This is a genomic window from Chryseobacterium sp. CBo1 (assembly GCF_001693475.1).
GTDB lineage: Bacteria > Bacteroidota > Bacteroidia > Flavobacteriales > Weeksellaceae > Chryseobacterium > Chryseobacterium formosense.
The window spans coordinates 57,672-173,014 of sequence record NZ_MAUH01000067.1 but is presented as its reverse complement, the minus strand read 5'-3'; the positions used below and the strand labels follow the sequence as shown (position 1 = coordinate 173,014).

Annotated in this window: 113 protein-coding genes and 1 pseudogene (2 of these 114 cut by a window edge); 49 read left to right on the top strand and 65 right to left on the bottom strand. The window is 34.3% G+C overall.

All coding sequences use genetic code 11. The features are described 5' to 3' along the window. The 5 genes from BA768_RS19560 to BA768_RS19540 form a co-directional block, all read left to right on the top strand. On the top strand, window positions 1-694 hold the final stretch of the coding sequence (locus tag BA768_RS19560) for an aminoacyl-histidine dipeptidase (RefSeq protein ID WP_065722083.1). It extends 752 nt beyond the left edge of the window; only the last 694 of its 1,446 coding nucleotides appear in the window; its start codon lies beyond the left edge, outside the window; the stop codon is at window positions 692-694. 135 nt (window positions 695-829) lie between these two features. Then, window positions 830-1,063 carry a hypothetical protein gene (locus tag BA768_RS19555; RefSeq protein WP_065722082.1) on the top strand — a complete coding sequence of 78 codons (234 nt, stop codon included), beginning with the start codon at window positions 830-832 and terminating at the stop codon, window positions 1,061-1,063. After that, window positions 1,047-1,346 (top strand): type II toxin-antitoxin system RelE/ParE family toxin, encoded by a 300-nt coding sequence (locus tag BA768_RS19550; RefSeq protein WP_065722081.1) that lies wholly within the window; start codon window positions 1,047-1,049, stop codon window positions 1,344-1,346. Before BA768_RS19555 ends, BA768_RS19550 begins: the two co-directional genes overlap by 17 nt. A 16-nt stretch (window positions 1,347-1,362) precedes the next feature. Then, window positions 1,363-1,944 carry a TIGR00730 family Rossman fold protein gene (locus BA768_RS19545; protein ID WP_034673305.1) on the top strand — a complete coding sequence of 194 codons (582 nt, stop codon included), beginning with the start codon at window positions 1,363-1,365 and terminating at the stop codon, window positions 1,942-1,944. Window positions 1,945-2,036: 92 nt separating this feature from the next. Next, window positions 2,037-3,026 carry a GTP pyrophosphokinase family protein gene (locus tag BA768_RS19540; RefSeq protein ID WP_034673303.1) on the top strand — a complete coding sequence of 330 codons (990 nt, stop codon included), beginning with the start codon at window positions 2,037-2,039 and terminating at the stop codon, window positions 3,024-3,026. 141 nt (window positions 3,027-3,167) lie between these two features. On the opposite strand, the gene BA768_RS19535 is transcribed toward BA768_RS19540, so the two are convergent. Together BA768_RS19535 and BA768_RS19530 are read right to left on the bottom strand one after the other, a co-directional pair. Continuing rightward, window positions 3,168-3,497 carry a 2Fe-2S iron-sulfur cluster-binding protein gene (locus BA768_RS19535; protein WP_034673302.1) on the bottom strand — a complete coding sequence of 110 codons (330 nt, stop codon included), beginning with the start codon at window positions 3,495-3,497 and terminating at the stop codon, window positions 3,168-3,170. Between the two features lie 71 nt (window positions 3,498-3,568). Then, on the bottom strand, window positions 3,569-4,624 hold the full coding sequence (locus BA768_RS19530) for an NAD(P)/FAD-dependent oxidoreductase (RefSeq protein ID WP_034673300.1): 1,056 nt from the start codon (window positions 4,622-4,624) through the stop codon (window positions 3,569-3,571). A 155-nt stretch (window positions 4,625-4,779) separates the two neighbouring features. Here BA768_RS19530 and BA768_RS19525 point away from each other — a divergent pair, with 155 nt between their 5' ends. Continuing rightward, the gene (locus tag BA768_RS19525; protein ID WP_034673297.1) at window positions 4,780-5,550 is read left to right on the top strand and encodes a DUF3108 domain-containing protein; all 771 of its coding nucleotides are present in this window, start codon (window positions 4,780-4,782) and stop codon (window positions 5,548-5,550) included. A 574-nt stretch (window positions 5,551-6,124) separates the two neighbouring features. On the opposite strand, the gene BA768_RS19520 is transcribed toward BA768_RS19525, so the two are convergent. The 5 genes from BA768_RS19520 to BA768_RS19500 form a co-directional block, all read right to left on the bottom strand. Further along, complete coding sequence (locus BA768_RS19520) at window positions 6,125-6,769, bottom strand: response regulator transcription factor (RefSeq protein ID WP_065722080.1); 645 nt, start codon at window positions 6,767-6,769, stop codon at window positions 6,125-6,127. Then, the gene (locus BA768_RS19515; RefSeq protein WP_065722079.1) at window positions 6,766-8,511 is read right to left on the bottom strand and encodes a sensor histidine kinase; all 1,746 of its coding nucleotides are present in this window, start codon (window positions 8,509-8,511) and stop codon (window positions 6,766-6,768) included. Before BA768_RS19515 ends, BA768_RS19520 begins: the two co-directional genes overlap by 4 nt. A 280-nt stretch (window positions 8,512-8,791) precedes the next feature. Continuing rightward, window positions 8,792-9,802, bottom strand: a complete 1,011-nt coding sequence (gene pheS / locus BA768_RS19510) for a phenylalanine--tRNA ligase subunit alpha (protein WP_034673291.1) — start codon at window positions 9,800-9,802, stop codon at window positions 8,792-8,794. Window positions 9,803-9,928: 126 nt separating this feature from the next. Then, entirely contained in the window at window positions 9,929-10,195 is a 267-nt protein-coding gene (locus BA768_RS19505; protein ID WP_123947145.1) for a hypothetical protein, read from the bottom strand. Between the two features lie 14 nt (window positions 10,196-10,209). After that, the gene (locus BA768_RS19500) at window positions 10,210-10,869 is read right to left on the bottom strand and encodes a YceI family protein (RefSeq protein WP_065722078.1); all 660 of its coding nucleotides are present in this window, start codon (window positions 10,867-10,869) and stop codon (window positions 10,210-10,212) included. Between the two features lie 73 nt (window positions 10,870-10,942). Between BA768_RS19500 and BA768_RS19495 the strand changes: the two genes are divergently transcribed. Next, complete coding sequence (locus BA768_RS19495; RefSeq protein WP_034673283.1) at window positions 10,943-11,878, top strand: sulfate/molybdate ABC transporter ATP-binding protein; 936 nt, start codon at window positions 10,943-10,945, stop codon at window positions 11,876-11,878. Window positions 11,879-12,104: 226 nt separating this feature from the next. Here BA768_RS19495 and BA768_RS19490 read toward each other — a convergent pair whose 3' ends face one another. Beyond that, the gene (locus BA768_RS19490) at window positions 12,105-12,437 is read right to left on the bottom strand and encodes a zinc ribbon domain-containing protein YjdM (RefSeq protein WP_034673281.1); all 333 of its coding nucleotides are present in this window, start codon (window positions 12,435-12,437) and stop codon (window positions 12,105-12,107) included. Window positions 12,438-12,719: 282 nt separating this feature from the next. Here BA768_RS19490 and BA768_RS19485 point away from each other — a divergent pair, with 282 nt between their 5' ends. Next, window positions 12,720-13,925, top strand: coding sequence for an RsmB/NOP family class I SAM-dependent RNA methyltransferase (locus BA768_RS19485; protein ID WP_065722077.1), 1,206 nt, complete (start codon window positions 12,720-12,722; stop codon window positions 13,923-13,925). Between the two features lie 27 nt (window positions 13,926-13,952). Here BA768_RS19485 and BA768_RS19480 read toward each other — a convergent pair whose 3' ends face one another. After that, window positions 13,953-14,909: a hypothetical protein gene (locus BA768_RS19480; protein ID WP_065722076.1), complete on the bottom strand. Its 957-nt coding sequence runs from the start codon at window positions 14,907-14,909 to the stop codon at window positions 13,953-13,955. A gap of 118 nt (window positions 14,910-15,027) precedes the next feature. Here BA768_RS19480 and BA768_RS19475 point away from each other — a divergent pair, with 118 nt between their 5' ends. The 4 genes from BA768_RS19475 to BA768_RS19460 all read left to right on the top strand — a co-directional run bounded on the left by BA768_RS19475 (window position 15,028) and on the right by BA768_RS19460 (window position 20,584). Continuing rightward, window positions 15,028-16,692 carry a GLPGLI family protein gene (locus BA768_RS19475; RefSeq protein ID WP_065722075.1) on the top strand — a complete coding sequence of 555 codons (1,665 nt, stop codon included), beginning with the start codon at window positions 15,028-15,030 and terminating at the stop codon, window positions 16,690-16,692. 314 nt (window positions 16,693-17,006) lie between these two features. Further along, entirely contained in the window at window positions 17,007-18,674 is a 1,668-nt protein-coding gene (gene asnB, locus BA768_RS19470; protein WP_034673274.1) for an asparagine synthase B, read from the top strand. Window positions 18,675-18,817: 143 nt separating this feature from the next. Then, complete coding sequence (locus BA768_RS19465) at window positions 18,818-19,636, top strand: hypothetical protein (RefSeq protein ID WP_034673271.1); 819 nt, start codon at window positions 18,818-18,820, stop codon at window positions 19,634-19,636. Between the two features lie 84 nt (window positions 19,637-19,720). Continuing rightward, the gene (locus BA768_RS19460) at window positions 19,721-20,584 is read left to right on the top strand and encodes a GLPGLI family protein (protein WP_065722074.1); all 864 of its coding nucleotides are present in this window, start codon (window positions 19,721-19,723) and stop codon (window positions 20,582-20,584) included. A gap of 216 nt (window positions 20,585-20,800) precedes the next feature. Here the strand turns inward: BA768_RS19460 and BA768_RS19455 are convergent, their stop codons facing one another. The 9 genes from BA768_RS19455 to panD all read right to left on the bottom strand — a co-directional run bounded on the left by BA768_RS19455 (window position 20,801) and on the right by panD (window position 29,024). Continuing rightward, window positions 20,801-22,312 carry a helix-hairpin-helix domain-containing protein gene (locus tag BA768_RS19455; RefSeq protein ID WP_065722073.1) on the bottom strand — a complete coding sequence of 504 codons (1,512 nt, stop codon included), beginning with the start codon at window positions 22,310-22,312 and terminating at the stop codon, window positions 20,801-20,803. A gap of 23 nt (window positions 22,313-22,335) precedes the next feature. Beyond that, window positions 22,336-22,830, bottom strand: coding sequence for a hypothetical protein (locus tag BA768_RS19450; RefSeq protein WP_034673263.1), 495 nt, complete (start codon window positions 22,828-22,830; stop codon window positions 22,336-22,338). An 18-nt stretch (window positions 22,831-22,848) separates the two neighbouring features. Continuing rightward, complete coding sequence (locus BA768_RS19445) at window positions 22,849-24,207, bottom strand: PP2C family serine/threonine-protein phosphatase (RefSeq protein WP_065722072.1); 1,359 nt, start codon at window positions 24,205-24,207, stop codon at window positions 22,849-22,851. Further along, window positions 24,208-25,251 carry a TerY-C metal binding domain-containing protein gene (locus BA768_RS19440; protein ID WP_065722071.1) on the bottom strand — a complete coding sequence of 348 codons (1,044 nt, stop codon included), beginning with the start codon at window positions 25,249-25,251 and terminating at the stop codon, window positions 24,208-24,210. Between the two features lie 119 nt (window positions 25,252-25,370). Next, the gene (locus BA768_RS19435) at window positions 25,371-26,009 is read right to left on the bottom strand and encodes a vWA domain-containing protein (RefSeq protein ID WP_065722070.1); all 639 of its coding nucleotides are present in this window, start codon (window positions 26,007-26,009) and stop codon (window positions 25,371-25,373) included. Between the two features lie 78 nt (window positions 26,010-26,087). After that, window positions 26,088-26,753: a TerD family protein gene (locus BA768_RS19430; protein WP_034676942.1), complete on the bottom strand. Its 666-nt coding sequence runs from the start codon at window positions 26,751-26,753 to the stop codon at window positions 26,088-26,090. Between the two features lie 153 nt (window positions 26,754-26,906). Continuing rightward, complete coding sequence (locus BA768_RS19425; RefSeq protein ID WP_047482038.1) at window positions 26,907-27,482, bottom strand: TerD family protein; 576 nt, start codon at window positions 27,480-27,482, stop codon at window positions 26,907-26,909. Window positions 27,483-27,656: 174 nt separating this feature from the next. Further along, complete coding sequence (locus BA768_RS19420) at window positions 27,657-28,670, bottom strand: lysylphosphatidylglycerol synthase transmembrane domain-containing protein (protein ID WP_065722069.1); 1,014 nt, start codon at window positions 28,668-28,670, stop codon at window positions 27,657-27,659. Window positions 28,671-28,673: 3 nt separating this feature from the next. Then, entirely contained in the window at window positions 28,674-29,024 is a 351-nt protein-coding gene (panD, locus tag BA768_RS19415) for an aspartate 1-decarboxylase (protein WP_029294648.1), read from the bottom strand. A gap of 399 nt (window positions 29,025-29,423) precedes the next feature. Here panD and BA768_RS19410 point away from each other — a divergent pair, with 399 nt between their 5' ends. Beyond that, a complete protein-coding gene (locus tag BA768_RS19410) occupies window positions 29,424-29,726 on the top strand; it encodes an HU family DNA-binding protein (RefSeq protein ID WP_034673251.1) in 303 nt (100 codons plus the stop codon). 53 nt (window positions 29,727-29,779) lie between these two features. Here the strand turns inward: BA768_RS19410 and pdxH are convergent, their stop codons facing one another. Continuing rightward, window positions 29,780-30,421: a pyridoxamine 5'-phosphate oxidase gene (pdxH, locus tag BA768_RS19405; RefSeq protein ID WP_065722068.1), complete on the bottom strand. Its 642-nt coding sequence runs from the start codon at window positions 30,419-30,421 to the stop codon at window positions 29,780-29,782. A gap of 24 nt (window positions 30,422-30,445) precedes the next feature. Here pdxH and BA768_RS19400 point away from each other — a divergent pair, with 24 nt between their 5' ends. Next, window positions 30,446-30,994 (top strand): YqgE/AlgH family protein, encoded by a 549-nt coding sequence (locus BA768_RS19400; RefSeq protein WP_065722095.1) that lies wholly within the window; start codon window positions 30,446-30,448, stop codon window positions 30,992-30,994. A 105-nt stretch (window positions 30,995-31,099) separates the two neighbouring features. After that, the gene (locus tag BA768_RS19395) at window positions 31,100-31,681 is read left to right on the top strand and encodes an N-acetylmuramoyl-L-alanine amidase (protein ID WP_065722067.1); all 582 of its coding nucleotides are present in this window, start codon (window positions 31,100-31,102) and stop codon (window positions 31,679-31,681) included. Window positions 31,682-31,762: 81 nt separating this feature from the next. On the opposite strand, the gene BA768_RS19390 is transcribed toward BA768_RS19395, so the two are convergent. The 11 genes from BA768_RS19390 to BA768_RS19340 all read right to left on the bottom strand — a co-directional run bounded on the left by BA768_RS19390 (window position 31,763) and on the right by BA768_RS19340 (window position 43,688). Beyond that, entirely contained in the window at window positions 31,763-32,572 is an 810-nt protein-coding gene (locus BA768_RS19390; RefSeq protein ID WP_065722066.1) for an aminotransferase class IV, read from the bottom strand. A gap of 78 nt (window positions 32,573-32,650) precedes the next feature. Further along, window positions 32,651-33,037 (bottom strand): START-like domain-containing protein, encoded by a 387-nt coding sequence (locus BA768_RS19385; RefSeq protein ID WP_034673241.1) that lies wholly within the window; start codon window positions 33,035-33,037, stop codon window positions 32,651-32,653. 189 nt (window positions 33,038-33,226) lie between these two features. Further along, a complete protein-coding gene (locus BA768_RS19380; RefSeq protein ID WP_065722094.1) occupies window positions 33,227-34,402 on the bottom strand; it encodes an aspartate aminotransferase family protein in 1,176 nt (391 codons plus the stop codon). Between the two features lie 98 nt (window positions 34,403-34,500). Beyond that, window positions 34,501-36,246, bottom strand: coding sequence for an OstA-like protein (locus BA768_RS19375; RefSeq protein WP_065722065.1), 1,746 nt, complete (start codon window positions 36,244-36,246; stop codon window positions 34,501-34,503). A 3-nt stretch (window positions 36,247-36,249) separates the two neighbouring features. After that, window positions 36,250-36,723: a Fur family transcriptional regulator gene (locus tag BA768_RS19370; protein ID WP_034673237.1), complete on the bottom strand. Its 474-nt coding sequence runs from the start codon at window positions 36,721-36,723 to the stop codon at window positions 36,250-36,252. 75 nt (window positions 36,724-36,798) lie between these two features. Further along, the gene (locus tag BA768_RS19365) at window positions 36,799-38,790 is read right to left on the bottom strand and encodes a KUP/HAK/KT family potassium transporter (protein WP_034673235.1); all 1,992 of its coding nucleotides are present in this window, start codon (window positions 38,788-38,790) and stop codon (window positions 36,799-36,801) included. Between the two features lie 126 nt (window positions 38,791-38,916). Next, on the bottom strand, window positions 38,917-39,897 hold the full coding sequence (locus tag BA768_RS19360) for a pyruvate dehydrogenase complex E1 component subunit beta (RefSeq protein ID WP_034673234.1): 981 nt from the start codon (window positions 39,895-39,897) through the stop codon (window positions 38,917-38,919). A 102-nt stretch (window positions 39,898-39,999) separates the two neighbouring features. Further along, the gene (locus BA768_RS19355) at window positions 40,000-40,593 is read right to left on the bottom strand and encodes a hypothetical protein (RefSeq protein ID WP_065722064.1); all 594 of its coding nucleotides are present in this window, start codon (window positions 40,591-40,593) and stop codon (window positions 40,000-40,002) included. A gap of 1 nt (window position 40,594) precedes the next feature. Beyond that, window positions 40,595-41,092, bottom strand: a complete 498-nt coding sequence (locus BA768_RS19350) for an RNA polymerase sigma factor (protein WP_065722063.1) — start codon at window positions 41,090-41,092, stop codon at window positions 40,595-40,597. Window positions 41,093-41,193: 101 nt separating this feature from the next. Next, entirely contained in the window at window positions 41,194-41,613 is a 420-nt protein-coding gene (locus BA768_RS19345; protein ID WP_034673226.1) for a DUF2147 domain-containing protein, read from the bottom strand. 146 nt (window positions 41,614-41,759) lie between these two features. Further along, window positions 41,760-43,688, bottom strand: a complete 1,929-nt coding sequence (locus BA768_RS19340) for an LTA synthase family protein (RefSeq protein ID WP_065722062.1) — start codon at window positions 43,686-43,688, stop codon at window positions 41,760-41,762. Window positions 43,689-43,944: 256 nt separating this feature from the next. Between BA768_RS19340 and BA768_RS19335 the strand changes: the two genes are divergently transcribed. From BA768_RS19335 to BA768_RS19315, 5 genes are all read left to right on the top strand, one after another. Beyond that, a complete protein-coding gene (locus BA768_RS19335) occupies window positions 43,945-44,685 on the top strand; it encodes a CDP-alcohol phosphatidyltransferase family protein (RefSeq protein ID WP_065722061.1) in 741 nt (246 codons plus the stop codon). A gap of 73 nt (window positions 44,686-44,758) precedes the next feature. Next, window positions 44,759-45,523, top strand: coding sequence for a 3'-5' exonuclease (locus BA768_RS19330; protein ID WP_065722060.1), 765 nt, complete (start codon window positions 44,759-44,761; stop codon window positions 45,521-45,523). A 147-nt stretch (window positions 45,524-45,670) separates the two neighbouring features. Next, entirely contained in the window at window positions 45,671-46,072 is a 402-nt protein-coding gene (locus tag BA768_RS19325; protein ID WP_034673218.1) for a putative signal transducing protein, read from the top strand. Between the two features lie 324 nt (window positions 46,073-46,396). Then, window positions 46,397-47,002, top strand: a complete 606-nt coding sequence (locus tag BA768_RS19320) for a fumarylacetoacetate hydrolase family protein (protein WP_034673216.1) — start codon at window positions 46,397-46,399, stop codon at window positions 47,000-47,002. 60 nt (window positions 47,003-47,062) lie between these two features. Continuing rightward, on the top strand, window positions 47,063-47,500 hold the full coding sequence (locus tag BA768_RS19315) for a universal stress protein (RefSeq protein ID WP_034673214.1): 438 nt from the start codon (window positions 47,063-47,065) through the stop codon (window positions 47,498-47,500). A gap of 71 nt (window positions 47,501-47,571) precedes the next feature. On the opposite strand, the gene BA768_RS19310 is transcribed toward BA768_RS19315, so the two are convergent. Beyond that, window positions 47,572-47,805, bottom strand: a complete 234-nt coding sequence (locus BA768_RS19310; RefSeq protein ID WP_065722059.1) for a hypothetical protein — start codon at window positions 47,803-47,805, stop codon at window positions 47,572-47,574. Window positions 47,806-47,846: 41 nt separating this feature from the next. Between BA768_RS19310 and BA768_RS19305 the strand changes: the two genes are divergently transcribed. Together BA768_RS19305 and BA768_RS19300 are read left to right on the top strand one after the other, a co-directional pair. Then, window positions 47,847-48,752 (top strand): DUF6427 family protein, encoded by a 906-nt coding sequence (locus BA768_RS19305; RefSeq protein ID WP_034673209.1) that lies wholly within the window; start codon window positions 47,847-47,849, stop codon window positions 48,750-48,752. 11 nt (window positions 48,753-48,763) lie between these two features. After that, the gene (locus tag BA768_RS19300; protein WP_065722058.1) at window positions 48,764-49,348 is read left to right on the top strand and encodes a DUF3109 family protein; all 585 of its coding nucleotides are present in this window, start codon (window positions 48,764-48,766) and stop codon (window positions 49,346-49,348) included. A 304-nt stretch (window positions 49,349-49,652) separates the two neighbouring features. Here the strand turns inward: BA768_RS19300 and BA768_RS19295 are convergent, their stop codons facing one another. From BA768_RS19295 to BA768_RS19220, 16 genes are all read right to left on the bottom strand, one after another. Further along, window positions 49,653-52,505 carry a M16 family metallopeptidase gene (locus BA768_RS19295; RefSeq protein ID WP_065722057.1) on the bottom strand — a complete coding sequence of 951 codons (2,853 nt, stop codon included), beginning with the start codon at window positions 52,503-52,505 and terminating at the stop codon, window positions 49,653-49,655. Between the two features lie 155 nt (window positions 52,506-52,660). Then, on the bottom strand, window positions 52,661-53,341 hold the full coding sequence (locus BA768_RS19290) for a hypothetical protein (protein WP_065722056.1): 681 nt from the start codon (window positions 53,339-53,341) through the stop codon (window positions 52,661-52,663). Between the two features lie 182 nt (window positions 53,342-53,523). Continuing rightward, complete coding sequence (locus tag BA768_RS19285) at window positions 53,524-54,498, bottom strand: T9SS type A sorting domain-containing protein (protein ID WP_165601807.1); 975 nt, start codon at window positions 54,496-54,498, stop codon at window positions 53,524-53,526. Between the two features lie 185 nt (window positions 54,499-54,683). Further along, window positions 54,684-55,643: a T9SS type A sorting domain-containing protein gene (locus BA768_RS19280; protein WP_065722054.1), complete on the bottom strand. Its 960-nt coding sequence runs from the start codon at window positions 55,641-55,643 to the stop codon at window positions 54,684-54,686. Window positions 55,644-55,777: 134 nt separating this feature from the next. Beyond that, entirely contained in the window at window positions 55,778-57,112 is a 1,335-nt protein-coding gene (locus BA768_RS19275) for a trigger factor (protein ID WP_065722053.1), read from the bottom strand. A 144-nt stretch (window positions 57,113-57,256) separates the two neighbouring features. Beyond that, window positions 57,257-58,513 (bottom strand): hypothetical protein, encoded by a 1,257-nt coding sequence (locus tag BA768_RS19270; RefSeq protein ID WP_065722052.1) that lies wholly within the window; start codon window positions 58,511-58,513, stop codon window positions 57,257-57,259. A 138-nt stretch (window positions 58,514-58,651) separates the two neighbouring features. Next, window positions 58,652-59,590, bottom strand: a complete 939-nt coding sequence (locus BA768_RS19265; RefSeq protein ID WP_123947144.1) for a helix-turn-helix transcriptional regulator — start codon at window positions 59,588-59,590, stop codon at window positions 58,652-58,654. 143 nt (window positions 59,591-59,733) lie between these two features. Continuing rightward, a complete protein-coding gene (locus tag BA768_RS19260) occupies window positions 59,734-60,294 on the bottom strand; it encodes a hypothetical protein (RefSeq protein WP_034673193.1) in 561 nt (186 codons plus the stop codon). Between the two features lie 29 nt (window positions 60,295-60,323). Beyond that, on the bottom strand, window positions 60,324-62,708 hold the full coding sequence (locus tag BA768_RS19255) for a TonB-dependent receptor (RefSeq protein WP_065722050.1): 2,385 nt from the start codon (window positions 62,706-62,708) through the stop codon (window positions 60,324-60,326). 391 nt (window positions 62,709-63,099) lie between these two features. Then, a complete protein-coding gene (locus BA768_RS19250) occupies window positions 63,100-63,453 on the bottom strand; it encodes a hypothetical protein (protein WP_065722049.1) in 354 nt (117 codons plus the stop codon). A 359-nt stretch (window positions 63,454-63,812) separates the two neighbouring features. Then, on the bottom strand, window positions 63,813-65,747 hold the full coding sequence (locus tag BA768_RS19245; protein ID WP_065722048.1) for an ABC-F family ATP-binding cassette domain-containing protein: 1,935 nt from the start codon (window positions 65,745-65,747) through the stop codon (window positions 63,813-63,815). Between the two features lie 294 nt (window positions 65,748-66,041). Further along, complete coding sequence (locus tag BA768_RS19240; protein WP_034673184.1) at window positions 66,042-66,713, bottom strand: response regulator transcription factor; 672 nt, start codon at window positions 66,711-66,713, stop codon at window positions 66,042-66,044. Continuing rightward, the gene (locus BA768_RS19235; RefSeq protein ID WP_228388513.1) at window positions 66,706-67,392 is read right to left on the bottom strand and encodes a sensor histidine kinase; all 687 of its coding nucleotides are present in this window, start codon (window positions 67,390-67,392) and stop codon (window positions 66,706-66,708) included. Before BA768_RS19235 ends, BA768_RS19240 begins: the two co-directional genes overlap by 8 nt. Window positions 67,393-67,454: 62 nt before the next feature. Then, on the bottom strand, window positions 67,455-68,078 hold the full coding sequence (locus BA768_RS19230) for a hypothetical protein (RefSeq protein WP_065722047.1): 624 nt from the start codon (window positions 68,076-68,078) through the stop codon (window positions 67,455-67,457). Between the two features lie 9 nt (window positions 68,079-68,087). Then, a complete protein-coding gene (locus tag BA768_RS19225; RefSeq protein ID WP_065722046.1) occupies window positions 68,088-68,825 on the bottom strand; it encodes a hypothetical protein in 738 nt (245 codons plus the stop codon). A gap of 228 nt (window positions 68,826-69,053) precedes the next feature. Next, window positions 69,054-69,671 (bottom strand): DUF5715 family protein, encoded by a 618-nt coding sequence (locus BA768_RS19220; RefSeq protein WP_065722045.1) that lies wholly within the window; start codon window positions 69,669-69,671, stop codon window positions 69,054-69,056. Between the two features lie 218 nt (window positions 69,672-69,889). Between BA768_RS19220 and aqpZ the strand changes: the two are divergent. Continuing rightward, window positions 69,890-70,621, top strand: a pseudogene (gene aqpZ, locus BA768_RS19215) (aquaporin Z). Window positions 70,622-70,663: 42 nt separating this feature from the next. Here the strand turns inward: aqpZ and BA768_RS19210 are convergent. The 6 genes from BA768_RS19210 to BA768_RS19185 form a co-directional block, all read right to left on the bottom strand. Continuing rightward, the gene (locus BA768_RS19210; protein WP_065722044.1) at window positions 70,664-71,209 is read right to left on the bottom strand and encodes a hypothetical protein; all 546 of its coding nucleotides are present in this window, start codon (window positions 71,207-71,209) and stop codon (window positions 70,664-70,666) included. A 153-nt stretch (window positions 71,210-71,362) separates the two neighbouring features. After that, window positions 71,363-72,343: an acyl transferase gene (locus BA768_RS19205; protein WP_065722043.1), complete on the bottom strand. Its 981-nt coding sequence runs from the start codon at window positions 72,341-72,343 to the stop codon at window positions 71,363-71,365. 207 nt (window positions 72,344-72,550) lie between these two features. Continuing rightward, window positions 72,551-73,321: a UDP-2,3-diacylglucosamine diphosphatase gene (locus BA768_RS19200; protein WP_083206750.1), complete on the bottom strand. Its 771-nt coding sequence runs from the start codon at window positions 73,319-73,321 to the stop codon at window positions 72,551-72,553. Between the two features lie 23 nt (window positions 73,322-73,344). Further along, a complete protein-coding gene (locus BA768_RS19195) occupies window positions 73,345-73,791 on the bottom strand; it encodes a 6-pyruvoyl trahydropterin synthase family protein (protein ID WP_034673165.1) in 447 nt (148 codons plus the stop codon). Window positions 73,792-73,868: 77 nt separating this feature from the next. Next, window positions 73,869-74,534 carry a Yip1 family protein gene (locus BA768_RS19190; RefSeq protein WP_065722042.1) on the bottom strand — a complete coding sequence of 222 codons (666 nt, stop codon included), beginning with the start codon at window positions 74,532-74,534 and terminating at the stop codon, window positions 73,869-73,871. Between the two features lie 45 nt (window positions 74,535-74,579). Continuing rightward, window positions 74,580-74,963, bottom strand: coding sequence for an acyl-CoA thioesterase (locus BA768_RS19185; RefSeq protein WP_065722041.1), 384 nt, complete (start codon window positions 74,961-74,963; stop codon window positions 74,580-74,582). 152 nt (window positions 74,964-75,115) lie between these two features. Between BA768_RS19185 and BA768_RS19180 the strand changes: the two genes are divergently transcribed. Beyond that, the gene (locus BA768_RS19180; RefSeq protein ID WP_065722040.1) at window positions 75,116-75,769 is read left to right on the top strand and encodes a ComF family protein; all 654 of its coding nucleotides are present in this window, start codon (window positions 75,116-75,118) and stop codon (window positions 75,767-75,769) included. A 94-nt stretch (window positions 75,770-75,863) separates the two neighbouring features. Further along, window positions 75,864-76,550 carry an alpha/beta fold hydrolase gene (locus BA768_RS19175; RefSeq protein ID WP_065722039.1) on the top strand — a complete coding sequence of 229 codons (687 nt, stop codon included), beginning with the start codon at window positions 75,864-75,866 and terminating at the stop codon, window positions 76,548-76,550. 44 nt (window positions 76,551-76,594) lie between these two features. Here the strand turns inward: BA768_RS19175 and upp are convergent, their stop codons facing one another. Further along, the gene (gene upp, locus BA768_RS19170; protein ID WP_065722038.1) at window positions 76,595-77,245 is read right to left on the bottom strand and encodes a uracil phosphoribosyltransferase; all 651 of its coding nucleotides are present in this window, start codon (window positions 77,243-77,245) and stop codon (window positions 76,595-76,597) included. Between the two features lie 169 nt (window positions 77,246-77,414). Beyond that, a complete protein-coding gene (gene der / locus BA768_RS19165; RefSeq protein WP_034673153.1) occupies window positions 77,415-78,725 on the bottom strand; it encodes a ribosome biogenesis GTPase Der in 1,311 nt (436 codons plus the stop codon). 205 nt (window positions 78,726-78,930) lie between these two features. Between der and BA768_RS19160 the strand changes: the two genes are divergently transcribed. The 4 genes from BA768_RS19160 to murA all read left to right on the top strand — a co-directional run bounded on the left by BA768_RS19160 (window position 78,931) and on the right by murA (window position 81,893). Further along, window positions 78,931-79,389, top strand: coding sequence for a heme-binding domain-containing protein (locus BA768_RS19160; protein ID WP_065722037.1), 459 nt, complete (start codon window positions 78,931-78,933; stop codon window positions 79,387-79,389). A 13-nt stretch (window positions 79,390-79,402) separates the two neighbouring features. Then, window positions 79,403-79,816: a thiol-disulfide oxidoreductase DCC family protein gene (locus BA768_RS19155; protein WP_065722036.1), complete on the top strand. Its 414-nt coding sequence runs from the start codon at window positions 79,403-79,405 to the stop codon at window positions 79,814-79,816. Window positions 79,817-79,932: 116 nt separating this feature from the next. Next, the gene (locus BA768_RS19150) at window positions 79,933-80,586 is read left to right on the top strand and encodes a DUF4290 domain-containing protein (RefSeq protein WP_065722035.1); all 654 of its coding nucleotides are present in this window, start codon (window positions 79,933-79,935) and stop codon (window positions 80,584-80,586) included. Next, the gene (gene murA, locus BA768_RS19145) at window positions 80,586-81,893 is read left to right on the top strand and encodes a UDP-N-acetylglucosamine 1-carboxyvinyltransferase (RefSeq protein WP_034673145.1); all 1,308 of its coding nucleotides are present in this window, start codon (window positions 80,586-80,588) and stop codon (window positions 81,891-81,893) included. The genes BA768_RS19150 and murA overlap by 1 nt, the downstream gene beginning before the upstream one ends. A 246-nt stretch (window positions 81,894-82,139) precedes the next feature. Here the strand turns inward: murA and BA768_RS19140 are convergent, their stop codons facing one another. From BA768_RS19140 to BA768_RS19110, 7 genes are all read right to left on the bottom strand, one after another. Further along, window positions 82,140-84,140: a DUF2207 domain-containing protein gene (locus BA768_RS19140; RefSeq protein WP_065722034.1), complete on the bottom strand. Its 2,001-nt coding sequence runs from the start codon at window positions 84,138-84,140 to the stop codon at window positions 82,140-82,142. A gap of 11 nt (window positions 84,141-84,151) precedes the next feature. Beyond that, on the bottom strand, window positions 84,152-86,104 hold the full coding sequence (locus BA768_RS19135) for a DUF2207 domain-containing protein (protein ID WP_065722033.1): 1,953 nt from the start codon (window positions 86,102-86,104) through the stop codon (window positions 84,152-84,154). A gap of 2 nt (window positions 86,105-86,106) precedes the next feature. Continuing rightward, on the bottom strand, window positions 86,107-86,658 hold the full coding sequence (locus BA768_RS19130) for a LemA family protein (protein ID WP_034673138.1): 552 nt from the start codon (window positions 86,656-86,658) through the stop codon (window positions 86,107-86,109). A gap of 106 nt (window positions 86,659-86,764) precedes the next feature. Further along, window positions 86,765-87,070, bottom strand: coding sequence for an NIL domain-containing protein (locus tag BA768_RS19125; protein WP_047482325.1), 306 nt, complete (start codon window positions 87,068-87,070; stop codon window positions 86,765-86,767). Window positions 87,071-87,320: 250 nt separating this feature from the next. Then, window positions 87,321-87,974, bottom strand: a complete 654-nt coding sequence (locus tag BA768_RS19120) for a YiiX/YebB-like N1pC/P60 family cysteine hydrolase (RefSeq protein ID WP_065722092.1) — start codon at window positions 87,972-87,974, stop codon at window positions 87,321-87,323. Continuing rightward, window positions 87,949-88,407: a DUF1801 domain-containing protein gene (locus tag BA768_RS19115; protein ID WP_065722032.1), complete on the bottom strand. Its 459-nt coding sequence runs from the start codon at window positions 88,405-88,407 to the stop codon at window positions 87,949-87,951. Before BA768_RS19115 ends, BA768_RS19120 begins: the two co-directional genes overlap by 26 nt. Before the next feature lie 84 nt (window positions 88,408-88,491). Then, complete coding sequence (locus tag BA768_RS19110; RefSeq protein ID WP_065722031.1) at window positions 88,492-90,993, bottom strand: fibronectin type III domain-containing protein; 2,502 nt, start codon at window positions 90,991-90,993, stop codon at window positions 88,492-88,494. 264 nt (window positions 90,994-91,257) lie between these two features. On the opposite strand from BA768_RS19110, the gene BA768_RS19105 reads away from it, so the two are divergent. The 9 genes from BA768_RS19105 (at window position 91,258) to proC (ending at window position 102,446) form a co-directional block, all read left to right on the top strand. Next, window positions 91,258-92,463 (top strand): pyridoxal phosphate-dependent aminotransferase, encoded by a 1,206-nt coding sequence (locus BA768_RS19105; RefSeq protein ID WP_034673130.1) that lies wholly within the window; start codon window positions 91,258-91,260, stop codon window positions 92,461-92,463. Window positions 92,464-92,472: 9 nt separating this feature from the next. Beyond that, the gene (locus BA768_RS19100) at window positions 92,473-92,952 is read left to right on the top strand and encodes a hypothetical protein (protein ID WP_065722030.1); all 480 of its coding nucleotides are present in this window, start codon (window positions 92,473-92,475) and stop codon (window positions 92,950-92,952) included. Between the two features lie 40 nt (window positions 92,953-92,992). Continuing rightward, complete coding sequence (murB, locus tag BA768_RS19095; RefSeq protein WP_065722029.1) at window positions 92,993-94,006, top strand: UDP-N-acetylmuramate dehydrogenase; 1,014 nt, start codon at window positions 92,993-92,995, stop codon at window positions 94,004-94,006. Window positions 94,007-94,134: 128 nt separating this feature from the next. After that, window positions 94,135-96,891, top strand: a complete 2,757-nt coding sequence (locus tag BA768_RS19090; protein WP_083206752.1) for a TonB-dependent receptor plug domain-containing protein — start codon at window positions 94,135-94,137, stop codon at window positions 96,889-96,891. Between the two features lie 26 nt (window positions 96,892-96,917). Beyond that, complete coding sequence (locus tag BA768_RS19085; RefSeq protein ID WP_065722027.1) at window positions 96,918-98,147, top strand: DUF4876 domain-containing protein; 1,230 nt, start codon at window positions 96,918-96,920, stop codon at window positions 98,145-98,147. Window positions 98,148-98,177: 30 nt separating this feature from the next. After that, window positions 98,178-99,695 carry a DUF6850 family outer membrane beta-barrel protein gene (locus BA768_RS19080; RefSeq protein WP_065722026.1) on the top strand — a complete coding sequence of 506 codons (1,518 nt, stop codon included), beginning with the start codon at window positions 98,178-98,180 and terminating at the stop codon, window positions 99,693-99,695. 140 nt (window positions 99,696-99,835) lie between these two features. Further along, window positions 99,836-100,984 carry a cytochrome-c peroxidase gene (locus BA768_RS19075; RefSeq protein ID WP_065722025.1) on the top strand — a complete coding sequence of 383 codons (1,149 nt, stop codon included), beginning with the start codon at window positions 99,836-99,838 and terminating at the stop codon, window positions 100,982-100,984. A gap of 77 nt (window positions 100,985-101,061) precedes the next feature. Then, on the top strand, window positions 101,062-101,625 hold the full coding sequence (locus BA768_RS19070) for a hypothetical protein (protein ID WP_065722024.1): 564 nt from the start codon (window positions 101,062-101,064) through the stop codon (window positions 101,623-101,625). A 17-nt stretch (window positions 101,626-101,642) separates the two neighbouring features. Beyond that, window positions 101,643-102,446: a pyrroline-5-carboxylate reductase gene (proC, locus tag BA768_RS19065; RefSeq protein ID WP_065722023.1), complete on the top strand. Its 804-nt coding sequence runs from the start codon at window positions 101,643-101,645 to the stop codon at window positions 102,444-102,446. Window positions 102,447-102,597: 151 nt separating this feature from the next. On the opposite strand, the gene BA768_RS19060 is transcribed toward proC, so the two are convergent. Continuing rightward, a complete protein-coding gene (locus BA768_RS19060; RefSeq protein WP_065722022.1) occupies window positions 102,598-103,023 on the bottom strand; it encodes a VanZ family protein in 426 nt (141 codons plus the stop codon). A gap of 55 nt (window positions 103,024-103,078) precedes the next feature. Here BA768_RS19060 and lnt point away from each other — a divergent pair, with 55 nt between their 5' ends. The 6 genes from lnt to BA768_RS19030 all read left to right on the top strand — a co-directional run bounded on the left by lnt (window position 103,079) and on the right by BA768_RS19030 (window position 106,888). Then, on the top strand, window positions 103,079-104,719 hold the full coding sequence (gene lnt, locus BA768_RS19055; protein ID WP_065722021.1) for an apolipoprotein N-acyltransferase: 1,641 nt from the start codon (window positions 103,079-103,081) through the stop codon (window positions 104,717-104,719). Window positions 104,720-104,840: 121 nt separating this feature from the next. Beyond that, window positions 104,841-105,083, top strand: a complete 243-nt coding sequence (gene rpmB, locus BA768_RS19050) for a 50S ribosomal protein L28 (RefSeq protein ID WP_002976757.1) — start codon at window positions 104,841-104,843, stop codon at window positions 105,081-105,083. Window positions 105,084-105,086: 3 nt separating this feature from the next. Beyond that, window positions 105,087-105,269 carry a 50S ribosomal protein L33 gene (gene rpmG, locus BA768_RS19045; protein WP_027373683.1) on the top strand — a complete coding sequence of 61 codons (183 nt, stop codon included), beginning with the start codon at window positions 105,087-105,089 and terminating at the stop codon, window positions 105,267-105,269. Window positions 105,270-105,288: 19 nt separating this feature from the next. Continuing rightward, window positions 105,289-105,438, top strand: a complete 150-nt coding sequence (locus BA768_RS19040; protein ID WP_065722020.1) for a DUF4295 family protein — start codon at window positions 105,289-105,291, stop codon at window positions 105,436-105,438. 184 nt (window positions 105,439-105,622) lie between these two features. After that, the gene (ftsY, locus tag BA768_RS19035; protein WP_034673112.1) at window positions 105,623-106,576 is read left to right on the top strand and encodes a signal recognition particle-docking protein FtsY; all 954 of its coding nucleotides are present in this window, start codon (window positions 105,623-105,625) and stop codon (window positions 106,574-106,576) included. Between the two features lie 54 nt (window positions 106,577-106,630). Further along, window positions 106,631-106,888: a GlsB/YeaQ/YmgE family stress response membrane protein gene (locus BA768_RS19030; protein WP_065722019.1), complete on the top strand. Its 258-nt coding sequence runs from the start codon at window positions 106,631-106,633 to the stop codon at window positions 106,886-106,888. Window positions 106,889-106,956: 68 nt separating this feature from the next. Here the strand turns inward: BA768_RS19030 and sppA are convergent, their stop codons facing one another. Then, window positions 106,957-108,711 (bottom strand): signal peptide peptidase SppA, encoded by a 1,755-nt coding sequence (sppA, locus tag BA768_RS19025; RefSeq protein WP_034673108.1) that lies wholly within the window; start codon window positions 108,709-108,711, stop codon window positions 106,957-106,959. 18 nt (window positions 108,712-108,729) lie between these two features. On the opposite strand from sppA, the gene folK reads away from it, so the two are divergent. From folK to fmt, 5 genes are all read left to right on the top strand, one after another. Next, complete coding sequence (gene folK, locus BA768_RS19020; RefSeq protein ID WP_065722018.1) at window positions 108,730-109,143, top strand: 2-amino-4-hydroxy-6-hydroxymethyldihydropteridine diphosphokinase; 414 nt, start codon at window positions 108,730-108,732, stop codon at window positions 109,141-109,143. 23 nt (window positions 109,144-109,166) lie between these two features. Beyond that, window positions 109,167-110,276, top strand: a complete 1,110-nt coding sequence (locus tag BA768_RS19015) for a flagellar motor protein MotB (RefSeq protein WP_065722017.1) — start codon at window positions 109,167-109,169, stop codon at window positions 110,274-110,276. A gap of 48 nt (window positions 110,277-110,324) precedes the next feature. Continuing rightward, window positions 110,325-111,782: an OmpA family protein gene (locus BA768_RS19010; protein WP_065722016.1), complete on the top strand. Its 1,458-nt coding sequence runs from the start codon at window positions 110,325-110,327 to the stop codon at window positions 111,780-111,782. A 78-nt stretch (window positions 111,783-111,860) separates the two neighbouring features. Further along, window positions 111,861-113,762 (top strand): ATP-dependent DNA helicase RecQ, encoded by a 1,902-nt coding sequence (locus BA768_RS19005; protein ID WP_065722015.1) that lies wholly within the window; start codon window positions 111,861-111,863, stop codon window positions 113,760-113,762. A gap of 75 nt (window positions 113,763-113,837) precedes the next feature. Next, window positions 113,838-114,785, top strand: coding sequence for a methionyl-tRNA formyltransferase (gene fmt / locus BA768_RS19000; RefSeq protein WP_065722014.1), 948 nt, complete (start codon window positions 113,838-113,840; stop codon window positions 114,783-114,785). Window positions 114,786-114,898: 113 nt separating this feature from the next. Here the strand turns inward: fmt and ribB are convergent, their stop codons facing one another. Further along, on the bottom strand, window positions 114,899-115,343 hold the end of the coding sequence (gene ribB / locus BA768_RS18995) for a 3,4-dihydroxy-2-butanone-4-phosphate synthase (protein WP_034673097.1). 677 nt of this gene lie beyond the right edge of the window; 445 of the gene's 1,122 nt are visible here — the last part of the coding sequence; the start codon falls outside the window, past its right edge — the gene reads right to left on this strand; its stop codon occupies window positions 114,899-114,901.

Below are 115,343 nucleotides of genomic sequence, written 5' to 3'. Positions count from 1 at the left end.
GAGGAATGCAATCCCGAGAGAAGCATTTGCCATTATTTCGGTAAGAAATGTTCAGGAATATATTGAGAATGTAACCAACGGACTGAAAAAACAGATTTTAGAAGAATTTGCTTCTATTGAACCGGCTCTTCAAATCAATATCGAAAATGCTACAAGTTCTGAAAAAGCGCTTTCAGAATCAGATTCAAAGAAAGTTATTTTGGTTTTAAAATCTCTTCACAATGGCGTTTACAGAATGAGCCCGGATGTACAGGATTTGGTGGAATCATCAAACAACGTTGCGAGAGTTGAATTAAAAGAAGGTGGTTTAAAAATATTAAATCTTTCAAGGTCATCGGTAGAATCATCAAAAGATTCTGTTGCTGAACAATTGAAATCTGTAGCCGAATTAGCAGGGATGAACACTGTTTTCAGTGGTTCTTATCCGGGCTGGAAACCAAAACCGGGTTCTGAAATCGTTCAGCTGATGGAGAAAATCTATGTTGAAAAATTCAACGAAAAACCTCACGTTGTTGCTTGTCACGCCGGTTTGGAATGCGGAATTATCGGAGCAAATTATCCAGAAATGGAAATGGTAAGTTTCGGACCAACCATCAGAGGGGCACATTCTCCGGATGAAAAGGCGAATATTTCCTCGACACAGAAATTCTGGGCGTTTACAAAAGATATTTTAGCGAACATTCCTTTGAAATAATATTTTAACATTATTGAAAATATCCAAAGTCTTTTGATTTTGGATATTATTTTGTCTAATTTAATCATGAAAAAATAATTTAAGAATAGTAACGATTGATTTAAAAATCTTAAATTTGAATAAGAAATAAGGATTATGAACTCACAGATTCTAAATGAAAAAATTGAATTAATTCAATGGTTATCAACATTGGAAGATACTTCTATCATTAAAAAACTAATTCAGTTCAGAAAGGAAGAAACAAAAGACTGGTGGGATTCAATCTCTGATGAAGAAAAAAATTCAATTGAAAAAGGAATTTCTGAAGCCGATAAAAATGATATAAAACCACATTCCGAAGCAAGAAAACTTTATGAAAAGTGGTTATAATATTTTATGGTCTCCAAATGCACTACGTGAATTGGAAGAAACCATTGAGTATCTTCAAAAAAACTTTTCAGATAAAGAATTAGCAAAACTTGCCCGTAAAATCGAAAGTTTTTCAGAAATCATTTCTAAAAATCCCTACATATTTCCAAAATCGGAGCATACAAATATTCACAAAGCTGTTATTCTAACTTTCAACACTGCCTATTATCGTGTTAAAAATAATGATGTAGAAATCTTATCATTTTTCTCCAATAGACAATCTCCTACTAAAAGTAGAATTTAAATTTCAATAATAAATAATGAAAAGTATCACCGTATTCTGTGGCTCGAGTTTCGGCACAGAAGAAATTTATAAAGAACAGGCATATTTAGTCGGAAAAACATTCGCTAAAGAAAATATTCGCTTAATTTATGGAGGAGCAAATGTAGGTTTGATGGGCGCTGTCGCAGATGGAGTCATTGAAAACGAAGGTAAGGCAATCGGAGTTCTTCCTCATTTTTTACAATCTAAAGAAATTGCGCATACCAATCTTACTGAACTTATTTTGGTGGAAACGATGCACGAAAGAAAAACAAAAATGAATGAACTTTCTGATGGAGTAATCGTTCTGCCTGGAGGTTATGGAACTTTGGAAGAATTTTTCGAAATGATTACGTGGGCACAACTCGGGCTTCACAAAAAACCAATTGCCATTCTGAATATCAATGGTTTTTATGATGATTTAATAAAATTGGTTCAGACTATGGTTGATAAAGGATTTTTAAAACAAATCAATCAGGAAATGCTTTTGGTGAGTGATGCTATTGATGAGCTTTTAGAAAAAATGAGAAATTACAAAGCTCCGACGGTAGGAAAATGGATTTCTAAGGAGGAAGTTTAATTATTGTGAAATTTAAGAGTTTTTTTAAGACCAATTAATAATTAGGTCACGATTATTAAAAAGTTTGTAAATTTAAATAATGACTAATTATTATGACAAAGGACGATTTAAATAAAATATTAACTCAATATGAGGAAAAATCTCCTTTATATACTTCTTTTAGTTTTAAGGTTGAAAAAATATTAAGGAAATTATGTAAAAATTTTTCAATACATCAGATCGTAAGCAGGATAAAAACCAAAGAAAGTCTTGCTCAGAAAGTCATCAAGAAGAATAAATATGAAAAGCTTGATGATATTACAGATATTTTAGCATTAAGAATCATTACTTATTTCGAAGACGATATTTCAAAAATAGAAGAACTCCTTAATAAAGAATTTAAAATTGACAGGGAAAACTCTACCGATAAAAGAAATATTGAAATTGATAAATTCGGGTACAGAAGCGTTCATTATATCCTTCAGCTCAATGATTATAAAAAAGAATTATCTGAATATGCAGAATATAAAGACATTAAGTTTGAAATTCAGATCAGGAGCATCCTTCAGCATTCATGGGCAGAAATAGAGCATGATTTGGGCTATAAATCTTTTACCGAAATTCCTCAAAAAGCAAAACGTACATTTTACAGAGTTGCAGCTTTGCTTGAGCAGGCAGATATTGAATTTACAAAACTGAAAAAGGAAATTCAAGATTTTGAAAACTCCATCAGCAAGAATTTAAAAAGTAAAGAGAAATTTATAGAAATCAACGAATCAACAATTATTGCATTTGTGAAAAGAAATCAGCTTCTAAGGGAGATTGAAAATGACATTAAAAAAGCATTAAAACTTACTGAAAATCCCAAGTTTGATTCTGCCTACTTGTCTGCGAATAATTTTTCATCACAATTAAAAAATTTAAAAATATTTGATTTAACACAGCTTGAAGAAAACCTTATCAATTACAAACAGGAAATTACAACCAGACAAATAGATTATTTACAATCTTTAAATGAAAATTTCAATAACAGTAAAATAAAAATTTCCCTAATACAAGGCGCTCCAATACTCTGGTTAATTAATTATCTGGAAAGTAAATGATAATGCGTTCAGAATATGTACTATTTATTTAATCTGAAAACTTTAAACAACTCAAAATTTGGCATTAAAAGACATATTTGCATATTAAAACACCCCTCAAATTAGATTTGAGGGGTGTTTTAAGTCATTCATTTAAATTCTCTAAGGATATGGAGCAATTGCTACAGCAAGACCTTCCATTGCAGGAACCATGTGCAACTGACAACCCAATCTGCTATTGCTTTCCACATGATAAGCTTCCGCCAACATCGCATCTTCCTCATCACCCATTGGTTCAAGTCCCGGATCATTGATCACATAAACCTGACAAGAAGCACACATTGCCATTCCGCCACAAACTCCGATGGTTCCTTCTTCCGCCAATTCATAAGAACGGATAATCTCCATTAAGTTCATCGACATATCTGTCGGTGCAACTACATCATGAGTAACTCCTTCTCTATCGGTTATTTTTATATTTATATCGCTCATCTTTCGTTGATGGTTAATGGTTGATGGTTGATGGCATTTGTTTCACTAATAACCAACAACCAACAACAAGATTAATCTATTTTCTTTACAACTGCTTTTTCAGCTTCCTTACGGCTTCCGTCGAAACCATCTACTCCACTTACGGTTGTATATTTTAAAACGAATTTCTTACCGGGATTCAGTCTGTTGTAAACGCTCTGACACATTAAGGTCGCTTCGTGGAAACCACAAAGAATCAACTTTAATTTTCCAGGATACGTATTGATATCACCGATTGCATAAATACCGTCGATGTTGGTTTGATAATCCAATGCATTGTTTACTACGATTGCATTTTTTTCAATATTCAGTCCCCAGTTTCCGATTTCTCCCAATTTTGGAGTCAAACCGAATAATGGAATAAAATAATCTGTTTCAATATCATAAGGATCTTGTCCGTCAACGGCTACTGTGATCGCTTCTACTTTTCCGTCACCTTTAATGGCAGTAACTTCTGCAGGAGTAATCAATTTAATTTTACCCTGATTTTTTAAATCCTGAACTTTTTCTACAGAATCCAAAGCTCCACGGAACTCGTTTCTTCTGTGAATCAAAGTTACTTCGCTCGCAACATTTGATAAGAAAACACTCCAATCTAAAGCAGAATCTCCTCCACCTGCGATAACCACTTTTTTATTTCTGAAATGTTCAGGTTCTTTCACAAAATATTCAAGACCTTTTTCTTCATAATCAGCGATATTATCCATGGTAGGTTTTCTAGGCTCAAAAGTACCTAAACCACCTGCAATAGCAATTGCTTTACATCTGTGAACCGTTCCTTTATTGGTAATCACTTCAAACCATTCGTCATCAACTTTCGTATATGATATTGCAGTCTCTCCCAAAGTAAATCCTGGTTGGAATTGTTTGATTTGTTCCATTAAATTATCTACCAATTCACCCGCATTTACAGAAGGATACCCCGGAATATCAAAAATCGGTTTTTTAGGATACAACTCCGCCAACTGACCTCCTGGTTGTGGAAGTGCATCGATGATATGGCATTTCATTTTTAGCAAACCTGCTTCAAATACGGCAAAAAGCCCTGTTGGTCCCGCTCCGATAATTAATATATCTGTAGTAATCATAATATGACGATAATTTAATAATTTGTAGCTGCAAATTTACTAATTTTAATGCGAAGCATATTTAATTATGCCCAAATAAAAAACTGAGATTTATCAAAGACACGCAAAAAACTGACAATGAAAAAGTTGGCAACGTTTTTGTAAAAATGTACTGTATGAAGAAGATAATTAATATCATTGCAATATTTGCTTTCTTTCTTGGATATTCGCAATTGACCAATGTTGCAGATGGCGAATCGCTTACTTTAAGAATCCACTATGGATTCTTGAATGCAGGAACTGCCAATCTTACCACAAAAAAGGTAAATTATAAAGGTGAGCCCCATTTATACGTAAAAGGAACCGGACAGACAACCGGAGCTGTACGTGCATTTTTCAAAGTGGAAGACTTGTACGAGAGCTATATCAATATGCAAACTGAGTTACCCAGCTTCTATGTGAGAAATGTAAAAGAAGGGAGTTACAGACAGCATTTGCAAACCGTTTTCAACCACGATAATCATACTTTGGTTTTAACAGATAAAAAGACTCCTGCAAATGGCTCCAAAACAATCAAGTCCGTAAAAGGAGTTCAGGATATGCTTTCCTGCTTTTATTTTTTAAGAAGTAAAAGCCCTGCCGAACTAAAAACAGGAACAATTATCAATATGAATGTCTGGATTGATGATGAGATGTTTCCTTTTCAGCTAAAAGTGGTTGGAACTGAAAATTTAAAGACCAAGTTCGGAACAATCAATGCCTTGAAAATCATTCCTTCTGTGAAAAGCGGAAGAGTTTTTAAAGAAAAAGAAGGTGTTACGATGTGGGTTTCTAATGATGCGAATCATATTCCTCTACTGTTAAAAGCTGAATTAGCCGTTGGATCTTTAAAGGCCAGTATCGATGATTATAAAAATGTAAAATATCCTTTAAAATTCAGCAAATAAAAAATAAAACCTCCGAGAAAAATCTCGGAGGCTTCCTGTAAACCTAAATTAACATAAATTCTGGAATCATTCCCAGGATAATTATGAATCTTTTTTTCCTGTATCTGTTACAGAGCCGTCAAGCTCTGTAAGTATACTAAGGATTTCAATCATTTGTGTTTAAATCAAAAATTTCTTTTTAAGCATCTATTACAGAGCTTTTTACAGCTCTGTAATGATGACACTTAGGTTAATCAATTGTGTTTTTATTATGCTTTTTCTAAACGGTCTTAAATTTTGTATCTTATACAGAGCCTAAAAAGGCTCTGCTTCAGATACGTTTATATTTCCGTCATTTGTGTTTTCATCCTCCTTCAAAATCCCATTGGTCTAGTTCACACACCACCACTGAACGTAGAGCAAATTTTACTAAATTTCTTTAGTTGAAAGAAGCAATTTTTTCGCTTAACTTTCATGATGTAAAATTACTAAGTCCCGAGTTATCATAATAATTTTTTCTGTAGATATATTTCGACCTGTTTGTAGATATTTATCTACAAAAATGAATACTCCCGAAAAAGGTTTTGCTTAATAATTAATGACCGGTTTTCATTAACTCAATGAGTTCCACAAGGTTTTCGATATCAAGCTTATCAAAAATTCTTTTCTTAATCGTGCTTACCGTGTTTTGTTTAATATCGAGATAGGCCGCAATTTCAAGATTTCCCAAACCTTTCGCATACATCCCGGCAATCTGAATTTCTCTTTCGGTAAGACTTTGAAGTGGATTTATCAGGCTTTTATTGGTAACAGAATTGAGTAATGCGTTCTGTGTGATTTCTGAAATATATTTTCCCTGATGATGAATTTTCAGAATGGCATTCTTAATTTCGTCTTCTTCGCTAAGTTTACTCAGAAAACCATTGGCACCCGCCTGAATGTATTTTACAGATTGAGTATTTTCGTCTACTCCTGAGAAAACAAGAATTTTAATTTCAGGTTTCAGCTGTTTTATTTGCGATAAAATAGTAAGACTGTTTCCATCCGGAAAAATAGCATCGATGACTAGAATATCAATAGACTGAGCTTCGGTAATCTCCAAAACTTTATTTAAAGTTGATGCATGAAAAATTTCACCATCAAACTCCAATTCTTCAATCAGAAATTCTACTCCCTGTCTTATAAGGCTGTGATCGTCTGCAAGCAGAAAATTGATGCTTTTAGAATCTAAACTATTCATTGATTAAGATTAAGATTAATGGTAAAACTTACTATTGTCCCAACATTCTTTTCACTGTCTACACTGATATTTCCCGAGTAAAGTTCCACGATTTCTTTGCAAAGACTTAAACCAAGACCTGCACCAAGATTTTCGACATCTTCAGATAAAACACCCTGATAATAAGGTTCAAATATTTTCTCAAGATCAGATTTAGAAATTCCAGTACCAGTATCACTGATTTTTGTTGACAATGAAACTGTATTATCATCTATTTTATCTGCTTTTGTTATCACCGAAATCTGACCGTTCTCTGTAAATTTATTAGCATTACCAAGAATATTCATAAAAACCTGATTAATCTTGGTGTTATCGGAATACACTTCAATGGAAGGATCGATATTTTCGTTAACTACAAATTTATTGTTTCTTGTTTCTATATAAGGTTCAATGGAATTAAATATTGAAGTGAGCTCATTTTTAAGATTAAAAACTACTGGGACAAGCTTATTTTCCACATGCTGGTTTTTGGTATATTCCAGAATTTGATTGGCCTGCATTAAGAGTGTATTGTTTGTAAAGCTGATTGATTTCAAATATTCTTTAATACTTTCATCAGATGTTTTTTTATTGATTTTTCTGATAAAAATACCGATGATTTTCAATGGAGATCTCAGTTCATGACTCAGCATTCCAAGAATTCTGTTTTTAAAATTCAGGTTTTCCTTTATCTGTTTGTTGGCATCATTCAGTCTCCATTCATAGATAAATGCCATTCTTGTAAAATACATAATAAGTACAGAAACAATGAACATCAAAATCATTGCTCCAAAAACAAGATACGTTCTGATCTTATTGCTGTCTGAATTGAGTTTGGCATATTCTTTTTCAAGATCTTTTTTAGAATCTTTGATGGCAAATTCGTAAATATTCATCACTCCGTTACTGTAAGCGAGAAGATTATTAAATATGGTATAAAATTTTCCACTGTTGTTTTCCCTTTCGACTACATTTACCTGTATTTTTTTTACCTGTCCGGAATAATGATTCTGCACGAGATTCATAATACTGTCCATATCCGCTTTTATTGCCGATGCTTCAGGAACTTTGCCTTGTTTCACAGTAATAACCGTACTTTCTTTACGCACAGTTTCTTTGCCAGAAATCGCATCTCCTAAACGACCAAATAAACCTTTTTTCTTCACGGTATCTGAATACGTTTTGGTTTCTATATTAAAATCGTATTTGTCCAAATTGTAATCTACATCGAGTTTTTTAATCTGAGGAAAAGCAGTCGGAGCTTTAAAACCGGAATTTGTCGAATAATTGTATGTTGAATCGATAAGCAGCTTCAGATTTTTACTGTCTAAAGAATCTTTTTTTTGTGATGATAAAATATTTTTAAGCTTAGGATATTTAGATTCATATTGATTAATACTTTCTAAATTTTCGCCAAGCTTATCCAAAGACTGAAAATAAGATTGCAGATTTTTTTCATCAGAGCCGGTAAGATATTTCTGGAGGAAATTTTGTGCATTTAAAAGCTCTTTTCTGGAATTATCAGTAAGATTTTCCAGAGAATGAATTTCTTTCAGCTGGTTTTCTATAAAAGCTATATTTTTTCTATTGATAAACTCATTATAAAAAAAACCGGCTAAAATAAGCTGTATCAATAAAATGCAAAAGATAAGTGAATAATGAACAATTTTTCTTGACTTAAAATTCAATGATTTTATGCGATCATCCTTTGGTTTCGTATTCATGTATTAAAAGCTTTTCTTTATAATCTGCCGAGATCAAAAACTCCCAAAAACAGGCTACAAAATTAAACATTCTTCTAAAAACATCACTACCTTTAGATAAACAAACAGGTTTTAGCATGAAAAGAGACCGTATATCTCAATCTCTACGTAAGCATATTATTTACTCAAACATTTTGAGGCAAAACCCGCTCTAAAACTTTCAGGGTGTGTGTGATTTTATAAAGTTAATAAAAAAATCCTGTGAAATACTCACAGGATCTGAATTTATTTTAAACTTAATCTATAAAGTTTTAAACTGCTCTAAAGTTCTGATATCATTCTCGAAAAACATCCTGATGTCGCTCATTTGGTAAAGAAGCATGACGATTCTTTCTATCCCCATTCCGAATGCATAACCTGAATATTTTTCAGAATCAATATTTACATTTTTCAGAACTGCAGGATCTACCATTCCGCAACCCATAATTTCCAGCCAGCCGGTTCCTTTTGTAATTCTGTAATCTGTTTCAGAATTCAGTCCCCAATACACATCAATTTCTGCGCTTGGTTCTGTAAAAGGGAAATAAGAAGGTCTCAATCTGATTTTCGACTTTCCGAAAAGCTCTGTGGTAAAAAACTGAATGGTCTGCTTCAGATCTGCAAAACTTACGTTTTCATCAATATATAAACCTTCAATCTGATGGAAAATACAGTGCGAACGAGAAGAAACAGCTTCATTTCTGAAAACTCTTCCCGGAGACAAAATTCTGATCGGCGGCTCATTTTCTTCCATATAACGAATCTGCACTGAAGAAGTATGCGTTCTCAGTAAAATATCAGGATTCTGCTCAATAAAGAAAGTATCCTGCATATCTCTTGCCGGATGATATTCAGGAAGATTTAATGCTGTAAAATTATGCCAGTCATCTTCAATTTCAGGCCCGTCTGCAACAGCAAAACCAATTGATTTGAAAATCTCAATAATTCTGTTTTTCACTAAATTGATCGGATGTCTCGAACCCAAATCCAATGGAAATGCAGGTCTTGTAAGATCTTCTTTTTCTAAGATAATAGAAGAAGCGGAAGCATTTTTTAAATCCTCCAGCTTTGTATTTACTGCCTGTTTAAGAGTATTGATCTTTTGCCCAAAATCTTTCTTCTGGTCATTCGGAACTTCTTTAAACTTTTCAAAAAAATCGTTCAGAATTCCTTTTTTACCATTATACCTGATTCGGAAGTTTTCTATTTCCTCTTTACTTGATGTACTGAAGTTATTAACCTCAACAAGCAATTCTTCTATCTTTTCTATCATTGTTTTACCCTTTCAAAAAAATGTATTTGCAAAAATACGGTTTTCAGATTAAAAATCTGTTCCAAATTATCATAAAAAAATCTGCTTCGGCTGAAACAGATTCTGTATTTAATATTTAAAATTGTTTTAATTATAATCTAAAATTGTTGCCACAACACAGATGGTAACGGTAAAAGTGTTTATACCAAGAATCAGAAGATATTCATTCTTTCTTCTGACCACATTAATCAGACTGTAAAAAAATGCAAAAATGACAAAAAGCATTGATGGAATAGTAAGCAATTCTCCCAAAATCTGAATCGCCTGATTGCTATAAGAAAAATAGTAAACAACCTGAAGACTTAGCAAAAATATCATGCAGGCAAGACTGATAATTAATAGAGCTTTACTCATCAGATTTTTTGAAACTATTTCTTCTCTAAAGCTTTCACTCTAATCTGAAGCGTCACTTCATTTTTTATAACTCCATTAGCAGCTGGAGACTGAAATTTCACCCCGAATTCTTCTCTCATAATGTCTTTTGGCTCTGTAGAAATGCTTACCACCCCTTCATTTATTGCAACATTTGCTTTAAACTGGGTTGGTTTTGTAATCCCTTTTACCGTCAGATTTCCGTCTAAAACAGTATTATAATCACCTTCAGCAGCCGGACTTACCTTTGTAATTTCATAAGAAGCCGTTGGAAATTTTTCCACTTCAAAAAAATCGGCACTTTTAAGATGACCATTCAATTTTTCAAGATCTTCTTTTTTATCTTTTAAATCTTCAGAAGTCAGAGAAGCCATATCTGCTACAAATTTTCCGCTTTCAAGCTTTCCGTCTTTCACCGTAACATCACCGCTTTCAAACTTTATCGTTCCGAAATGACTTGTATTTTCAGATTTGAAAATTTTATATCCTTTCCATTCTACATTACTGTTTAAAGTATCCAGTACAAACTTAGCACCGTCTTTTGTAGTCGTTACTTCATTACCTTCACTGATTACAGGTTTTTCTTTAGAACACGAAACAATTACCAATGAAGTAAAAAAAGCAGGTATTGCGAGAGAGAATAATATTCTTTTCATTTTTATTCGAATTTTACAAGGCTAAATTACTAAAAATATGCCAGTCTTCTTTTAAAACCCTTATTTTTGCACTATGCTATTAGAGATAAACAACTTATACTTTTCTCATTCTCAGGAAAAACCACTTTTTCAAAACCTCAATCTGAAACTGGATGAAGGTAAAATCATTGCTTTGGCTGGTGAAAGTGGATGTGGGAAATCAACGTTATTGAGTCTCATCTACGGATTGCTCGATTGGGATCAAGGTGAAATTATTTTCGACAGCAGAAAACTGATGGGGCCAAAAGGGAATCTCGTTCCCGGCGAACCCGACATGAAATTTGTTGCCCAGAATTTCGATCTGATGCCTTATGCCACTGTTGCAGACAACGTAGGGAAATTTATTTCTAATATCAATTTAGCCAAGAAAAAAGAAAAGGTTTTAGAACTTCTGGATGTAGTAGGTTTGGTTGAATTTGCCAATGTCTTACCAAAATATCTAAGCGGCGGACAACAGCAGAGAGTGGCCATAGCAAGAGCACTTTCTGTTCTTCCGAAATTACTTTTACTGGATGAACCTTTCAGCAATCTTGATTTTGCAAGAAAAATTGAACTTCGTGAGAAACTTTTCCGATATGTAAAAGAAAATAACATCTCCTTGGTGATTTCGACTCACGAATTACAGGACATCATTCCGTGGACTGACCAGATTATTGTTCTTCAAAGCGGAAGACTCATTCAGAATGACACGGCCGAAGAGACATACAAGAACCCTTACAATCCTTACGTGGCAAAACTTTTCGGAGAAGTAAATATTTTTACGGAATTGGAAATTTCAGAATTGGAAATTTCAAGGTTTTATTATTATCCGCATCAGATCAGAGTTTCTGAAAATGGTTTTGAGGCTGAAGTTTTAGAAAGCAGGTTTGCAGGAAATCATTACTGGAACAAGATCAGATTTAAAAATAAAGAAATTGTGATGTTTTCCAGTTATCAGCTTCAGAATTCTATTCAAATAAATTTCGAATAAGACTTTTACAATTTAAAGTCCAATTAAATAAATAACCCACACACTTAATGTTAGTATGTGGATTATTTTCAATGAATTAGCAAAATCTAATCAGAATATTTTTCTATTTTTGTAAGACAACAGCATAAGGAAATTTTTGGTTAATTCTCTTTCTGCCTTCCGGACCGACATTAGCAATCAGCAATCAGGTCTTCGAAAGATTACTCTGTCCAACTCTTTCCTTTTTTTATGCCTTCTTCACAAATTCAGACTTTAGAGCCATGGATCCAAAACCATCAATTTTACAATCAATATTATGATCGCTGTCTGGTCTTAAACGGATATTTTTAACTTTTGTTCCTGCCTTTACCGGTTTTGGAGCTCCTTTTACAGGAAGATCTTTGATAACCACTACAGAATCACCATCTTTTAGTTCATTCCCATTTGAATCCAAAATCTTTTCAGAGTCATCACTTTCTGCAGGATTCCACTCATTGAAACACTGAGAACAAACCATCAAACCGTCTTGCTCATACGTAAATTCGGAACTACATTTCGGACAAATTACTACGTCGCTCATTTTTTATTAATTTTTGCAAAGGTAGTATTTTGGGCGGGAAGATGGAAGTTTCGCTCCTCCGGAGCTCTGCTTTTCCATTTGCTGCAATTCTCTACAAAGGTTTCGCTCCTACGGAGCTGCACTTCGCAATCATTTACTTTACCAATCTTTACTCCTTCGAAACAGGGATTTCAAATTTTGAATTTTAAATTTTGAATTTTGAATTTCAAAACCTCAAACTTAAAACTTTGAACCTTAAACTAATTTCGTATTTTTGCAGATTCAAACAGCTTACAGCAATTTATGGAATTAATTCACAGAAACCTGGCAATCGGTATTCACGATGCTCTTCAGGAAACATTTTTCGAAAAAAATAAATACGCAGACAAAGTAATCGAAAGACTTTTGAAAGCCAACAGAAAATGGGGAAGCCAGGACAGAGCCGTAGTTTCTGAGATTTTCTATAACATTATCCGTTGGAAAAAACGTCTTGAATACTATATGGGTGAAGGCGTAAAACCCAATAATATCTACAAACTGATTCTTGCCTATTTACTTTGGAGCAAAACCAATTATAAAAAATTTGAAGAATTTGACGGAATTAAAATCGCCGATATTCTTACAAAACTTAAAAAAGGAACCGTTCCCACAAAAGCAATCGAGCATTCTATCCCTGAATGGCTTGCCGAAACTTTAGAAAAAGAATTGGGGGCAAAATGGGAAAAAGAGATGATTTCGTTGAACGAGCAAGCTCCAACTGTACTGAGAGCCAACTCCCTAAGAACTACAACAAAAGAATTGATTTCTGATCTTGCAGATGAAAATGTGGTTTCTTACCCCATCAGAAATTACCCTGATGCGGTACAGCTTGAGGAAAAGAAAAATGTATTTCTTACAACTGCTTTCAAAGAAGGTTTGTTTGAAGTTCAGGATGCGTCATCCCAAAAAATCGGTTATTTCCTTGATGTAAAAGAAGGGCAAAGAGTTGTTGATGCTTGCGCAGGAGCGGGTGGAAAAACACTTCATTTAGCTGCTTTAATGCAAAATAAAGGTCAGATTATCGCTTTGGATATTTTTGAATGGAAATTGGCAGAACTAAAACGCCGCGCAAAAAGAGCCGGAGCTCATAATATTGAAACAAGAGTAATTTCTGATACGAAAGTAATCAAGCGTCTTCACGATAAGGTAGACAGACTTCTGATTGATGCGCCATGTTCAGGTTTAGGAGTTTTAAAGAGAAATCCGGACAGCAAGTGGAAAATCGATCAGGATTTCATCGACCGAATTAAAAAAGAGCAGCAGCAAATCATTCAGGATTATTCTAAAATGCTTAAAGTTGGTGGTAAAATGGTCTATGCAACGTGTTCTATTCTGCCTTCTGAAAATAATAAGCAGGTTGAAGAATTCATTACAAACAATCCTAATTATAAAATGATCAAAGACGAAAAAGTAATGCCGAGTGAAGGCTATGACGGTTTCTACATGGCTTTGATTGAAAGATTATCTTAAAATAATTTTTAGAATATTACACATAAACTACTCTATTTTTTGGAGTAGTTTTTTGTTGATTTTATAAATGTAAATCACATCACTTCGGAATGGAATTATTACAATTTTATTTGATATTTTATCTTTATTCAGTCTAAAAGGATAAAAATCACTAATGTTTTCATCCAGTTTCTGTGAAGAAGTATTTTCTTCTCTTCCATCAAAATAGGTAAAACAATCAGAATCATGAAAAACAATAAAGAAATCATTCCAAGTATTTTCAATGTAATATTTAAAATCTTTTGTCGTAAATTTTTCAGTTTCAAGCTTAAAATAGTTTCCATTATTTGGCGGAACATCATTAAATCCAAACACAAACTCTCCGTCCTTCCATGAGATTTTTGTTTTTGAAAAACCATTATTCAATAATTCTACTTCAGTCTTAATTATTTCATTAACTAAATCTGATTGCTTTCGAGTAATTTTCCTGATAAAATCATCAGAATTAGCAAGAACAGTAATTTGATTATCATCATTATAAAAGTAATTTACAGGAATTAATGACTTATTTAGCTTTTTCTTATTTTTAATAGCATATTCAACCATTTTCAGAACATCTTCGATTGCTACTTTTAAACTTTGTAATCTTATTGCTACTCCACTTCCCCCTTTCGTTTTTTCATAACCTTCGCCAAGTTTCAAAAGTTTGTAATTAGCATCATTCTGTTCAATAATGAATAAATTACTTTTATTTGGATACATAATGGTTTTTCTCTCAAGCATGATAGTATCTTTAAAACCAAGTTTATCCGCTATTTGCTTTGATAACTTTCCTAAAACTTCCATTTTCAACTCTTCTGCAGATACAGTTTTATCGCCAAAATTAAATTCAGAAATATAGAGTGTTTTTACATTTCCATAGTTTTGAATTTTTACTTTGGTTTTATGAGCAGTACAATAATTCGAAAAAAATAAAAATATAATGAAAGAGAAAAAAGGTTTCATGTTTTTAGTTTAAACAGTAAACGTAATTCTAAAAGTAATATTTTAAATCTAAACTGTTGTAAAGAGATTTGACAAATTATCAACTATCAATTACCTTTGTAAAAACCATCAATTCATTATGTTTAAATCTATTTTAGTTAGTTTTTTTATTTGTTTATCTATTTTCGGTTTTTCTCAGACTTATGAGATTCAGTATGAAAGTTCATACAACGGAAAAGTTCAGCCCAACCAAAATCCTGTGATTGTTTGGGTAAATGAGAATGAAAACTTTATTTTAAACACAAAAATCAAAGAACAGAAAAGCGATTATCCTTTTGAAATCAGCAAAATAGAAAAACCTTCGAACACCATTGTTTCTTATGCATTTCTAAAACAAAATGAAGCTATTTCCACTTCAGATAAAGAATCAATTGCGAAACAGGAATTTGAGTTAACTACTGAGACCAAAAAGATTTTAGGCTACAATTGTAAAAAAGCGGTCACAAAAATCAATTCAAATACGATTGAAGTCTGGTACACCAATGATTTAAAACTAAAAGGCGGACCATCAAGTTTAGGGCAAAACTTAGGTTTGGTTTTACAGATTGAAAGAAACGGAAATTCGGCAACAACAGCGATTTCTGTTAAAAAAATTAAGAAAACTGGAATCGATAAAATCATCAATCAAACCATTCCTGCAACGGATTTACTAAGCTACAGAGATTTACTTTGGAAAAGCAAATTTACAACATTAAAAGTTTTCGAAAATGAAATCATCAATTTTTCAGACCAGTCTAAATCTGATGAAAACATAAAAAGATTTGCCAACGGAACGATTATTCTAAAAAAGATCAAATTTCCCAAGATTTCCCAAGGTGAAAATATCTTCGTGGAATTAAAACAACAATCAAACGGCGATGCTTACGACAGAACGGGAACTGTATTTTTTATTCCTGAAGAAAAATCACAGACGTTTTTTGATGGTCTTGAAAAAGGAGCAAAAACACTTCCTCTTTACGAAAACGGAAACGGAAAACAGTATTACGGCGTTGTTTCTACCCAAAATTATCAGCCGACTGTCGAACTGATGAGATTTTTTACCGCTTTCGGAATCAATAAGTTTAATCATATCGAACTGAAAGACAAAACGTGGCAAACTGTAAGTCCGTTTCGTCAGGATATTACAGAGTTAAAACCCTCGCTTTCAGAAAAAGAAATCTGGATTGGAACTTTCATTGGAAATTATGATAAAGGCGGCCACAAAGTAAGTTTAGACATTACCATTCACAACAGCGAGCAAATCGTTAATAAAAACAATAAAGTCATTCCGCTTTTCAACACCACCAATATCATGGAAATGGCGGGACAGGATTATGCGACAATGTTTAATAATGACAAAGGACTTTTTGTGGAATTTAATTTAGATAAAGATCTAAGAAATGCTCAGTTGAGATACATCACAACCGGACACGGTGGTTGGGAAAACGGAGATGAATTTATCCCGAAAGCGAATTCAATTTTTGTAGACGGAAAATTATCATTCTCATTTACCCCTTGGAGAACCGAATGTGGTTCTTACCGATTATTTAATCCTGCTTCAGGAAATTTTGCAGACGGACTTTCTTCTTCAGATCTGAGCCGTTCAAACTGGTGTCCGGGAACGGTTACAAACCCTAACTTAATTTCACTGGGTGATTTAAAAGCCGGAAAACATACCGTTCAGGTTAAAATTCCGCAAGGAGAACCGGAAGGAACAAGCTTTAGCGCATGGAATATTTCAGGAACTTTATTGGGTATAGAATAAACAAAACCTCCTTACAATATTATTGCAAGGAGGTAAAAACACAAATGATGAAAAAAAATTATTTCGAGCCACAAAGTAAGGGAAAATATTTGAAAAATTTATTAACATAGAATAAGATTTATTTAATTTTTTTTTCATAAAGAAGCATTAAATTTTCAAAAAAAGGAAAAATTTTCCGAATCTGAGATAGAAAGATGAATTAATATCCACAATTTTAATTTAAACAAATTATTTAACGAAAAATATAAACAATTTGCAAATTTTAATTGTAAAAAATAAACATGATCTTTAGTTTTGCTATCAAATAATATAACATGTGCGGAATCGTATGCTTATTTGACGCAAAGCAGTCAACCGAAATACTAAGACCTCAGGTTTTAGAAATGTCTAAAAAAATCCGTCATCGCGGACCAGACTGGAGCGGAGTTTTTCAGAATGAAAAAGTACTTTTTTCTCACGAAAGATTAGCCATTGTAGATCCTACTTCGGGAAAACAACCTTTATTTTCTAAAGACGGGAAAATTGTTCTTGCCGTGAACGGAGAAATTTACAATCACAGAGAACTCAAAACAGAATTTCCGGATTACGAGTTTCAGACAAAATCTGATTGTGAAGTCATTCTTGCTCTTTACGAAAAATACGGAAAGAATTTTATTGAAAAACTAAACGGAATCTTCGCTTTTGCACTATATGATATTGAAAAAAATATTTATCTTATTGCCAGAGATCACATGGGAATCTGTCCTCTTTATCAGGGTTGGGACAGAGAAGGAAATTATTATGTAGCTTCTGAACTGAAAGCTTTGGAGGGGATTTGTAAGAAAATCGAAACTTTTCTACCCGGACATTATTTATATAACATAGAAGGACACGAACTCCAGCAATGGTATAAAAGAGATTGGGAAGATTTTGACGCAGTAAAAGATAATATTACTGATATTCAAAAGATCAGGAAAAGTCTGGAAGATGCTGTTCACAGACAATTGATGAGTGATGTTCCTTACGGAGTTTTGCTTTCGGGAGGTCTGGATTCTTCGATTATTTCTGCAGTTACCGCAAAATTTGCAAGACAAAGAATTGAAAGCGGTGATACTCAAGAAGCTTGGTATCCGAGGTTGCACAGTTTCGCTGTCGGATTGGTAGGTTCACCAGATTTGGTTGCGGCTAAGAAAGCTGCAGAGCACATCGGCTCAGTTCATCACGAGGTAAACTTTACCGTTCAGGAAGGTTTAGATGCGATCCGTGATGTGATTTATCATCTGGAAACTTATGATGTAACCACGATTCGTGCTTCTACACCGATGTATCTTTTGGCAAGAGTCATAAAATCGATGGGAATTAAAATGGTACTTTCCGGAGAAGGCTCAGATGAATTGTTTGGTGGATATTTGTACTTCCACAAAGCTCCTAATGCCAAAGAGTTTCATGATGAAACGGTAAGAAAACTTGGGAAACTTCATTTATATGATTGTTTAAGAGCCAATAAAGCTTTAATGAGCTGGGGAATTGAAGGAAGAGTTCCGTTTTTGGATAAAGAATTTATGGATGTGGCGATGAATGTAAATCCTGAAGATAAAATGATCCGCAAAGAAGAAGGAAAAATTGAAAAATGGGTTTTAAGAAAAGCTTTTGAAGATCTTTTACCGGAATCAATCGCATGGAGACAAAAAGAGCAGTTTTCTGACGGAGTTGGTTATTCATGGATTGATACACTGAAAGATATTGCCGAAAAATATGTCAGTGATGAGATGATGGCGAATGCGAAATTCAGATTTCCAGTAAACACTCCGCAAAATAAAGAAGAATACCGTTACAGAACGATTTTCGAAGAGCATTTTCCAAGCGAAACAGCTGCTGCAACCGTTCCCTCGGTTCCGTCAGTTGCCTGTTCTACTCCGATTGCGTTAGAATGGGATGAAGCATTCAAAAAGATGAACGATCCGAGCGGAAGAGCGGTGAAAGTACACGAAACATCATATTAAGTCAACAAATTTTATCAATCCTGTATCTCTACAGGATTTTTTGTTGAATAAAATCAATAAATTTTAGATATTTTAACTTACAATTAAACTTATTATCTAATAAATAATTATATTTGGAAAATAAAAAAAATCTCTGCTGTAAAATGAAAAGAACTGTCTCTATTTTTTTTGCTTTACTATGTACGACAAGCTTAGCTTTTGCACAAGGTAAATACGGAAAATATCTTAATTCAAAAAAACTTGCTTTAGCTTATAAAACTGTAAAACCTGCTGAAAAAGACGATTACTATCAACAATATTATTGGTTGGTAAAAGCAGAACAGCTAAAAACTTATCCTCACCTTGCTGATATTAAACCTGTTGTTTTATACAATTTCGTAAAAAAAGTAAATCCTCAGAATCCTACTAAAAAACTGGATGACAGAGGTAAAGAGCTTAGAAAAACAGCAGAATTATCCTTAGACCAATATTTCAAGAATAAAAACTTCCAGAATAATCAGGTTTTGTTATTAAATCTTGAAACGTATGTAGATCCTTCTCAGGGAGAGTATTTCACAAAAGTTGATGCTGAAAAAATCAAGCAGTTGGTTCCTAAAGAATTCTACGGCTTTACTTCTTTAAATAAAAAGACGCACGAAGAAATCAACTATTATCTTTGGGTTGATAAAAAGAATGATAAATTCAAAATCGTTGACGTGATCCCGAATGAAAAAGAGAATGCTAAATTCTATGCATCTGTGAAGCAATATCTTCCAAAGTATAAGTTTGAGAAAAAATTTATGCCGACTGTAAAAAAAGGAACGAAGGCTGATAAAACAGATAAAGATTTCTTCTACATCATGCCATTCGAACAGAACAAAGATAACATCGAATACAAAACAGATGATTTTGAAACATTCACATTGAGCCAGGTAAAAAGAGAAGGTGAAGCATGGATTGGAGTAGAAAAACCAAGAAAATAAGTTAAAATCTTATAAAATAGAAGCCCTGAAAGTTGATTTCAGGGCTTTTTATTTATTTTAGCATTAAACAAAATTCACTGCACTATGAAATTAAGCTTTAGTTTATTATCTCTTTTTGTCATTTCGGCAATTTCCGCACAATCTTACAAAGCAGTTTATGATTTCGGGTGGAAACCTCAGAAAAATTCTGCCGAATTTCTGCACGAAGATTTTGCTTTGATACTGAATGAAAATAAAACGTCTGAATTTTTGTCTTATATTAAATTTAAAAATGATTCCACAAAAACTGCAACCGTAAAAGACTTTAAAAAAATAGGGCAAGGCAGCATTTCTTTTAATTATAAATATGGCGAATCTAAATTCAACGAAATCATTACAAAAAACTATGGCAGTAATGAAATCTTATTTGAAAAACAGCTTCATGATAAGATTTTCATCATCAATAATTCATGCAAAATAAATTGGAAAATCAGTTCGGAGAAAGATAAATTCTTAAGTTATCCTATACAAAAAGCAACGACAGAGTTTGGCGGAAGAAAATGGATTGCATGGTTCACAACAGAAATTCCTGTACAAGATGGTCCGTACAAATTTTATGGTTTGCCCGGTTTAATTTTAAAAATAAATGATTCCGAAAATGAATTTATTTATGAATTGAAATCAATAAAAAAAGAAATCAATGATATTTCTGAAAGAAATTTTATGAGTCAGAACATCATTAAAACGACTCCTGAAAAATATCAAAAAATCTGGGATGACTACAAAAATGAGCCTTCATCTATTTTCAACTATCAAGCTCCGGCAAGCAATGACGGCTGGAATGCAGCATACACGATCGGAGGAGGAGATCCAAACGACAAGAAATACAGGGAAAGTTATGATAAAAAGGTTAAAGAATTTTTAAAGAGCTTTGAAAATCCGATTGAGCTGAAAAATACATGCCTGTAATTTTTAATTCGGATACAAGTAGGCAACAAATCTTGTTTAGGCTACATATTTTTACCTTTTAATCTTAACATTTGACCATTAAGAAATTTAAATGATTAAGATGAATTAAGCACATATCAAAGATATTTTTAAGCATTGCGCTTACTATTTGACAAGGTCAAATTCTTAACAATTCTTTTCTATGAAACTTTATATTTCTTAATGGTTAAAAAATCTTTACTGATTCGCCATCGTCACATAAATAATTCTTCCGCCTTCTTCATTGGAAAGCAGTATTTTTTTGCCTTCAGTCAGCTCCACCATTGAATTGGGCGGAACTTCTTTTTGCTCGGTTAAATCTTTCATGCTTGTCAAAGTCTGATTCACCAGAACCCATTTATCCTGATAAAAAGTAAAATATCCGACCGGTTTTTTATCTTCTGCGGTCAGACTTTCATTCCGAATTACTTTTCTTGAAACATGCCATTTAAACAAATACTGATTGTGATAAACCATCAATCGGTGGTTTTCCGGCTTCCAAACTTCATCATCATATTTAAAATACAAATCGAGAACGGGTAAAGTTCCTTTGTGGGAAGTTCCACAGAACGGACATCTCGGCGTTTGAGTATTGTCGAAAACATACCATTTTTCGTTGCACTCAGGATTTTGGCAAGGCTGAATTAAATCGACTGTTTTCAACAAAGCAGTTTCCCATTCGGTCGCCAAAGGTCTTTTAATCGGATCATGAAGTCCGTCAATAAAAGCTTTTTTAAACAATTCGGATAAATAAGGACCTGTAACGGTGTAAGGAATTTTATTGGGATCACCCCAGAAAGAATCCCATTTTTTAAGATATTCCGTTCTTACTTTATTGCTGGAATCTGTCGGATGTTCTACAAACAGAGCTTTTTCGCCCATTGAAATGATTTCGTCTTTTTCAGAATCCAAATCCCAGATTTTACCGCCTCTCAAAGGATGGCGCCGTAGAAGATACATATAAATAAGAATCGCCAAAGCATGAAGATCGGTTTTCTGATTCGGAAGCTGTCTTCCCGGATCATGCAGATGCAAATGTTTTGTTTTTAAAACTTCCGGAGCAATGAAATCTGCAGTTCCAATCACTTCAGGCGGAAATAATTTCGGAACAACCAATCCGTCAATATCAATAATACAAGCCGATTTTGTCACCGGATCTACCAGAATATTATTATATGAAAGATCTGAATGCGCCAAACCCATCTGATGCAGTTTTTTGATTCCTCGTGTAATGTTAATAGCAATCTGAAAATAACTTAACCAATCACCTAATTCTGATTTGTCTAAACGAAGCGGGTAATGTTGATTTCTGAACATCGGAGCCGTAAACCACTTCCCTACTTTATCTCCACCCGCAATATTATCTGAACCAAAATATCCTTTGGCAAAAAAGAATTTCTGATGATAAACAGGAACCACGATCCCTGTCAGATTATTTTTCTGAACAATATCATAAGGCCATCTGAAAACCTCATCCAGATAATATTCTGAAGCATTTCCGTTTTGAATATTCACCAAATAAGTAGAAACAATTCTTTGAATTCTTTCCTTTTGTTCATTTTCCAATGGTGTTCTATAAAAAGCCACCACGTATTTTCTGTCCGGCGAAAAATAAACATCTTTTACGCCACCTTTTACAGGGTTTTCATCTACATATTCATACGATTTTGAAGTATCTAAAATCGAGGAAACGGTGGTTGTTTTTTTCATTTGAGAATTAATACTTATAAAAACTATTGAACAGCATGTGGTTGATATTTTAGATTTTTCAGTTTTTCAAGACCGATTAAATCACAATCAAATCTATGATCTATTAAATCAATAAAATTAAACCATACATCAAACTGATAACTATATTCTGACCTTAAAAATTTACTACCTTGAAAAGTACCAAAAATATTTATTTTATATATTCTTGATTCATTAGGTTTTAAAACTATTGTTTTATCTTGTTTAAAGAAATCAATATCTGCAGTCCCAACATCTTTAGGTAATAAATTACCATTAGAATCAACATAAAATATATTTTCTAACTGAGCTTTATAATCATGAAAACTTTTTAAAACTTTTACCTTTTTAGTACTTAAATTAGTAACAGAAAAAGAAATTTCACCTTTCTCTTGAACATCTGAAAGGTCATAATTTATTTTAAGTTTACATTTATCATTCTGAGCCGAAACAAAAAATGAAAAGATAAAAAAGTAAAAAAATATGAGTTTAAATCTCATGTGGAATTAACTTTAAAGTTAATAAATCACTGCCAAAGTTCTGTCATCATGATTTCCTTTGCTCCAGAAATCCATCCAGGAAAGAAGTTGTCCGTCGATTTGTTCGTCATCTTGAAAATCAACTTTCAACTCATCTTCATTATGACCATTTAAATCATCAAAAAAAGTTTTCCAGCTTTCGATATCTTCTAATTTGTTTTCGGTAATAAATTTCGGATCGTAAATTCCGTCGGTCATTAAAACCAGTTTAGAAAAATCTTTAGCATGAGTTATTCTGAAACGTGAAGAAATATTTTCGTCAAAAATTTCACTCATCGTAATGAAACGGGTTCCCCCGCCGAATTCACCAACATCCATTGTATTCAGCAACTGTACATCAGAGAAATCTTCATTGATCAGATTAATCGGACAATCACCAACACCAAAACTTAAAATTACATATCCAAAGTCAAACTTTTTAAGCAAAGCAAAAATTAAAGTGGAATGAAAATCTTTTAAGGTGACAAAATGATCATCTGCCTGTTCTTTTAAAAATTTAAAAGTGTTAGAAACACCTTCATATAAAAGTTTAATGATATTTTGTTTTGCCTCCGAATCTTCTTTTTCAGAATTGAAAATCTCGTTAATATGAACATCCAATTCGGCTAAAACTTCTACCTTTTTAAAATAATTATTGATTGATTGTGTTGCCAATTCGGAGCCGTACCTTGCCAATTGCGCCGAACCCGCGCCATCTGAAACCGAAATAATATTCCATGAATTCGGTAATTCTTTTACGGCAAAATCATCATCTCTGAATTTTCCTTCATGTGCATGAGAGCGACCTCGTTTTGAAGCCACCACAATCTTTTTATCTGAAAAATTTCCTTTGAATTTCACTTCATCCGCTTTATGAAAAGGCGCTTCTTCATCAGACGGAATATTCTTCCATAAATCTTTTGGATCGGCATTGACGAAAAGCTGTGCTTTTTTAAACTCAACATTTTCCTGATCATGAACATGAAAAAATTCAATCTTCAGATCGTAGGTATCACTTTCGGAAGGAATTCCTTTAATCGCATTTTCTTCAAAACTTAAACCTGCCAAATCCAACCCTGAAACATCTTTAATTCTGATGTTCGGAAACTGTTCCATCGGAAAAACAAACTCATATTTTTTCTTGGAATTTGCATTAATAATCGGAAAAAATGCATCGGCAAATTCTTCTCTTTCTTTATAAATAATTGCTTCGTGCATAATTTTTTTCTGAGCTTCTATAATCTGCTGTAGACTGTTCTGAATTTCCGTCTGCGTCAACAGTTTTGAAACCACTTTATCCGTGATTTTACCATCATAGATATTATGATTTTTCAAAATCTGCCTGATTGTGTTTTCCATTTAGCCTAAAGTTCGGTTGATGTCAAAACCTTCATTGCTGAATCCGTAATAATCTGAAGTTCCGCACCAAGGGCATTCGTTGTAACCTTCACCTTTCAAGCAATGAATTCCACCGCATGAACAGGTTGCTAAAGCAATCGGATTGGCACAATGCGGACAAGACGGATTTCCGTGCAACTCTTCCACCGAAATTTTCTGAAAACTTTTCTGAGCCGAAGAAAGTCGGTAATAGGAAGAATCATCAATTCTGTAAGTTCCTTCAAGTCGGTAATATCGGGTTTGCATTCCAGCAATTCCGGAGTCGGCGAAAGCTTTTTTATATTTAATTAAATACGATTTTTTTGATTCTGAACATTTTCCGTTCAACACCACAAAATTATTGTCAGGAAACCATTGCTGAGCTTCAGGATCAATTTTTTCTAAAATACTATGATCAATTTTAGATAAATTAATACCATCCTTATTGGCTTCCGTCACGCTCTGACTCGTCGTTTTAATGGAATCGGTCACCCATTTGAAAAACTCTTTGTAAGAATTTTCCGAATGGTTATTAAACAACAAAACATTATCTGAAAGTGAACCCAACAGTTTATAATTTGTATTATCACCAATCGATATTGCAATTGTGTTTGATTTTCCGTGGTATTGGGTCGTCCATTTTTCAATAGCTTTGTGGGCATCATCAGTCGGAACGCCGTCTGTAAAAAGAAAAACAAGAGGTTTCCAGTCGCCTTTTCTGTCGTAAGTTGTTTTTACAATATCTTTATCAATGCATTCCATTACTTTGAAAAGACCTTTTGCCAGAGAAGTTCCGCTTCCGACAGGAATTTTTGGAGGATAGAACGAAATAATATCCTGCAACGGCGTAATCACTTCTGCTTCTCCCGCAAAACCAATTACCGAAATCCACACTGTTTCTAAGGAGTACGGATCTTTTTTTAACTCACGAACGATGGTAGAAATACCTTCCTGAACCTGGTCAATCGGTTCACCGATCATCGATTCGGAAATATCTACCAGAAAATAAATGGGAAGTCTTCTCATAATTTAGACTTAAATTATTTCATTTGAATTTTTAACACAAAGAGCGCAAAGTTTTTAACTACTAACTGCTTTTAAGTTCGCAAAGGCGTTTCACTCAGCTAAGAAATACTATTTTTTTCTTAAATAATAATATTCAGTTCTGAAGGTGGCGGCGGAAGACTGATGCTTTCGCCTGTCCCTTGTGATTTTCCACCCATTGTAATGGATGAACTTACCCATTTGAAGAATGAAGAGAGTGTTGCTGCATCTGTAGTGTCTAATTTCACTACATTATCCGTAAGTTCTTTGAGGAAACTTTCATCAGCTTTCGGACCTGCTGCGCAACCTACGATCGCTCCAAAATCCATATTTTTAATTACGGGAATCATCTGTCTGTACTTCTGAATATCGGAAGGTTTTCCGTCTGTAAAAATAAATAGAAGAGGTTTCCAGTCGCCTTTCACTTCGGTTGAACCTTTAATTAAATCAACCTGAACCAATGCTGAAACCAGTTCGAGAGCAGCTCCTGTATGAGTTGGTCCACTATCCGGACAGGTAATTTCCATCGGATGAAAACTCGCCAGATCAACCATCGGAATAATATTTTTCACCTCACGATCGAAAGTCGTGACACTTAAATGCAGCGTATCCATCGCTTGCGGATCTGATCTCAACATACTAATTAGCCCGTTGAAAGCATTATTGAGTGCATGGATAGGTTCTCCATTCATCGAGCCGGAAGTATCCAGCAGAAAGTAGGCTAATAATCTTCTGTTCATCGTAGGACAGTATTAAATTGCTATTGGCAGTTGGCTTTTGACCAATTGCTTTTTATCATGATTAAAATTCTGATAGAATTAGTAAGAATACCTCTGAAGAATATCTACAAAACTATCTGAATGATTTGGTTCTCCCAAGGCACGGAATTTCCAGTCACCGTTGTGTCTGTAAGCTTCTGCAAAAACCATAGAACACATTCCGTTCATGCTTGCGTCTCCGGAAAGACTATATTTTGTGATTTCTTTTCCTCTTGCATCCACCGCACGGATAAATGCATTATCGATCATCCCAAAATGTTGATTATTTTTTCTTCCCATATAGATCGTTACTATGAAAATAATTTTCTGATAACGTTCATCCAACTGGTCTAATTTAACGATAATCTGTTCATCATCTCCGTCTCCTGCTCCGGTTCTGTTATCTCCGGTTAACCAGATATGTCCGCTTGGATGCTGCATTGAATTGAAATAGATCACATCTCCCTGATAAAGCCCCATTTGTCTGCCGTCATTGGTTTGAACAGTTCTTCCCAAGTTGGCAACTTTTCCGTTTCCATCTAAAAGAAATGCAACTGCATCCAGATCGTATTCTGCTTCTTTATTGAAAATTTTCCCGAAAAAACCACCTTGCTTACGAACATCCCAACCTAAACCGATGGTTACCTGAGATAAATCATAAACACTTTCTCCACGGTCGTTTTTCCTTAAATCTATTGTTTGACCTTTCTGTAAATTAATTGCCATTTTTAATATCGTTTTTGTGTTATTAATTTTATTTTAACTTTTTTTAAACGCAAAGATTTTTTTTAATCTAATTGAGAATATTTTTCGTTCGCAAAGGCGTTTCACTCAGCAAAGTTAGAAGATGCTGCCATTGCAGTATGGTAGTAAATATCCTTATTTGATGATTTGACCTTTATAGTATTTCTCTAAAAAGAAAGCAAGATCTGCTCTGTAACCAATTCCTGAAGCTTCAAATTTCCAGCTTCCGTTTCTTTTGTACAGACGCCCGAATTCTACACCGGTTTCTATCGAAAAATCTTCATCGAGTTCGTATTTTGCAATTTCCTGATGGCTGTTATTATCCACAACTCTGATGTAAGAGTTTCTTACCATCCCGAAATTTTGTTTTCTTCTTTCGAAATCTTCAATCGTTACAACAAAAAGAATTTCCTCTACTCTGGAATCTACTTTTTCAAGATCGATAACAATTGCTTCATCATCATCTCCATCGCTGCTTTTTCCGTCCGGATCGTCTCCGGTATGCGTTAATGCTCCATCAGGAGAATTCAGATTATTATAAAAAACAAAATATTCGTCACCGATCAATTTTCTGTCTGAATCAATCATGATTGCTGAAGCATCCAAATCGAACGCATGACCAGTTCCTTCATTCGGATCCCATCCTAAACCAATTGTCATTTTTGTAAGTCCTAATTCGATTTTCTGCCCTTTCTGTAAATTAATTGCCATAATTTATAAATATAATTTTTCCCTTAAGATAGATTTGATTTTTGAATTAACCAAATTAATGATAAAAAGTCATACGGTTTTAAACTTTTTTTAATATTCCTAAAAAAAATTAAACAAAAAATCCTGCTTCAAACGAAACAGGATTTATACATAAATTTAAAAATAAATTAAACTTTATTCTTCGATCATATTATTTCTGGCTTTTGCCAACATTGGAATAGAAATAAGTCCCATTACCAACATGACAACAATCTGTAAAGGAAGCGAAATAAAAGAATAGGTCAAGCCCATCTCACCACCCAATTCTGCACTTTTACCCATAGCTAAGAACAGTGCCATAAAACCGAACTTCATTGCCAAATTAAATGCTCCAATCCCGCCACTTGCAGGAATAATCATTCCCAAAGTCCCTACAACGATGATAAAAAACCCATCAGCAAAAGTAAAATCTGAAGTTTCAGGCAATGCAAAACATACAAGATATGCCGCAAAATAATAAGATACCCAAATTCCTATTGTATATATAGTGAACTTCCCTTTTTCCTTTAGTTTAAAAATAGATGTCAAGCCAAGAAGAATTCCGTCAATGATTCCAATGATTTTTCCTAAAACAGGAACATTGACAAACTTATTTTTAAAAACAAAAAATAAAACCCCTGCAACCGCCAAAATACCAAGAACGATTAAAATCTTATTCGGGTTTATATTGACACCTGAATTTTCATAAAATGACAGAATTGCTTCATATTTAAAGATCAAAGTAAGACCTAAAAACCCAAGCATACAAATCAAATCAACCACTCTTTCCAGAATAATTGTTCCAAAAGATTTATCTACCGGAACTTTTTCAACACCATACAACGCAGTTGCTCTTGCCAATTCACCACTTCTCGGGATGGTAAGATTCATCAGATAACCGAAAGACAAAGACCAAAGTGCATTTGAGCTTGAGATTTTATGTCCCATTGGCTCCAACAGCAAATTCCAGCGAATTGCCCTAAACCAATATGCCAAAAGCGCAAAAACAGCCGCAAAAGCTACCCAAAGATAATTCGCCTTCGCCAAAGACTTCTGAATCACCTTAAAGTCTAATCCTTTCAGCGCCAACCACAAAAAAAAGCCTGCAAAAGCAAGCGAAATTACTACAGTTAATACAGATTTTAAAGTTTTATTTGATTTCTTCTCCATATTTTACGTAAGAAGATTTGTTTTTTCGTCCGGGAAAACAATTTTTGGCTGGAAATCTTTGGCTTCTTCCGGCGTCATCTGAGCATAAGCAATGATGATAATAATGTCATCACGCTGAACTTTTCTTGCGGCAGGACCATTTAAGCAAACTTCTCCCGATTTTCTTTTCCCTTTGATCACATACGTATCAAAACGTTCCCCGTTGTTTACATTCACGATATAAACTCTTTCTCCTACTACCAAACCTGCAGCCTCGATAAGATCTTCGTCAATGGTAATACTTCCTATATAATTAAGGTCTGAAGCCGTAACTCTTACCCTGTGAATTTTAGATTTGAATACTTCTATTAACATGATGCAAATTTATTAATAATATTTAAGAATATCATTCTAAAATGAAATTTACAACTATCATATTTTGAGGCAATTAATTTAACTCAATCTAAAATAACCTGAATTATTTTACAAACTTAACAAGCATATCAATAAAAAAATCAATAGTTCACATCAAATTAAGAATTTAATAAATTTAAAAACAAATAACTATAAATCAGGAAAGTCAATGTACATAAGTAGTTGGCACGATTTTAGTATCTCAGAACCTAGATTTTTCGCAAAAACATTAATTATGAAATTTTAACCGATTTCAAGAAATTTTAAAAAAAATCAATAAGTTTTCGCAAAAAATTTGCACAATTTGAAAATTGTTTTAAATTTGCTTTTATAACTAACTAACTTTTAATATTAAAAATTATGAACAAGTCTGAATTAATCGACGCAATCGCAAAAGACGCAGGAATCACTAAAGTAGCAGCAAAAGCAGCTTTAGAATCTTTCATCTCTAATGTAACAACAACACTAAAGTCTAAAGACGGAAAAGTATCTTTAGTAGGATTCGGTACATTCTCTGTATCTGAAAGAGCTGCAAGACAGGGTATCAACCCAGCTACAAAGAAACCAATTAAAATTGCTGCTAAGAAGGTGGCTAAATTCAAAGCTGGTGCAGATCTTTCAACTGCTGTTGCAGGAGCTCCCGCTGCAGGAAAAAAGAAATAATCTTTCGATTATAAAAAACAAAACCTCATCATTGGATGGGGTTTTTTATTTTACTAAGGAGCCAACCGTGAAATTTTCCAGTCCAGATCATCGAGCTTGTAAAGAATTCTGTCGTGCAGTCTGTTTGGTCTTCCCTGCCAAAATTCTATTTCATAAGGCTTTGCAATATATCCGCCCCAGTTTTCCGGTCTGGGAACTTCTGTATTTTCGTATTCTTTTTCTAAATTTTTCAATCTTTCTTCCAAAAACTCACGATCAGGAATTTCCTGACTTTGCGGAGAAACTGCCGCTCCCAATTGGCTTCCTTTAGGTCTCGAGTGAAAATAACCATCACTAAGGTTTTCAGCAATTTTTTCCATATTTGCTTTAATGATGATTTGCCTTTCTAAGCCAGGCCAAAAGAAATGCAGACAGGCTTTATGAGTTTTTTCGATTGAATTTCCTTTTCTGCTGTTGTAGTTGGTATAAAAAATAAATCCTTCGTAAGTATATTCCTTTAGCAAGACCATTCTCGTACGCGGACAACCGTCTTCTTCAAGCGTAGAAATGGCCATTGCATTTGCCTCAGAAATCGATGGATTTTCGGAAGCATCCAAAAACCAATCCCTGAATTGCTCGATAGGATTCTCTTTAATCTCACTTTCAATAAGTTGTGATTTTTCGTAGACTTTTCTCTTATTATGAAGGTTTTCCATGAATATTTTTTATTAAATTTGAGTATGAATTACTCATACAAAGGTAAAATATTAATTTCCACGCCTGATATTTCCGGAGATATTTTTTCCAGATCGGTAGTGTTGGTTATTGATCATAATGAAAGTGGAGCATTTGGTTTAATTCTGAATAAGAAAAACAGCAAGATGAGTAATCGTTTCAAAAATTTCTTTGATTTTCAGATTGAAGTATATGACGGCGGTCCTGTAGAAAACGATAAAGTTTTCTTCATTATCAAAGGGAAAAAAGTGACCGAGCAATACACCGATATTACCGATGAATTCTATTTAACGGAAGATATTGAAAGAATTATCAATGCTGTTCTTCAGAACGAAATCAGCATACAGGATGTAAAAATATTTTCAGGATATTCCGGCTGGTCTTCTTTACAATTAGACCATGAAATTCAAAAAAAAGTTTGGACGGTTGTCGATGTTTACAATCTGGATTACACCCTTCCAAATGATCAGACCTTATGGAAATCGATTATGCAAAATCTTGGCGGAGAATATCTTTTGTGGGCAAATGCACCGGAAGACATTTCATTAAACTGACCATTACTTCACATTGAAGCGATATACATTTAACAAATTTTAAGTTTTTGTTAAACAATTATTAAGATACTTTTTACGTTCTTTGATAACCTAAAACAACGAACTATGAAAGCAATAAAATTAATGGCTTTATCATTAGCTTCTACCGCAATTCTTTCATTCACACCCGTTAGTAAAAAAATCATTGTAATCGACGCCGGACATGGCGGAAATGATTTAGGAGCTAATAAAAATGGCATCTTAGAAAAAGATCTTGTTTTAAAAATCGCTCAAGAGATCAAAAAAGCAAACAACAAAGACGGGAAATACGAAATTGTTTTAACCAGAGATAACGATACTTATGCAACTCTTTCGGAAAGAACAGCACAAATCAATAAGCTCAATCCGGAAATGGTTATTTCTCTTCACGTCAATTCAACACCTGAAGCAGACACTCCCAAAAACGGTCACGAAATTTTTATTCAAAATACCATTGAATCTAAATCTTTAGCCGAAAAATTATCAAAGAAACTAGGAGAATGTAATATCAGAGAACAAAATCTTCATATTCTTAAAAACTCAAAATCACCTGCACTTCTGGTGGAATTGGGCTACATCAACAATACAAAAGAAAGAGAATACCTGAACAGCAATGACGGACAAAGAGAAATTGCCCAAAAGTTTGCTGACTTCATCAACGAAAATTAATTTTAAAAATACAATTTCTGATCTTATTCAGAATAAAACCCGGTAAAGGACTTCACTGTTGTTTACCGGGTTTGTCAATTTTTAGAAACTTTGTTTCCAACTTTCAATCAGTTCTGTGAAGCGGATATTTTCAAAAGTTTTGTTTCTTATTTTTTTTACGGATGAAATTCCTTTTTCATCGGAAACCAATAATATTTCTTCTGCTTTCTGAGATTCAAAAGCAATAATCTCATGTTCCTGAATATCGGCAAGATTATTTTTGTGCAAGAACGTTACAAAATTTTCCAGCAAAGGCGAAATATAAGCTCCTTCAGACTGCTTCGGAACTTTGATTACATTACCTTCCAGAAATAAAAGATTTCCAGTGGTTGCTCTTGCAATTCGTTTATTAGGATTTAACAAAATTACGTCATCCAAATCATTTTCCTGGGCGTAAATTCCGCCATAAATATTTTCCGGACAGTGAACACGAATATTGCTCAAAAGGTTATTATTAACGTTAATTTCCTTTATTAAATCCAATTCCAATGGTCTTTGCTGAATAGACAGAACATCTTCCATCTGTTCTACTTCAAAATAATAGGAAACCGAAGATTTAGATAAAGTAATTCCGTCTGAATTTCTGAACACCAGAAAATTGATGATTCCGTTCTGAACACCGTTTCCTTCAATCACATTTTCAGTAAAAAGATTCTGAAAAAACTCTAGTGTATAAGTAAGAGGAATGTTCAGTCTCATTTTTCTCATCGATGCCATTAAAAAGAAATAGCATTCTTCATCCATAATCAGCTTTGAATTTCTGATAAAAAATGAAGCTTTCACTGCATCTCCTGATAGAAATGCACGGTTTCTCAACTGTAATTCTTCTGAAGTAAAATATGTATTTTCCAAAGTATGAGTATTTATAAAAAAATAATGAACGATAAATCGTTCATCAGTTTTGTCGTTTAAAAACAGTACAGCTTACCATTAAGCAGCACCTAATTTTATTCTAAGGTTTTCGATAAGGTTTTCCCAGTACATTGCGTTTTCCTCTTCATCTCCTTCCTCACAGAAATCTGTAATATTTAAAGCTAAATCTTCTGTAATATCATCAATTGTAATCGTCATTTCAAAGAAGTTTTTCGTTCCTTCATCCTCTTCCCATCTATAACGAACGAAACTTTCCGGCTTATATCTGATTAAAGTTGCCTTTTCAGCAGGACCTCCTCCCCAACTGAAAAAGAAATCATCGCCTTTCTCTACTACCTCATCTGCAAACCATTCAGATAATCCCTCTGCAGTTGCAAGATATTCGTACAAAATCTCTGAAAGACAGTGCATTGGGAATTCGTAATGGACTTTATGTTTCGCCATATAAACTTATTTTTAACGTGACGCAATATATAAATTAATTTTTTTATTACACAAAATTATATTTAAATTTTCATGATTTTTATCAGAAACATTTTTATTGTTTCAAAATGAATCTTAATAAAGATTTGCAAAATTATTTTTCAGCAAAAAAGCCTCTTAAAAAGAGACTTTAGACTGAGTTATTTGTGATTAATCTTCATTTAAAACTTCTAGAATAATCTTGCAACCTTCCGTAATTTCTTCTTTTGAAATCGTCAGCGGCGGAGAAATTCTCAAATATTCATTTCGGTAAAGTTGCCAGAAAACAATCAGGCCTTTTTCCATACATTTTTTTGCTACATTTAATGTAAATTCAGGAGTTCCGAGATTCACAGCAAGCATCAAACCTTTACCGTTGATATTTTTAATTTTAGGATGAACCAAAAGTTCACGGTATAACTTTTCTTTTTCGTCTACTTCATTCATCAAGCCACTTTCTAAAACTTCTTTCAGCGTTGCATGGGATGCTGCAGCAATTAAGGGATTCCCGCCAAAAGTTGTAATATGGCCTAATTTCGGAGAATGCGAAAGAGTTTCCATAATTTTTTTGGAACTCATAAATGCTCCCACGGGAACACCACCACCCATTCCTTTTCCCATCACGAGAATATCCGGAACGATTCCGAAATGTTCAAAAGAAAATAATTTTCCCGTTCTTCCAAATCCAGGCTGGATTTCATCAAGAATTAATAACGCTCCTACTTCCTCACATCTCTTTTTTAATTTAATTAAATAATCATCATTCGGAACTAAAAAACCTGCTGCTCCCTGAATGGTTTCAAGAATGACGCACGCTGTTTTTTCTGTGATTTTATCGAAATCTTTTTCATTATTAAACTCTATAAAAGAAACCATCGGCAACAAAGGACGGAATTCTCTTTTGTGGAATTCATTTCCTGAAACACTTAGTGCACCATGCGTATTTCCGTGATAGGAGTTCTTGAAAGAAACGATTTCTTCTCTTCCGGTATATCTTTTTGCCAGTTTTAAGCTTCCGTCGATCGCTTCTGCTCCACTGTTTACCAAATACGTAATTTCTAAAGGATCAGGTGTAGCTTCTGCTAATAATCTGCACAATTCGACAGGTTTTTCCTGAGCATATTCGCCATAAACCATTACATGAAGATATTTATCAGCCTGCTCTTTGATCGCGCTCACTACTTTCGGATGCGAATGCCCTAAAGTATTGGCGGAAACTCCCGCTACAAAATCAAGATATTTTCTGCCGTCTTTCCCAAAAACATAGCTTCCTTCTGCTTTTTCCACTTCAAAACCGGCCGCAAATTGGGTAGTCTGAGCCTGATATTTGAAAAAATCGTTTTGCATTTCCATTGTCTGAAAAATTTTAGGCAAAGCTAAAGAAGATTTGATGAATAGGGAAATTATAGTATTAAAAAAGACCAGTTTAAAAACTGATCTTTCTTTTATTTCCTCACCCTTTTTGGTTTTTTGGCTTCTTCTTTTGCCTTTTCCTTATCTTCCGCTTCTTTTACTTTGTTGTAAAGAGCATCATTGGGCTCGTATTTAATTTCTTCATTATTTGGAGAATCGACGAGAATATCCTGCCATTTCCGTATTCTGTCTTTGGTATTCCAGTTAAAGTCGGGGAATTTTTTCTTTTCAGGAGCAATCATACTCATCGGATAGGTTTCATCAGTTGCGCCAATGCTGCAGGAAATGATCTGAACTTTATTCTCTTCGAAAAGAGCACCAATGATTCCGCAGCTTGAAAGCGTAATTCCTATTCTTTCGTTCACTTTTGTCTTTTCGTTATAATCATCTGCATATGTAATAGACTGCGCATTTCCTATAACCTTAATCTGTTTAATGTCTTTACCTTCATAGTAAACAGTCATCAAATTTCCTTTCACCTGATGAAATTCATCAATAAGATTAAGAGAATCTACTTTAGCAATAGCCAAACCGTTTCCTATAACTTTTAAAGAGTCTATATTTTCTGTTTCCGTATTAAAGTAAGCTTCAATTTTATCTCCTGTAACCTGCTTTTCACCACTCCATAAAATAGGATCGGTGTACATGTGCAAAATTCCGTCTGTTTCATTGAATGCTATTGAATCTGCTCTTCCCTGTGCATCAGATTTATAGATCCTTGCTTTTTTGAAAGCTCTCAGATAACTTTTCTTTTTGGTAATATCTGCCGTATCAGGTTTCTGGTAAGACAGGATGTTCTCCGAAGCAAAATAAATAGAATCTTTCTCAAGAATCTTTACCGCATAAGGTGATTTTGTCATCATTGAAGAATCTTTCTTTTCGAAGATTTCACCATAACCGCCTTTAATATATCTTTTTTCTAAAGGATCATCAAGCGTCACGTTTCCTGTGGCTTTTCCAAAACCGGTCAGCTGGTTATAATACATCTCATCACCGGTAAGAATCTTATCATTATAGTAAATCCTCGAATTTTTCGTCAGAAAAGATTCTTTGGTATTCATATTATGCGTTCCCTTTTCGGTAATAATTCTGTTTTTGGGATTTTTATTGTTGGTAATCGTAGTATAACCGTTGATGGTAACAATGTTTGTATTTTGATTCTGTACTACGTTATCTCCTTCCAAAGTATAATCTTTATCTACAATTTTTACTCTTCCCGTAAGATCAATGGTACGGGTTGTAAGGAAATACGTTGCGGTCTTTGCATACGTTGTACTTTTTCCATCAAAAATGGTTCCTCCCGTATTGTAATAAGCCTGATTGGAAACCCTGTCGTAATACATGGTTTCGGTTTTAATGATAGTACCTTTAGGATCGGTAAGAACTACATTTTTTTTGGCAACCCCTTTTTGAGTATTTCCGTCGTACTCCATTTCTGAAGAGGTGATGACAGAACCATCAGAATTCTGAAGCTTTACATTACCAATTGCTCTGATGAAGTTTTCTTCTTCGTATCTGATGACTTCATCTGCTGAAAGTATAGAACCCTGATGTTCGATCTGAACATTTCCTTTCAAATATTGATTTCCATCATATTGTGCAGGATCTTTAATAATTTCATCGGCATGGATGATTCTTACTTTTTGTGCAGGTTTACTTTTCTGCGGCTGATTTTTTACAGGATTTTGTAAATAAGCATCACGCTGCGCAGGTTTAGGATTAACCTGAGCCAAAGCGAAAGAGGAAATAAAGAGAAAGAAAAAAAGAGTCAGTCTCATTAATTAATCATTCTTAGTGCCATAAAAATACAGCGAATGCGAATCAATTTTTACGCCAAAAGCTCCTTCTATTGCTTCTTTAATTCCCTGAATTCTAGGATCACAGAACTCGATAATCTCTTCAATTTCCTTATCAGAATCTTTCTTGTAAATCACCAAATGATCGTGCTGCTTATCGAAATAAGACTTTTCATATGAAGATGAAGTCAGCGTTTTTTCTCCAAACTGGTGTTTACGGATCAATCCCGCATCAAGGAAAATCTCTATCGTGTTGTAGATTGTTGCTTTCGAGACATGATATTTTTTCTGCATCATCAAAAGATACAGATCGTCTACATTGAAGTGATGATCCATATTATAGATCTCCTCCAAAATAGTGTATCGTTCAGGCGTATTACGAAAGCCTTTTTCAAGCAGGTAATTTCGTAAAACGTCTTTAATTAAAGTTATATTTTTTTCTTTTTGTAAAGTATCCATCAAAAAATTTATCTTACAAATTTATTGATTTTTATTTAAATCAATATGATCCATTTCAGTCTCCCAAAATTTACCTTAAGAATTATGCCTTAAAAATTCCGACTGCTGTATTTTGCTGCTTGAGATCGTTTCTTCCGTTAGTGGAGCCGATTCTACGATAACATTATGCGATGTAACACCCCAAGATTTGAAATCATCGCTACCAATATATTTAACAAAATTGTAAATATTTAACGTAATTTTTTGTTTTACCGTCAAAAGAATATCGTTGATATAGGTGTTATCTATGATCACATATTTCAGATCCGGCGGGATATTGTGTGCTCTTAAAGACGGATGACTGCTTCGTGAAGGAATTGTTCCGTCTGCCATAAGATCTTTCAGAACCATATTGAAATAATCGTTGATCCTACGATCTACTTTAAAACCTAAAAGGAAATTTATTTTATAGATCGTTCCCGGCAAAATTTCATCTACACTGTATTTGAACGTATAAGGATCTTCCTGGTTTACAATACTCAAAATAAAATAATGATCGGCTCTTTTTGGCTGTTTTTTTATAATCGAATAAATAATTTTAGATTCGATTTCGTTATTACGTTTAGCACGGCTAAGGTAAGCAAGATTGGTACAGTATTTCGGAATTGTTTCATCCAGCTTCATGTCTTTGATGATGTTGACGTATTTATCAATTTTCACATAGCTTGTAAAATTAGCTTTCAGTAATCTACCATTATACCAAGCGTACATACAAACCGCAATAAAACCACCCAGAACCATCGTTAACCATCCTCCATCAAAGAATTTGATCACATTGGCATAGAAAAATCCTGATTCTAAAAACAAATAAACCGCAACAAAACCAAAAATGAAAACTTTATTCATTCTAGTACGGCTCAGCCAGAATGTAAGCAAAATGGTGGTCATCAACATCGTAATGGTAATCGTTAAACCATAAGCCGCTTCCATATGTTCGGATTTCTGGAAGAAAATAACCACAATAAAACAGAAAAACATCAATCCCCAGTTGATTCTCGGGATATACATTTGTCCCTTTACTCCCGAAGGATATTCAATATGCTGATTAGGCCAGAAAGATATAGACATGGCTTCAGAAAACATGGTAAAAGAACCCGTAATTACAGCCTGACTTGCAATAATCGCAGCCGCAGTTGCCAAAATTACTCCCGGTAAAACTGCCCATTCAGGCATGATTCCGAAGAAAGGATTTACTCCAGTGAAAACTTTCTGGTAATTATCAAGCAACCAGGCACCCTGTCCCAAATAGTTCAGGATCAGCATAACTTTAACAAAAACCCAGCTTACACGAATATTTTTAGCACCACAATGCCCTAAATCTGAATACAATGCTTCAGCTCCTGTTGTACACAGGAAAACCGCTCCCATGATAACGATTGCGCTTGGCGAGTGCGTAATCAGATTATACGCATACATCGGGTTGAATGCTTTTAAAATTTCAATATGATCTACAATATGAATCGAACCAAAAATTCCTAGTACTAAAAACCAGGTTACCATGATAGGACCGAAAAACTTCCCAATAGAAGCTGTTCCGAATTGTTGTACTACAAAAACAATAAAGAGGATAAAGAGCGTTATAATGACAACCGGTGTCTCTGGATTGTAGATTTTAAGCCCTTCAATTGCCGACATTACAGTAAGAGATGGTGTGATAACACTGTCTGCAACCAAGGTTGATGCTCCGATAATTGCGACGACATAGAGCCATTTCTTTTTTAGCTTTTTGACTAAAGAATACAATGCTAAAATACCACCTTCACCACGGTTATCTGCTCTTAGGGCAATAATAACATACTTTAAGGTGGTCTGGAGAGTCAGCGTCCAGATGATACAAGAAAGCGCTCCTTCTATATAAGTCTCGAAAGGCATTGTAGCACCCTGATTTCTTGCATTGACAATCGCTTTCATTACGTAAAGCGGTGAGGTTCCTATATCCCCGAAAACGATTCCGAGAGAAACAATGACTCCCACAAATGAAAGTTTCTTAAGGTCGAAGTGATGACCTCCTTCTGTAACTTCTGCCATGTCAGCGAATTATTTTTTTTAAAAGCGCAAATTTATACTAAATTTATGATGCAGCGTCATATTAGTCATGCATTATATAAATGAAAAAACTTCCTTTCGGAAGTTTTTCTCTATAATCGCTTACAATTATTTAACGTACATTGCTTTCTTGATTTCCTCTTTCACTTTTTCAAGTTTCGGGAACCACTCTGCAAATAAAGCTGATGAATATGGAGCAGGTGCATCAGGAGTTGTAATTCTCTTGATCGGTGCATCCAGATAATCAAACGCTTTTTGCTGTACCATATAGGTAATCTCTGAAGATACTGAACCAAACGGCCAAGCTTCTTCTAAAATTACCAATCTGTTTGTTTTCTTCACCGAAGCTAAAACAGTATCGAAATCCAAAGGACGAACCGTTCTTAAATCGATAACTTCTACAGAAATACCTTCTTTAGCCATATCTTCAGCTGCCTGAATAGCCAATTTCATGATTTTACCAAAAGAAACCAAAGTAACATCAGTACCTTCTCTTTTAATATCTGCTTTACCGATTGGCAAATAATATTCTTCTTCAGGAATTTCCATTTTATCGCCATACATCTGCTCAGATTCCATGAAGATTACAGGATCATTATCCTGAATAGCTGTTTTTAATAATCCTTTCGCATCATAAGGGTTTGAAGGAACCACTACTTTAAGACCAGGAATGTTTGCATACCAGTTTTCAAAAGCTTGAGAGTGCGTTGCTCCCAACTGACCTGCAGAAGCCGTAGGACCACGGAAAACGATAGGACAGTTCCACTGACCACCACTCATCTGACGGATTTTTGCAGCATTGTTGATAATCTGATCGATCCCTACAAGCGCAAAGTTAAACGTCATATACTCTACAATCGGTCTGTTACCATTCATTGCTGCACCAACAGCGATACCTGAAAAACCAAGCTCTGCAATAGGTGTATCGATTACACGTTTAGCACCAAACTCATCCAACATTCCTTTAGAAGCTTTGTATGCACCATTGTATTCTGCTACTTCTTCTCCCATTAGAAAAATGGATTCGTCTTTACGCATTTCCTCGCTCATTGCCTGTGCAATTACCTCACGAAAAGTATATTCTGCCATATTTATTTGAAAAATTTAGAGTACAAAAATAGTAATTATTTATTATTTACATCACAAAAAAGACAACTCATTGAAGAAATCCTTTCATTAATCTTCGTGATATTAAGATTTGTTTAATTCTTGATAATTGTTTTTGAGATTAATCAAAATTTTACCATAGGTATTTTTATAAATCCAATACAAGAAAAACACAACCATAATCAATACAATTGCAAAAGCAGCATAATTAATTAATTCAGGAGTTAAAGAATCGGGATTAGTTACATTAAAAGTTCCGTTTCTTTTTCCATCTAGATAACCTGCCATAAAATCCTGTGTATTATGTTTAAAATTAACAATATTACCTACAACAATCACTAAAAATGAAATTAACGCATATCCCAAGACCATTTTTCTTAAATTTAAAATATTCCTCATCAACGAAATAGAATTTTGACTAACCTTTATTTTTTTGAATGAATAAATAATTAAAATAAAAAACACAGTAAATAATCCAATCCTAAAATAAGGAAACTCACTGTCAATATAACCAATCATAAACCATAAAATCACTTCTATCAAGCCAATTATAAGTAAATTTTTGGTAACAGAAATAGATTTTTCTTTAATCATTGAATATATTTCTGTTGCAGAGTAATTTTTAAATTCATTTTTGTTTTTACTCCAATCTTCTTTTAAAAGTTCTAATTCATCCATCTTACTTTGCATTTATTTTTGATTTCAAATTATTCTTAGCTCTATTCATCTTTACTCTTGCATTTCCTTCTGTAATTCCCAAAATATCACCTATTTCTTTAAAAGGTTTATTATCAAGATACATCATGATTAATGCTTTTTCAATATCAGATAAGCTATAAATGTGCTGATACATTTCTTTGAGTTTATATCCATCATCTTCATAAGATTCTTCTTTTATTTTTAAAGACGAAACATTAATATCAACTTGTTGGAACTGATGTTTTTTAGTTTTTTTAGATAATGTCATTGCTGTATTTAAAGCCACCTGATACATCCAGGTAGAAAATTTAGATTCGCCTCTGAAACCTGCGTAAGATTTCCATAGTTGTATCGTGATTTCCTGAAAAAGATCTTCATGATCTTCAGAATTATTCGTATAAATTCTACATATTTTATGTACAATTCTTTGATTTTCTTTAAAAACATCAATAAATTTTTTCTCCAAATCTGAACTCATATTTTATATGTATACAATTTTATTTTTCGTTACAGATAATTACATAAAAAAAAGACAACTCATTGCTGAGTTGCCCTATATTTAATGTTATTTTAAACTGATTAGTTCACTTTCTGCCAAACTTGCGTTCTTCCTAAAATAGAAACTCCCATATAACCTCTTACGTTCAGCTTATCTCCACTTTTTGTAATAGTACATTTATAAGTTTTACCCGTTTTAGGATCTGTAATCGTTCCTCCGGTAAACTCGTCACCGTCTTTTGCCAAACCTCGGATAATTTCCATTCCCAAAATTGGCTTACCTTTTCTGTCATCTTTACAGCTTGTACAGTTAGGATCTGCGGGTTTTATCAATAACTGAGATACTTTTCCGTAATATTTACCGTCAGATTTTTTGTAGATTTCTACGATAGATTTTGCCTGTTTTGTTTCGTCATCTATGGTTTTCCATTTTCCTTCGATCTGTGCAAAAGACATTACACTGAATAAAGAAAGTACAAATGTTGCTAATAATTTTTTCATATTATAGAGTTTAATTTTAATTATAAGATTCTTAAATTCTTAATTAGTTAAAAATAGACATAAATTTTAAACACACCAACATTTTTGTTATCCTTTGCATACATCACAGAAGATTTGATTGATTTTAAAATTAAACAGTCTTACCATTAATTCAGTTTTCTGTTGATCACACGATTCATATAATCCTGATACCAGGCTTTTGCCATCTGTTTTCCTTTTTCGGTTTCAGGAGATTTTATTTTATCATTAAGATTATTTTCAAAACCTAAATCATTTTTCTCATAAATTCCTGTAATATTTTTACCATCAAACCTGTAAATATAATTTCCGATAATGAACTGTTCTGAAGTTCCGTCTGAATTAACGATGAGATACGGATATTTTTTTTCGCTCAATAAGCTTCTACCCCAGCTTCTTATTTTTTTATTATAACCGATTAAATCTGCCAGAGTCGGATAAATATCAATCTGCTGTGCAAATTCAGGATTTACTCCTTTCAGGTTGTATTCAGGATTTGGAGAATAAAAAATCAGCGGAACAGCAAAACGGTTCATTGCCTTCTCGTATTCAGAATAATAAATCTGGTTTGGATGATCGCCCGTAAATACGAAAATCGTATTCTTAAACCACGGTTGTTTTTTTGCCGTTTCAAAATATTTTCTGATCGAATAATCGGTATATTCCATCGGCTCGTGCATTTCTACTTTACCTTTTTTGAATTTTCCGTTGTATTTTTCAGGTATTTTAAACGGATGATGTGATGAAGCCGTAAAAACAGTTGCCATAAAAGGCTGTGTTTTGCCTACGTTTTTTGCAAAATATTGTAAGAAAGGTTCGTCCCAGATTGCCCACATTCCATCAAAATCTTTGTCATTATTATACTCGTTTTTACCATAATAATGTTTATAACCTAAAATATTTCCGAAACCTAAAAATCCCATAGAACCATTGGGTGCACCGTGATAAAATGAAGTATCATACCCCATATCATTACAAACCGAAACAATCGACTGAATTTTCTGATTCGAATAAGGCGAACTTGTAAAAGCATCAGTTAAACTCGGAATTCCTGCTAAAATGCTGCTCATTCCATGGATAGACTGTCTTCCGTTGGCAAAAGTATTCGGAAAAATGAGACTTTCATTCGCTAAACTATCAATAAATGGAGTATAAGAAACATAATCTTTAATGTTTTTATCTTTATTAAAAGCTCCTGAATATTCTCTTCCGAAAGACTCTACAATGAAAATTACCACATTCGGTTTACCGTCAACCTGTCTTTCATACGTTTTATATGGATTGATATTTTCATCGATAAATTTCTGATCAACAAATTGAACTTCCCTGAAATTATTCGTTCCTAGCGTTCTGAAGAAAGAAAAAGTAGAATTCAGCACAATATTTCCCTGAAGCGGAGTTTTTACAAATTTATTGGCATCTACTAAATTAATAGGTCTTGTACTGTGTTTAAAATCCCCTCTGATTCCGCCAACAATTAAAACTGCGGAAACACATAAAGTAAGAATCGACAATATAAAGTAAGGAACAAGCTTTACAGGTTTTTTATATTCAATTTTAAATCTTTTATAAAGAAAAATCCATAGGATCATTAATACAACAAACCACAAGATCACAAAAGGATGCTCTTTGGTAGAAGCTGTAAAAACCTTCATAATATTGGTCTCATGTTTTGCCACCTGAAAAGCTGCCGAAGTGAGTCTCGTCTGAGAAAATTTATAATAAATAAAATCCCCGAAATTCATGGCATAAGCAATTCCGTTGGTGATAAAATACAGCCAGAATAGAAATTTCTGATACCCTTTTTTGGTATTGATGACAATCGGAATTAAACTTAAAAAAATAAACAGAACGTTAACGTAAAGAATTGCCGTAAGATCAAATGCAACACCGTGAAAAGCCAGACTCAGATAATCCGAAATACTGTCTACTTTTATTAAATCTTTATTGAAAAACCAAAACAAAAGTCTTGCGATCTGATAAAATACAAAAGTCAAGAAAATTCTGTAGCATAAAACCAGAACTTCTTCTTTTCTGAATTCTTTAAAAAATTTCATTTGTCTGTATAATTGCTTTTAAAGATGTAACGTTATCAGGCGTCGCTTTACTTTAAAATTTTGACTGATAACAAATTTGCTGCGCAAATTTAAGCTAAATTCATATGTAGATATTTATTTTTTTTAATAGCCATATGCAATCGCCAATTTATATTGCCTTCATATTTCACTGTTAATTACAGCGATTTCACAGGATTATAATTTTTAGTTCATATTAATTAAGGTTAAAATTTTTAAAAAATGTAATTTTGCTGCTATGAATTTCATAAAGAACAATCTGGCAAATGCCATTACTTTGGGAAACCTTTTTTCGGGTTGCGTTGGTGCTGTACATTTGATTTTAGGCGATTATCAGACAACTGCAATCTGCATTATTTTATCTCTGGTCTTAGATTTTTTCGACGGATTTGTAGCGAGAGCCTTAAAAGCCAATTCCAATTTGGGAACTCAGCTCGATTCTTTAGCAGATATGGTAAGTTTCGGATTGATTCCCGGATTAACAATTTTTGTTTCTCTTCTCGAAGTTGAGAATAGCAATTCTTTAAATTTTATAGATTACGGATATTTACTTCTCAAAGAACAGCGTTGGATTTCTTATTTTGGGTTTATTATTACACTTTTTTCTTGTTTAAGACTGGCAATTTTTAATCTGGATGAGGATCAGAAATATTATTTTAAGGGTTTGAACACCCCTTCAAATACCATCTTGATTTTTGGCTTATATTTAGCACATAAAGAATCTTCTGCTTTCAGTTTTTTATTTGAAAATGAAAGTTACTTATTGATTTTAACCGCAATTTCATCTTGGCTTTTAATCAGTCCCATCAAAATGATTGCCATGAAATTTAAATCAATGAAGTTGCAGGATAATTATCCAAAAGTAGCCTTACTAATTGGTGCAATTCTTATTTTGATTATATTTAAAACTGTCGGAATTCCATTAGTAATTATTTATTATATCTTAATTTCAATTATCTTTCAGAAACAATTAAAGTAAGAAGATGGAAACCTGAAGTTTTCATTCTCAAATTCACACATTCATATATTCTCAAATTTTCAAATTATAAAAAATGAACTTAAAACTCTATAAACCTCTTTGCATATTCGATCTTGAAACAACCGGAACCAATGTCGGAAAAGACAGAATTGTTGAGATCTGTATTTTAAAAGTAAATCCAGATTCTTCGAGAGAAAGCAAAACCTGGAAAGTGAATCCGGGAATTCCAATCCCGAAAGAATGCAGCGAGATTCACGGAATTTATGATGAAGATGTAAAAGACGCGCCGACGTTTAAGGAAATTGCGCCGAAAATTGTAGAAATGATTTCCGGAGCGGATTTGGGTGGATTCAATTCTAACCGGTTTGATGTTCCTTTGTTGGCTGAAGAATTGCTGCGCGCAGATTTTGATTTTGATTTAAATAAATTCAAATTGGTCGATGCACAAACAATTTTCCACAAAAAAGAGCCAAGAAACCTGAGTGCGGCTTATCAATTTTATTGCGGAAAAACTTTAGAAAATGCTCATTCTGCTGAAGCCGATGTTTTGGCGACTTTTGAGGTTCTGGATGCACAAGTTGGAAAATACGATGACATTTCTAATGAAGTTGCTGAATTGAGCGAATTTTCAACCCAAAATAAATTTGCCGATTTAGCGGGAATGATTCATTACAACGCAAAAAACCAGGAAATTTTTGCTTTCGGAAAATACAAAGGTCAGGTTGTAAAAGAAGTTTTCCAGAAAGATCTGGGATATTTCGGGTGGCTGCAAAATGCAGATTTCCCTTTATATACGAAGAAAGTCTTCACAAAAATTCAGCTTTCGAGTAAGTTTTAATCTTTTTAACCGCAAAAGAGGCAAAAGATTTTTATCCGCTAAAAAGTATTTCAAAGAACACAAAACAATAAGTACATTTTTTTGTCAACTTTTGTAATTTTATTTTCAGCACATTCTTTGTTTCTTTTGCGGTAAAATAATTTCAGTATGAACAATTTAGTTAAATTCAAATTCTACGAAACAGCTCTTGAAGCCAATCGTGACAAGCAGATTCTTGCCGAAAATGGTATCAACAGTTTTATCGCCAACGAACAACTGATTCAGTCAGATTGGCTGCTTTCACAAGCTGTGGGAGGAATTCAGCTTCAGGTTTTTGAAAATGATTTTGAAAACGCTGAGAAAGTTTTAACTGAATATCAGGAAAATGAAAAATTCGCTCTTGAAGTGGAGCACACAATCGAAAATCCTGGTTTTGATTTTGTCTGTCCGAAATGCGGTTCCAACCATTTGTATAAAGATGACAGCTCGACAAGCTTCTTTGGAATTTCGATTTTATCGAACGAAAACTACGTTTGCTATTATTGCGGGAATAAATTTAAGCATGGATAGGTTGGAAGCGGAATGATGGATTGAAGATTACATGATTGAGAATATTTTAAGATTGCTTCGATGCACTCCTCGCAATAAGATTCTTTAAATAGTGCGCAGAATTCTCTCCAAAGGAGGGGTGGCGAAAATTTCAAAGAAATTTTTGACGGGTGGTCTCAGAAGAATTACAATAAGTTTTCTCATTCGTCGAAATGACAAACTTTTGGAGAGAACACTCTATATTAGCCCTGATTGCACGAAAGATACAGTGGAAAGCGGGAAATAGCTTCTAAAAACATTAATAATGAGTAATAAGTAATGAATAATTATTCAACAAAATAAATTATGAAAATAATCTGCATAGGAAGAAATTATAGCGAACACGCGAAGGAATTGGGAAATGCAATTCCGGACAAACCCGTAATTTTCATGAAACCCGACACGGCTGTTTTGAAAGGAAACGATTTTTACATTCCTGAATTCTCAAATGATATACATTACGAACTGGAAGTGGTGGTAAAAATCTCAAAAGGCGGAAAATACATTCAGAAAGAAACAGCTCATAAACATTATGAGGAAATCGGTTTGGGAATCGATTTCACAGCAAGAGATTTGCAGAGTGACTTAAAATCTAAAGGTCTTCCGTGGGAACTGGCAAAAGGTTTTGACGGTTCTGCAGTGGTGGGAAATTTCTTCAAAAAAGAAAATTACAACCTTGAATCTTTGAATTTTTCATTATTAAAAAATAAGGATAAAGTACAGGACGGAAACTCGAAAGATATGATTTTCAGTATCGATGATATTATCGCTTTTGTTTCGCAGTATTTCACATTGAGAGTTGGGGATTTGATTTTCACCGGAACTCCGGAAGGTGTCGGAAAAGTTTCTGAAAACGATATTCTGGAAGCTTATCTTGAAGACGAAAAAGTCTTAGACATCAGAGTCCTATAGAAAATCATTTGACATTGGTCTGTTTTTTTCATACCTTTAAGAAGACTTAAATTACAAATTATGATAAACATTATCCTTCCCGTCGATTTTGGAGAAAAAACAGATCAGCTGATAGACGGAGCCGTAAAATTTGCCAAAGAAGTAAACGGTAAAATTTGCCTTATTCACGTTGCACCAACAGACATCGGTTTTGCCATCGGAGATATGGGATACCAATATTTTCCGGAAGTTGAAGAAAATGAAATCAGAGAGGAACTGGTACTTTTAAACAAGATCAACCAAAGAGTTCTCGCTCAGGATGTAGAATGTGAGCATATTTTAAAGCAAGGGATCGCCAAAGATATTATTTTGGAATATGCCGACCTTAAAAATGCAAGTTATATTGTAATGGGTTCACATGGAAGAAGCGGAATTTATGATGTTTTTGTAGGAAGCTTAACGAAAGGATTGACTAAAAGCTCTAAAATCCCCGTTTTGGTTCTTCCGATTCACGAATAAATATTTCTTTAGAATAAATAAAAAAGACCGATCAAATAATTTGACCGGTCTTTTTCTATATAACCAATTAATTAACCTTCTTTTTTATAGATCTTAGGATCGTAGTAAGGATGCTTTCCTTCTGTCGGAGAAAAATAGTCTTTGTCTTTATCACCACCCAATGTTGCTACCAATACATAGCACCAATATGTGAACAATGCACAACATACGATGAACAAGATCCAGTTTAATACGTTTCCAAAAGTATCGAAAAAACCGAAAGACCATTTGAAAACACCGCTTAAGAATAGAAAGAAAGACGTCATTATTTCCTTTTTTAAATTAACTTTGCACAAATTTATAAAAAATGTTTAGATTACTTTCAAAAGAAAGCAATATTTTTTCAATTCCTGTTTATATTGGTTTTCTTCTTTTTATAGTAATATTATTTAACATACTGAATTTCAATACTTATGAAGCAATTATCGCAGGAATTACTTTTCTGGGAATTGCTTTGGGATATTTTTGTTTTAATGCCATTGCACTGAATTACAATACCCATTTGTCTTTGTTTCTCTACACATTTTTTATTTTTGGGCTCTATGACGGAAATCTCGACCTCGGAATTGCCGTTGCTTTGCTTACCAATTCGTTTCTCCTTCTTCTTTTAACAAGCACCGATGAAGATCTGAGAAAAAAATCCTACGTTCTTGTTGGTTCTATTGTAGCCTTAAATTTCATCTTTCTTCCGACAACCTGGCCAATGATGTGTTTTGTTCTGATTCATTTAATTGTAACTTCTGAAAGAGTTGGTTTAAATATTTTCAGATTTCTTTTGGGCATAATCATGATCACGTTGAGTTATTTCTCGGTGATGTTTTTTATGCAATACAACACCTGGAATACTGCTTATATTCCTTTCGGAAAAATGAAAGTAATGACCGATTATACAGAATTGTTTCCGTTAATTCCGATTGCATTAATGCTGATTTATGCAATATATGACCATTTTCAACATTATAATAAGAAAAGCCCTGTAAGCAGATATAAATATACTTTTTTACTGGTATTTTCACTTGCACAGTTGGTAAGCATCATCCTTTACATGAATAAAAGCTACGAATACCTTTTGCTTTTGGCTTTTCCTTCAACGATTATTCTAAGCCGAATGTTTAAGTTTTTACCAAAATACTGGATGCAGGAAGCTTGTGTATGGCTTACCATCATCAGTTTGATTGCATTTAAAGCCGGAACTCATTTCAATTTATTTTAAGATTAAAGATTATGATTCAAATAGACGATAAATTAATTTCTGAAGATATTTTTTCTGAAGAATTTGTTTGTAACCTTACAAAATGTAAAGGTGCATGTTGTGTGGAAGGTGATGTCGGAGCTCCTCTCGACAAAGATGAGCTTGTGATTTTAGAAAATATTTACGATAAAATAAAACCTTACCTTACTGAAGCCGGAATTAAAGCTTTAGACGAACAAGGAACCTGGACAACCGATCCATTGGACGGAATGTACGTAACTCCAATGGTTGAAAATGCAGAATGTGCTTATGTAACTTTCGATGAAAAAGGCATCACAAAATGTGGAATCGAAAAAGCATATGAAGACGGCGCAATTGATTGGCAAAAGCCTATTTCCTGTCACCTATACCCTATCAGAATTACTGAATATTCTACTTTTTCTGCTTTAAATTATCATGAATGGAGCGTTTGTAGTGATGCCTGTACTTTAGGAAAACAATTACAGGTTCCTGTATATAAATTCCTGAAAACTCCGCTTACAAGAAAATATGGTGAAGATTTTTATGCTACTTTGAGTGATGTTGCGGAGGAATGGAAGAAGGAATACGGAAAATAGTGTTTATTTGAGATTCGAGATTTGAGATTCTAAATTCAAGGTTCGAGATTCGAGAATCGGAATTCAGTTTTCAGGATTAGCGATTTTAAATTTCGATTTTGAATTCAAGATTCGGAGGTCACGCTTCGTAATAGGAATATGTATGAATTTAAATTTTCCCATGTTCAGTCCCGAAGGGACGACTTTCTGAAGGATAGGATGATAATCCTATCAAATCGGAATCTTATCATTCAAAAACAGAACAAAAACAAACCACCGCAGGAAAATTCCTGCGGTGGTTTTCATTATATGTAATCGACTAAGATTATTTTACTGTCGTAGCTTTTACGGTTGCAGCAGTTTCTTTTTTAGGAGCAGCTTCCCATCCGTCTTCAGGCATTAAAGTAGCAATAACTCTGTTTTTCGTAAGATATTTTTTAGCAACATCCTGCAGATCTTTTACAGTAAGTGCTTTTACTTTTTCCTGATAATTCAGGATCTCATACTTGTCGCTTCCGTCTAATTGGTTTTTAGACAAAGCATTCATCCAGTAGTTATTATCTTTGATGTCTGTTTTATAATCATTCATCTCCCCTTCTTTGTACTTATCAAGATCTTTTTGTTCAGGACCTTTATCGATAAGTTTCTGAAGTTCAGCGATAGCACTTTTCGTTAATTTATCAGCATTTTCTGGTCCGCAAGGGAAACTTAAGCTGAAAGAGTAATTACCATAAGGAACTTTAGACATTCCGCCTCTTGCTCCACCACCGTAGATTCCGCTTTCGTCTTCTCTGAGTTTCTCAATAACTTTGATCGTAGCCACTTCACCTAAAGCTGAAAGAGCCAACGCTTCCTTTTCATTGTATGGAGTTTCTCCGGAGAAAACGATCTGAACCATACTCTTAGGATCCTTTCCTTTTTTGTACACTTTCGTATGATCTCCTGTGATTGCTCTGTAGCCTGTATCTTTGAAATTTGTAGCCTTTCCTGTCGTTGGTAAACTTGCGATATACTGTAAAACCTCGTTTTTAAATTTAGCCTCATCAATATTTCCTACGAAATAGAAATGGAAGTTTCCTGCATTGGCAAATTTTTCTTTGTAAACATCATACGCTTTTTTGTAATCAGTTGCCGCCCAATCTTTTTCCAACGGAAGAATACCGATGAATCGTGGGTTCTTCTGATTCGTAAATTTAGCATGCTCACTTGCAAAATAAGTCTGTGGATTAGACAATAAATTATCCAACATTGCAGACTGCTTCATTTTATAAGCATTAAATGCTTCCGGGCTGTAGTTTAAACCTGTAAAATAAGCGTAAGTCAATTCCATTGCGGTGCTCAGATCTTTTTGGTTTGTTCTACCAAAAATTCCTTCCAAAGTACTGCTGATGTATGGATTTACCATCACCTGTTTTCCAGCTAAATAATTGGTAAGATCAGCTTTGGAAGCCCCGTTTACTCCAGCTTCAGTAAGAGCCTGATAAGCGAACTGTGTTTTGTTGTAATCTGCATCATTCAATAATGAATTACCACCTAAACTTCTTGCTGAGAAAACAATCTCATCATCTTTAAAGTCAGTTTTTTTGAAAGTAACTTTTGCACCGTTGCTTAAAGTCCAGGTTGTTGTGCCTAATTTTGCATCGGTTTCAGTTTTAGCAATTTTTCCTTCAGATTTAAATGGCTTCACTAAATTTTTGATGGTCGCTTTTTCTTCATAAGGTTTAAGATCAGCTAATTTTACATCATCAAAAGTTTTTAAAACTAAAGCTTCAGTAGGCATTGTTACATTGTCTTTTTTAGGACCTGTAATCACTATTACTCTGCTGTCTTCTTTCACCATTTTCTTGATCACATCGTTTGTCTGAGCCAAAGTTACGGTTGGTAAGAAAGATTTTGTATCTTCATATTCCCATGTAATTCCTGGCATTGGTTCCTGCTCAAGGAAATTTCTAACGTATTCGTCTACCAACATATCGCTTTCTGTTTTGTCGCGGTTGTTGTAAGACCTTTCCATATTAGACATGATCTGAGATTTTGCTCTGTCTAATTCTCCCTGTGTAAAGCCAAATCTTTTTGCTCTTTCTGTTTCTTCAAGAAGAACTTTCAAAGCATTTACCTGATTTCCTTCTTTTACCATTGCAAATCCCTGGAAAGCTTCCTTCGTTCTTGCATACGTTCCGCCATGATATACAGAACCGAATGTAAATGGTGGATTGTTTGAATTTACCAACTCTCTCAATCTGTTGTTCAACATTGTTGTCGCAAGATTTTCAATTAAACTCTGGTTGTACTGCTCAACAGTAACATCCGGTGCATAAGCTTCTTTATCTTTCATGATAAACTGAACCATCGAATTGGTTGCATCCGGATCAGTTTCAATAGCGACTAAAGTTTCATTATGGTTTGGCAGGTCAAAAACCTTTCTATCTCTTGGTTTAGAAGGATTTTTGTATTTACCGAAATTGGTTTTGATTTTTTTCTCAACCTCATCTACATTAATGTCTCCTACAACAACAATCGCCATAAGATCCGGTCTGTACCAATCTTTATGGAATTGTCTGATCACATCTGGCTTAAAGTTTTCTAAAACCTCTTTTGTACCAATTGGTAATCTATTAGCGTATTGAGATTTGTAAAGCATTTTAGGAAGGTATTTATCAGACATTCTTTTGTCTGCACCCAAACCTAATCTTAGCTCTTCCAATACGACTCCTCTTTCTTTGTTGATCTGCTCATCGGTAAGAGTAGCGTTGAAAGCCCAGTCTTCCATTACTTTTAATCCGGAATCAAGATTTCCCGGCTTATCTAATGGAACAGGAAGCATGTAAACCGTTTCGTCAAAACTTGTATACGCATTAAGGTGCTGCCCGAATTTCACACCGATAGACTGTAGAAAATCTACAAGTTTATTATCCGGAAAATTTTTGGTACCATTGAAGTTCATGTGCTCCATAAAGTGAGCAAGCCCTCTCTGGTTTTCGTCTTCAAGAATAGATCCTGCATTGATAGCCAATCTGAAGTCTACTTTTTTCTCAGGTAATGTGTTTTTCTTAATGTAATATTTCATTCCGTTTGGAAGGACACCTGTTTTTACAGAAGGATCCATCGGGATATTCTGTGCAAAAGCCATTGACGACATTAAAACAACTGCCGCAACTGACGATAGAATTTTTTTCATATAATTTGATTTAAATCTTTTCTCGGAGATAAAATTAAATATTTATCACAACCCCAAGAAATTTAATCACTAATATTTTAGTTAAACTTGCGTTAAAGTTTAAAAAATAAAAAAACCGGTTAAAAAACCGGTTTTAAATATGTTTTTATTAATAATTATTGAAAATCAGCATCAGTTACACCCGAATTAACGGTAACTTTTGTGGTTTTGATAATCACTTTTTGCCCACCTCCTTCTGCTTCAATCTGTTCAGGAAACTTAATACCATCAACGGTTATATAACTTTTTATAACAGCTCCGCTCATTGCATTACCTGTTTTATAAAGCAATCCTGTAGAAGTATCAAAATATAATTTCACAGCATCCGACACCAAAACATTGTAGCTTTTTCCGTCTAATGTTTCAACGGCTGAAGTAAATTTAGAAGCATCAAGACCTAATGCATCAATGGTTTTGCCTTTTTTTAATTCTACAATTCTGTCGGGCGTAAACTCTACTTTCGTACCAGTCTGATTTGAATGACCTTTCACACCGTCAAAAACACTCACAATCTCCTGTCCCATGATAAACTGTACAGATTTGAACTTATTGCCCATCTTTTTGGTTACCGACTTGATTTCCATACCCTGTGCGGAAATAACATCTTCGCTGACAGAAGATTTTACTGATTCCAACTTCGCCTTTCCTCCCAAAGCTTCAATATATTTATCAATGATCTGTTGCGGAGAAAGTTGCGATTTTACATTTGATTCAATAGTGGTTACTGTCTGTACATTTGCATTTACTGAGGTACTAAGCAAAACAGCGCAGAAAAACGGGATGATGATCTTTTTCATATTAAATATTTATTTGTTTAAAGCTTTGTGAAACCGTGTTTAGTTTTTTTAAAGTATTTCAGTTTCGTCGTTAAATTAAAGTGATAAAGATAATCATATTGAATGACATGAATCGTTCTGCACATAAAAACCTTCGGCATTCCGAGGATTTTCAATTTTTTTTAACCCAATATTTACAAGAACTATTCTTTCACAAACTTTGTAGAAGTACAATTACCTTCTTTATCAATCATCTGCAGAATATAAACTCCTTTCGACAATGAGGATGTACCCAGCTTCAGACTATTTAAAGTATTTTTTTGTGATAATATTTTCTGACCTGCCGCATTAAATACATTGATCTCTGTAATTTCTTTGTCCCCTTTTACATACAGATGGTCTTTCACAGGATTCGGATAGACAGAAAAGCCGTCATCAATCGTTACGGACCTTACACCCAGGCTTTCCAAATTGTTCACAGCATTCAATCTTATAAAAGGAAAATTAAACTTTGTAATCCCATTATTCTGCTGCCAACATCCTGAGAAATATGTCGTATTCACCGTAGTATTTGTATCTAATGTTCTTACAGGCACATCAACAGGATTATTATGTCCTGTATGGCGTATTTCTATAACTAAATTTCCGCCCGTATAAAGATAAGGCGTATCGAATACGAGCGTATAAGCGTAAGGATTACTGCTGTTTCCGGCAGGAACTGAGCCTGCAGAAATCATAAGGTTTCCCGATTTTACCATCGTCTGAGTCCCGACAATATTAGCTGCAAAGTTCATTTGCATATTAGGAGGAGTCACTCCTTTGCTGAGATAAATCTCATAGCTGCCGAATGCCGTATCAGTGAGTGGCCATGCATTTGTATAAGAACCCTGGAGACTGAAAGAGATCGAGGTAATGTATTTGTTGACCATTAAAGAAATTGGTGCATGAGCTATAAGAATCTGAAATCTTCTTGGAGCATTTGCATAAGGCCCCAGAAAAGCTCCGTCTTCATTAGTGATGCCCGGCAAAATTTGGAAGCTCCCCTGTGCTTTCAAGTTTGAAGATAAAATCAATGTGAGTAGCAATGCGAACAAACTCAGTTGTCTGCTTCTTTTTCCGTTAAGAATGACAGATGAAGCCGAGAACGGATAACCAATAGAGAATAGACCTTTTTTCATATTCATAAATTTAGTGATCATAAAGATACGTTTTCTTAATGATATCAAAATTAAGATCTTACATCATGCGTAATTCAAAACCCACAATTGCAATCAAACTTGAACATAAAAGCATATCTCCAATTTCTTGGAAGTTTTCACATACTTATTACAGTAAATAAATTTATCTATTAAACGATAAAATATTATTCTTTAACAAATTTCGTCGAGGTAGAATTACCTTCTTTATCAATCATCTGTAAAATATAAAGACCTTTGGATAATGAAGAGGTATTCAGTTGTGGGATTTTCGTGCTGTTCTTTTGATACAATACTTTCTGACCCGCAAAATTGAATACGTTGAATTCTACAATATCTTTTGTTGATTTTACAAATAAATTATTTTTTACCGGATTAGGATAGACAGAAAAGCTATCATCAATTGTTACTGATTTCACACCGAGTGTATCAAGAGAATTAATCTTTATGTAAGCAAAGTTACCATTTAATACCCCTCCTGTTCCCTGCCAACATGCAGAAAAAAGAGTACCATATCCTGCTGACGTATTGGTGCTCGTAACTGAGTGTGTAGAAAGAGAGCTCGAGTTACTTCCTGTATGACGTATTTCTAAGATAAGATTCCCTCCGCTATAAAGATAGGGAGTATCAAACAAAATATTATAACTGAAAGCATTGGGATCGCCACCCGAAGTGAGTGAGCCCGCAGGAATAATCAAAGCGCCGGTTCTTACCATTGTCTGTGCTCCCGTAATATTTGCTGCAAAATCCAATTGTCTGTTGGCAGGATCTACTCCGTTACTTAAATAAATCTGATAACTGCTGAAAGTAGCATCTGCAGCAGGCCAGGATGAAGAGGCAGAAGCCAAAAGCCTGAATGAAATAGAATTGAGATATTTACCAACCAAAGGTGTAAGCTGGGTATCATCAATCAGCATCTGATAAGTTCTTGCAGAATTTGCCAAAGGTCCCAAAAAACTTCCGGAAACATTGCTATCCGGAATTATTTTAGAAGTCTGAGCTTTTAAATTTGCAAATAATGTCACCATTACTACGAATAGAAATGTCAATGAAAATTTTATTTTTCTTTTAGATAAAATAACAGAATCTGAAGTTTCAGATTGTTTAAAGAATAAAGTTGTTTTCATATTGTAAAATTTTTAATAATTCTAAATTTACAATATTTTTTTCACAATAAAACCAAAACAACATTACCATATTATCAAACAAAAGCAAAAAACCTCCAATTTCTTGGAGGTTTTCAATATTTATCAGAGAATAATTATTTCTTCAATTCTTCTAAAAACTCGTCGTGAGAGATCTCAGTTTCTTTTTTAGTAGCTTTCTCAAGGATAACGTCTTTCAACTTAGCCATTGCTACTTCAGAAGAAATTTGTCTTACCTGCTCTTGGTCTTTCAACATTTCAACAGCGTATTTCTGAACTTCTTCATCACCTAAATGGTGAATTCCGTAGATTGCCAATTGATTTTTCACCAACTGCTCAGCCTGTGCCAAAACATCAGCATAGTCTAACTGAATTTCGTTTTCGCTCATCAATTTACCTTCGATGATTTGATATTTTAACTGATTTTTCTCAGCTTCAAGAATTTCTTTTGCCTGATCTTCAGACTGGATGTTCTGGTTTGAGAACATTAACCATTTTACCAAGAAAGATTCAGGAAGTTTTATTTCTTCTTTTTCAGAAACCTGCTCCAATACTTTGTTTACGAAGTGTACGTCTGCATTCTGCTGGAAGTATTCATCCAATTCAGATTTTACTTTTTCTTTCAACTCTTCTTCAGACTTGATGTTTCCTTCACCGTAAACTTTATCGAAAAGTTCCTGGTTTAGTTCAGCAAGATTCAAAGAATAGAAATCTTTTACTTTCACCTCCACTTCAGCGTGGTGTAAATGCTCAACTTCTTCTTTAGAGAATCCTAATTCTTTAGCCAAATCTTCGTCAGAAGCAAGAGTTTCTTTAGAAACCTTTACAGACTCATCCATTTTCAAAGATTTTACCAATTTGAAAGCTGCTTTATTTTCAGCGGTAATGGTAGCATTCTTTGGGTGGTGGTGGTGCTCTCCTTCTGCATCTTCTTCAACTACCTGAGTAATTTCTAAAGCTACGTAAGAATCTTTCGTGATTTTGTCTTGCGGCACCTGCTCTGCAAAACGTCTCTGCATATTTTCGATGCTCTTGTTGATTTCTTTATCAGAAGCAGCTACTTTGTAGTGTGCAGCTTCATATTTAGAAAGATCGATAGAGAATTCAGGCTCGAAACCTACTTCAAAAGCAACCTCCAATTTCTCTGCATTATGATTAAAATCATTTACAGGCTGTGGAACCGGCTGACCTACCAATCTCAGTTTGTTTTCGTTGATATAGTTATTCAAAGCATCAGAAACCTGCTTGTTGATTTCCTCAAATGCAATACCTGCTTCATACTGCTTTCTTACCATACTTAAAGGCACTTTCCCTTTTCTGAAACCAGGAACCTGTGCGTTTTTCGCATAGTTAATCAATTGCTTCTCTACTTTATCTTTGTAGTCAGACTTTTCTAATGTCACTGTAAGCAATGCACTTACATCATCATGATTTTGAGCTGTAACGTTCATTATCGATTAAAATTTTAGGTTGCAAAAATATGAATTTTTTATTAAAAATATCAATTAAAATCAACTTAAAAAGACAAATATTGTTAAAGTAAAAACCGTCGAATGATTTTTCAACGGTTTTACAATATAATGTGCTATATACATTTACAATACTCTTTGTAATGTTGTAAATAAAACTTTTTCTCCATTAAATTGTACTATTTGATATAAAAATCTGTAAAAACGATATCCGTCAGGTATTGTTGTTCCATTTCCAACAGTAGTTCTTACTGATAAAAATAATTCTGTAACCTCTGCATTATAATTGGTTCCGTTAATTGGTGCTGTTGCTGTAGTACCAGTTGGTGGTCCTTGCCAAAATACGATATCATTTTGATCAATCGGCTGTTCTACTCCCGGAGCAATACTAAGACCTATCAATTGCCGCCCTTCATCTACAGAATGAGCTGCTGTATTAATATGTACAACTATCGTACTTCCTGAAGTATTTTTTAAAATCGGTCTATAGTAAGTAGAACTTGATGAAATAACATCAAAAGTAAGACCATCAATAACCGGCATTGAAGCTCCGTATTTTACATTTGCCGAAAAATATAGTCCAGGAGTATCATTCATTGTCGTAGCGTTAGCAAAATAGGTATTTGCAGAAATACCTCCAATAGGAAGCGCATTTCCCTGTCCCACTGTTGCATTACAGGTTTGCCCTCCAACATTTAAAGGAAAGGTTGTAGTTATTGGGCTTGATACAGTAGGAGTTCCCGAAACAGTATAAATTAAATTTCCTGAACCTATATTAAAATTTCCAGAAGCAATTGTTGCAGTAAGACCATTTACTGGACCTATAGTTTGAGCAGGATAAGCTCCCCCATCTCCGTTTGTATAGGGCACTGTCATCGATCCAATGTAAGCTGTACCCGAAGTATATGATGATGGTGATAAACTTACACTTGTACATGAAATTGTACCAATAGTCCCGGCGTTAGTTGATGAATTGTTAAAAGTTCTCCATTCAGTGCCATTCCAAAAAACATACCCAACGTATCCAAGACCAGAAGTTCCCGTATTATATACCAAAAGTCCTGTAGCAGGTGAAGGAATTGTAGCTTGATCTGTTGCACTGCTAAGCGAAACTCTTGGTAAAAGTACTCCTTTGTTTATGGAATTTATATCCAGCTTTGCACTATTATCCGGAACAGTTATTCCTATTCCTACACTACCTGTAGAAGTTACAGCGAAATCATTATTCTGTTGAGCTGCAGTTGGTATTCCGGTTGCAGGATTATCTTTTGCTCCATCTATATTAAAAACTCCTTGAGGATTTGTCGTGTTAATCCCTACCTGAGCAAAATAAGATGAGCAGCTAAACATTAAAATAAATGGGATAAATAAATTTTTTTTCATAAGTGATAATTTTTAGAGCTGATAAAATTATTATCAAAAAAATGAGGAATACAAAAAACGATTACTTATATATACTCATACACATACTTAAAGCTACTCACTCCTGCAACACATTGATAATAAACACATTAAAAATATCTAAAAATTATTAATGATATATACATTAATATCTGTTTCCGTTGAAATATTTAATTTTTTCCGAATTCTATATTTTTTATTTTCAATAGCACGAACAGTAGAATTGGTGGCTCTTGCTATTTCCTTAGTGGTAAAATTTAATTTCATCAATGCGCATATTTTCAATTCAGATGAAATAATATTAGAATGGGATTTTAACATATTGTCAAAAAAATCTGGAAATTGAGATTTAAAATAGGGAATAAATAATGTATTTCCATTAATAGCTATTTGATATAAATCTTCTGTAAAAACCAATTTATCTGTTTTCTTAATCATTTCGTTTAACCGTTCTTTTTCCATAAAATATTTTACTAATATTCTCTCCCTCCTGTTGGTAAAATAGATTCCTAAAAAAGCAAATACAGAAACTTCTAGAACTTTATATATGTTTATATACATTTCTTTTTCCGGAGTTAAATTCTGATGCAAGAAAGGAAACAAAGTATAACCTGTAAGAATGTTGATTAAAAAAAGAATAATATATAAACTGATAAGTGAAAATATGATAGGCTTATCCGTTTGATAATTAAAAAAATATCCAACGGCAGTCGTTAAAGAAATATAAGATAAATAACTCATAGCTCCTTTACCACTTGCTATATCACACAAAAAAACTATTATCCCTAAAAAAAAGAAAATTGACATTAAATTCAATCGGTTAAACCTTATTCTATTAGGTATTAGCAATGTAATAAATAGAAATATTGTCAAACCAAAAAATATTATTGCATATAGTAATTGATCAATAAAGAGATTAAGAATAATATTACATATCAAAATAAATACAAGAACTAATGTATATGTATTGAATAAATGATCTTTCTCATACTCTATCTCATCTTCTTCCCTTTCCTTCCTGCTCTTTATAGTATTTATTACAGTAGAAATTTTTAACATTGGAAAAATTGTATTATAATTAAAAGTCTATTTAAAGACAAAAATATCATAAAAAACTCGTAACTATATTAATACAGTTACGAGTTTTATTATTTAACCGACTATTATTTTAAATATAATATTAAAAATTGTCTAATTAGATTTTAATGTGCGTCAACCGTAATATCTACATCGCTTTCTCCACCTTGAGTTTGACCTAATTGATTGGTTGCGGAAGGATAATTCTGATTAACAGAAGTAGGACCGTGAATCAATTTGATATTCATTTTTCCTGTTGCCTGAGTAGAATTGATTGTCCATTCTGTTCTTAGTCCTAATTTATTCCCGTCTGTTCTTACAATATCATTGGCAGATCTTAGCACAACAATATCCGCATTTGCTGGGTTAAAGGTAATAAAGTGGTGGTCTTTTTCTTCTTCGATTTCATCTGAAGAATGATAGTGATCATCATGCTTGATCTGGAAATCTAATTCTGCCAAATAAGTATCACCTGCGTGTAAATGTAAATGACCATCTGCAACCCCTGAAATTACGTTTACAGTCTGAATATCTGTAGCATCATTTTTATTAGTCAATTTTAAAACCACTTTCCCGATTTCATCATGCTCGTGAACATCTTCAGGAATTGCATCATCGTCTGATCTACAAGAAAACACAAAAAGTGCAGCAAAAAGAACTAATGTAATATTGATAAATTTTTTCATTTTAATTTTAAATTTTAAGTTATAAATAATTAGAAATTGTATTTAAGAGTCACGACGAAATTCCTTCCGGGTTCGTACATATAATACCTGAGTCTGTTCAGATATTCTTTATACTCTACATTAAAAATGTTGTTGATTCTGAAGTTTAAATTCAGATTTTTGATTAAATCTGCTCCAACAGAAGCATTAAATATGGTGAACGCTGCAGGTGTAGAACTAAAATCAACGATTTCATTTCTTTCCACCCCGTCTTTAATAAAAGTCACCGGTAAATCTCTGATCGGAAAACGGTTTTGCTTAAATGAATTTTCATTCTCCAAAGCGATATAGAAATTTTTAGGTTTATTAAGAGTAAGCTCAACTGAGTTTCTCAGTCTTGCAGGCATCATCAAAATCAGCGGCTCATTATTCGAAAGATCGTCACCTTTCAGAATACTGAATCCTGATTTCCATTTTAAATTATCGAGAATTGACAATTCGGCATCGGCATCAATCCCATAAATTCTAGCTTTAATCTGTTGATACGTCCAAACCGGGAAAACTCCTCTACTTGTATTCTGTAAATCTGTTGGAATTTGATTCACAAAACTATCAGACATCATCAAATAAGGACTCGCCTCGATATGAAGACCTTTCAACACATCAAACTGCGCTGCTAAAGATAGATTTACATTATAAACGGTTTCTTTCTTTATACTTAAATTACCTTCTTCCATCATCGCCGCAGAATGATGCAACCCATCTGAAAACAGTTCAGCTGCATTCGGGCTTCTGTCTGCTCTTGAAAGATTAAGTTTAAGTTCAAGATTTTGAGTTGGCTTATAATCTAATCCAATATTCGCTGAAAAATTATGATAATCTAAAATCGGTCTCGTTAATGTTCTACTACCAGATTCACTCACAAAAAACTGCGGAAAAAGGTCTGCAAAGTTTTCATTCCATTTATCAGAATCATAATACTTATAAGAATCATATCTGCTGAAATCATATCTCGCAGCAGCTTCTGCATTTAATTTTGAATTAAATTTATATTTAAATACAGAAAAAACGCCTCCATCATATCGGTAATAATCAGGAATTAATCTTCTTGCTTCTGTTCTTGGATCAGGGAAATTATCCTGAAAAGTTCCTGAAATCCCACTTTCTAAACTCCAATTTCTACGTTCAAGCAAATGAATCAAGCTTGCAGAATGCGTAATCAAACGCAAATCCATTGAGGGCAAATCGGCACGTTCTGCTCTTCTGATGTCGTACTCTTCTCTTCTGTTATGCTGGAAACTGTATTGGAAAGTCAACTTCCCAAAATCAGCAAATCTTTTATAAGCAGAAATCTTAGCAATATGATGTTCAACAACCTGTCTCGGACTAACCATACCATAACTAAAATCGTCCAAATAATAAGGCTGTCCGAAATTCACCGCATTGTAAAAATCTTCCGGACTCGACAAGTGTGCACCTTTGTAAATCCCAAATTCCTGGTTGATCCCACTATAAGACACATCAAACCCTTGTAAAAAACTGTGCTTTCCGAAAGAGAAATTAAACGAGTTAAATTCCTGACCTGTATTCTGCAATGTATGATGCGGAACATATTGGTCTCCCGTCTTTCTGTAGCTCCCTCCTGTTTTTACAAACCATTGGTTTTCCCAGGTTTTTGCAACATTTGCAGCAATCTCTCCTCCTCTTCCATTAGAAATCCCTGAAAGTTTCAGGCTTCCCATAATGGTATCCCTCTTTGGTAAAACTGCAGGTTCCAAAACTACAACTCCGCCTACTCCTTCATTTCCGTACTTCAAGGCGGCTGCACCTTTAATAACATCGATGTGCTCAAAATCGTTCACATCAACATTTGGAGCGTGCTCAACTCCCCATTCCTGCTCTGCCATTTTCACTCCATTGTTTAGAATAGAAATTCGGCTTCCATACAAACCACGAATCACTGGTTTTGAAATATTATTTCCTGTTTTCAGTGCTGTAACCCCTGAAATTCTTGTCAATAAATTCCCAAGATTTTCCGTGGAATTTCTTTCGATTTCAGTTTTATCCAGCGTTCTCATAATCACTGAGCCTCTAGTTTTGTGACTTCCGTGAATGGTAACGGTTTCGATATCACCAATGTGATGTTCTAAAGTAATGGCTAAATGCAAATCTCTGTCGACTCCCACATTTTCAGTATAATCATCGCACAGAGGATGCTTTGCAATGAGCTGATATTTTCCTGCAGGAATATTATTGAATGAAAACTTACCTTTTTTATCTGTTTTTGTAGTATAATCGCCGATTTTTACCGTCGAATTTTCGAGCATGGTTTTATCGTGAAAATCCTGAACAGTTCCTTCAACCGTATACGTTTTCTGTGCGTTTGTAAATGCAAATCCTAAAAGGATAAGCAGTAAACTATATATCAATTTCATTTTAAATAGATAGATTGCGTATGTATCAGATCATTTCATTATAAAATGAACGACATGAAAATACTTTCGTTAAAATTTTGAATTGGATTTTGCTTTGTACTTTTGCCTTGAAGCAAAAAGTACTAAAAATTCAAGACTAGAATCTTCCGCTAAAAATTTAAATTAAATCCTAAAATCCCCAAAACTCGTTCAATTAAAATTACGGTTTCGAAACAAAAAATGATGCTCACTCAAACAGTGGGAATTTTTTAACGGATTGAATTTCAATTTTCCTAACGCTTCAGCTTCTTAGGTCAGAGAAATATTAGTAATCAATATAAAATTACTACACTCAACGACTTTTAAATCTTGAAAAATTTAAAGCAAAAAAATCCGGAAAAGAATCTATTGATTATGAAATTGCGGGAGGTCCCCGAAGTTGAAAGGTAAATTTAGTTTGCGACCAGATTTTTTCCTGTAAAGCAAAAACCTGCTCTGCCTCATGAGTATGTTTGATCAAAGTGAAACTAAATTCTTCCGGTAAAAGAGTATTTCCTGTTGCTAAAAAGTGACAGGCCAAACAGTCGACCGCTTTTTCTTTAGCTTCAGATTTTGAAATAGAATTTTCGGTTTTTTTAAGATTAAAATGCTTAAAATCTCCTGAATCATGATTGTGAAAGCTTGACGAAAACAACGCAAAGAAGTAAATCCCAAACATCAGTTTTGAGATAAAGCTTTTTAGTTGTCGGCTTTCCTTGAAAATCATTTGGCAAAATTATAAAAAATAAATGAAAGCCTTTTACATAAAGATTAAATTTTAATAATTTAAAGAGGATTATGCCATTTATAGTTAAAAAGTTTCGCTCCTACGGAGCTCAAATATTGATAAAATGATCATGCTACAAAGGTTTTGCTCGTACGGAGCAAAAAAATTTTAAAGCTTTTTTCAGGTCGCCCCTAAGGGGCTCTCTGAACATTTTAATTGTACATTCTATTAACAGATTGCTCCTACGGAGCAATATTCATCACGAGATTTTCTGATGGAGAAAACTTCTTTTAGGTACATCACATATCTCACAAAAAAGATGAACCAAAGTCCATCTTTCAATATTTTAAATTTAAAAATTAATCTAACTGCGTTCCCAAATGTTCCCATTCCTGTAATGCAAGATCAAGGTCTTCTTTGGTTTTATTGTATTTTTCTAAAGTTTCTTCAGAAGGATTTTCTTTAGTAAAAGAAGCTTCGAATTCTTCAATTTTTAGTTCAAGCTCAGAAATTGTTTCTTCAACTTTCTTCAGTTTATTCTGAATACTTTTTTGTTCTTTGCTGACAATGGTTGATGGCTGTTGGTTGCTAGTTGCTGGTTCTTCAATTTTTTTAGCCTTTACCTCAACCTTGGGCTCTTCACCATGAAGTTTTGCTTTTTCGGCAGAAATCTCTCTGATGGATTCTTTCTGTCTGAATTCAAGATATTCATTGATATCTCCTAAAAATTCTTTCATTTTACCATCCCGGAATTCATAGATTTTATCACAAAGTCCCTGTAAAAACTCTCTGTCGTGCGAAATGACAATTAAAGTACCTTCGAACTTCTGTAAAGCTAATTTGATAATTTCTTTAGACTGAATATCCAGGTGATTGGTAGGCTCATCCATAATCAACGTATTGAACGGACGCAGCAACAATTTACAAAGTGCCAAACGGTTTCTTTCACCTCCGGAAAGTACTTTTGTTTTTTTATTTACCGCTTCACCCTGGAACAAGAAAGATCCTAATAAATCACGAACTCTTGGTCTCGTTTCTTCGGTAGCAGAGTCTTCTGCTTCTTCCTGAACGGTTTTATTAGGCGTTAACACTTCTTCCTGGTTTTGGGCGAAGTAACCAATATTTACGTTGTGACCCAAGTTCCAGTTTCCTGAATAATCTTTGATGTCTCCGGCAAGAATTTTTGCTAAAGTGGTTTTCCCCTGCCCGTTTTGCCCAAGAAGGGCAATCCTGTCGCCACGTTGTACGATGAAATCAACATCATCAAAGATCTGCTTTTCACCATAAGCTTTCCCAAGATTTTCAGCTTCGAAAATAACTTTTCCGGGAATCTGCGACTGTACGAAACGGATATTGAATTTAGAAACGTCTTCGTTATCCACTTCAATACGTTCTATTTTATCTAATTTTTTAATCAAAGACTGGGCAAAAGATGCTTTGGTAGCACTTGCACGGAATTTATTGATGTTATCTTCCATCTGCTTGATTTCCGCATCCTGATTCTTTTTAGCCTGAATCAGTTTTTCACGGCGGTCTTCACGCATGATTAAATATTTGGAATAATTAGCTTTGTAATCGTCAACTTTTCTGTTGTTCACATCAAAAGTACGGTTACAAACCGCTGTCATAAACTGCTTATCGTGACTTACCAAAACAATTCCTCCGGGATAATCTTTCAAAAAGTTCTCCAACCAAATGATGGATTCCATATCCAGGTGATTGGTAGGCTCATCGAGAAGCATCAAATCGTTTTTCTGAAGAAGCAATTTGGCCAGTTCGATTCTCATTCTCCATCCCCCTGAAAATTCGTCGGTGATTTTTTGAAAATCATCTGCTTTAAAACCAAGACCAAAAAGAACTTTTTCGATGTCACCTTCCAGATTATAAGCATCATGATGCATCAAAAGATCATTCAGATCAGTCATTCTGTTGATCAAATCGGTATAAGAATCACTTTCGTAGTCGGTTCTTACGGTCAATTGATGATTGATTTCTTCCAGTTCATCTTTCCATGCATTGATTTGCTCAAAAGCCTGCATTGTTTCATTCCAAACCGTTCTGCCTTTCACAAAATCAAGATCCTGCTTTAGAAAACCAATCGTAATATTTCCTTCCGGAACAACATTTCCTTCGTAGAAATTGATTTCTCCGGAAAGCATTTTTAAAAGCGTAGATTTCCCCGCTCCATTTTTACCGACCAACCCAATTTTATCATCTTTTTTAATGGTAAAATTGACGTTTTGAAACAAATAGTTACCCGAATGATGTAATCCTAAACCCTGAACCGAAAGCATTTGAAATGAATATTAAATGTGAATAATGAATATGAATCTTTTTCGGGTGCAAAAATACGGAAAAGAAATGAAAGACAGGAAAATAAAAAGAGCCGTCCTAAACGACAGCTCACTGCTAAATTTTAAAAAAAACGTTTGCCTAGAATATAATTTCTGAAATTCAGCAGAACTTTATTTCATCAGTTTTTTTCATGTAGAACATCAAAAGAACAACGCAAAATAAGACAAAATATTTTGATTGCCGATACGTATAATCTACCAAATAGAAAAATCCGTATTTATACTGAGTACGCTTTACGCAAGAGAATAAATATTGTTCACGATTGCATAGATCACTATTCCGACGGTGTTTTTAGCACCAATTTTTTCAATTGCACGTTGTCTGTGACTTTCGACGGTTCGCGGGCTGATGAAGAGTTTCTCGGCAATCTCATGGTTTGTCATTTCCTGACAGATCAGCTTCACTACTTCACGCTCTCTATCGGAAAGATCATCATTCATCTCAAAAAGCGATTTCTTTTTTGAAGAATTGTTCATATAGGAAAGAAGCATTGCATGATCTTCATTGGTGAAAAAGATCCCGTTTTTATAGACTTTTGCAATCGCCTCTATGAATAATTTTTTGTTGGAATTTTTCGGCAGAAATGCAGAAACTCCCAACTTGACCATATACCCTAAAACGGATGTCTTGTAGTGTGACGAAAGAATAATAACTTTGAGATCAGGATATTTGTTTTTTAAAATCTCCACAAGCTCAAAACCGTTCATCGGCTCCATCTGTACATCAACGAGAGCGATATCCGGAAAGTCTTCTGCTGAAAGATTTTCGAGATTTTCGAGGAAGACATTTCCATCATTCGCCATCATCGTTACCGAGAAGTTTTTTTCTTTTGAAAGTAACATTTTTACCCCTTCAAGAATCAACTGTTCATCGTCTACCAAAGCAATTTTTATCTGCTCACTCATTGTTTTTATTAATTTTAAAAATTAGTCGGCTTCCTTTATTGGGCACACTTTTCCATTTAAATTCTGCATCCATCGATTTGATTCTGGATTCTATGTTTTTGATTCCCATTCCTTTTTTTACTTTTTCATAGTCAAAACCTTTTCCGTTATCGGAAATAACGATTGCAGTAAAATTATCAAATTCTTTTATTGCAATTTCAATTTTTTCTGCTCCCGAATGTTTAATAACATTGGTCGTAAATTCCTGAATAATTCGATAAATCTGAACTTCAACAAACATATCCTTTTTAATATAACGAGAGAGATGCATTGAAATATTGATCCTTGCCGATAAATTCGTAATCAGTTCTTCAATATATAAAATTAAGCCTAATTTCTCAAGATTTACAGGATAAAGCGAATGCGAAATGCTTCTTGTATTGTCTATTAATTCAGAAATCTGATTTGAAATCACTTCTGAAGCAGAATCATCTTCAATGTCAAGATTATTGAGCCATAATGAAAGAATGTTGAGCCTGTTGCCAATATCATCGTGAACTGCAATAGCAATTCTTTTCCGTTCTTCTTCCTGTGCTTTCGTATTTTCTAAAGCCAATTCTTTCTGATGCTGAATTTCAGCTCTGTTCTGCAAATCTTTTTCTCTGACAATACGATCAATAAAAGTTTTATATAATATCAATATAAAAAAGACGATAATCGCCAAGGTGACAATTATCAAAACCAGCAGATTGATATTGAGTGTTACTTCTTTAATTTTAAAAATGTATAAATAAATGAACTATATAAAATACTCGACAAAACTGTGTTGATTCCCAAAATCATATAAAAATTATCTTCTGAAAGATTCTGTAATTGTTGTTGAATAATAAATATGAATACAGAAACCGAATAATAAAAGAAAATGCTTGCATCCACTAAGATAAATCTGTTTGAACTGTTATCATCTTTAACCTGTTTCAATAAAGTAAATCCCGCTAAACAAATAATAACAATATTGGATGCAACTTTGGCTTCATCAAGATTGAAATTAATTTTAGGAATATTAGCACTAATTAAAAATATTACCCCAATAATTGATGAGATTACCAATGTATATTTTGGTAAATCTAATTTTTTTATGAATATATTGGTTATCAGTAAAAATTCTCCTGCTATATAATATTGATAGATAAATGATGTATCCTGCAATTCAAATATATACGCTAAGATCAAACCGACCAACTCAACAAGAAAAAGAAAAACAATATAATATGTATATTGTCTTTCTTTTTGACTTAATATGGTAAATTTCCAAAAAATAAGGAAAACTATTAATGCAAGCAATCCGTAATTTAAAAGCAAAAATGTCTTATAAAAATCTACCATTTGAATTCATTATTCAATTCCCAAATCAGGAATTTTGCAAACTGGTGGACAAGGTTTTGCATAATCAAAAGTATTCGAAATTGTTTCTACACTCCCACCTAAATTCTTAATAAAGGAAATAAAAATTAGTGCAGGAAGCTGTTTTTGATAAATATCAGAATATTTAAGCCCGAAAGAACAAACAAAACTTACTTCAGTTTCTGCCTTAGAAATTTTATCAAACGGAACATAGAATTTATTGAAGATACTTTTGCCTCCGTTTTGCTTGTACTCAGCATAAAACCAGTCTTGTCCGTTTTCCTTCCAGGATTCGATACAGTCAATCGCTATATCCTGATCCATAATCGGTTTACCTGCAACCGGAAAAAACATGTCTGAATCGTTATCGACCTTACGCATTTCTTTTGACAGAACTGCATTCTTCACCACCGTATAGGTTTGAATTTCCGTCAGTTTCAAATCTTCCTCCAAAGGTTCAAAAACAGAGAAAGGAACTTCACCTACTTCCATTTTGTTGCCTTTTTCATCAAGCGGGCAAAGCATTACAGTCAGTTTGCCTTCCATCACTCCGATTTCAGCGCAAAACTCTTTATTAGCGTTAGCTTTTCTAAGCCAGTCTACCTGCTCGGTTGTAAAATTGAAAATGTAGTTTTCGGGAAAAAGTTCGTTTAGTCTTCTTGGATCAGTTTTAGCATAGATCCATCCTTCCACTGCAGCAGTGTACTGTTCCCTGTTCAAATTTTGCATTAAAAGTTTTTTTAAAGGTTTACGCGATAAATTTATTGAATCCCTTTAAACTGCGCAAACATCCGATGAATAAATAAAAATAAATTAATATTTTCTCACAATTACATGAAAATAGGTTCATTTTTTTCTCTTAAAAAAAATTCAACGAGTTTTTAGAAAACCAATTTTAACTTAGAATCTATTTATTAAAAAACCTCACTGCACAAATATTTTACAATTAAAAGTAATTTAATAATTTCTCACCGTCACATGAAAACAGCTTTGCTGTCTCTCTTTGATGTAATGAATGCGTCCTGCATCGTAATAATATTTCAGAACCTTTTCTAGGGCAGATTCCAACTTAGGATTCGGTCTATGAACACCATTAAATCTTACATAAGAAATATCAAAAGAATTTCCGTAATTATGAGAGCTGATTCCCAAACTTGCGTTCGAATTAACTTTTCGTAGTTTACACTGATCTTCAAGTGTTCTCGTGATAGAAGTTACTGTAAAATAAGCTCCACCTGTATTTTTACTGAATCTATTGCCAATCCTTTCCAAATTCAGATACGCTTTTGAAACCAGCCAGGCTCTGCTGTAATCCAGTTTTTGAACTCGGTAACCCTTTCCTTTTTTATTAACGGAATGAAATTTCCCGCTATTGATGTATTTCTGTACTGTACCTGTAGTTTTGAGAATTTTTACATTAAAACTTTTTGAGGCATCCAGATGTGGCTTATAGAGAGGAGTCGGCTCTACTTTCAAAATTTCATTCAAATCATAACAAGGTGAAGATTTTGCCGATTTCTGACCGTGAAAAGTATGTGAAAAAATAACAGGAATTATTAACAGAAACTTTTTCATTCAAGAGACTTTAAAAATTTATAAACTAAAAATAATCATTTATGTTATAAAAATCAACTACAATTTAAAATTATGTGAAATATATCACTACCAAACAAATAAATATATTATTAAATTCACAAATAAAAACCCCACAAGTCATAAATATATTTAAAAATTATCATCTTAAATTAAGATATTAATTTTAAATTTGAAATACATTTAAAATAAACATTATGATAAAAAAACTTTTTGCTGAATTTTTCGGCACATTCTGGCTTGTTTTCGGCGGTTGTGGAAGCGCAATCTTTGCTTCACAAATTGCTCCCTCTTCAAACGGACAATTGGGAATTCTTTTAATAGGAGTCGCCCTGGCTTTCGGTCTTACAGTTCTCACCATGGCTTATGCAGTCGGACATATTTCAGGAGGACATTTTAATCCTGCGGTTTCCTTCGGTTAAGTTGCCGGAGGAAGGTTTTCTGCAAAAGAACTTGTTCCTTATATTGTAGCACAATGCGTAGGAGCAATTGCTGCTGCGGGAGCTTTATATTTTATCCTTTCCGGCTCCGGAACACCCGATTTTTCAGGACCGGGAGCTTTTGCCACCAATTTTTACGGTGATGCCGTTTATTTTGGCAAAGGATATTCTATGAGTGCAGCATTTTTAACAGAGTTTTTATTGACTGCTTTCTTCCTGATCATCATCATGGGAGCAACTGACAAATTTGCTAACGGAAAATTTGCAGGAATTGCCATCGGTTTAGGGTTAACATTGATTCATTTAATTTCTATTCCGATTACCAATACTTCTGTAAACCCTGCAAGATCACTTTCTCAGGCAGTTTTCGTTGGCGGAAATGCTATTTCCCAGCTTTGGCTGTTTTGGGCAGCTCCGATTTTAGGTGGAATCGTTGGCGGATTGATCTATAAGTTTTTGCTGCAAAAAAATTCCGAGGCTATTGCCGAATAAATATTAGTTATTATTACAAAATCCCGTCATTTGGCGGGATTTTTATTTTGTCTTCTTGATATCAAACGGATTTTTAAAGATGAGTTCTTCGTGTTTTCCTTTGATTTCCAATTTGCGCTGTAATAGATTCAGAGCCATTTTTCGGATAAAAAGATCTTTATCTGTTAATTTCCAGTAAGAATCTTTGTGAACTGTTTTAGGCTTTCGAATCAGATAAAACTCAGTTTCCCAAGAGTCTACATTGTGGTAAAATTCAATGATTCCGCAATGTTCAGGAATGGCTGAATGTTCGATCATTCCCATTGGCAACAAAAAACTGAAAGAATTGCAGATATAATCGCCACAGCAAATTTTATCGTGCTTCAGAAATTTTTCTCCTGTTGAGGTATTAACGTACGATTTTTTAAAATCATTTTTAAAATCACTTTTTGAAAGCTTAATTTCAATTTCGTGACTAAATCCTTCCGCATTAATGATCAGAATATCTGCTTCCCAATCTGCCTGAAAATGATTGGTCAAGACAATTTCTTTCTCAAAATCGCATTGAGAATGAATGTATGCATGAACAAGTTCTTCTATTTTTAACACTATTAATTTTTTTTAACACAAGGTTCGCTAAGATTTTTTTTTAATTAGAGTATTTTTCGGTCGCAAAAGCGCTTTGCTCAGCAAATGATAGCAGAATTTAAGTATCAATATCAACCACACTAAAACACTAGAGCACTCAAACTCATTAACCAATCAACTCACCAACAAGCTACAGCCCCGAATATCAGAATGATCAATCCTACCCAGAACCTGAAATTTATCGCCCATTATTTTACCCAAATCCTGCGTTGCAAGGAATGAACAGGAATGAATATTTGCCAAGTCAATAATATTGATCGCCCCTGTTCTGCCTTCTTTTTCATAATTAAAAGGATCTTCAGCATTTCTTACCAAGATTCTCATCCAGTTTGGGCATTGGTAGATATTTTCACCTAAAGAATATGCCTGAGAAAGCAATTCTGTCATCGAATATTCTGAATAAATTTTATCGGTTTTAAAACCTTCCTGTAGAATTTTCAATAATTCATCTTTGGTCATCTCTTCTTTTCGCCCTTTCATTCCGCCGGTTTCTATTACAGTTAAAGTGTCGGAGAGCTTGAGGGTTTGAGAGTTTGAGGTGCAGTAATCTAAGAAATCTAAAAGCGCAAACGAAACTCCGAATAAAATGACCTTTTTGTCTTTTAGATCATTCAAAAGCTTGAACAGATCTTCGTGATTGTACAGGAAATATCCGTTTTCGGTTTTGCCGGATTTTTTCATAAGGTAATCAACCATATAAATCAGCGACGAATTCTGCTTTTCAAGATAACTTGGCAACAGACCCAGGAAAATAAAATCTTCAGGCTTTCCGATAAACTGATCGAAACTTTTATAAATGCTTTCCTGATAGATATTTTGGTCCGCTATAAAATGTTTAGACAGATTCATCTGCGTTGTTCCCGAGCTCTGAAAATATAATTCTGTTGAAATATTCTTATTTAAAATCTGATGATTTTTAAACATTTCAATCGGCAGAAAAGGAATTTTCGCCAGTTCATCTACATTTTGAGGATCAATCTTCAGGTAATCAACAAACTTTCTGTAAATCTCAACATTTTCATATTGAAATCGGAAAGTTTCAAGACAGGCTGTCAAAAAATCTTCTTCGGTCTTTATGTCAAAAATATTTTTCAATTTATTTTTCAGATTAAATTTTAAGCTTATTGATTCAAAATGAATCTTTTACATTTTGCAAACCTAAATATTTGTAATTTATTTATTTGGAGAGCATACTTTTGGTCAAGTTTTTGCAACAACAAAATCGGAATATGGATTAGTAATAAAGAGTGTAGAACCTTTATTCAAGAATTGCCTCAATTTTTTTTGAGGTAATTTTTTTATTTAATTCTCAAATTTTTTCAATTCAAAATCATGTTCAAAAACTCCATAGGTAAAATAAGATATCCAGTCTCCCAAATTGATGTATTTCGAATTTTTTTCTAAATCTAAAACCATCGGCAAATGTCGGTGACCATAAATAAAATAGTCAATATTCTCTGTTTCCAGCTTTTTTTTAGAATAAATAATCAGAAACTCTTTATCTTCTCCCAAAAACGCCTTGTCTTCATCACCGGAAATCAGCTTGTTTTTCTGCGACATATACAATGCTATTCTCATTGCAATATCCGGATGAAGCCATTTGAAAAACCACTGCGCAACAGGATTGGTAAAGACTTTTTTCATTCTTTTGTACCCTTTATCTCCGGGGCCTAAACCATCTCCGTGAGCCAGTAAAAATTGTTTTCCGGAAATTTCAAAGTATTGTTTTTTATAAAAAACAGTGCAGCCGATTTCTTCTTCCAGATAATCTTTCATCCACAAATCGTGGTTTCCGACAAAGAAATACACCTGAATTCCGTGATCTTTCAATTCAGCAATTTTACCGAGAACACGTACATAACCTTTTGGTATGACGTGATTCCATTCGTGCCAGAAATCGAACAGGTCGCCCATCAAAAACAAAACCTGCGCATCTTCTTTGATCTCATTCATCCAACGGATAAATTTGGCTTCACGCAGTTTGCTTTCTTTCGGATCCGGAGAACCAAAATGCTGATCTGAAGCAAAATATACTTTTTTACCGGGTTCTAAATTGATGGCTGTTTTTAACACCGCTTTTGAGCTTTTTGAATAAATTACTGATTATCTTCTGCAAACCATTCCCCATAAGAGTTTTCGGTTTCGTGAAGTTTTAGATAAGCCAAAGAAATTCCTTCCGGAAGTTTAGATTTTATTTTTGCTGCAATAGCGTACAACATATTTTCGCAGGTTGGCTGAAAGGTGCAATAAATTACTTTATGTCCCTGATCTTCAAGGCTTTCTCCTAAATTTTTGTGCGGTGAAAGTCCGTTGATTAAAACGGCATGATCCCAAACATCAACAATCTCGGATTTCACAATACTTTTTATATCGCCGAAATCTACCACCATTCCGTTTTTGGGATTTTCAAGATCATTTACAGGCTTTCCTTTTACCGTAACGAAAAGTTTGTAAGAATGTCCATGCATATTTTTACATTTTCCGTCATAATTGTACAAAACATGAGCGGTTTCGAATGTAAAAATTTTTGTAATACGTATCATGGTGCAAAGATAGGGAAATTCAATATTTAATGAACGACCTTTGTACCGAGTTTACAATCGATTAAATCATTAAAACTTTAAAAAATCCTAGAAATCGAAAACACTAATACAATAGGAAGGATAATTATCAAAATAGGTAAAATAAGATTAAGAATAGCTTTCCCTACTGAGAATTTTTGTACAACAGACAAACCAATAACCATGAAAACCAATGTTGCAAGAGAAAGTATGATCTGAAAAACAGCAAGTATACTGCGAACAATATTACCAAATGAGCCGGGAGCTATATATTCAATATCACTGAAAACATCACGACCGTATATTGCTATTTGAGGAAACAAAAAGAATAAAATCAAAACAGACGGAATCATCGCATAAGCCATCATCCTGAATATTGAAGAAGTGTCACCTACTCCACCTAACCATTTTCCTGTCCAGCTCAATAAAGCAGAATAAATATAATAAGATATCCAGCCAAAAGCACCACCAATAACAATCGCTGAAAACAGAATCATAAGAAGTGAAGAATCGTCACCCATACTTTTTGAGGATGCGCGATCAAAAGCTCTTACCACACCTGCCAGAAACAATAGTATGTAATAATATTTTTCGTACTTGGTATCATTAATAAATTTAAAGATCCTTCTGGGTTCCGTCCATATTTTTGTGAAAACATCCCGATCAGACACAACATCGTATTTTTCGAACTCTTCAAATTGATTTTCCGTATAATTTGATTCCATGTTTAGTTTTTATTAAAAAACGAAAGTAATCATATTTATTAAAAATCACAATTTATTTAGCCAATCACTATCAAGTCGTTTAATTTTTTGAGTTTCTTTATCGATGAAGACCCAAAGCGTCAAAGAATCCACTACCAACTGATCATTACAGTAAAACTCAACTTTTCTAGGTTGGCGGATTCCTTCGGGAGCTTTCGGATACGTTTTAATCGTGATCGTATCATTTAAATAAACCTGCTTTTTGTATTGAATATGATGATCGAGAAGCATCCAGATGTCGTTTGGAAAATCGATTTTATGTTTTACAAAATCCCAGTGTTCCCCGGCAATTTCTTCTACCCATTTTACATACTGAACATTATTTACGTGATTATTGCTGTCAATATGCTCTTCTGTTACCTGTATTTCCTTTTCGTAGACTAAACTCATCTTCTTCAAATATTTACTCAAAAATAAATATTTTTGGATGGAAGTTGGGTGATGAAGCTGGAAGTTTATGATATATTTTAATAGTTTTTTTCATAAATTATCGTTTCCGGCTTTCAGCTAAAATAACTATCTTCGTTTTACACAATTCACAAATGATTTTAGATTTATTCTTCCCGAACCGATGTCTTGGCTGCAACCGAATTATTGAAGGTGATCTTCTGGTTTGTACGCTTTGTTTTGAACAGATCCATTTTACCCATCATCGCTACTTCGAAAACAGTTACCTCAAAGAAAAGTGCAAATTACTTTTCCCCATTGAACATTGCTTTTCGCTGATGCAGTTTGAAAAAGAGACCTTAAGCCGCAAAATCATTCACGAATTAAAATACAAAAGCAGAGAAAAGGCAGGAAAAATTCTTGCAGAATGGACGACCGAGAAATTAGATTTTAAAGATGAAAAACCAGATTTATTTGTTACAGTTCCCCTTCATTCTAAAAAATTAAAAGAAAGAGGATACAACCAACTGCATGTATTCACAGAAACTTTATCTGAATTTTACAAAATACCTTTTGATCATCATTTGATTAAAAGAAATCATTACTCAAAAGCTCAGGCTTTAAAGGATAAAAAACACCGTCTGGAAACAGAAAACACCTTTTCAATGACTACGAATATTTCGGGGAAACATATTTTGCTGATTGATGATGTTTTTACCACAGGGAACACTTTAGCAACGATTGCCTGGGAAATTTTGAAATCGGGCAATAATAAAGTGAGTGTTCTTGTGATGGCAATTGATATTTAGATTTAAAAATCACATATGAAATCCGACAATCAAAAACTATTAACCAAAAGCAACTCTCAACTTTTTTTCTTAATTTTCCGTCAAACGAATAACGATGTTACATTTAATTTTATTACACGGAGCTTTAGGTCACAGCGAGGTATTTGAACCATTCAAAAAAGAGCTTTCAAAATATTTTACAGTTCACACACCCTTATTTTCAGGCCACGGAGATCGTGAGATTCCGGAAACCAGAATTACTATTAAAAAATATACTGAAGAGTTACAAGAATATATTAATCAAGAAAAATTGAACAATGTTTATATTTTTGGTCACAGCATGGGCGGTTATGCTGCACTTTGCTATGCTTTGAAGCACTCCGAAAACATTAATTCTATTATGACTTTGGGAACAAAATTCGACTGGACAGAAGAACAGGCTACCAAGGAAAGTAAGATGCTTAATCCCGATGTTATCGCCGAGAAAGTTCCAAAATATGCCGAATTATTGAAAAAACAACATGGCACAAAATGGAAACAGCTGCTTCCTGAAATTGCTGAAATGATGATTGATCTGGGCAAAAACCCACCATTGAAAGGTAATTTGGCAACCATTCATATTCCTGTTCAGATTATGGTTGGTGATAAAGACAATATGGTGACCCTCGAAGAAAGTGTAGAGGTTTACAGAAGTCTTCCGAGTGCAAAATTAGCCGTACTTCCCGACACAAAACATCCTATAGATAAAGTACGACCAGATTTATTATTGAATATGATGAAAGATTTTTGGAATCTTTTATAATCTAAATTTTTAATGTAAAGAATATTTTGATATTAATTCAAAAATTATCTCTGAAGTTTCTCTCCGTAACTTAAATCTCCTGCATCACCTAATCCTGGAGTAATGTAGCCTTTTGAAGTTAAATTTTCATCGATAGCTCCAACCCAGATTTTTGCGTTGGGATAAGCTTTTTCGATCGTTTCAACACCCTGTCTTGATGCAATGGCAGCAACGATGTGAAGCTGAGAAGGATTTCCGTTGGTTAATAAATCTTTGATGGCTTCAATTAAAGAAGCTCCGGTTGCCAACATCGGATCGCCTACGATCAATGGTCTTCCTTCGATATTCGGACAAGTAAGATAATCCTGCTTGATTGAAAAATAATCGTTGGCATCGTGTTTTCTGTATGCAGCAACGAAACCACAGTCTGCTTTATCAAAATAATTCAAAATCCCTTCAAACAAAGGAACACCTGCTCTGAGAATGGTTGTAATAACCGGCTGAACAGCGATTTCTTTTACCCTGATTGTATCTAATGGCGTCTGAATTTCAATTTCTTTTTGCTCTAAACCTTTACTGATCTCGAAAGCTGCAATTTCACCGATTCTTTCCATATTTCTTCGGAATCTCATTCGGTCATGCTGAACATCGATATTCCTCAATTCGTTGATCCAAGAATTAACCAAAGAAAACTGTTCTGAAAGGATTACTGTCATGATTATTAAAAATTTGAGCCTAAATTAACTAATATTTCTAAGTTTTGGCTAAAGCCAAATTGATTTTGTTTTAATGTAGGCGGGCTAAAGCCCACCCTCCTGATAAATTAATTGTAAAATTATACAATAAAAAGAAAACCCTCTCAGAATCTAAAAGGGTTTTTGTAATTTATTTTTGTCTGAAATATACTTCGATTGGAACTCCAGTAAACCCGAATTGTTTTCTCAATTGGTTTTCAGTAAATCTTTTATAAGGTTCTTTTACATATTGCGGCAAGTTGCAGAAGAATACAAATTGTGGAGACGGCGTCGGAAGCTGTACACAATATTTGATTTTAATATATTTTCCTTTGTTTGCGGGTGGCGGAGTTGCTTCAAAAATCGGAAGCATTACTTCGTTTAGTTTTGAAGTTTTGATTTTCTTTTTACGGTCTTCGTAGACCTCCATTGCTAATTCTACAGCCTTTAAAATTCTCTGCTTCGTCAAAGCTGAAACAAAAAGAATCGGAATATCGCTAAACTGACCAATTTTATCTCTGATCGATTTTTCGAAATCTCTGATCGTATTCGTGTGCTTATCTTCGATCAAATCCCATTTGTTTACAAGAATCACGATTCCTTTTCTGTTTTTCTGAGCAAGACCAAAAATATTCATATCCTGAGATTCCCATCCCAAAGTTGCATCGACCATAATAATCACAACATCAGAATATTCGATAGAACGGATAGAACGCATTACAGAATAGAATTCCAAATCTTCATTAACCTTAGATTTTCTTCTCATTCCTGCTGTATCTACCAATACAAACTCGTGCCCGAATTTATTATATAAAGTCTGAATACTGTCTCTGGTAGTTCCTGCAACATCTGTCACGATATTTCTTTCGGTATCAAGCAATGCATTAGTTAGGGTAGATTTACCAACATTCGGTCGTCCTGCAATGGTAATTTTCGGCAAGCCTTCAAAAGGATCTTTATAATCTGTGGTCGGGAAATCTTTTACAATATCATCAAGTAAATCTCCTGTTCCTGAACCTGTTGCAGAGGAAAGTGTGTAGTATTTTTCAATTCCGAGCTGATAAAATTCTGTTGCATCAAGTTCTTCTTTAGACGAATCTACTTTATTTACAACAATATAAGTTGGCTTATTTGACCTTCTAAGCATTTCATGGATCTCATAATCGGTATCGGTAAGACCATCTTCTACATTCAGCATAAAAATAATCGATGTAGCTTCATCAATAGCCAACTGAACCTGTTTTGAAATTTCACCCTGAAAAACGTCATCATTATTTACATCATAACCTCCGGTATCGATTACGGTAAAATCTACTCCATTCCAGTCAGATTTCCCGTAATGACGGTCTCTGGTTACCCCTGCAGTAGAGTCTACGATAGCCTCTCTTCTTTCTAACAAACGATTAAATAACGTGGATTTTCCTACGTTGGGACGCCCAACGATTGCGACAATATTCGACATAAAAATGTTTAATAATTTAATTATTAATGGGTTTCTCCAACTTTTGGAGCCCAATTTTTTGCAAAGATAAGCCTTTATTATTTAGTAAGGAAAAATGAGATTATAAATCTCTCTTTTACAATCTAATAGTTGATAAAATTTATTATATTTAATCTTTAGGCATTTGATTTGTTTTAAACATTAAATCTTTGTAAATCTCACATTTATGAAAAAAATACTCATTATTATTCTGGTTGCTTTTGTGATCATTCAGTTTTTTCCGATTGATAAGACAAATCCTCCTGTTGATAAAGGAATGGATTTTATCAGTATTAAAAATATACAGCCTGAAATTGCCAATACAATCCGAACGTCTTGTTATGATTGTCATTCTAATGAAACACAATACCCTTGGTATTCAAGTATTGCTCCGGCTTCATGGTGGTTGAAAAATCATATTAATGAAGGAAAAAGTCATCTGAACTTTTCTATTTTTGCAACCTATGAACCTAAACGACAGATTCGTAAAATGGAAGAATGTGTAGAAATGCTTGAAAAACATGAAATGCCTTTAGAATCTTACTATTTAGGACATCAGGATGCAAAACTTACCGATGCACAAAGACAGGATTTGATTAAGTATTTCAAAAAAGAGATTGAGGAAACAAAGTTTAAAATGAATTAAAAAACTAAAGATTATGCAGGCGAACTGGGAACAAAAGCACATTGTATTTTTTGACGGTGAATGCGGCATCTGTAATTTCTGGGTGCAATGGATTCTTGAGAGAGACCGGAAAGACCAGTTTATGTTTGCCTCACTACAATCGGATTTTGGCCAGAAGTTTTTATCAGAAAGAGGCTTGGAAACAAGAGTTTTCAGTACGATGTATTTATGGAAACCGAATCAGTATTATTTAATAAAATCAAAGGCAGTATTACAAATTGCCAGTTTACTTGGCGGTATTTACAAGCTTTCTGCTTTGGGGAAAATAATCCCGGGAATTCTGAGCGATAAAGTGTACGATATTATTTCAAAAAACAGAATGAAAATTGCCAATCAGAAATGTTATTTGCCGACACCTCATCAGAGGAAAAAGTTTATAGAAGTCTGATCTTATTTGATATAAAAAGCTTTTTAATAATTAAATTTTAAAATTTTTTATTAATTTTTTATAAAGAATTAAGTTTTTCAAAACATATTTTTTATTAATCCATATATTTGCAGACTATGGAATACAACACCCAAAAAACTCAGCTCAATATGCCGGAATATGGCAGAATCATACAACAGTTGGTTGAACGTTGCAAAGAAGTTTCAGATAAAGAAGAAAGAAACGAGATGGCAATGGCTATTATTGATTTTATGGGGCAGCGAAACCCGCAATTACGCGACGAAGAAAATTATAAACATAAACTTTGGGATCATCTATTTATTCTTGCCAATTATGACTTAGATGTAGATTCTCCCTACCCTTTTCCTACCCAAGAACAACTTCAGGAAAAACCCAAAAGAATGGAATACCCAAAACTTCAGGGTGACTTCAAATTCTACGGGAAAAGTATTCTTCAGCTCATCGAAAAAGCAATCGAACTTGAACCAGGTGACGAAAAAGAAGCCCTGATCGAAGTGATTGCCAATAATATGAAGAAGTCTTATAATGTTTATAATAAAGAGCATGTAACAGATGATGTGATTTTCCGTCATTTGAAAGAACTTTCAGAAAACAGATTAGACCTTACCAGTATTGAAAGCTTAGAGAAAAGCAAAATCTACTACGCTAACAATACCAACAGGAATAACAACAATAAGAACACAAATAACAAAAACCAACCCGCAAAAAGAAGATTTAACAACAACAATCATAAGAATAACAGAAGGTAATGAGTGGAACATTTCAAATAAGAGGAGGAAAAAGACTGCAAGGTGAAATCACTCCACAAGGGGCAAAAAATGAGGCGCTTCAGATTTTATGTGCCGTTTTGCTTACGGATGAAGAAGTAAGAATTAAAAATATTCCCGACATCCACGATGTCAACAGACTAATTGAAATCTTGGGTGATTTTGGGGTAAAAGTAACCAAAAATGGTCACGGAGATTTCACTTTTAAAGCAGACAATGTCAATTTCGATTATATTAAATCTAACGAGTTTAAAAAAGACGGTGCCAAACTAAGAGGTTCAATTATGTTGATGGGACCAATGTTGGCTCGTTATGGTGAAGCTTATATGCCGACTCCGGGAGGCGATAAAATCGGAAGAAGAAGATTAGATACCCATTTCCAAGGTTTGGTGGAACTAGGAGCAGAATTTAATTATGATGAAGAAGAATATTTCTATTCATTAAAAGCTAAAGAACTCAACGGAAAATTCATCCTTTTGGAAGAAGCTTCGGTAACCGGAACGGCAAATATCGTAATGGCAGCTGCTTTAGCTAAAGGAAAAACAAGAATTTACAACGCAGCTTGCGAACCTTATCTACAACAGCTTTGCAAAATGCTGAACAGAATGGGAGCAAATATTTCGGGAATCGGTTCAAATTTATTGACAATTGAAGGGGTAGCTCATTTGAACGGAACAGAACACACGATGCTTCCGGATATGGTGGAAATCGGTTCGTGGATTGGTCTTGCTGCAATGACAAAATCAGAAATCACCATCAAAAATGTAAACTGGAATCAGCTGGGTGTAATCCCAAATACTTTCAGAAAACTGGGAATTCAGCTTGAGCAAAGTGGTGATGATATTTACATTCCTTCTCAGGAACATTATAAAATCCAGAAATTTATCGACGGATCTATTCTTACTGTTTCAGATGCGCCGTGGCCGGGATTTACACCGGATTTGCTTTCTATCATTTTAGTGGTGGCAACTCAGGCAAAAGGAAGTCTTCTGGTACATCAGAAAATGTTCGAATCGAGATTGTTCTTTGTTGATAAATTAATCGATATGGGTGCTCAGATTATTCTTTGCGATCCGCACAGAGCAACGGTTATCGGTTTAAATCAGGAATCACCGCTTCGCGGGACAACCATGGTTTCTCCGGACATCAGAGCAGGAAATGCACTTTTGATTGCAGCACTTTCGGCAGAAGGAAAATCGATCATTCACAATATTGAACAGATTGACCGTGGTTATGAAAATATCGACGGAAGATTGAAAGCGATCGGAGCAGATATTGAGAGAATTTAATTCGGTTGAAAGCTGGGAGCTTGAAGATGGATGTTTTTGAAGTCTTTAATTCCAAAGCTATTTCCTTTCAAATATATAAAAAGCGTTCAGAATTGATTTTCTGAACGCTTTTTTTTTATTTAAAATTAATTTTTGACCATTAAGGATTTTAAATTTTTAATAACAAAAATGAATTTGATTTTTTAAGATTTTAAAAATTAACTGCAGTATTTTACTACAAAGATTAAAAATTATTTTGGAAGAAGGTTACCAACCACCTCCGCCTCCGCCGCCTCCACCGCCGCCGGAAGAACCACCTCCTGAAGAGCCGCTTGAGCTTGATCCGCCGGAATATGATGAACTGCTTGAAGATCCTGAAGAAGAGGAAGAAGATGATGAAAAACTGCTGACCGGCATTACTGAAGTTTCTTTTAATGAATTTGTAAAAGAATTTGCAAACCCATATTCAAAATTGTTCTGAACATTCGCAAACGATTCTTCACCCGCATCGACCGTTTCCTGTAATTTATCTCTGAATCTTTTTCCCCAGATTCCTTCAACTCCGAAAACGATGGCATACGGAAGAAACTTTTCATACACATCGGTCGTCATTTCCGGTGGATTATGAAACTTCAGCTGGTTTTCTTCGGCAACACTCAGATACATCTTGAATCCTTCAATTTCAGCCTCCATTTTTACTTTTTCTTTGGTGGGCATTTTGATCAGATACCTGAAAATAAGAAGTGAAATACCACCAAATATCAGAAATTTAAAACAGTTGGATTCAAAAGAAGAAACATCATCATTCTCAACAAACGCCATTACCAAAAGTGGAGCAAAAAGCGCCATCGCAAAGAAAAATATGACAGCGAAAATCAATTTCTTACCATCTTCCCAAACAATGATTAGTAAGGCAACAAAAAGACTTGCAAAAATCAGCATTACTGATCCCATCAGCAGAATTTTGAAGTCCCATGTGATAAGGGAATTGATGAGTAATGCAACAAAAAATGTAGCCAGTATAATCTTCAATGCATTGGTTACGATCTTTTTATTGCTGATTTTTTCAAAATACTTCTTCGTTAATTTCGTAACCGATTTTTCAAAATCTTCAATGGCATTTTTAATGGTAGAATTAAAAGACCCGTTTACCGAAATCTGATTATTATTACCAAATAACTTTTGAATCAGCTGTTTTTGGTCATTTTGAAGTGAAGAATCGTGTGATTTCAGTTTTTTAATATTAAAAATCTTCGTCACATAAGATTCTTTCGTTCCTTTTATTTCGTCAATGTCCACAAAGCCTTTTATGGAGAGATCGACCAGGTTTGCTGTTACCAAGCTGGTTTCAAAACTTCCTTTATCAATGTAACCCAATGATGCCGGTGAGAGATTTCCCGGAGCATTAAATTGCGGAATTACAACCGGCTTTTCGGGATCTTTACCGTATTTCTTCCAGTTGGTGTAATAATAAAATAAAAGATAAAGACTCACAAAAACTAAGGCAAGACTTGGCCAGTTTCTGCTGATCCATTTTGAAAAACCTGAAGGCTCTTTTAAAACATTGGCTTTAAAACCTACCGCTACCGTTAAATTTTCGTGTTCCTGTAAATTTTTAGCATTAAAAACAATTTCAGTAGCAGATAAATTTTGAGCAGTACAGTTTCGTTCGGTACTTCCCTGAACTCCTGTATAACAGGAATTCTGAAGAATATCTGCTCCATTCGGTAAATGGACTTTTGCCTGAATATTTTCGACGGGGAAAGACCAGTCGGTTCCGTTCACATTCCAGTAAAATTCATCATAACCTTTGAATTTACCGATCTGATCCTGTGTTTTATAAACTATTTTGTAAGTATAATATCCCGACTGAAGATAAGAATCTTTATCACCTATGTAAATGGTGAAAATTCCGTTTTTGGTTTCTTTGTGATATGATTCCGAAACGCCATCTTTCTCGATCGAAACAATTTTATAAACAACCTTTTCTTTTCTTCCGTTAATATTCCTAATTGTCGGCAAAGCACGAAAAATCCCTCTTTTAATTTCATTTCCTTTCGCGTAAACTTTTATATTTTCTGTTACAGTGACATCTGCATTTTCAGCAATATGAATATCCGCAATAAAAGAAACAATTCTTTCACGCTGAACATTATCCTGAATATTTTCGGTATGCTCTTCGGCCTCGACAGGTAATGCAACCACTTCCTTTTGTGCAAAAACAAGAAAGCAGAACAACAGGGCTATGATCTGTATAGAATTTTTCATAATTCAAAATTTTACCAGCCGCCACCGCCACCGCCACCGCCACCGCCGCCGGAAAATCCACCACCAGATCCTGATCCGGAACTGCTTCCGGAACTTGAAGGTTGCGTGGCCGAAGACTGTATTGATTGTGTTAAACTAGAATTAAGAACACTTGCCATTGCAAAATGATTCATTGTAGAACCTACATACCAATTGGACTGATAATCGGTTGCAGACATTTTTTTGAGCAAATCATCGAATTTTTTTCCCCAGATTTCATCAACTCCTAAAACCATTGCAAAAGGCAAAAGTTTCTCGAAAGATTGTGGCGTCATTTCCGGTGGATTGTGAAATTTCAACTGTTGATTTTCGGCTGCTCCCATATACATTTTAAAACCGGCAATCAAAGATTTTTTCCTCAGCTTTTCTTCCGAAGGTCTTCTGATGAGAAACTGATAAATAATCAGTGAGGTAAATCCTAAAATAATGAATATATAACAGATATTAAAATTATCATTAATGGTAAAGTCATTGTACGTAAACATCAATCCGCCCAAAGAAAATAAAAGCACTGCCGGAATAACCAGAAAAATTTTGAATAAAACCGGATATAGTTTAAACAAAAATCCTGTTATAAGGAAAGCAATCAAAAGAATTACATATAAAACTCCACCAACAAAGACTTTTTCTCCTTCAGGAAATATTTTGAAACTGAAAAATAATCCTAAACCATACATAATCGTTATTAAAATTAATGGCAAAAAGATCTTGCGGGTATTATTGCCCTCATTCAATAATTTATCATGCTGGAATTTAAGTGCAGACTCAAAACTACGAACTGCCTGCTCGATTTTCGGATCATATTTCCCATCAAATTCTACGTGATCCAAACCGCCTGTAAATAGGCTGTTCATTAAACTAACTTCTTCTTTCGGAAGGTTCTGATCCTGATTTTTAAGCTTTTTAACGGTAAATTTTTTCGATTTAAACAAACCAAAAACTCCCGAGTCTTCACTTTCGATAATCTGAACATATCCTTTGACCGCTAAACTAACCAAAGCCGCTGTAAGATATTTATTTTTGAAGGTTTCGCTATTGATAAATCCTAAAGAAGCCGGTGAAAGATCATCCGGAGAATTGAATTGCGGATAAACGGTCGGCATTTCGGGATCGACACCATATTTCCTCCATGTTGTATAATAATATATCAACAATGCTAGAAAAATGACAATTCCTACGATCAGAATCCCGAATTTTTCGAGAAAAGTTGGTGGAGGTGGCGGAATCATGATCCCTTTTTTGAAACCAACGGCAATGGTTAAGCCTTCACCCGAACTCAAATCTTTAGCACCCCACCCAATAGAATAATCAGAAATAATTTTAGCCAAACAATCCTGAGAGTTGCTGCCATAAGCTCCTTTGTAACAAGAATTCTGGATCATCGAAGCACCTTGCGGAAGATTCACTGTTGCCGAAATGCTGTCTACGGGAAAATTCCATTCATTTCCATTTACGTTCCAGTATAATTCGTCATACTTTTCGAAAAAACCGATCTGCTTTTCTGTGGTGTATTTTATTTCATAATCATAATCTCCGGGACTTAAAATAATATCTTTATTCCCAATATATATTTTAAGAAAACCATCTTCAATCTCCTCATGATAATCTTCTTCCACTCCATTTTTCTTTACGGAAACTACATTATATTTTACCTTTTGAGTGCGGTCATTAAGATTTCTCACCAAAGGAAGTGTACGGAAAATTCCTCGTTTAATTTCCTGCCCGAGACTGTGAACTTTTATGTTTTCGGTAATGCTTAATCCTGAATTTTTATCAACGTCAATGTTCGAATGAAAGTTTATAATTCTTTCGGTTCCCAGAGAATATTCTACATCTGCAGGCGGAGTAATCTCAAGATCTTCGGCATGTTGGGAAAACCCCAGAGAAAAAAAAAGGAGAAAAAGAAATGCTATAAGCTTTTTCATCTCTAAAATTTTACATTAGGAACTTCTCTTTCGGCAATATTATCAAGTTCGAAGAATTTAGATTTTTCAAATTTGTACATATTGGCGATGATATTGCTTGGGAAAGACTCTACCAAAGTATTGTTTTCTCTCACTGTTCCGTTGTAATATCTTCTAGATTTTTCGATGTCGTTTTCGATTGAGCTCAGCTCTGCCTGTAATTGCTGGAAATTTGAATTCGCCTTAAGATCAGGATATTGTTCTGCAACTGCAAATAGATTTATCATTGCCTGATTCAGGTTTTTCTCTGCTGCTTCTTTTGCCTCTACAGAATCTGCACCCACCGCAAGGTTTCTTGCTCTTGTCACGTTTTCTAAAGTTTCACGTTCGTGAGTGGCATAGCCTTTTACGGTTTCAACCAAATTCGGAATGAGATCATGACGTTTTTTAAGCATTACATCAATACTGCTCCATGCTTCCTGAACAAGATTTCTTAGTTTCACAAGGCGATTGTAAATAGAAACTCCGTAAAGCAACACAATAGCCAAAACACCACCAATAATAAGTGCGATCATAATTTTGTAATTTAATTTAGATTAAAAATAATCTTTTTCTCGGATAATTGAATAAAAAAAGCGCTCAATAAATTGAACGCTCCTCAAACTATATATGGACTTACAGTTATGAATACTTTCTGCAGGTATATTCAACAGTGGTATTCAAGAGTTTATTTTTATTCAGGAAAAACTCAAGTTGCTGAGATTCTTCCGGTGTTGCATTGATGTATAGCTGAAATGATCCAAAATTGCTTCCGTTCATGTATTCCACATTTGCACTGAGAACTTTGTAGCAAATTCCCATTTGCTGGTAAATAATGCTAAGAAGATCATCGAATTTTACTTTCCCGTTGAGTTCAACTTCTAAAATAAGTTCTTTTTTGCTCAGGTTTACATTTTTTGATAATGTCTGCAAATTGGCTGTTATCATAACTAAAAGATTTTGGTTTGTACTGTAGTTTCTGAATTACATTTTGAAATATTTAATCATTAATTCCTGACAAAAGTATAAAAAAATATTAGTCCACCAAATTAGTAGGATAATAATTTTTAATTTTAACTAAAAAAGAAGCTTTTCAGCTCCTCTAATTTCTAATCATCATAAAAAAGCCACGAATACACGAATTATATTGCTTAATTTTAACAAAATACATTCGTGTATTCGTGGCAAAAAAGGATATTTACAATTCCTTGATACGTTCGATTTTGTCTGAAGCAGCTAAACCATTCGGATTACATCCAGGCTCACCTTCCGGAACCTTGAGATTTTTTTTAGCGTAAAACTCTTCCCAGAAAGCATTGGTTTTTCCTGTTTTAGGATCGATGAAAGTCATAGGCTCCAACTTAAAGATATGATTCTTTCTGAAGGCTCTTTCGATATAATCTGAACAGTAATAAGAATTTTCATCCAAAATATAATTGAAATTGTAAGGCTTACCCAACATTGAGTTTGCTCTATCTATAGCTTCAGGAATATTATTCTGAAATTCAGGTTTTAAACGATACACCACAACTTTTTGTCCGTCATCAGATTGGTCTTTTAAAAAATCTTTTAGATTCTGCTTTTGAGAGCCTCCTTTTGGAGCAGCATGAAGAACGAAAGTTCCATCTTTATCTTTCTGCAAAATCCCGATGTGATCAAATGAAGCTTTTTTTTGCTTTTGAGTGACATTATTAATCGCTCCCGACAACCCTGATTCTTTAGCGGTGACAAAAAGTAAATCTCCGTTTTTTAAACCTGATGAAACCGAACTTCTGCATCCTGAAAGTAAAATCAGAAAACCAAGAATTAAAAATGAACTGAAAAAATTATTTCTTCTTAAAATTGCTTTCATAAATAGAGATCCATTCATCGACAGTCATTTTTTTACTTAATTCAGCAATCAGTTCAAAGGGAATATCATCCATTTTTTTGAAGCGGACACAAGATTTACCCATATCCAGTTTTCTTTTTGAATGCTTTGGAAATTCAGCCACAAACCAGTCTAAAAGCTCCGGTTTTGCATACATTCCCATGTGATACAGCGCAATAAAGTTTTTCTGAGAAGCCAGGCTCATAAAAGGGAGTGCAGAGCCCGGAGAACAATGATAACCTTCCGGGTACGATTCTAAAGGAACTTGCCACCCAACCATTCCGTAACTTATACCTTGCTCAAAGCCTTCCGGTAAATTTTCCGTAATCACACTAAACATTTTTTTGAAAACTTCCTGTCTTTCTTCAGTAATTTGCGAGATATAATCTTCTGCTGATGTTGCCGGAATCTGCATTGTTTTAATTTTTTAACAAATTTAAAAAAAACAGCCTTACAAAAAGATGTAAGGCTGCTTAAAAAAAAATAATTCAAAAATAGTTTACTTTTTGATGGCTTTCACGGTATTTTGAGAACCGTCTTTGAAATACAATGTAATCAAATACAGTCCAGAATTCAATGAGCTTAAATTGATTTCCTTGGTAGGATTTTCAATAACTTTAAGTGTTCTTCCTGCCACATCATTTACTTTAACAGTTTTCACATTTTCTGTTTCAGAAATAAATAGTACATTGTTGAACGGGTTTGGATAGATCGACAATTTCTTTTTGGATGCAGTTTCTGATGTACTTAATGAGTTTTTAGGTTCCCAAGTCACATCGTCCCAGTAATAAGATTTTGAGTCTGACGTATTTTTTACTGCCAATCTAGCATTTGCCGGAACTGTAGTTGGTATGTCCACAGTATATTCAGCCCCTGAAGCATAGCTTGTATTAGCGATACTTAAAGTCTCAATATTTACAAATGTTGCAGCGTCTGTTGAGCTAGTTACATATCCTACATTTAAACTTCCTGTAGCAGAAGAAACTCTTGCTTTTATTTTTAATCTGTGCGTTCCAGCATTAATATTGGTAAATTCAGGAAGCACAACAATGGTAGGATTTTGTGACGAAGTGCTGTACTGATAAAGATTTCTGATCCCTGAAGCTGGCGTTGTAGAACTGATTTGCTGAGTTCCATTAGTTGTTATAATTCTTGCCCAACAATCCGGAACAATACTTACTGAAGAACCATAAGATTCCAAATCTTCAAATAAAGAAGGTGTTGGTGCACAAGTTGTCTTGAAAGCAACCTGATACGTCCACTCACTCTTATTTGTTGTACTACATACAGAACGTAGCCATAAATTATAAGTATGGTTAGGATTTAATCCTGAAATTGTACCTGAAACAGCGCTTGCTGCAAAAGTACCACTAGCTGGTGTTGTAGAAGTAGGAGCTACTGTACTTACAGGTGAATAATAATACTCATATCCGCTTGCTGCACCGGTTGAAGGAGCTGTCCACGCTATATCCACTGTATTGGCAGTTGCATTTGATATCGAAACATTTGAAGGATGTACACAAGATGGGATTGCTTCCCATTTTACATCATCATAATAATAGCTCTTCCCGTCTGCAGTATTTCTAATCGCTAATCGTGCAGTTGCAGGTATTGAAGTTGTTACTGCTACAAAATATTCAGAGCCATAATTTACATTCGTAACATTCAAAGCTTGAATAAGAGTGAATGTAGATGCATCTGCAGGATTTGTAACATATCCAACATTAAGAGTTCCAGGAGCAGTACTTACTCTAGCTTTAAGTCTAAGCCAATGAGTTCCTGCATTAATGTTACTGAATTCAGGTAAAACAGCAACAGAAGTACTTTGTGATGCCGTACTGTACTGGTATATATTTCTTGTCCCTGAAGCAGGTGTTGTTGCAGAAATTGTTAACGAACCTGTACTTCCTACAAGTCTTACCCAACAATCAGGTAAAGTTGTTCCTGTAGCATAAGAATCAAAATTCTCAGTCATAGATGTCACTGCACCACAAGCTGTTTTAAAAGTTCCCGAGAAAGACCATGTACTTTGAGATGTTGCACCTCCACAGTTTGCTCTAACCCAATAATAATAGGTTGTATTTGCATTTAAGCTCGGAATTGTTGTCGAAGTCCCAGTAATTGAAGTTAAAATAGGAGCCGTTGTACTTGTCGGAGCTGTGTTTGTTGTACTATAATAAATATCATAATTTGTTGCTGTTGTTCCGGTAACAGGTGTCCAAGAAACCGCTGCCGAATTATTCGTAACTGTACCAACAGCATTTAAAGTAGGAGCGGCGCAAGTAGAATATGCATCAACAGAGAAAGCAAAAACATTCGTATGACCTTGAGCTGTTGATGTTTTTGTAACAGTAACACTTTGAATTAGTTTAGCCTGATTCGCAGGATCAAGAGTTATTAAACTCTGATAAAGTCGTGGATTTGTTCCATTTCCGGATTCTAAGGCATTGGTATCTCTATTGATTCTTCCAAACCCCTGAATTGCAAATCCAGTCGCATCATACCAATCCGAAACTGCCACTCCTGTAAAAGTTTGCGAAGTATTGTCTGTAAAATTTACAACAACAGAAACTGTTGAAGCACCACTACCACTCGTAGCAAGCATATATAGCCTGAAAGCTGCTTTTGGCGTTGTGAAGACAATTGTTCCGGTAGCATTTTGAGTAGAAAGTTTAAGTGAATTATTAGAACTATAATTCGCCAAAACGTAGCTTAAACCAGGTGTTGATGCTACTACGCTATTTACAATCCCATTGGCTGGAAGACCATAAGTAAGAGCAGGGCTGGTTGTTGTTGCTAAAAAATCCTGAGAAACAAAAGCATAAGAAACTCCATCAACGTCTGTGGTTGTAGAAGTTGTAGCAGAACCTACTCCATTAGCAATCACATCTGAGTTAAGACCTGATTGAATTGGCATGGTTTGAAAATTTTGTGCAATTGCAAGCGAACTGGTAAGAATGCCCAGTACACCCAGCAACAGAGCTGGTTGATTTCTTTTCATATTTTTTTTTATTAGTTCGTCGTAAAACTAAGAATTAATTCCAAATCAGCAATATTATTTTTTAATTATTTTTAATAATATTTAAATATTAACAAAATATACCCAACGCAAAAACGATTACACAAATAAAAATAATCATATTTCACAAATATTAACATGAATATAACAATTAAAATACTTTACATAATAAGTTAACATCTTATGCCGTGTTTATATTTATAGCCGAAATATTTTGTTATTTTTGTGCATACAAATTTTTAGACAATGCCAAACATTTCAAACAGAGCGCAGCAGATGCCGCCTTCACCGGTAAGAAAACTGGTTCCTTTTGCCCTTCAGGCTAAACAAAGAGGTACAAAAGTATATCACTTAAATATCGGTCAGCCGGACATAGAAACTCCTGAAACAGCTCTTAATGCTTTAAAAAACATTGATTTAAAAGTTTTGGAATACGCTCTTTCTGAAGGTAACATCGAATACAGAAAAGCATTAACAGAATATTATCACTCATTAGATTTTACAGATCTTACTCCGGATCATTTCATTGTAACAAATGGTGGATCAGAAGCATTAAATTTTGCGATTTCGACACTTTGTGATGACGAAGATGAGGTCATTATTCCTGAACCGTATTATGCCAATTATAACGGATTCACAAGTACGTTTAATGTAAAAGTAGTTGCCATTCCGTCATCAATCGACACTGGTTTTGCACTTCCTCCGATTGAAGAATTTGAGAAAAAAATCACTGCAAAAACAAGAGCAATCGTTATCTGTAATCCTGGAAATCCTACAGGGTATCTTTACACCCGTGAAGAACTTCAGAAATTAGCGGAAATTGCTTTGAAATATGACATTGTTGTCATTTCGGACGAAGTTTACAGAGAATATGTATACGATGGAAAACAACAGGTTTCTATGCTTGCTTTCCCTGAATTGGCTGAAAACTGCATCATCATCGATTCTGAATCTAAACGCTACTCGATGTGTGGGGTAAGAATCGGATGCTTGATTACCAGATCTAAAAAAATTCGTGATGCAGCCATGTTGTTCGCTCAGGCCAGACTAAGCCCTGTTTTGTTGGGACAAATCGCTGCAACTGCCGCTCATCAGAATGACGGAGCGTACATCAGAGCCGTAAGAGAAGAATATACGCACCGAAGAAATGTTTTGGTTGACTTACTGAATTCTATTCCGGGAGTAATTTGCCCTAAACCAAAAGGTGCTTTTTATTGTGTTGCTGAACTTCCGGTAGACGACACCGAAAAATTTGCTCAATGGCTTCTTGAAAAATATACTTTAAACAACGAAACCATTATGGTTGCACCTGCAGGAGGATTTTACAGCGATCCTGAATTAGGAAAGAAGCAGGTAAGAATTGCTTATGTTTTGAAAGAAGAAGATTTGAGAAAAAGCGCAGAAATCTTAAGGAATGCACTTGAAAAATACAGATTAGAGTTTAATCTTTAATATAGAATAATGTCAGCAGTAAAAATAAATTATTTGAAAATATTGTTTTCAACATTTTTACTGCTGATCTTTTTTTCGTGCAGTAAAGAATCCACAGATAAAACTTCGGATTCTAAAAAAGAAGAAATTACTTTTATAGGATCATCTAATGTAGGTGGACAACTCGGATACTACAGGATCGTTAAAGTCACTAAAGATTCCATTCATTTCGAAAGCGGACAAACCGTTAATAATAAGCACAAGGAATGGCATTCAGCCATAAAACCCGAAACGTGGAAAAAACTGGTTTCTTCTTTTAAAATTAAAAACTTAGACCATATCGAAAGTTCGCCAAGCATTCAGGCGATTGACGGAATTGATGAGAGTTTTCAGATCAAAACAACCAAAAAATCTCATGTTTATGTCAATTCTCAGAACGATATTCACTACAATCAGTTCAGCCGTTTCAAACAGGAACTTTTAAAAATCATTCCTCAGGAATATCAATAGAAAGTTCATTTTCAATTAATTCTAAAACATTACAAGATCAATGCAGGAAAATTTCTCCTTAAAACCTTTTAATACTTTTGGTGTAGAAGCCAAAGCAAAATATTTCATTGAGGTAAATTCTGTTGACGAATTAATTGAAACACTCAAACACGCTCACTCTCAAACTCTCCCACTTCTATTCTTAGGAGGCGGAAGCAATATTTTACTGACCAAAGATTTTGACGGTTTAGCAATTAAACTGAATTTAAAAGGAATTTCTGAAAAAGCCCTCAATGAAAATGAAGTTTTAGTTACTGCAAAAGCGGGCGAAAACTGGCACGAATTCGTCATGTCTTGCTTAAACAAAAACTACGGCGGATTAGAAAATCTTTCCCTGATTCCGGGAAATGTGGGGACTTCACCGATGCAGAATATCGGAGCATACGGAACAGAAATCAAAGATATTTTTGTGGATTGTAAAGTTTTGAATCTTGAAACGCTTGAAATTGAAACTTTTAATCTTGAAAAATGCAGATTTGGGTACAGAGATTCTATTTTTAAGCAGGAAGGAAAAGGAAAATATGTGATTCTGGAAGTTAGTTTTAAATTAACATCTAAAATTCATTCCATTAAAACGGAATATGGCGCTATAAAATCCGAGCTAGAAAATTTAGGAATTACCAATCCTACCATTCAGGACATTTCGAAAGCGGTTATTAACATCAGACAAAGCAAACTTCCTGATCCTAAAAAAATCGGCAATGCAGGAAGCTTTTTTAAAAATCCTACAATTCCTTTAGCTCAGTTTGAAAATCTAAAAGAACAGTTTCCCAATATACAAGGATATCCGAACGGAAATTTTGTAAAAGTTCCTGCAGGATGGCTGATCGAACAGTGCGGCTGGAAAGGAAAACAGATCGGAAATGTTGCCTCTCACAAACTTCAGTCTTTAGTGATCATCAACGCTACAGGAAATGCAACCGGTAAAGAAATTTTTGATTTTTCAACTTTAATTATTGATTCTGTAAAGGAAAAATTCGGGATTGAACTGGAGAGAGAAGTGAATATTCTTTAAATAAAAAACATCGACACATTCTGTCTGACATTTGTCATTTATTTTAATTCATTCTAAATAAACTTTGTTTCTGTAAATATAATTGTTATTTTTGCGGTCGCTTTGCTTTTAGAACAACTAAAATAATGATGATCAGGCTATTAACTTTCGTAATACTATTTTTCTTCGGCTCCCAACTCTTATTTGCTCAAAATGAGAGATTACAATTAAGCTTAACTATTTCCGGAGACAATCAGCAAAAACTAAAAAATGTATCCGTAAAAAGTTCTGAACAAACTACAGTTACAAACGAAAACGGAAATGCTACCCTTTTATTAAACAAAGGAAAGCATCATCTTAAAATATATCATCCTAATTATCAGGAAAAAGAAGTTGATATTACACTCAGCAGTTCCACAAGCTTAAATTTTCAGCTACAACCCATTAATCAGCTTGAAGAATTGGTCATGTTTTCGAAAGAAGACAAAGGTTTAACGACAAAATCGGTCATCGACAGAAAAGCAATGGAGCATTTGCAGCCATCCAGCTTAACCGATCTAATGGAACTTTTACCCGGTGGACTGGCAAAAACTCCCGATCTAACCGTGAACAACAGACCAATGCTTCGTGAAAACAGAGGAGATCTTACATACCGAACTTCAGAATACAATACCACTGCTCTGGGAACACAATTCATGATAGACGGAAATATACTCAATTCTAATGCAGATATGCAGGTTTCATTAGACAACAGACAATTTGGCTATTCACCAGAAGCAAGAGAAACTGCAACAACAGGTGTTGATATGAGAACAATTTCTACAAACGACATCGAAAAAGTAGAAATTATCCGAGGTATCCCGTCTGCATCTTACGGTGATCTTACCTCCGGAGTGATAAAAATTGAAAGAAAAATTGGTGAATCTCCTTTGCAGGCGAGATTCAAAGCAGATGGCTTCAGCAAGCAATATTATGTTGGAAAAGGTTTTAAAATCAACGATAACTGGCAAATAAGTGCAGGTGCAGATTTTTTAGATTCAAAAGCAGATCCGACTGACGATTTTGAGAACTATCAGAGAATGACTGCATCCATCCGTTCAAAAAAGAAAGGAAATCTGTGGTCTAATCCTTTGGAATGGCGCTCCAATATTGATTTTTCGAGCAACATAGATTCACAGAAAAATGATCCCGATAACGGAGCTCCCGAAATCGACAAATACAAGCAGACGAGAACCAGAATTAGTTTTACAAATAACTTCTTATACAGTTTAAACGAATCTTCGGTTTTCAACAAAATTATTTTTAACACAGCGATCAGACAGGGATTTGAAAAAATCGATCAGACCAAACTCGTACAGTTATCCGGACCAAGATCTTTTTCATTGGCAACAGAACAGGGCGAAAACGTTGGTGTTTTTCCGGTTCTTCGTTACATCAGTGATTATTCAACGGAAGGAAAACCTTTGGATATTACAGCAATGCTTCAGGCGACGGGTACAAGAAACACTTTTGGAGTTTCGCATCAGTATGAAGCAGGTTTAGACTGGAGATATTCTAAAAACAACGGCAGAGGTTTAATTTACGATATGAATTCGCCTTACACAGCAGATTTAAGCAATTCAAGACCAAGACCTTTCAACGATATTCCGGCTTCCAATTTACTGGCTGCTTTTTTGGGAGACCAGATGAGCTACGAGATTAATCAGCATAAATTTACATTATACACTGGTTTGAGATTTTCAAAGCAATTGGGAATTGATAATTCTTATGCCATCAGCAAAAAAGTTTTTGTGGAACCAAGATTAAATTTGCAATATAATCTTCCCCACCTGATCATCAACAATTCTCCTTTAAAAACTGATATTACTTTAGGATACGGACAGTTTTATAAACAACCAACACTTTTAATGCTTTATCCGAACAGAGAATATTGGGATTACACACAGCTGAATTATTATCATAATGATGCACAATATCGTTATGTAAATTTCATGACGTATGTACAGAATGTTGAAAATAAAAATCTTGAGGCTGCTAAAAGCATTAAAAAGGAATTAAGACTAGATCTGTCATATAAGAATCATAACCTTTTCATTACTGTTTTCCAGGAAGATATGTCAAATGGTTTTCGTCCTATGAAACATACGGTTTTGCATACGTACAAACAATATGATGCTTCACAGGTCGATCTTTCACAATGGAATAACGGACCAAATCTGGCGAATACTCCCTACATCGACAGAAAAACAAATGCTGAATATCTAATGACCGAAAACGGAAGTAGCACCATCAAAAACGGTATCGAATTCGGGTATACTTCCCCACGTTTTAAGGCAATCAATACAAGATTTACTTTGAGTGGAGCTTATTTTAAAACTCAATTGAGAAATTCAGTTCCTGTGATAGAAAAACCGAATGCTTCAATCGGTCCGGATGGATTTCCTTATTACGGAATTTATCAAAATGATTTAGGCTATGTAAATTCTAATATGAACTACAATCTTTTCATAGACACTTACATTCCTAAAATGGATCTGACGATTTCTGCATCATTCCAGGGCAGCTTTTTCGACTATAACAGAAATGACAAAAGAATTGCAGAACCTATCTCTTATTACGGAATCGACGGAATTGTACATCCTTTTACCGAAGCAGATAAAACAGATACATACAAACAGTGGCTCGTAAGAAACGTTTCAGTAACAGATAACCTACCTACAGAATATACTTTCACTTTTGCAGCCAACCTGAAAGTAACAAAGAGTATCTACAAAGACATCAAAACATCCATGTTTGTGACAAGGATCTTTAATTATAGTGCGCCTTACTATTTCAACAATTTACTGATTGAAAGAAAAGCAGCCAACAGACCTTATTTCGGGATGGAATTAACCTACAATTTTTAATAAAAAAATAATTAAATAAAATCAACATGAAGAAAAGTGTATTATTATTAGGCTTAGTAGCGGCAATGGCAACCGGATTTACGGTAACCTCATGCTCGAGTGATGATGATTTCGGAAACTCGGTTTCGCAAACAGGCGTTTTAACAATGAATTTTACGGGTGAAGGAATCGCTACGTACAAAACTTTAGACATTTCAATCAAAGAAATCAATACGGGAGCAATTACAGAATTTACCATTCAGAATACCAATGCACATTCTATTGAATTACCATTCGGATCTTACAATATTACCGTAAATGGAATCGTTGTGAGTACCGATTCAGAACAAATCAATGTAGGAGCAACAGCCGTTACAGATATTAAAGTAAATGCAACGAACATCACAATTCCACTTTTGGCAAAAAGATTTGGCAATGATTTCATCATTGAAGAAGTATTTTTTACGGGAGTAAGAACCCCGGACAATAAAAACTATAATTCGAGCAGATATTTTAAAATCACCAATAATACAGATAAGGTTTTAGACGCAGCAAACCTGATCATCGGGCAGTCTAATTTCCTTACAACTTCCAATGACAACCCTACTCCTTACAATGTAAATGATTATTTCCCTGTAAAAGGGGTGATGGTTTTGAAAAGCAGTTCTCCAAAACTTGTTCAGCCCGGAGATTTCATCGTAGTTGCAGATAATGCGATAAACCATTCTCAAAACACTTCAACAGCTTATAATCTACAGAATGCAGATTGGGAATTCCCTTCTACAAATCCTGCTTTAGGTCAGGTTGACAATCCAAGTGTACCGAATGTAGATGTTATTTTTACAACAATGGGTTTTCCAGATATGTTTTTCCTTCACAACAGAGGTTTTGAAAGCTATGTAATTGCACGTTTTCCGGCAGGAGAAAATACAGGTACTTTTCTTCAGAACCAAAAATACGATTACACTTATGTAAACAGTGCAGGAAATGTTACCGCAAGAAGTGCTTATAAAATTCCGAATTCTTGGATCGTGGACGGCGTGAACAACAGTATCCCGACAGATTTTGTTCAAACCCTTACTTCGGCAAGTATCGATGCAGGCTGGACCTCAGTAGGTTCTATGAACAACGATGCAACACGTTACGGAAAATCGGTAAGACGTAAAGTGATCGGAAAAACTTCTGAAGGCAGAAACGTTTATAAAGACACCAACAATTCTACATTGGATTTTGTAAAAGATTCTCAGCCAAGCTTAAAAAACGGGATTTCTCACTAATCCCGGTTTACAATTTATTAAAACATAGGTATGTTCAATATTAAAACTTCTTTCGCCGCACTTTTTGTCGTTTGCTTTTCTTTAGTAAAAGCTCAGGACAGTCTTGATTTTTTTAATAACTACCGCAATCAGTACAGTGCAGAAAGAAATTTAAAATCACAGTTTTACTATAATCCGGCTTCAATGTCGGGTTATAGTTCTACTTCATTCTCAGAATTCGGAATAGGTTATCATTCAGAAAAAAAAGACATTTACAGAGAACAGCTTGGTGCAGGAGATCAAGGATTGAAAATCTATGTAAATTCTTTTCAGAAGCTCAACGAAAAAAGATCAGTCTGGGGAAAAGCCAGCTATGAAAGCCTGAAGCAATTAAAGCTAAAATGGAACGAAAATCTTGATTTTGACCGTGTTGCACCTTATCTTTTGGCAGATTCTGTAGGCGGAGACATGAAACTGGAAAGATATTCTTTTGCAGGAGGTTATTCTGAAAAGTTCAACCGTTTTACATTAGGAATTGAAGCCAACTACACCGCACAATTGGGCTATCGTTCAAGAGATCCGAGAATCAACAATACAACTTCCGATCTTTGGGTAAATGCAGGCTTGAATTACAAAGCATTCAGAGAGTACGAAATTGGAGTTTTCACAAGATTAAATAAGTACACCCAAAACAGCAGCATCTCATTTGTAAGTCTTTTAGGAAATCCATACGTTTATCAGATGGTTGGTTTAGGCTACTCCAACAACTTTTTCAATGGCGGAAAATATGGGGTTGCATTCGAAGAACTGGGTTATCAGGTCGGTGCACAGATCAACAATAAAGCAGGAAAAGATTTCTATATTCAGGCAATCGTAGGAAATTCTAAAAACACAAAAAACATCCAGATCAACAATCCGTATTTTGAAGCATCAGATTTACAGAACGAACAGTTTGTTTTCGAAGGCGCCAAATTTTTCAATCTGAATGACCATCACAGATTCGGCGTCTTTGCCAACTATTCTGCTTCTGTAAAAACAGGAACCGAATATGGTTACTCTATCAATACACAACGTACAGAACAGATTTTTGAAAGAAAAGCTTACCGTAAAGAAGATTATGCATCGATATTTAAGCTGATGTATCAATATTCAAAAAATAATTTTACATTGAATGCGACTCCGTTTTTCGGTCATCAGGAAATCAAAGAGAGAAGGTTATATCCGGGTTCCGGACAAAAATTCCTTTACAATTATTTTGGAATCAATGCAGATTTCCAGCAAAAATTAAACGAAAAACAGATCTTGACTTTTCAGCCTTATTTCACAAAACGAATCGTAAACAAATCGATCTGGGCGATTACATCAACTTCAAATGCAGCCATCAACGAATGGGTTCTTCAGGATTATCTTTTCCAGACAAGTGATATAAGCACTTTCGGAGCATCATTAAGATATGATATTAAACTTGAAAAACTCCCTGCATTTTTCATAAGCGCAGAATATCAGTCGCAGAAAATTCAGAAAAAAAACAATAATTTTGTCGGCGCAAGTTTAGGAATTACTTTTTAATACAATTCGCTTAAAAATCTTAATTAAAATCAATGTATTGATTCTTAAAAAAATCAATGAGATATTTCTAAGATTCTTAATGGTTTAAAAATAATTTGCATAAAATTTATTCATCAAAAAAAAGGAATATTTAATTTAAAATGAAAAAAGGAATTTATTGGAGTTTAGGATTGATTTTATTTATTCTTTGGAGTTTTACCTCAAAAGTCGGAAACGAATTATCAAACATTCAGGATCCAACCATTGAAGACATAGTAAAAAGCTACAAAAAAGCCATCACAGAATGGCCAAAACCCAATATCGACAAAGGTGTAAAATGGCAGGAATTTGCTGCAATCAAAACCGATTCAGCTTATTTCACAGAACAGGACAAACCGAATGTTATTCTAGGAAAAATGCTTTTTTTTGATCCTAAATTATCTCAATCCAACCAGATTTCCTGCAGCTCTTGTCACGATCCTGAAATGGGATGGCAAGATAGAAGACGTGTCGCTTTAGGAAACAGCCATCTTCTAGGAAACAGAAACACCATGTCACTTTACAATATTGCCGAAAGAACTTCTTTCTTTTGGGACGGAAGAGCGAAAACTTTGGAAGAACAGGCTTCGGGTCCGCTTGGAGCCCATCATGAAATGGCTATGGATGTAAAGACACTTCCCACAAAAATTCAGAACATCAAAGGTTATCAAGACCTTTTCAAAAATGCTTACGGAACAGAAAAAGTGACTTATGAAAAGATCGTAAAAGCAATCGCAGACTTTCAGAAAACCATTAAAAGCCAGCCAAGCCGTTTTGATAAATTTCTCGAAGGAAAATACAACTCGCTAACAGACGAAGAAATCTACGGAATGCATATTTTCCGTACCAAAGCACGTTGTATGAACTGCCACAACGGACAATATCTTACCGATGAATCTTTCCACAATATCGGTCTGACTTATTATAAAAGAAAATACGAAGATTTAGGTTTATACAATGTCACCAAAAAAGCTGAAGACGTGGGGAAATTCAAGACCCCTCAGTTACGAGATTTGACACTCACTCAGCCATGGATGCACAACGGGCTTTTTGATAATCTTGAAGGTGTTGTTAACATGTACAACAGCGGAATGCACCAAATCGACCCGACTCCCGAGAAAAAATCGGCAGACCCGCTCTATCCTTCCACAGATCCATTACTGCAGAAATTAAATTTAACAAAAGACGAAACAAAAGCATTAGTTTCTTTCCTGGAAGCCCTTTCCGGGACAAAATATAAAATGAGAAGACCTGAATTTCCGGTGGAGTAAAATTTAATTTCTTTTTAAAATCAATTCTGTATTCATTTTGTCAGAATAGCTTATTTTAGTTTAATATTTCTAAAATAATGGCGGCTGATAAAACATATTTAGATAAAGAATTCAAAAAAATAATCCAAAAGCATATCGACAGAATTGATTTTGTAAAGGTTAATCTTGAAGACGATTCTTCAATTTTAGGCTTCATCGTAAAAGCATCTGATGATTTTCTAATGATAGAAGAAATCAATGATTTTTCTTTAGCTGGAACTAAAATTGTACCTTATGAAAGAGTTTCGGGGATTCGCCATGGCTTGTCAGACAAAGTTTCAAAGATGATTTATTCTAAAGAAGGATTAATCAAATTGAATCAAAAAATAATCAAAAACACATCTCTAAAAGATTTTGAAGAACTTTTCAATTCGATCAGAAAACAAAATTTCCATTGCATTGTTGAAAGCAAAAAGAAAGAAGAGGAATTATTTTCAATCGGTGAAATTTTAGAGGTCAATGAAAAATCTGTTATCATCAAAAATTATAGTCCTGTCGGTAAAATTGATAAAAAACCGAGAAAAATTAATTTTAAGCATATAGAAACCATTAACTTTAATGATAATTATTCTGTAGTTTTCAGAAAATATATATTCGAATAAAAATTAAAAACACAAATATGAAAATCGCCATTATCGGAGCCGGAAACATGGGTTTATCTTTTTCAAAATCATTTTTGAAATATGAACTGATAAAACCGGAAAACCTTCATCTCATTACAAGAAATCAAGCTAAAATTCAGAAAATTTCAGAAGAATTTCCAAAATCGAAAATTTCTTTATTTGAAAATCTGAATGCAATAGATGCAGATTTAATTATCATCGCTGTAAAACCACAGGATTTTCAGAAAACCGCCGAAAACATCAAATTTTCATTTAAAGAAAACCAGATGATTCTGTCGATTATGGCGGGAATTAAAATCGAAAAGATCCAACATTTATTAAATCATCAACGGGTTGTACGAGCAATGCCCAACTCACCTACTCTTTTGGGAATGGGAATTACAGGTTATACTTCTGCACAAGGAATTTCTTTTAATCAACTAATGAATATCGAAAGACTTCTGAACAGCACAGGAAGATCTGTTTATCTGGAAAACGAAGAACTTTTAGATGGTGTAACTGCTCTTTCAGGAAGCGGACCTGCTTATTTTTATTACATTGTCGATGCCATGATCAAAGCCGGAACAGCAATGGGAATTGATGAAAATCTCTCAAAACTTTTTGTAAAACAGACCATGTTGGGAGCGTATCATCTTATTAATAATTCGGATAAAAGCTTAGAAGATCTGATCAAAGACGTCGCCTCAAAAGGCGGAACTACCGAAGCTGCACTGAAAACTTTTGAAGAAAATAATTTCAAAGAAATTTTGCAGCAGGGAATTTTGAATGCAGAGAAAAGAGCGAAGGAATTAAACGGATAATTTGTTTTAATTTAAAAGTAAATCTCTCGCTGATTAGACAGATTATGCAGATTCAATATTGAAAGAATCTGCGTAATCACCAAAATCTGCGAGAAAATAAAAACGATCTTTAGATTCCTCCCGAATGACAAATTATATCTTTACTTTTTGACTATTCACCTATAAATTTAGTAAAATTCATTTCAAGCATTCTCTTGATTTGCCATCCCAGAAAAACACCGAAAGTATTCAGAATAACATCGTCCACCTCAAAAATTCCCAATCGTGTAAAATACTGAAGCGCCTCTACAATAACAATTGCAGAAATAAAAAACAGAATATTTTCTCTCAAATTTTCAAGACGCGGAAAAACCCACCCCAAGAAACCAAAAGGCATAAACATAACCACATTTCCGACAACAATTCGGATAATATCCCACCACCGAATTGTGTTTTCAATAAAACTCAACGTTGGAAAAAGAGGTTCTATCCGGATGACATGGTCTTCATACTGCGTTCTTCCCATTCCGAAAAACATCAGATAGAGAAGAAAGACCGTGAAAGGGAGAATGGTAATTTTATAAAATTTCTTTAACATCAATTGCAAATTTATTCATTTCAAAAACATTAAATTTGTATGTTAAACTAATTTAATGAAATACGTTTTACTTACGCTCATTTCAGCAATGCTGCTTTCGGTTTCCTGGCCGACTTACGGAGTTCCGTTTTTTATATTCTTTGCCCTCGTTCCACTTTTAATGATGGAACATGATGTTTCTAAATTTTCAAAATACAACAGAAAAAGCTGGGTGGTTTTTGGATTGTCTTACTTGTGCTTTGTCATCTGGAATGTAGTAACAACAGGTTGGCTGTACGGTTCAAAAAATCCGGACGGAAGCCACTCGATGATGGCAGTTTTATTTCCTGTTCTAGTAAATTCTTTTTTATATTCCCTGGTTTTCCAGTGTTATCACTGGTATAAAAATGCACAAGGAACGTATTGGGGAATGGCTTTTTTGGTAGCCATCTGGATGAGTTTCGAAAAATTCCACCTGAATTGGGAGCTGACCTGGCCTTGGCTGAATCTGGGAAATGCTTTTTCAGATTATCCTAAACTGATTCAGTGGTACGATACCTTGGGCTCAACCGGCGGAAGTTTCTGGATCTTGCTTATTAATTTACTGATATTCTATACCATAAGAATCTGGCAAGCCGGAAGAAAAAGAAAAGATTTAATCATCAATATTTCAGCAACGGTACTTTTAATCGGTGTTCCAATGATTATTTCTTTGATGAAATTTAATAATTTTAATGAAAAAGCGATTGGTGAAGTCAGTGTTTTAATGCTGCAGCCTGATCTTGATCCTTACAATGAAAAGTATCAAAAAGACAGTATTACGATTCAAAATGAGCTGTTAACATTAGCTGAAAACAATACCAAAGGAAAAATCGATTACTATATTGCTCCTGAAACGGCAATTCCGGGAAGAGGTTCTATTTCTGAAACCGCTTTCGAGAAAAGTTATTTATTAAATAATGTAAAAGGATTTCTTGCGAAACATCCGGGTTCTGTTTTTGCAACAGGAATTTCTTCGCACCGATATTTTTTCGATAAAAATAATTTACCAAGAGATGCTTATCAAATTAACGACAGAGCCTGGGTAGAAAGCTACAATTCGGCAGTTCAGATTATTCCGGATCAGAAAGTTGAGGTTTATCACAAGGGAAAGCTGGTTCCCGGTGTTGAAATTTTCCCTTACATGAACGTTTTGAAGCCACTTTTAGGCGATGCAATGATTAATTTGGGAGGAACAGTTGCTTCTTTGGGAACAGATAAAGAAAGAGTGGCATTTTCAAATCCTTTTAACAAGGGAAAAATTGCCCCGATTATCTGCTATGAAAGTATTTATGGTGAATTTGTAACCGATTATGTAAAAAAAGGAGCCAATTTCCTCGGAATTATGACCAACGATTCTTGGTGGGGCGTTACAGAAGGGCACAAACAGCTTTTGTCTTATGCAAAGATGAGAGCGATTGAAACCCGAAGAGAAATCGTACGTTCTGCAAACAGCGGAATTTCTGCTCACATCAACTCAAAAGGTGAAATTTTAGAGGATACTTTTTACGGTGACAAAACAACTTTATTTGCCAAGGTAAACCTCTATGAAGGTGAAACATTTTATGTGAGAACCGGAGATTTTCTTTCAAGACTTTCTCTTTTTGCATTAGGATTTTTATTGTTTTATTTTTTGATTAAAAGATTTCAGAAAAAGCTGTCTGAGAAAAAGCCTTAGCTTTCATTTTCAAAATAATGCGAATAAAAATTTAATAATAATTTTGCAAAGCACTTGTCTATTAAAAAAATTATCCGTTATTTTGCAACCTCAAATATTATACAAATAAGAACATCGAGATATGTCAAGAATTTGCCAGATAACAGGAAAGCGTGCAATGGTTGGTAACAACGTTTCTCACGCTAATAACAAAACGAAGCGTCGTTTTGAAATTAACTTATTGGAGAAGAAATTTTACCTTCCAGAGCAAGATAAGCACGTTACTTTAAAAGTTTCAGCTCATGGATTGAGAGTAATTAACAAGATTGGAATCGAGGAAGCTATCGAAAGAGCTACTAGAAACGGATTGATTAAAAAGAACTAAATCATGGCAAAAAAAGGAAACAGAGTTCAAGTAATCCTTGAATGTACAGAGCATAAAGAAAGTGGTATGCCGGGAATGTCTAGATACATTTCTACTAAAAACAAAAAGAACACTACAGAAAGATTGGAATTGAAAAAATACAATCCTGTTCTTAAGAGATCTACCCTTCACAAAGAAATCAAGTAATTTATAAATATAATTTACCATGGCAAAGAAAGTAGTAGCAACCCTACAAACCGGGTCTAAAAAAATGACCAAAGTGGTGAAAATGGTGAAGTCATCTAAATCAGGTGCTTACGTTTTCGAAGAAAAAGTAATGAATGCAGACGAAGTTGACGGTTATTTGAAAAAATAATCAGTTACTTTATTTACAATATAAAAACTACTCATTTTTTGGGTAGTTTTTTTGTTATCTTTGTATTCTGTGCCGGAAGTCAGATGTTGGGTGTTGGATGTTTACGAAATAAAATATTATTGTTGTAAGCATCCAACATTTAACATCGTGCGTCCGACAATAACTAAATTCCGAAAATTCATACATGAGTTGGTTTAAAAATATTTTTAAAAAAGAAGAAAAAGAAACTTTAGATAAAGGATTGGAAAAATCGAATCAGGGTTTCTTTGAAAAAATGACAAAAGCCGTAGTCGGCAAAAGCAAAGTAGATGACGAAGTTCTGGATGATCTGGAAGAAATACTTATCGCTTCCGATGTAGGTGCTTCTACGACCATCAAAATCATTGAGAGAATTGAAGAGCGAGTCGCAAGAGACAAATATGTCGGTGTAAACGAGCTCGATAAAATTCTGCGTGAAGAAATTTCAGGACTTTTATTGGAAAATCCTCACCGAGGAACCGGAAATATCGATTCTTCGAAAAAACCATACGTCATTATGGTTGTCGGGGTAAATGGTGTAGGAAAAACCACTACTATCGGAAAACTTGCACATCAGTTTAAATCTGAAGGGAAGAATGTTGTTTTGGGAGCTGCAGATACTTTCAGAGCTGCTGCGGTAGACCAGCTGGTAATATGGAGCGAAAGAGTCGGTGTTCCGATTGTAAAACAGGAAATGGGTTCAGATCCTGCTTCTGTGGCATTCGACACTGTACAAAGTGCAGTTGCTCAAAATGCGGATGTTGTTATTATTGACACCGCGGGAAGACTTCACAATAAAATTAACCTGATGAATGAGCTTTCAAAAATCAAGAGAGTGATGCAAAAGGTGATTCCTGATGCTCCGCACGAAATTTTATTGGTTCTTGATGGCTCTACAGGACAAAATGCTTTTGAACAGGCAAAACAATTTACGGCAGCAACAGAAGTAAATGCTTTAGCGGTAACAAAACTTGACGGAACTGCGAAAGGCGGAGTCGTTATCGGAATTTCAGACCAGTTCCAGATTCCGGTGAAATATATCGGTGTGGGAGAAAAAATGCAGGACCTTCAGCTTTTTAATGGTACAGAGTTTGTAGATTCATTTTTCAAGAAGAGGTAAAAATTACCTTTCTAAAATATAAACACAATACTAACATTAAAAAAAAATTAAACTATGGGAATTTTAACATGGATTATTTTTGGTCTTTTGGCAGGAGCTATTGCTAAAATGATTATGCCTGGAAAACAAGGTGGCGGATGGCTGATTACGATTATTTTAGGTATCGTAGGAGCATTTATTGGCGGACTGGTTGGAGTTTACGTTCTTCACTGGGGCGACGTAGATTCTTTCTGGAATTTCAGAAGCTGGGCTCTCGCTATCGGAGGCGCACTAATTGTTCTTTGGCTATATGGAATGGCAACAAGGAAATAAAATTTAAATAAAAAAATAAAATCCCGATCTGAAAATTCAGATCGGGATTTTTTATGAAACAATATAATTTAGTTGATTTTGATTCTGTAAGGCATTTCCATTTTCACCTCAGATTTTAGTTTCTTATCGGTAAGTTGCTCAAGAATTTCATAGTTTGCTTTACCAATTTTGTTTTTAATAACTCTTGCAGAAATATCGTCTTCATTCATATCACTGAAGATTTGTTCAAAAGCTGTCATTTTCTTAGGATAAGAAGCAACATTATAAGATTTAAGATTCGCCTTCTGAGCTGCAAATTTCACAGCATCATTTAAAGTTCCCAGTTCGTCTACCAAACCTATTTCTTTTGCACGAACACCACTCCAAACTCTTCCGCCTCCTACACTATCGATCTGCTCAAAAGTTTTCTTTCTGTTTTGCGTTACAAAATGTACAAATCTTTTGTAAGTTCCTTCAACACTTCTGGTCATCAAATTCACTCCATACGGTGTAAGACCGTGCAATGAAGAATAATAAGCCGAATTCGCATTGGTAGCAACAATATCGGAACGAACTCCGTTTTTATTAGCTATTTCCTTGAAGTAAGGCAGAACTCCGAAAACACCGATTGATCCTGTCAAAGTATTCGGCTCCGAATAAATTTTATCTGCACCCATCGCAATATAATAACCACCTGAAGCAGCATAATCACCGAAAGACACAACAAGAGGTTTTGTTTTTTTCAACTGCTGAAGCTCAAACAAAATCTCATCCGATGCATTTGCGCTTCCACCAGGAGAATTAATTCTTAGAACCACAGCTTTCACCTTCTTATCTTCCTGAAGATCTCTGATATATTTAATGTATTTTTCAGAATAAATTTCGTTGTATTCATCACCGCTGTTGATAGAACCTGAAGCATATAAAACCGCTACTTTATCACCAGAACTGTCTTTATCAGTAAAAGAATCTATGTATTTCTGAAGCGAGATCTTATTAAGCTTATCCTTATCACCAAGCTTAAGTTTTGTCTTGATCATTTGATCATACTCGGTCTTCTGAATAAGTTTATCCGCAAGTTTATATTGTAAACTCAGATCAGGAATCATTCCGTATAAACTGTCGACAACCGTTTTAAAATCATCAGCGCTCATTTTTCTCGAGGCAGCCATTTTAGCTGAAGTGCTTCCCCAAATATCATTGAGTAAAGTACTAAGCTGCTCTTTATTTTCAGGAGAAATATCGTTTCTAAGGAAAGGCTCTACTGCCGACTTGAATTTGCCATGACGGATCACTTCAATTCCGATACCGTATTTTTCAGCAAAATCTTTAAAGAAAGTAACTTCAGTCGCCAAACCTTTCAATTCAATTCCACCTGATGGATTTAAATAATACTGATCAGCAACAGATCCTAAATAATAAGAAGCCTGAGAAACTGCATTACCATAAGCATAAACAAATTTTCCGCTCTTCTTGAAATCTTCAATGGCATTTCTCAGATCATCGATCTGTGTAGTTCCTGCATTAAGATTATCGGCTTCAATACTGATTCCTTTGATATTATCATCATCTTTTGCTTTATGAATAGCTTCCACAGCATCATAGATCAGAATATCGGTATTTTTATCTTTAATATTAAAAATATTCTGCTGCTCTTCTGTAGGACTATCTATAATAGACGTTTTCAGATTAATCGTTAAAACAGAATTCTTTTTTACAGATACCGATTTCTCACCACCCATTGATCCCAAAGCAATCATTACAATAAAAAAGAAAAAAAACACGAAGCATAATATGACTATAGCCACTATATTTGCCAAAACATTTTTAAAGAAACTCTTCATAAACAATCATTTTCCGATATGTCGCAACATAAGGTGGTTTTGTTACTCGGAAGTAACATTGGTGACCAAAAAAAAAATATTGATACCGCTCTGGATAGAATAAGTAAGAACTGTTTAATATTAAAAAAAAGTAAATATTTAACTTCTGATCCTGTAGAGTTTGCCAGTTCTAATATTTTTTGTAATATTGCATCAATAATATCTACTCACTTATCACCTATTCAATTGCTTGATTATGTGAAAAAAATAGAGATCGATATGGGGCGTACAACAGACTCTACAATCTCGAAAGTTTATACAGACAGAATCATTGATATTGATATAGTGAAGTATGATGAGCTAGAATTCACATCAGAAAGGTTAAAAATCCCTCATAAGAAACATCTTTTTGAAAGGGAATTTTCAAGGATATTATTAAAAGATTTTAATTAAAAACAACAAATAAAACATATTGTATGAAATTAGGTTTATTATTATTGGCCGCTTTGCCTATTGCTACTTATGCTCAGGACAGTATTTCTGTAAATTCTACCAACGAATATCCCAATACTTTTTCTTCAGGGTCTTCAAATGTTCAAAAATTTGACAACAAAGCAAGAAGATTCAGAGACTGGTCTATTTCCGTAGGTGGTGGTGCTGCATTTATGGCCAACTCGGATCTTTCATCTTTTTATGATAAGAAGGTCAACTGGGGATATAACACTTATGTCAGCATAGACAAGCAGATTTCACATACTTTCGGATTGAGTATTATTTACCAGAGAGGTGAAACCAATCAGAAAGGAATGATGGATGGCGCACGTGGGCAACTTGCCGGCGTAGGAGTTGCAAAGACAAAGTACAACCAAATTGCCGTACTAGGAGACATTAATTTTTCGAATCTTTTAAGAAGAGTTGACAATTATTCTACTTACAGATGGGCATTCCATGGTTATGGAGGTTTAGGCTTAATGAATTACAACACATCATTACATGATAATGATGAATTCAGATGGAGCACATCACCTAAACGCGCACCATTATTCATTGATCAGAAATTAGATCTTAATTCTCTTTACTATCAGTTTGGAGCAGGTCTTAAATTTAATGTTTCAAAACTTATTGATATTGAAGCCAGAGCAATGTACATTATCAGTGGTGATGATGAATTCGATGGCGGCGGATGGGCTGGTCCTGCAGATTACGATCCTGCAAGTAGCAACTCCAAATATAATATGATCAACGACAGAAGATCAGATAACATGTTTACTGTAAATTTAGGTGTATCATTTAAATTAGGAAAACAAATGTCTCACCTTGCTTGGCATGATCCTTTACAGGAAGCTTATTACAGAATGAATGTATTGGATAACAGTACAAACGAACTTGTTGTATGCGAAAAAGGAGATAATGACAACGACGGTGTTTGCGATGATTGGGACAGAGAGCTTAATACTCCTGCAGGAGCAAGAGTTGACGGTGCTGGTGTAGCTTTAGATATGGATCTTGATGGCGTAATCGACTTGTACGACAAGTGTGTTACGGTTCCTGGTTCACCTGATAACAATGGCTGCCCTACCAACTAATTTGCAATCACAACATATTCATTTAATTAACAAATAAAAAAATACACTATGAAATTAAGTTTAGCAATTGTTGCCTTAGCATTGGCTGTACCTACAGTGAGCTATGCACAAGATTCAATAGCCGTAGCTTCTACAGACGAATATCCAAATACATTTTCTTCAGGCTCTGCAAACGTTTCACCTTTTACACAAAAATCTAAAAGATTTAACGATTGGGCAATTTCTGCCGGAGTTGGTGTTCCACTTTTACAGTCTGGAGATTTAACATCTATAAAAAACGGTAACGGTAAAAACCTATTTGGTTATTCTGCTTATGTAAGTATTGATAAAGCAATTACTCATGCTTTTGGAATTAATCTACAATACGACAGAGGAGAAACAAGACAGGGTTGGTTCAATACAAAAGATGCAGCTCCTGCTGATTTAAGCCAGGTAGGTGCAAGAACTCAATATGATGCAATCTCTTTATTAGGAGACATCAACTTCTCAAATCTTTTAAGAAGAGTTGATAATAAATCTACTTACAGATGGGCACTACACGGATATGGAGGTATTGGTACAATAGCATACAGAGCTTATCAGAAAGATGCTACCGGACAAAGACTTATGACGGAAATTAAACCGTTTAAACTTGGTTCATTCTTCGGACAAGCTGGTGCCGGAGTTAAATTTAAAGTAAACAGAAGAATAGATCTTGAAACTAGATTGATGTATGTCTTCACAGGTGATGATGAATTCGATGGTGGAGGTGCACAATACAGTGCTATCAACCAACGTGAAGAGCAGGTTTCTGATAACTTCTTCAACGCTACAGTTGGTGTTTCTTTAAAATTAGGAAAACATGAATCTCACTTAATGTGGCATGATCCATTGCAGGAAATCTATTACAAATTAGATGTTTTGGCTAACAAAAACCAGGATATTGAAGTTTGTAAAAAAGGAGATGCTGATAACGATGGTGTTTGCGACGATTGGGACAGACAGCTTGATACTCCTGCAGGTGCAAGAGTTGACGGTGCTGGTGTAGCTTTAGATACAGATCTTGATGGTGTAATCGATCTTTACGATAAGTGTGTAACTGTTCCTGGTCCGGTAGAAAACCAAGGATGTCCATTGACACCTACGACTACTGAGCCAACAGGACCTGTTCAAGAATCTGTAAGCAATATGGAAGGAATTGAGTTTGATTTAAATTCTGACAGAATTTTACCATCAAACACACCAATCCTTAACAATGCTGTAAACTATATCAATTCTTCAAATGGTACTTATACTGTAATTGGAGCGACTGATACAAGAGCTTCTGATGAGTACAACCAAAAACTATCTGAAAGAAGAGCAAACAGCGTTAAAAATTATTTAATTAAAAACGGTGTAGAAGCTTCTAAACTGAACGCTGTAGGTAGAGGTGAAAAAGACCTTAAATATCCTGAGTGTGATCCTGCTACTAAATGTCCTGAATGGAAAAACAGAGCAAACAGAAGAGTTTACTTCGAAGCTAAATAATAAAATTTTCTTATTATAAAATTAAAGTCACGCAATGCGTGACTTTTTTCGTCCCGATACTTTTATTACATTTACCTTATGATTTCTCCACAAGATTTTAATGAATTAAAAAACAAAACCCTGAAGCATTTTTGGGGATACGATCATTTCAGAGATTCGCAGGAACAAATTATTAACTCTGTGATCAACAGAAAAGACACATTAGTTCTGCTTCCGACAGGAGCCGGAAAATCTTTGTGCTATCAGCTTCCTTCATTATTGCAGGAAGGAACCTGTCTGGTTATTTCTCCTTTGTTGGCATTGATGAAAGACCAGGTCAATCAGTTAAAATTCAGAGGAATTGAAGCAGAATATCTAAGCTCGGAATTGGATGAATTTGATGCGGAAGTTATTTACAACCGTTGTAAAGATGGCTTAACGAAATTATTGTATGTTTCTCCGGAAAGGCTTACCAATAAATTGTTTATTCAGCAAATGGAAGAAATTCAGCTGTCATTTATTGCGGTAGATGAAGCGCACTGTATTTCAGAATGGGGACAGGATTTTAGACCAAGCTATCAAAACATTAAAGATTTCAGAAAAAACAATCCAGAGATTCCATGTTTAGCTTTAACGGCAACGGCAACCCCGAAAGTTCTGGATGAAATTAAGAATAAACTAGAGCTTAAAAATCCACAGATATTTCAGAAGAGTTTTAGAAGAGACAATATTAAAATATTCTCAGAGGAAGTTTCAGATAAATATCAAAAGGTTTTCAACATTCTTAAATATGCAAAGGAGTCGGGAATTATCTATGTAAGAACCCGAAAAGAGGCAGAATTACTTACCGAATTTCTTCACCGAAATAAAATTCAGAATGTTGATTATTTTCATGCAGGATTATCAACCAAAGAAAAAAATGAAAGACAGAATTTCTGGAACAACAGCGACCAAAATGTTTTGATTTCTACCAATGCCTTCGGAATGGGTATTGACAAAGACAATGTACGTTTTGTGATTCATTTCTCGCCTTCACAATCGATTGAAAATTATTATCAGGAAATTGGTCGCGCCGGAAGAGACGGCAAAAAAAGTTATGCATTCATGTTGTGGAATCAGCAGGAGATTTCAAATATTGATCAGATCTTAAAAAATCAGATTCCTAACAAAGCTGAATTTTTAAAAATAATAACTTATCTATATTCTAAATTTCAGATTGCAGAGTTTGAACTGCCCGAAAAAGTTTTTCAATTAAATACTTCAGGGATACAGAGTTTCACCAAACTTTCAACAGCAAAAATTAAAAATGTTTTAAATTTTCTTCACACTCAGGAAATCATTTTTTATAACAGTAATAAAAGCTTGTCATCACTTGAACTTTTAATTAAACCGGATGAAATCGATCAGCTTCCCGCCAAAGATGCTTATTTTATTGAACTTTTACTACGCTCAGTTTCTGGAATTACAACACATAAAGTGATGTTCAGCGAACAAAAAGTGAGTGATAAAATCGGAGTAAGCATTCATCTGATCAAAGAACGTTTAAAAGAACTTCAGCAAAAAAATTATCTTGAATATATCGATGGTGCTTTGGCTTCCGTAAAGTTTCTAAAACCTCGTGATGAAAGGTCAAACGGTGGAATTTACTGGAAGCTTTTTGAACATATTCAGAAAAATAAAATTCAGAAATGGGAAGAAATGAAGTTTTATATTGAGGATCATCAATACTGTAAAATGAAACTTATTCTCTCCTATTTTGGTGAAAAGAATTCTAAAAACTGCGGTCAATGTGCCGTTTGTGAAAAAAACAAACAATCTATTTTCGGGAAGAATGTTTCTGATGAAATCGTAAAAGTATTAGGTAAAAAGCCTGCAACAATCGAAGAAATATCGGTTCAGCTACAGTTTCAAACTAAAGAAAATATTTTAGAAAATTTAATATTCTTACTGGATTCGGGAAAAGTGAAAATGCTGAATTTTAGAACATACGCTTTAACATGAGTAATTGATAATAAGTAATGGAAATTCATAACGCTTAATTTCTAACTTATAACTCAAGAGTTTTATCTTTGTACCATGAAATCATTGAAAGTCGTTTTTTTAGGTACTCCAGAGTTTGCAAAGACCTCTTTGGAAGCTATTCATCAATCCCATCACAAAGTTGTAGGCGTTGTAACGGTTGCCGATAAAGCAAGCGGACGTGGACAAAAAATTAATCAATCGCCCGTAAAAGTTTTTGCAGTAGAAAATAATCTCCCGGTTTTTCAGCCTGAAAAATTAAGAAATCCTGAGTTTTTAGAAGAACTAAGAAAATTAGATGCCGATGTTTTCGTAGTGGTTGCTTTCAGAATGATGCCTAAAGTTTTGTTTGAAATGCCTAAAATGGGAACTTTCAATCTTCATGCTTCATTACTTCCTGATTACAGAGGCGCTGCTCCGATTAATTATGCCGTAATCAACGGTGAAGAAAAAACAGGCGCAACCACATTTTTTATCAATGAAAAAATTGATGAAGGAAATATTTTGCTACAGGAAGAAATTCCGGTTTTGGAAAACGAGAATGCGGGACATCTTCACGACAGATTAATGGAAATGGGCTCAAAATTAGTCGTAAAAACTTTGGACGGCTTAGCTGAAAACTCAATTACAGAAAGACCTCAACCTCAGGTTGAACATCCTAAAAATGCCTATAAAATTTTCAAGGAAGACACAAGAATCGACTGGTCGAGAACATCAAAAGAAGCTCATCAGTTTATTTTGGGAATGTCGCCTTATCCTGCAGCTTTTACCACTTTAAAAATTGGCGAAGAAGAAAAAGTATTAAAAATATACGGCGGAAAATTCGAACTTTTAAATCATGGAAAACCTGTCGGAAGTTTAGAAATCTCCAAAAACGATTTTAAAATCTACACAAAAGATGGAGTTTATTATCCTTTAGAATTACAGCTTGAAGGTAAAAAAAGAATGAATATCAAAGATTTCCTGAATGGGTTCAGAAATTTTGAAGAAATAAAAATGGCTTGAGAAATCAAGCCATTTTTTATTGTGAATGGTAAAAAGTCAATTTTGCTTTGCAAGTGAATTTAAATCTAATCAAAAATTGACAACGAAGTGAATTCACCATTGACAATTCACTATTAAAGCTGAACCATCTCTGTCACCTCAACGTCATATCCTCCAACCTGAGGTTTTACATTAGGATTCTGAGTGATTACTTTAAATTTATTGATTCCAAGATTTTTAAGAATCTGTGTTCCGATCCCATAATCTCTGTAATTGAACGCCAAAGTAGGATGCTGCTGCTGTCCGTCCTGATAATTCAGGAACTGCTGCAATTTTCTTAATGTATTTTCAGAATTTGAAACGTTGTTGATGAAAATTATCGCACCTTTTCCAGCCTCATTAACCATGTTGGTTACTTTTTCCAATAAAGGTTTTTCGCCATTATTCAGTCTTGTCAGTACATCAAAATAAGAATCTGAAGACTGTACTCTCACCAAAACAGGCTCATCAACCGTCCACGAACCTTTCGTTAATGCAAAATGGATCTGATCATTAGAAGTTTCTCTGAAAGCAAAAAAA

Coding starts and splice junctions, on each gene's coding strand:
- BA768_RS19555 (WP_065722082.1), top strand. CDS start 830: ATGAACTCACAGATTCTAAATGAAAAAATTGAATTAATTCAATGGTTA.
- BA768_RS19550 (WP_065722081.1), top strand. CDS start 1,047: ATGAAAAGTGGTTATAATATTTTATGGTCTCCAAATGCACTACGTGAA.
- BA768_RS19545 (WP_034673305.1), top strand. CDS start 1,363: ATGAAAAGTATCACCGTATTCTGTGGCTCGAGTTTCGGCACAGAAGAA.
- BA768_RS19540 (WP_034673303.1), top strand. CDS start 2,037: ATGACAAAGGACGATTTAAATAAAATATTAACTCAATATGAGGAAAAA.
- BA768_RS19535 (WP_034673302.1), bottom strand. CDS start 3,497: ATGAGCGATATAAATATAAAAATAACCGATAGAGAAGGAGTTACTCAT.
- BA768_RS19530 (WP_034673300.1), bottom strand. CDS start 4,624: ATGATTACTACAGATATATTAATTATCGGAGCGGGACCAACAGGGCTT.
- BA768_RS19525 (WP_034673297.1), top strand. CDS start 4,780: ATGAAGAAGATAATTAATATCATTGCAATATTTGCTTTCTTTCTTGGA.
- BA768_RS19520 (WP_065722080.1), bottom strand. CDS start 6,769: ATGAATAGTTTAGATTCTAAAAGCATCAATTTTCTGCTTGCAGACGAT.
- BA768_RS19515 (WP_065722079.1), bottom strand. CDS start 8,511: ATGAATACGAAACCAAAGGATGATCGCATAAAATCATTGAATTTTAAG.
- pheS (WP_034673291.1), bottom strand. CDS start 9,802: ATGATAGAAAAGATAGAAGAATTGCTTGTTGAGGTTAATAACTTCAGT.
- BA768_RS19505 (WP_123947145.1), bottom strand. CDS start 10,195: ATGAGTAAAGCTCTATTAATTATCAGTCTTGCCTGCATGATATTTTTG.
- BA768_RS19500 (WP_065722078.1), bottom strand. CDS start 10,869: ATGAAAAGAATATTATTCTCTCTCGCAATACCTGCTTTTTTTACTTCA.
- BA768_RS19495 (WP_034673283.1), top strand. CDS start 10,943: ATGCTATTAGAGATAAACAACTTATACTTTTCTCATTCTCAGGAAAAA.
- BA768_RS19490 (WP_034673281.1), bottom strand. CDS start 12,437: ATGAGCGACGTAGTAATTTGTCCGAAATGTAGTTCCGAATTTACGTAT.
- BA768_RS19485 (WP_065722077.1), top strand. CDS start 12,720: ATGGAATTAATTCACAGAAACCTGGCAATCGGTATTCACGATGCTCTT.
- BA768_RS19480 (WP_065722076.1), bottom strand. CDS start 14,909: ATGAAACCTTTTTTCTCTTTCATTATATTTTTATTTTTTTCGAATTAT.
- BA768_RS19475 (WP_065722075.1), top strand. CDS start 15,028: ATGTTTAAATCTATTTTAGTTAGTTTTTTTATTTGTTTATCTATTTTC.
- asnB (WP_034673274.1), top strand. CDS start 17,007: ATGTGCGGAATCGTATGCTTATTTGACGCAAAGCAGTCAACCGAAATA.
- BA768_RS19465 (WP_034673271.1), top strand. CDS start 18,818: ATGAAAAGAACTGTCTCTATTTTTTTTGCTTTACTATGTACGACAAGC.
- BA768_RS19460 (WP_065722074.1), top strand. CDS start 19,721: ATGAAATTAAGCTTTAGTTTATTATCTCTTTTTGTCATTTCGGCAATT.
- BA768_RS19455 (WP_065722073.1), bottom strand. CDS start 22,312: ATGAAAAAAACAACCACCGTTTCCTCGATTTTAGATACTTCAAAATCG.
- BA768_RS19450 (WP_034673263.1), bottom strand. CDS start 22,830: ATGAGATTTAAACTCATATTTTTTTACTTTTTTATCTTTTCATTTTTT.
- BA768_RS19445 (WP_065722072.1), bottom strand. CDS start 24,207: ATGGAAAACACAATCAGGCAGATTTTGAAAAATCATAATATCTATGAT.
- BA768_RS19440 (WP_065722071.1), bottom strand. CDS start 25,251: ATGAGAAGACTTCCCATTTATTTTCTGGTAGATATTTCCGAATCGATG.
- BA768_RS19435 (WP_065722070.1), bottom strand. CDS start 26,009: ATGAACAGAAGATTATTAGCCTACTTTCTGCTGGATACTTCCGGCTCG.
- BA768_RS19430 (WP_034676942.1), bottom strand. CDS start 26,753: ATGGCAATTAATTTACAGAAAGGTCAAACAATAGATTTAAGGAAAAAC.
- BA768_RS19425 (WP_047482038.1), bottom strand. CDS start 27,482: ATGGCAATTAATTTACAGAAAGGGCAGAAAATCGAATTAGGACTTACA.
- BA768_RS19420 (WP_065722069.1), bottom strand. CDS start 28,670: ATGGAGAAGAAATCAAATAAAACTTTAAAATCTGTATTAACTGTAGTA.
- panD (WP_029294648.1), bottom strand. CDS start 29,024: ATGTTAATAGAAGTATTCAAATCTAAAATTCACAGGGTAAGAGTTACG.
- BA768_RS19410 (WP_034673251.1), top strand. CDS start 29,424: ATGAACAAGTCTGAATTAATCGACGCAATCGCAAAAGACGCAGGAATC.
- pdxH (WP_065722068.1), bottom strand. CDS start 30,421: ATGGAAAACCTTCATAATAAGAGAAAAGTCTACGAAAAATCACAACTT.
- BA768_RS19400 (WP_065722095.1), top strand. CDS start 30,446: ATGAATTACTCATACAAAGGTAAAATATTAATTTCCACGCCTGATATT.
- BA768_RS19395 (WP_065722067.1), top strand. CDS start 31,100: ATGAAAGCAATAAAATTAATGGCTTTATCATTAGCTTCTACCGCAATT.
- BA768_RS19385 (WP_034673241.1), bottom strand. CDS start 33,037: ATGGCGAAACATAAAGTCCATTACGAATTCCCAATGCACTGTCTTTCA.
- BA768_RS19380 (WP_065722094.1), bottom strand. CDS start 34,402: ATGCAAAACGATTTTTTCAAATATCAGGCTCAGACTACCCAATTTGCG.
- BA768_RS19375 (WP_065722065.1), bottom strand. CDS start 36,246: ATGAGACTGACTCTTTTTTTCTTTCTCTTTATTTCCTCTTTCGCTTTG.
- BA768_RS19370 (WP_034673237.1), bottom strand. CDS start 36,723: ATGGATACTTTACAAAAAGAAAAAAATATAACTTTAATTAAAGACGTT.
- BA768_RS19365 (WP_034673235.1), bottom strand. CDS start 38,790: ATGGCAGAAGTTACAGAAGGAGGTCATCACTTCGACCTTAAGAAACTT.
- BA768_RS19360 (WP_034673234.1), bottom strand. CDS start 39,897: ATGGCAGAATATACTTTTCGTGAGGTAATTGCACAGGCAATGAGCGAG.
- BA768_RS19355 (WP_065722064.1), bottom strand. CDS start 40,593: ATGGATGAATTAGAACTTTTAAAAGAAGATTGGAGTAAAAACAAAAAT.
- BA768_RS19350 (WP_065722063.1), bottom strand. CDS start 41,092: ATGAGTTCAGATTTGGAGAAAAAATTTATTGATGTTTTTAAAGAAAAT.
- BA768_RS19345 (WP_034673226.1), bottom strand. CDS start 41,613: ATGAAAAAATTATTAGCAACATTTGTACTTTCTTTATTCAGTGTAATG.
- BA768_RS19340 (WP_065722062.1), bottom strand. CDS start 43,688: ATGAAATTTTTTAAAGAATTCAGAAAAGAAGAAGTTCTGGTTTTATGC.
- BA768_RS19335 (WP_065722061.1), top strand. CDS start 43,945: ATGAATTTCATAAAGAACAATCTGGCAAATGCCATTACTTTGGGAAAC.
- BA768_RS19330 (WP_065722060.1), top strand. CDS start 44,759: ATGAACTTAAAACTCTATAAACCTCTTTGCATATTCGATCTTGAAACA.
- BA768_RS19325 (WP_034673218.1), top strand. CDS start 45,671: ATGAACAATTTAGTTAAATTCAAATTCTACGAAACAGCTCTTGAAGCC.
- BA768_RS19320 (WP_034673216.1), top strand. CDS start 46,397: ATGAAAATAATCTGCATAGGAAGAAATTATAGCGAACACGCGAAGGAA.
- BA768_RS19315 (WP_034673214.1), top strand. CDS start 47,063: ATGATAAACATTATCCTTCCCGTCGATTTTGGAGAAAAAACAGATCAG.
- BA768_RS19310 (WP_065722059.1), bottom strand. CDS start 47,805: ATGACGTCTTTCTTTCTATTCTTAAGCGGTGTTTTCAAATGGTCTTTC.
- BA768_RS19305 (WP_034673209.1), top strand. CDS start 47,847: ATGTTTAGATTACTTTCAAAAGAAAGCAATATTTTTTCAATTCCTGTT.
- BA768_RS19300 (WP_065722058.1), top strand. CDS start 48,764: ATGATTCAAATAGACGATAAATTAATTTCTGAAGATATTTTTTCTGAA.
- BA768_RS19295 (WP_065722057.1), bottom strand. CDS start 52,505: ATGAAAAAAATTCTATCGTCAGTTGCGGCAGTTGTTTTAATGTCGTCA.
- BA768_RS19290 (WP_065722056.1), bottom strand. CDS start 53,341: ATGAAAAAGATCATCATCCCGTTTTTCTGCGCTGTTTTGCTTAGTACC.
- BA768_RS19285 (WP_165601807.1), bottom strand. CDS start 54,498: ATGAAAAAAGGTCTATTCTCTATTGGTTATCCGTTCTCGGCTTCATCT.
- BA768_RS19280 (WP_065722054.1), bottom strand. CDS start 55,643: ATGAAAACAACTTTATTCTTTAAACAATCTGAAACTTCAGATTCTGTT.
- BA768_RS19275 (WP_065722053.1), bottom strand. CDS start 57,112: ATGAACGTTACAGCTCAAAATCATGATGATGTAAGTGCATTGCTTACA.
- BA768_RS19270 (WP_065722052.1), bottom strand. CDS start 58,513: ATGAAAAAAAATTTATTTATCCCATTTATTTTAATGTTTAGCTGCTCA.
- BA768_RS19265 (WP_123947144.1), bottom strand. CDS start 59,590: ATGTTAAAAATTTCTACTGTAATAAATACTATAAAGAGCAGGAAGGAA.
- BA768_RS19260 (WP_034673193.1), bottom strand. CDS start 60,294: ATGAAAAAATTTATCAATATTACATTAGTTCTTTTTGCTGCACTTTTT.
- BA768_RS19255 (WP_065722050.1), bottom strand. CDS start 62,708: ATGAAATTGATATATAGTTTACTGCTTATCCTTTTAGGATTTGCATTT.
- BA768_RS19250 (WP_065722049.1), bottom strand. CDS start 63,453: ATGATTTTCAAGGAAAGCCGACAACTAAAAAGCTTTATCTCAAAACTG.
- BA768_RS19245 (WP_065722048.1), bottom strand. CDS start 65,747: ATGCTTTCGGTTCAGGGTTTAGGATTACATCATTCGGGTAACTATTTG.
- BA768_RS19240 (WP_034673184.1), bottom strand. CDS start 66,713: ATGAGTGAGCAGATAAAAATTGCTTTGGTAGACGATGAACAGTTGATT.
- BA768_RS19230 (WP_065722047.1), bottom strand. CDS start 68,078: ATGGTAGATTTTTATAAGACATTTTTGCTTTTAAATTACGGATTGCTT.
- BA768_RS19225 (WP_065722046.1), bottom strand. CDS start 68,825: ATGCAAAATTTGAACAGGGAACAGTACACTGCTGCAGTGGAAGGATGG.
- BA768_RS19220 (WP_065722045.1), bottom strand. CDS start 69,671: ATGAAAAAGTTTCTGTTAATAATTCCTGTTATTTTTTCACATACTTTT.
- BA768_RS19195 (WP_034673165.1), bottom strand. CDS start 73,791: ATGATACGTATTACAAAAATTTTTACATTCGAAACCGCTCATGTTTTG.
- BA768_RS19190 (WP_065722042.1), bottom strand. CDS start 74,534: ATGGAATCAAATTATACGGAAAATCAATTTGAAGAGTTCGAAAAATAC.
- BA768_RS19185 (WP_065722041.1), bottom strand. CDS start 74,963: ATGAGTTTAGTCTACGAAAAGGAAATACAGGTAACAGAAGAGCATATT.
- BA768_RS19180 (WP_065722040.1), top strand. CDS start 75,116: ATGATTTTAGATTTATTCTTCCCGAACCGATGTCTTGGCTGCAACCGA.
- BA768_RS19175 (WP_065722039.1), top strand. CDS start 75,864: ATGTTACATTTAATTTTATTACACGGAGCTTTAGGTCACAGCGAGGTA.
- upp (WP_065722038.1), bottom strand. CDS start 77,245: ATGACAGTAATCCTTTCAGAACAGTTTTCTTTGGTTAATTCTTGGATC.
- der (WP_034673153.1), bottom strand. CDS start 78,725: ATGTCGAATATTGTCGCAATCGTTGGGCGTCCCAACGTAGGAAAATCC.
- BA768_RS19160 (WP_065722037.1), top strand. CDS start 78,931: ATGAAAAAAATACTCATTATTATTCTGGTTGCTTTTGTGATCATTCAG.
- BA768_RS19155 (WP_065722036.1), top strand. CDS start 79,403: ATGCAGGCGAACTGGGAACAAAAGCACATTGTATTTTTTGACGGTGAA.
- BA768_RS19150 (WP_065722035.1), top strand. CDS start 79,933: ATGGAATACAACACCCAAAAAACTCAGCTCAATATGCCGGAATATGGC.
- murA (WP_034673145.1), top strand. CDS start 80,586: ATGAGTGGAACATTTCAAATAAGAGGAGGAAAAAGACTGCAAGGTGAA.
- BA768_RS19140 (WP_065722034.1), bottom strand. CDS start 84,140: ATGAAAAATTCTATACAGATCATAGCCCTGTTGTTCTGCTTTCTTGTT.
- BA768_RS19135 (WP_065722033.1), bottom strand. CDS start 86,104: ATGAAAAAGCTTATAGCATTTCTTTTTCTCCTTTTTTTTTCTCTGGGG.
- BA768_RS19130 (WP_034673138.1), bottom strand. CDS start 86,658: ATGATCGCACTTATTATTGGTGGTGTTTTGGCTATTGTGTTGCTTTAC.
- BA768_RS19125 (WP_047482325.1), bottom strand. CDS start 87,070: ATGATAACAGCCAATTTGCAGACATTATCAAAAAATGTAAACCTGAGC.
- BA768_RS19120 (WP_065722092.1), bottom strand. CDS start 87,974: ATGAAAGCAATTTTAAGAAGAAATAATTTTTTCAGTTCATTTTTAATT.
- BA768_RS19115 (WP_065722032.1), bottom strand. CDS start 88,407: ATGCAGATTCCGGCAACATCAGCAGAAGATTATATCTCGCAAATTACT.
- BA768_RS19110 (WP_065722031.1), bottom strand. CDS start 90,993: ATGAAAAGAAATCAACCAGCTCTGTTGCTGGGTGTACTGGGCATTCTT.
- BA768_RS19105 (WP_034673130.1), top strand. CDS start 91,258: ATGCCAAACATTTCAAACAGAGCGCAGCAGATGCCGCCTTCACCGGTA.
- BA768_RS19100 (WP_065722030.1), top strand. CDS start 92,473: ATGTCAGCAGTAAAAATAAATTATTTGAAAATATTGTTTTCAACATTT.
- murB (WP_065722029.1), top strand. CDS start 92,993: ATGCAGGAAAATTTCTCCTTAAAACCTTTTAATACTTTTGGTGTAGAA.
- BA768_RS19090 (WP_083206752.1), top strand. CDS start 94,135: ATGATCAGGCTATTAACTTTCGTAATACTATTTTTCTTCGGCTCCCAA.
- BA768_RS19085 (WP_065722027.1), top strand. CDS start 96,918: ATGAAGAAAAGTGTATTATTATTAGGCTTAGTAGCGGCAATGGCAACC.
- BA768_RS19080 (WP_065722026.1), top strand. CDS start 98,178: ATGTTCAATATTAAAACTTCTTTCGCCGCACTTTTTGTCGTTTGCTTT.
- BA768_RS19075 (WP_065722025.1), top strand. CDS start 99,836: ATGAAAAAAGGAATTTATTGGAGTTTAGGATTGATTTTATTTATTCTT.
- BA768_RS19070 (WP_065722024.1), top strand. CDS start 101,062: ATGGCGGCTGATAAAACATATTTAGATAAAGAATTCAAAAAAATAATC.
- proC (WP_065722023.1), top strand. CDS start 101,643: ATGAAAATCGCCATTATCGGAGCCGGAAACATGGGTTTATCTTTTTCA.
- BA768_RS19060 (WP_065722022.1), bottom strand. CDS start 103,023: ATGTTAAAGAAATTTTATAAAATTACCATTCTCCCTTTCACGGTCTTT.
- lnt (WP_065722021.1), top strand. CDS start 103,079: ATGAAATACGTTTTACTTACGCTCATTTCAGCAATGCTGCTTTCGGTT.
- rpmB (WP_002976757.1), top strand. CDS start 104,841: ATGTCAAGAATTTGCCAGATAACAGGAAAGCGTGCAATGGTTGGTAAC.
- rpmG (WP_027373683.1), top strand. CDS start 105,087: ATGGCAAAAAAAGGAAACAGAGTTCAAGTAATCCTTGAATGTACAGAG.
- BA768_RS19040 (WP_065722020.1), top strand. CDS start 105,289: ATGGCAAAGAAAGTAGTAGCAACCCTACAAACCGGGTCTAAAAAAATG.
- ftsY (WP_034673112.1), top strand. CDS start 105,623: ATGAGTTGGTTTAAAAATATTTTTAAAAAAGAAGAAAAAGAAACTTTA.
- BA768_RS19030 (WP_065722019.1), top strand. CDS start 106,631: ATGGGAATTTTAACATGGATTATTTTTGGTCTTTTGGCAGGAGCTATT.
- sppA (WP_034673108.1), bottom strand. CDS start 108,711: ATGAAGAGTTTCTTTAAAAATGTTTTGGCAAATATAGTGGCTATAGTC.
- folK (WP_065722018.1), top strand. CDS start 108,730: ATGTCGCAACATAAGGTGGTTTTGTTACTCGGAAGTAACATTGGTGAC.
- BA768_RS19015 (WP_065722017.1), top strand. CDS start 109,167: ATGAAATTAGGTTTATTATTATTGGCCGCTTTGCCTATTGCTACTTAT.
- BA768_RS19010 (WP_065722016.1), top strand. CDS start 110,325: ATGAAATTAAGTTTAGCAATTGTTGCCTTAGCATTGGCTGTACCTACA.
- BA768_RS19005 (WP_065722015.1), top strand. CDS start 111,861: ATGATTTCTCCACAAGATTTTAATGAATTAAAAAACAAAACCCTGAAG.
- fmt (WP_065722014.1), top strand. CDS start 113,838: ATGAAATCATTGAAAGTCGTTTTTTTAGGTACTCCAGAGTTTGCAAAG.